At 47.1% G+C, this 110,315-nt stretch carries 115 protein-coding genes and 1 pseudogene; 83 read left to right on the top strand and 33 right to left on the bottom strand.

What is annotated here, in order from left to right:
• Nucleotides 1-80: 80 nt before the first annotated feature.
• Nucleotides 81-908: a pyrroline-5-carboxylate reductase gene (gene proC, locus BLU12_RS07550; RefSeq protein ID WP_200778734.1), complete on the bottom strand. Its 828-nt coding sequence runs from the start codon at nucleotides 906-908 to the stop codon at nucleotides 81-83.
• Between the two features lie 183 nt (nucleotides 909-1,091).
• On the opposite strand from proC, the gene BLU12_RS07545 reads away from it, so the two are divergent.
• The 6 genes from BLU12_RS07545 (at nucleotide 1,092) to BLU12_RS07520 (ending at nucleotide 4,889) form a co-directional block, all read left to right on the top strand.
• The gene (locus BLU12_RS07545; protein ID WP_234945549.1) at nucleotides 1,092-1,367 is read left to right on the top strand and encodes an acylphosphatase; all 276 of its coding nucleotides are present in this window, start codon (nucleotides 1,092-1,094) and stop codon (nucleotides 1,365-1,367) included.
• Between the two features lie 8 nt (nucleotides 1,368-1,375).
• Nucleotides 1,376-2,389 carry an NAD(P)H-dependent glycerol-3-phosphate dehydrogenase gene (locus BLU12_RS07540; protein WP_091461779.1) on the top strand — a complete coding sequence of 338 codons (1,014 nt, stop codon included), beginning with the start codon at nucleotides 1,376-1,378 and terminating at the stop codon, nucleotides 2,387-2,389.
• Between the two features lie 58 nt (nucleotides 2,390-2,447).
• Entirely contained in the window at nucleotides 2,448-2,621 is a 174-nt protein-coding gene (locus tag BLU12_RS07535; protein WP_009201965.1) for a DUF362 domain-containing protein, read from the top strand.
• A gap of 57 nt (nucleotides 2,622-2,678) precedes the next feature.
• Complete coding sequence (locus BLU12_RS07530; RefSeq protein WP_091461777.1) at nucleotides 2,679-3,959, top strand: CCA tRNA nucleotidyltransferase; 1,281 nt, start codon at nucleotides 2,679-2,681, stop codon at nucleotides 3,957-3,959.
• 93 nt (nucleotides 3,960-4,052) lie between these two features.
• On the top strand, nucleotides 4,053-4,412 hold the full coding sequence (locus BLU12_RS07525) for a carboxymuconolactone decarboxylase family protein (protein ID WP_091461776.1): 360 nt from the start codon (nucleotides 4,053-4,055) through the stop codon (nucleotides 4,410-4,412).
• 255 nt (nucleotides 4,413-4,667) lie between these two features.
• Entirely contained in the window at nucleotides 4,668-4,889 is a 222-nt protein-coding gene (locus BLU12_RS07520; protein WP_091461774.1) for a trimethylamine--corrinoid methyltransferase, read from the top strand.
• Between the two features lie 87 nt (nucleotides 4,890-4,976).
• Here the strand turns inward: BLU12_RS07520 and BLU12_RS07515 are convergent, their stop codons facing one another.
• Genes BLU12_RS07515 through polX form a run of 3 tightly spaced genes read right to left on the bottom strand, consistent with a single transcriptional unit; the run spans nucleotide 4,977 to nucleotide 7,486 of the window.
• Nucleotides 4,977-5,249 (bottom strand): EAL domain-containing protein, encoded by a 273-nt coding sequence (locus BLU12_RS07515; protein ID WP_091461772.1) that lies wholly within the window; start codon nucleotides 5,247-5,249, stop codon nucleotides 4,977-4,979.
• Entirely contained in the window at nucleotides 5,221-5,730 is a 510-nt protein-coding gene (locus tag BLU12_RS07510) for a PAS domain-containing protein (protein WP_091461770.1), read from the bottom strand. Before BLU12_RS07510 ends, BLU12_RS07515 begins: the two co-directional genes overlap by 29 nt.
• Nucleotides 5,720-7,486, bottom strand: coding sequence for a DNA polymerase/3'-5' exonuclease PolX (gene polX, locus BLU12_RS07505; protein WP_234945548.1), 1,767 nt, complete (start codon nucleotides 7,484-7,486; stop codon nucleotides 5,720-5,722). The genes BLU12_RS07510 and polX overlap by 11 nt, the downstream gene beginning before the upstream one ends.
• A 136-nt stretch (nucleotides 7,487-7,622) precedes the next feature.
• Between polX and BLU12_RS07500 the strand changes: the two genes are divergently transcribed.
• From BLU12_RS07500 to BLU12_RS07465, 8 genes and pseudogenes are all read left to right on the top strand, one after another.
• Nucleotides 7,623-8,525: a DMT family transporter gene (locus BLU12_RS07500; protein WP_091461766.1), complete on the top strand. Its 903-nt coding sequence runs from the start codon at nucleotides 7,623-7,625 to the stop codon at nucleotides 8,523-8,525.
• A gap of 370 nt (nucleotides 8,526-8,895) precedes the next feature.
• Nucleotides 8,896-9,285 carry a MoaD/ThiS family protein gene (locus BLU12_RS07495; protein ID WP_091461764.1) on the top strand — a complete coding sequence of 130 codons (390 nt, stop codon included), beginning with the start codon at nucleotides 8,896-8,898 and terminating at the stop codon, nucleotides 9,283-9,285.
• A 180-nt stretch (nucleotides 9,286-9,465) separates the two neighbouring features.
• Complete coding sequence (locus BLU12_RS07490; protein WP_040348296.1) at nucleotides 9,466-11,205, top strand: aldehyde ferredoxin oxidoreductase family protein; 1,740 nt, start codon at nucleotides 9,466-9,468, stop codon at nucleotides 11,203-11,205.
• A gap of 259 nt (nucleotides 11,206-11,464) precedes the next feature.
• On the top strand, nucleotides 11,465-11,707 hold the full coding sequence (locus BLU12_RS07485; protein WP_009201903.1) for a MoaD/ThiS family protein: 243 nt from the start codon (nucleotides 11,465-11,467) through the stop codon (nucleotides 11,705-11,707).
• A gap of 66 nt (nucleotides 11,708-11,773) precedes the next feature.
• A pseudogene (locus BLU12_RS10260) lies at nucleotides 11,774-12,039 on the top strand (aldehyde ferredoxin oxidoreductase C-terminal domain-containing protein).
• A gap of 205 nt (nucleotides 12,040-12,244) precedes the next feature.
• Nucleotides 12,245-13,183 (top strand): adenosylcobinamide-phosphate synthase CbiB, encoded by a 939-nt coding sequence (gene cbiB / locus BLU12_RS07475; RefSeq protein ID WP_091461762.1) that lies wholly within the window; start codon nucleotides 12,245-12,247, stop codon nucleotides 13,181-13,183.
• Nucleotides 13,184-13,232: 49 nt separating this feature from the next.
• Nucleotides 13,233-14,282, top strand: coding sequence for a threonine-phosphate decarboxylase CobD (gene cobD / locus BLU12_RS07470; RefSeq protein ID WP_091461760.1), 1,050 nt, complete (start codon nucleotides 13,233-13,235; stop codon nucleotides 14,280-14,282).
• Between the two features lie 24 nt (nucleotides 14,283-14,306).
• Nucleotides 14,307-15,260, top strand: coding sequence for a cation diffusion facilitator family transporter (locus BLU12_RS07465; RefSeq protein ID WP_091461759.1), 954 nt, complete (start codon nucleotides 14,307-14,309; stop codon nucleotides 15,258-15,260).
• 97 nt (nucleotides 15,261-15,357) lie between these two features.
• Here BLU12_RS07465 and BLU12_RS07460 read toward each other — a convergent pair whose 3' ends face one another.
• From BLU12_RS07460 to BLU12_RS07450, 3 genes are all read right to left on the bottom strand, one after another.
• Nucleotides 15,358-15,861 carry a ferritin-like domain-containing protein gene (locus tag BLU12_RS07460; protein ID WP_234945546.1) on the bottom strand — a complete coding sequence of 168 codons (504 nt, stop codon included), beginning with the start codon at nucleotides 15,859-15,861 and terminating at the stop codon, nucleotides 15,358-15,360.
• Nucleotides 15,862-15,923: 62 nt separating this feature from the next.
• Nucleotides 15,924-16,184 carry a hypothetical protein gene (locus BLU12_RS07455; RefSeq protein ID WP_091461757.1) on the bottom strand — a complete coding sequence of 87 codons (261 nt, stop codon included), beginning with the start codon at nucleotides 16,182-16,184 and terminating at the stop codon, nucleotides 15,924-15,926.
• Between the two features lie 59 nt (nucleotides 16,185-16,243).
• Complete coding sequence (locus BLU12_RS07450) at nucleotides 16,244-17,695, bottom strand: sensor domain-containing diguanylate cyclase (RefSeq protein ID WP_234945545.1); 1,452 nt, start codon at nucleotides 17,693-17,695, stop codon at nucleotides 16,244-16,246.
• 212 nt (nucleotides 17,696-17,907) lie between these two features.
• Here BLU12_RS07450 and BLU12_RS07445 point away from each other — a divergent pair, with 212 nt between their 5' ends.
• The gene (locus BLU12_RS07445; protein ID WP_091461755.1) at nucleotides 17,908-18,108 is read left to right on the top strand and encodes a hypothetical protein; all 201 of its coding nucleotides are present in this window, start codon (nucleotides 17,908-17,910) and stop codon (nucleotides 18,106-18,108) included.
• A gap of 59 nt (nucleotides 18,109-18,167) precedes the next feature.
• On the opposite strand, the gene BLU12_RS07440 is transcribed toward BLU12_RS07445, so the two are convergent.
• Entirely contained in the window at nucleotides 18,168-18,653 is a 486-nt protein-coding gene (locus BLU12_RS07440) for a ferritin-like domain-containing protein (protein WP_091461754.1), read from the bottom strand.
• Nucleotides 18,654-18,897: 244 nt separating this feature from the next.
• Between BLU12_RS07440 and ppdK the strand changes: the two genes are divergently transcribed.
• Nucleotides 18,898-21,564 carry a pyruvate, phosphate dikinase gene (ppdK, locus tag BLU12_RS07435; RefSeq protein ID WP_091461752.1) on the top strand — a complete coding sequence of 889 codons (2,667 nt, stop codon included), beginning with the start codon at nucleotides 18,898-18,900 and terminating at the stop codon, nucleotides 21,562-21,564.
• Here ppdK and tsaA read toward each other — a convergent pair.
• Nucleotides 21,556-21,987: a tRNA (N6-threonylcarbamoyladenosine(37)-N6)-methyltransferase TrmO gene (gene tsaA, locus BLU12_RS07430; protein ID WP_091461750.1), complete on the bottom strand. Its 432-nt coding sequence runs from the start codon at nucleotides 21,985-21,987 to the stop codon at nucleotides 21,556-21,558. The genes ppdK and tsaA overlap by 9 nt on opposite strands.
• Nucleotides 21,984-22,469: a methylglyoxal synthase gene (locus BLU12_RS07425; protein WP_091461748.1), complete on the bottom strand. Its 486-nt coding sequence runs from the start codon at nucleotides 22,467-22,469 to the stop codon at nucleotides 21,984-21,986. Before BLU12_RS07425 ends, tsaA begins: the two co-directional genes overlap by 4 nt.
• Before the next feature lie 83 nt (nucleotides 22,470-22,552).
• Between BLU12_RS07425 and BLU12_RS07420 the strand changes: the two genes are divergently transcribed.
• The 5 genes from BLU12_RS07420 to BLU12_RS07400 all read left to right on the top strand — a co-directional run bounded on the left by BLU12_RS07420 (nucleotide 22,553) and on the right by BLU12_RS07400 (nucleotide 28,627).
• Nucleotides 22,553-23,911 carry a chloride channel protein gene (locus BLU12_RS07420; protein WP_091461746.1) on the top strand — a complete coding sequence of 453 codons (1,359 nt, stop codon included), beginning with the start codon at nucleotides 22,553-22,555 and terminating at the stop codon, nucleotides 23,909-23,911.
• A 51-nt stretch (nucleotides 23,912-23,962) separates the two neighbouring features.
• Nucleotides 23,963-25,240, top strand: a complete 1,278-nt coding sequence (lysA, locus tag BLU12_RS07415) for a diaminopimelate decarboxylase (RefSeq protein ID WP_091461745.1) — start codon at nucleotides 23,963-23,965, stop codon at nucleotides 25,238-25,240.
• 97 nt (nucleotides 25,241-25,337) lie between these two features.
• The gene (locus BLU12_RS07410) at nucleotides 25,338-27,248 is read left to right on the top strand and encodes an aldehyde ferredoxin oxidoreductase family protein (protein WP_091461743.1); all 1,911 of its coding nucleotides are present in this window, start codon (nucleotides 25,338-25,340) and stop codon (nucleotides 27,246-27,248) included.
• Nucleotides 27,226-27,438 carry a ubiquitin family protein gene (locus BLU12_RS07405; RefSeq protein ID WP_057941009.1) on the top strand — a complete coding sequence of 71 codons (213 nt, stop codon included), beginning with the start codon at nucleotides 27,226-27,228 and terminating at the stop codon, nucleotides 27,436-27,438. The genes BLU12_RS07410 and BLU12_RS07405 overlap by 23 nt, the downstream gene beginning before the upstream one ends.
• A 7-nt stretch (nucleotides 27,439-27,445) precedes the next feature.
• Nucleotides 27,446-28,627: a class I SAM-dependent rRNA methyltransferase gene (locus tag BLU12_RS07400; protein WP_091461741.1), complete on the top strand. Its 1,182-nt coding sequence runs from the start codon at nucleotides 27,446-27,448 to the stop codon at nucleotides 28,625-28,627.
• 5 nt (nucleotides 28,628-28,632) lie between these two features.
• On the opposite strand, the gene BLU12_RS07395 is transcribed toward BLU12_RS07400, so the two are convergent.
• Complete coding sequence (locus tag BLU12_RS07395; protein ID WP_091461739.1) at nucleotides 28,633-29,856, bottom strand: MFS transporter; 1,224 nt, start codon at nucleotides 29,854-29,856, stop codon at nucleotides 28,633-28,635.
• Nucleotides 29,857-29,947: 91 nt separating this feature from the next.
• On the opposite strand from BLU12_RS07395, the gene dmpI reads away from it, so the two are divergent.
• Nucleotides 29,948-30,205, top strand: coding sequence for a 4-oxalocrotonate tautomerase DmpI (gene dmpI / locus BLU12_RS07390; RefSeq protein ID WP_057940736.1), 258 nt, complete (start codon nucleotides 29,948-29,950; stop codon nucleotides 30,203-30,205).
• 152 nt (nucleotides 30,206-30,357) lie between these two features.
• Here dmpI and BLU12_RS07385 read toward each other — a convergent pair whose 3' ends face one another.
• The 9 genes from BLU12_RS07385 to BLU12_RS07345 form a co-directional block, all read right to left on the bottom strand.
• Nucleotides 30,358-31,821 carry a complex I subunit 5 family protein gene (locus BLU12_RS07385; RefSeq protein WP_143270388.1) on the bottom strand — a complete coding sequence of 488 codons (1,464 nt, stop codon included), beginning with the start codon at nucleotides 31,819-31,821 and terminating at the stop codon, nucleotides 30,358-30,360.
• 57 nt (nucleotides 31,822-31,878) lie between these two features.
• Nucleotides 31,879-33,330 (bottom strand): complex I subunit 5 family protein, encoded by a 1,452-nt coding sequence (locus BLU12_RS07380; protein ID WP_234945544.1) that lies wholly within the window; start codon nucleotides 33,328-33,330, stop codon nucleotides 31,879-31,881.
• An 8-nt stretch (nucleotides 33,331-33,338) separates the two neighbouring features.
• A complete protein-coding gene (locus BLU12_RS07375) occupies nucleotides 33,339-33,680 on the bottom strand; it encodes a sodium:proton antiporter (RefSeq protein ID WP_091461735.1) in 342 nt (113 codons plus the stop codon).
• The gene (gene mbhE, locus BLU12_RS07370; protein WP_091461733.1) at nucleotides 33,681-34,427 is read right to left on the bottom strand and encodes a hydrogen gas-evolving membrane-bound hydrogenase subunit E; all 747 of its coding nucleotides are present in this window, start codon (nucleotides 34,425-34,427) and stop codon (nucleotides 33,681-33,683) included.
• Nucleotides 34,428-34,432: 5 nt separating this feature from the next.
• Nucleotides 34,433-34,693: a Na(+)/H(+) antiporter subunit B gene (locus BLU12_RS07365; protein WP_009201876.1), complete on the bottom strand. Its 261-nt coding sequence runs from the start codon at nucleotides 34,691-34,693 to the stop codon at nucleotides 34,433-34,435.
• The gene (gene mnhG, locus BLU12_RS07360; RefSeq protein WP_091461732.1) at nucleotides 34,690-35,049 is read right to left on the bottom strand and encodes a monovalent cation/H(+) antiporter subunit G; all 360 of its coding nucleotides are present in this window, start codon (nucleotides 35,047-35,049) and stop codon (nucleotides 34,690-34,692) included. Before mnhG ends, BLU12_RS07365 begins: the two co-directional genes overlap by 4 nt.
• Nucleotides 35,046-35,303, bottom strand: a complete 258-nt coding sequence (locus tag BLU12_RS07355; protein ID WP_009201874.1) for a monovalent cation/H+ antiporter complex subunit F — start codon at nucleotides 35,301-35,303, stop codon at nucleotides 35,046-35,048. Before BLU12_RS07355 ends, mnhG begins: the two co-directional genes overlap by 4 nt.
• Nucleotides 35,300-35,821, bottom strand: a complete 522-nt coding sequence (locus BLU12_RS07350) for a Na+/H+ antiporter subunit E (protein WP_091461730.1) — start codon at nucleotides 35,819-35,821, stop codon at nucleotides 35,300-35,302. The genes BLU12_RS07355 and BLU12_RS07350 overlap by 4 nt, the downstream gene beginning before the upstream one ends.
• 377 nt (nucleotides 35,822-36,198) lie before the next feature.
• Nucleotides 36,199-37,071, bottom strand: coding sequence for a M23 family metallopeptidase (locus BLU12_RS07345; RefSeq protein WP_234945543.1), 873 nt, complete (start codon nucleotides 37,069-37,071; stop codon nucleotides 36,199-36,201).
• 131 nt (nucleotides 37,072-37,202) lie between these two features.
• On the opposite strand from BLU12_RS07345, the gene BLU12_RS07340 reads away from it, so the two are divergent.
• The 4 genes from BLU12_RS07340 to BLU12_RS07325 all read left to right on the top strand — a co-directional run bounded on the left by BLU12_RS07340 (nucleotide 37,203) and on the right by BLU12_RS07325 (nucleotide 43,954).
• Nucleotides 37,203-40,010 (top strand): UPF0182 family membrane protein, encoded by a 2,808-nt coding sequence (locus BLU12_RS07340; RefSeq protein ID WP_234945542.1) that lies wholly within the window; start codon nucleotides 37,203-37,205, stop codon nucleotides 40,008-40,010.
• A gap of 108 nt (nucleotides 40,011-40,118) precedes the next feature.
• Nucleotides 40,119-41,423, top strand: a complete 1,305-nt coding sequence (locus tag BLU12_RS07335; RefSeq protein WP_091461725.1) for a DUF362 domain-containing protein — start codon at nucleotides 40,119-40,121, stop codon at nucleotides 41,421-41,423.
• A gap of 197 nt (nucleotides 41,424-41,620) precedes the next feature.
• Nucleotides 41,621-42,511, top strand: coding sequence for a hypothetical protein (locus BLU12_RS07330; protein WP_091461723.1), 891 nt, complete (start codon nucleotides 41,621-41,623; stop codon nucleotides 42,509-42,511).
• Between the two features lie 378 nt (nucleotides 42,512-42,889).
• Nucleotides 42,890-43,954 carry a Glu/Leu/Phe/Val family dehydrogenase gene (locus BLU12_RS07325; RefSeq protein ID WP_091461721.1) on the top strand — a complete coding sequence of 355 codons (1,065 nt, stop codon included), beginning with the start codon at nucleotides 42,890-42,892 and terminating at the stop codon, nucleotides 43,952-43,954.
• Nucleotides 43,955-44,033: 79 nt separating this feature from the next.
• On the opposite strand, the gene BLU12_RS07320 is transcribed toward BLU12_RS07325, so the two are convergent.
• Nucleotides 44,034-44,870 (bottom strand): phosphoenolpyruvate hydrolase family protein, encoded by an 837-nt coding sequence (locus BLU12_RS07320; protein ID WP_091461720.1) that lies wholly within the window; start codon nucleotides 44,868-44,870, stop codon nucleotides 44,034-44,036.
• Nucleotides 44,871-44,888: 18 nt separating this feature from the next.
• Nucleotides 44,889-46,100 (bottom strand): Tm-1-like ATP-binding domain-containing protein, encoded by a 1,212-nt coding sequence (locus BLU12_RS07315; protein WP_091461718.1) that lies wholly within the window; start codon nucleotides 46,098-46,100, stop codon nucleotides 44,889-44,891.
• Between the two features lie 97 nt (nucleotides 46,101-46,197).
• Here BLU12_RS07315 and BLU12_RS07310 point away from each other — a divergent pair, with 97 nt between their 5' ends.
• The 51 genes from BLU12_RS07310 to BLU12_RS07060 all read left to right on the top strand — a co-directional run bounded on the left by BLU12_RS07310 (nucleotide 46,198) and on the right by BLU12_RS07060 (nucleotide 92,287).
• Nucleotides 46,198-46,842, top strand: coding sequence for an L-fuculose-phosphate aldolase (locus BLU12_RS07310; protein WP_091461716.1), 645 nt, complete (start codon nucleotides 46,198-46,200; stop codon nucleotides 46,840-46,842).
• Nucleotides 46,843-46,852: 10 nt separating this feature from the next.
• Nucleotides 46,853-47,881 (top strand): 2-hydroxyacid dehydrogenase, encoded by a 1,029-nt coding sequence (locus BLU12_RS07305; RefSeq protein ID WP_009201849.1) that lies wholly within the window; start codon nucleotides 46,853-46,855, stop codon nucleotides 47,879-47,881.
• Nucleotides 47,882-47,923: 42 nt separating this feature from the next.
• Entirely contained in the window at nucleotides 47,924-49,465 is a 1,542-nt protein-coding gene (locus tag BLU12_RS07300) for an FGGY-family carbohydrate kinase (protein WP_009201848.1), read from the top strand.
• A 320-nt stretch (nucleotides 49,466-49,785) separates the two neighbouring features.
• The gene (locus BLU12_RS07295) at nucleotides 49,786-51,198 is read left to right on the top strand and encodes a C69 family dipeptidase (protein WP_040348281.1); all 1,413 of its coding nucleotides are present in this window, start codon (nucleotides 49,786-49,788) and stop codon (nucleotides 51,196-51,198) included.
• A gap of 278 nt (nucleotides 51,199-51,476) precedes the next feature.
• Entirely contained in the window at nucleotides 51,477-52,685 is a 1,209-nt protein-coding gene (locus BLU12_RS07290) for a PocR ligand-binding domain-containing protein (RefSeq protein ID WP_009201845.1), read from the top strand.
• 3 nt (nucleotides 52,686-52,688) lie between these two features.
• On the top strand, nucleotides 52,689-54,284 hold the full coding sequence (locus BLU12_RS07285; protein WP_009201844.1) for a helix-turn-helix domain-containing protein: 1,596 nt from the start codon (nucleotides 52,689-52,691) through the stop codon (nucleotides 54,282-54,284).
• 196 nt (nucleotides 54,285-54,480) lie between these two features.
• Nucleotides 54,481-54,825, top strand: coding sequence for a BMC domain-containing protein (locus BLU12_RS07280; RefSeq protein WP_040348279.1), 345 nt, complete (start codon nucleotides 54,481-54,483; stop codon nucleotides 54,823-54,825).
• Entirely contained in the window at nucleotides 54,825-55,277 is a 453-nt protein-coding gene (locus BLU12_RS07275; RefSeq protein WP_091461713.1) for a EutP/PduV family microcompartment system protein, read from the top strand. The genes BLU12_RS07280 and BLU12_RS07275 overlap by 1 nt, the downstream gene beginning before the upstream one ends.
• Nucleotides 55,274-55,552 carry a BMC domain-containing protein gene (locus BLU12_RS07270; RefSeq protein ID WP_009201841.1) on the top strand — a complete coding sequence of 93 codons (279 nt, stop codon included), beginning with the start codon at nucleotides 55,274-55,276 and terminating at the stop codon, nucleotides 55,550-55,552. The genes BLU12_RS07275 and BLU12_RS07270 overlap by 4 nt, the downstream gene beginning before the upstream one ends.
• A gap of 23 nt (nucleotides 55,553-55,575) precedes the next feature.
• Complete coding sequence (pduB, locus tag BLU12_RS07265; RefSeq protein WP_091461711.1) at nucleotides 55,576-56,400, top strand: propanediol utilization microcompartment protein PduB; 825 nt, start codon at nucleotides 55,576-55,578, stop codon at nucleotides 56,398-56,400.
• 30 nt (nucleotides 56,401-56,430) lie between these two features.
• The gene (locus BLU12_RS07260; RefSeq protein WP_091461710.1) at nucleotides 56,431-58,101 is read left to right on the top strand and encodes a propanediol/glycerol family dehydratase large subunit; all 1,671 of its coding nucleotides are present in this window, start codon (nucleotides 56,431-56,433) and stop codon (nucleotides 58,099-58,101) included.
• 13 nt (nucleotides 58,102-58,114) lie between these two features.
• Nucleotides 58,115-58,774: a propanediol/glycerol family dehydratase medium subunit gene (locus BLU12_RS07255; RefSeq protein WP_091461708.1), complete on the top strand. Its 660-nt coding sequence runs from the start codon at nucleotides 58,115-58,117 to the stop codon at nucleotides 58,772-58,774.
• Between the two features lie 24 nt (nucleotides 58,775-58,798).
• A complete protein-coding gene (locus tag BLU12_RS07250) occupies nucleotides 58,799-59,332 on the top strand; it encodes a diol dehydratase small subunit (protein ID WP_091461785.1) in 534 nt (177 codons plus the stop codon).
• Nucleotides 59,333-59,359: 27 nt separating this feature from the next.
• Entirely contained in the window at nucleotides 59,360-61,195 is a 1,836-nt protein-coding gene (locus BLU12_RS07245; RefSeq protein WP_091461706.1) for a diol dehydratase reactivase subunit alpha, read from the top strand.
• Nucleotides 61,192-61,653 (top strand): glycerol dehydratase reactivase beta/small subunit family protein, encoded by a 462-nt coding sequence (locus BLU12_RS07240; RefSeq protein ID WP_091461705.1) that lies wholly within the window; start codon nucleotides 61,192-61,194, stop codon nucleotides 61,651-61,653. Before BLU12_RS07245 ends, BLU12_RS07240 begins: the two co-directional genes overlap by 4 nt.
• Nucleotides 61,654-61,671: 18 nt before the next feature.
• Nucleotides 61,672-62,271: a BMC domain-containing protein gene (locus tag BLU12_RS10220; RefSeq protein ID WP_091461703.1), complete on the top strand. Its 600-nt coding sequence runs from the start codon at nucleotides 61,672-61,674 to the stop codon at nucleotides 62,269-62,271.
• Nucleotides 62,237-62,551: a BMC domain-containing protein gene (locus BLU12_RS07230; protein ID WP_091461701.1), complete on the top strand. Its 315-nt coding sequence runs from the start codon at nucleotides 62,237-62,239 to the stop codon at nucleotides 62,549-62,551. Before BLU12_RS10220 ends, BLU12_RS07230 begins: the two co-directional genes overlap by 35 nt.
• A 49-nt stretch (nucleotides 62,552-62,600) precedes the next feature.
• On the top strand, nucleotides 62,601-63,230 hold the full coding sequence (locus tag BLU12_RS07225; RefSeq protein ID WP_091461700.1) for a PduL/EutD family phosphate acyltransferase: 630 nt from the start codon (nucleotides 62,601-62,603) through the stop codon (nucleotides 63,228-63,230).
• Nucleotides 63,227-64,126, top strand: a complete 900-nt coding sequence (eutJ, locus tag BLU12_RS07220; protein WP_091461698.1) for an ethanolamine utilization protein EutJ — start codon at nucleotides 63,227-63,229, stop codon at nucleotides 64,124-64,126. Before BLU12_RS07225 ends, eutJ begins: the two co-directional genes overlap by 4 nt.
• Nucleotides 64,107-64,763 carry a hypothetical protein gene (locus BLU12_RS07215; RefSeq protein ID WP_091461697.1) on the top strand — a complete coding sequence of 219 codons (657 nt, stop codon included), beginning with the start codon at nucleotides 64,107-64,109 and terminating at the stop codon, nucleotides 64,761-64,763. The genes eutJ and BLU12_RS07215 overlap by 20 nt, the downstream gene beginning before the upstream one ends.
• Nucleotides 64,764-64,765: 2 nt before the next feature.
• Nucleotides 64,766-65,083 carry a hypothetical protein gene (locus tag BLU12_RS07210; RefSeq protein ID WP_234945541.1) on the top strand — a complete coding sequence of 106 codons (318 nt, stop codon included), beginning with the start codon at nucleotides 64,766-64,768 and terminating at the stop codon, nucleotides 65,081-65,083.
• Nucleotides 65,080-65,376, top strand: coding sequence for a EutN/CcmL family microcompartment protein (locus BLU12_RS07205; protein WP_091461693.1), 297 nt, complete (start codon nucleotides 65,080-65,082; stop codon nucleotides 65,374-65,376). Before BLU12_RS07210 ends, BLU12_RS07205 begins: the two co-directional genes overlap by 4 nt.
• A gap of 21 nt (nucleotides 65,377-65,397) precedes the next feature.
• Nucleotides 65,398-66,339, top strand: a complete 942-nt coding sequence (locus BLU12_RS07200) for a cob(I)yrinic acid a,c-diamide adenosyltransferase (protein WP_091461691.1) — start codon at nucleotides 65,398-65,400, stop codon at nucleotides 66,337-66,339.
• A gap of 11 nt (nucleotides 66,340-66,350) precedes the next feature.
• Nucleotides 66,351-67,733 (top strand): aldehyde dehydrogenase family protein, encoded by a 1,383-nt coding sequence (locus tag BLU12_RS07195; RefSeq protein WP_200778732.1) that lies wholly within the window; start codon nucleotides 66,351-66,353, stop codon nucleotides 67,731-67,733.
• A 13-nt stretch (nucleotides 67,734-67,746) separates the two neighbouring features.
• Nucleotides 67,747-69,069 (top strand): 4Fe-4S dicluster domain-containing protein, encoded by a 1,323-nt coding sequence (locus BLU12_RS07190; RefSeq protein WP_091461687.1) that lies wholly within the window; start codon nucleotides 67,747-67,749, stop codon nucleotides 69,067-69,069.
• 13 nt (nucleotides 69,070-69,082) lie between these two features.
• Nucleotides 69,083-69,631 carry a BMC domain-containing protein gene (locus BLU12_RS07185; protein ID WP_200778731.1) on the top strand — a complete coding sequence of 183 codons (549 nt, stop codon included), beginning with the start codon at nucleotides 69,083-69,085 and terminating at the stop codon, nucleotides 69,629-69,631.
• A gap of 29 nt (nucleotides 69,632-69,660) precedes the next feature.
• Entirely contained in the window at nucleotides 69,661-70,758 is a 1,098-nt protein-coding gene (locus tag BLU12_RS07180; RefSeq protein WP_091461684.1) for a glycerol dehydrogenase, read from the top strand.
• Nucleotides 70,759-70,799: 41 nt separating this feature from the next.
• On the top strand, nucleotides 70,800-72,497 hold the full coding sequence (locus BLU12_RS07175) for a propanediol/glycerol family dehydratase large subunit (RefSeq protein WP_327020381.1): 1,698 nt from the start codon (nucleotides 70,800-70,802) through the stop codon (nucleotides 72,495-72,497).
• Between the two features lie 13 nt (nucleotides 72,498-72,510).
• A complete protein-coding gene (locus BLU12_RS07170) occupies nucleotides 72,511-73,173 on the top strand; it encodes a propanediol/glycerol family dehydratase medium subunit (protein ID WP_091461680.1) in 663 nt (220 codons plus the stop codon).
• 1 nt (nucleotide 73,174) lies between these two features.
• The gene (locus BLU12_RS07165) at nucleotides 73,175-73,681 is read left to right on the top strand and encodes a diol dehydratase small subunit (protein ID WP_091461679.1); all 507 of its coding nucleotides are present in this window, start codon (nucleotides 73,175-73,177) and stop codon (nucleotides 73,679-73,681) included.
• A gap of 391 nt (nucleotides 73,682-74,072) precedes the next feature.
• Complete coding sequence (locus BLU12_RS07160) at nucleotides 74,073-75,206, top strand: ATP-NAD kinase family protein (protein ID WP_091461677.1); 1,134 nt, start codon at nucleotides 74,073-74,075, stop codon at nucleotides 75,204-75,206.
• 22 nt (nucleotides 75,207-75,228) lie between these two features.
• Nucleotides 75,229-75,786: a TIGR01440 family protein gene (locus tag BLU12_RS07155; protein ID WP_091461676.1), complete on the top strand. Its 558-nt coding sequence runs from the start codon at nucleotides 75,229-75,231 to the stop codon at nucleotides 75,784-75,786.
• Nucleotides 75,783-77,690: a RiPP maturation radical SAM C-methyltransferase gene (locus BLU12_RS07150; protein ID WP_091461674.1), complete on the top strand. Its 1,908-nt coding sequence runs from the start codon at nucleotides 75,783-75,785 to the stop codon at nucleotides 77,688-77,690. The genes BLU12_RS07155 and BLU12_RS07150 overlap by 4 nt, the downstream gene beginning before the upstream one ends.
• 59 nt (nucleotides 77,691-77,749) lie before the next feature.
• Nucleotides 77,750-79,156 (top strand): aminomethyl-transferring glycine dehydrogenase subunit GcvPA, encoded by a 1,407-nt coding sequence (gcvPA, locus tag BLU12_RS07145; RefSeq protein WP_091461673.1) that lies wholly within the window; start codon nucleotides 77,750-77,752, stop codon nucleotides 79,154-79,156.
• 19 nt (nucleotides 79,157-79,175) lie between these two features.
• Entirely contained in the window at nucleotides 79,176-80,735 is a 1,560-nt protein-coding gene (gene gcvPB, locus BLU12_RS07140; RefSeq protein ID WP_091461671.1) for an aminomethyl-transferring glycine dehydrogenase subunit GcvPB, read from the top strand.
• A gap of 122 nt (nucleotides 80,736-80,857) precedes the next feature.
• Complete coding sequence (locus tag BLU12_RS07135) at nucleotides 80,858-81,382, top strand: Fur family transcriptional regulator (RefSeq protein WP_234945540.1); 525 nt, start codon at nucleotides 80,858-80,860, stop codon at nucleotides 81,380-81,382.
• Nucleotides 81,288-82,391 carry an ABC transporter ATP-binding protein gene (locus BLU12_RS07130; protein WP_234945539.1) on the top strand — a complete coding sequence of 368 codons (1,104 nt, stop codon included), beginning with the start codon at nucleotides 81,288-81,290 and terminating at the stop codon, nucleotides 82,389-82,391. Before BLU12_RS07135 ends, BLU12_RS07130 begins: the two co-directional genes overlap by 95 nt.
• Before the next feature lie 2 nt (nucleotides 82,392-82,393).
• The gene (locus BLU12_RS07125) at nucleotides 82,394-83,119 is read left to right on the top strand and encodes an ABC transporter permease (RefSeq protein WP_091461668.1); all 726 of its coding nucleotides are present in this window, start codon (nucleotides 82,394-82,396) and stop codon (nucleotides 83,117-83,119) included.
• A 171-nt stretch (nucleotides 83,120-83,290) separates the two neighbouring features.
• Nucleotides 83,291-83,593, top strand: coding sequence for a DUF5320 family protein (locus tag BLU12_RS07120; protein WP_091461666.1), 303 nt, complete (start codon nucleotides 83,291-83,293; stop codon nucleotides 83,591-83,593).
• An 11-nt stretch (nucleotides 83,594-83,604) separates the two neighbouring features.
• Entirely contained in the window at nucleotides 83,605-84,162 is a 558-nt protein-coding gene (locus BLU12_RS09975; RefSeq protein WP_159428517.1) for a NifB/NifX family molybdenum-iron cluster-binding protein, read from the top strand.
• A gap of 48 nt (nucleotides 84,163-84,210) precedes the next feature.
• A complete protein-coding gene (locus BLU12_RS07105; protein WP_234945538.1) occupies nucleotides 84,211-85,086 on the top strand; it encodes an ATP-binding protein in 876 nt (291 codons plus the stop codon).
• 21 nt (nucleotides 85,087-85,107) lie between these two features.
• Nucleotides 85,108-85,983, top strand: a complete 876-nt coding sequence (locus BLU12_RS07100; RefSeq protein ID WP_091461662.1) for an ATP-binding protein — start codon at nucleotides 85,108-85,110, stop codon at nucleotides 85,981-85,983.
• A 4-nt stretch (nucleotides 85,984-85,987) separates the two neighbouring features.
• Nucleotides 85,988-86,365 carry a NifB/NifX family molybdenum-iron cluster-binding protein gene (locus BLU12_RS07095; protein WP_091461660.1) on the top strand — a complete coding sequence of 126 codons (378 nt, stop codon included), beginning with the start codon at nucleotides 85,988-85,990 and terminating at the stop codon, nucleotides 86,363-86,365.
• A 22-nt stretch (nucleotides 86,366-86,387) separates the two neighbouring features.
• Nucleotides 86,388-86,648 (top strand): indolepyruvate ferredoxin oxidoreductase subunit alpha, encoded by a 261-nt coding sequence (locus BLU12_RS07090; protein ID WP_200778730.1) that lies wholly within the window; start codon nucleotides 86,388-86,390, stop codon nucleotides 86,646-86,648.
• A gap of 173 nt (nucleotides 86,649-86,821) precedes the next feature.
• Nucleotides 86,822-87,607, top strand: coding sequence for a 4Fe-4S binding protein (locus BLU12_RS07085; protein WP_091461657.1), 786 nt, complete (start codon nucleotides 86,822-86,824; stop codon nucleotides 87,605-87,607).
• A 76-nt stretch (nucleotides 87,608-87,683) separates the two neighbouring features.
• Nucleotides 87,684-87,902 carry a hypothetical protein gene (locus BLU12_RS07080; protein ID WP_091461655.1) on the top strand — a complete coding sequence of 73 codons (219 nt, stop codon included), beginning with the start codon at nucleotides 87,684-87,686 and terminating at the stop codon, nucleotides 87,900-87,902.
• A gap of 41 nt (nucleotides 87,903-87,943) precedes the next feature.
• Nucleotides 87,944-88,894: a radical SAM protein gene (locus BLU12_RS07075; RefSeq protein ID WP_091461654.1), complete on the top strand. Its 951-nt coding sequence runs from the start codon at nucleotides 87,944-87,946 to the stop codon at nucleotides 88,892-88,894.
• Between the two features lie 137 nt (nucleotides 88,895-89,031).
• On the top strand, nucleotides 89,032-89,175 hold the full coding sequence (locus BLU12_RS09970) for a hypothetical protein (protein ID WP_159428516.1): 144 nt from the start codon (nucleotides 89,032-89,034) through the stop codon (nucleotides 89,173-89,175).
• A 174-nt stretch (nucleotides 89,176-89,349) separates the two neighbouring features.
• Nucleotides 89,350-90,411: a FecCD family ABC transporter permease gene (locus BLU12_RS07070; RefSeq protein ID WP_234945537.1), complete on the top strand. Its 1,062-nt coding sequence runs from the start codon at nucleotides 89,350-89,352 to the stop codon at nucleotides 90,409-90,411.
• Nucleotides 90,396-91,202, top strand: a complete 807-nt coding sequence (locus BLU12_RS07065; RefSeq protein ID WP_327020382.1) for an ABC transporter ATP-binding protein — start codon at nucleotides 90,396-90,398, stop codon at nucleotides 91,200-91,202. Before BLU12_RS07070 ends, BLU12_RS07065 begins: the two co-directional genes overlap by 16 nt.
• Nucleotides 91,199-92,287 (top strand): iron ABC transporter substrate-binding protein, encoded by a 1,089-nt coding sequence (locus BLU12_RS07060; RefSeq protein WP_091461651.1) that lies wholly within the window; start codon nucleotides 91,199-91,201, stop codon nucleotides 92,285-92,287. Before BLU12_RS07065 ends, BLU12_RS07060 begins: the two co-directional genes overlap by 4 nt.
• Nucleotides 92,288-92,489: 202 nt before the next feature.
• Here BLU12_RS07060 and BLU12_RS07055 read toward each other — a convergent pair whose 3' ends face one another.
• The 5 genes from BLU12_RS07055 to BLU12_RS07035 form a co-directional block, all read right to left on the bottom strand.
• The gene (locus BLU12_RS07055) at nucleotides 92,490-92,750 is read right to left on the bottom strand and encodes a type II toxin-antitoxin system RelE family toxin (protein WP_091461649.1); all 261 of its coding nucleotides are present in this window, start codon (nucleotides 92,748-92,750) and stop codon (nucleotides 92,490-92,492) included.
• Nucleotides 92,737-92,949, bottom strand: a complete 213-nt coding sequence (locus BLU12_RS07050; protein ID WP_009201800.1) for a type II toxin-antitoxin system Phd/YefM family antitoxin — start codon at nucleotides 92,947-92,949, stop codon at nucleotides 92,737-92,739. Before BLU12_RS07050 ends, BLU12_RS07055 begins: the two co-directional genes overlap by 14 nt.
• 66 nt (nucleotides 92,950-93,015) lie before the next feature.
• Nucleotides 93,016-94,449, bottom strand: a complete 1,434-nt coding sequence (locus BLU12_RS07045) for an NAD(P)/FAD-dependent oxidoreductase (protein WP_091461647.1) — start codon at nucleotides 94,447-94,449, stop codon at nucleotides 93,016-93,018.
• Nucleotides 94,450-94,537: 88 nt separating this feature from the next.
• The gene (gene larC2, locus BLU12_RS07040; RefSeq protein ID WP_091461646.1) at nucleotides 94,538-95,071 is read right to left on the bottom strand and encodes a nickel pincer cofactor biosynthesis protein LarC2; all 534 of its coding nucleotides are present in this window, start codon (nucleotides 95,069-95,071) and stop codon (nucleotides 94,538-94,540) included.
• A 29-nt stretch (nucleotides 95,072-95,100) separates the two neighbouring features.
• Complete coding sequence (locus BLU12_RS07035; protein WP_091461644.1) at nucleotides 95,101-96,891, bottom strand: hypothetical protein; 1,791 nt, start codon at nucleotides 96,889-96,891, stop codon at nucleotides 95,101-95,103.
• A gap of 359 nt (nucleotides 96,892-97,250) precedes the next feature.
• Between BLU12_RS07035 and BLU12_RS07030 the strand changes: the two genes are divergently transcribed.
• The 6 genes from BLU12_RS07030 to ilvB all read left to right on the top strand — a co-directional run bounded on the left by BLU12_RS07030 (nucleotide 97,251) and on the right by ilvB (nucleotide 104,311).
• Nucleotides 97,251-98,030, top strand: coding sequence for an Mrp/NBP35 family ATP-binding protein (locus BLU12_RS07030; RefSeq protein ID WP_091461643.1), 780 nt, complete (start codon nucleotides 97,251-97,253; stop codon nucleotides 98,028-98,030).
• 294 nt (nucleotides 98,031-98,324) lie between these two features.
• A complete protein-coding gene (gene ilvN, locus BLU12_RS07025; RefSeq protein WP_091461641.1) occupies nucleotides 98,325-98,852 on the top strand; it encodes an acetolactate synthase small subunit in 528 nt (175 codons plus the stop codon).
• A gap of 35 nt (nucleotides 98,853-98,887) precedes the next feature.
• Complete coding sequence (gene ilvC, locus BLU12_RS07020; RefSeq protein ID WP_091461640.1) at nucleotides 98,888-99,898, top strand: ketol-acid reductoisomerase; 1,011 nt, start codon at nucleotides 98,888-98,890, stop codon at nucleotides 99,896-99,898.
• Between the two features lie 19 nt (nucleotides 99,899-99,917).
• On the top strand, nucleotides 99,918-101,477 hold the full coding sequence (locus BLU12_RS07015; protein ID WP_091461638.1) for a 2-isopropylmalate synthase: 1,560 nt from the start codon (nucleotides 99,918-99,920) through the stop codon (nucleotides 101,475-101,477).
• Nucleotides 101,478-101,501: 24 nt separating this feature from the next.
• Nucleotides 101,502-102,641 carry an isocitrate/isopropylmalate dehydrogenase family protein gene (locus BLU12_RS07010; protein ID WP_091461637.1) on the top strand — a complete coding sequence of 380 codons (1,140 nt, stop codon included), beginning with the start codon at nucleotides 101,502-101,504 and terminating at the stop codon, nucleotides 102,639-102,641.
• A gap of 5 nt (nucleotides 102,642-102,646) precedes the next feature.
• The gene (ilvB, locus tag BLU12_RS07005) at nucleotides 102,647-104,311 is read left to right on the top strand and encodes a biosynthetic-type acetolactate synthase large subunit (RefSeq protein WP_091461635.1); all 1,665 of its coding nucleotides are present in this window, start codon (nucleotides 102,647-102,649) and stop codon (nucleotides 104,309-104,311) included.
• A gap of 99 nt (nucleotides 104,312-104,410) precedes the next feature.
• Here ilvB and BLU12_RS07000 read toward each other — a convergent pair whose 3' ends face one another.
• The 6 genes from BLU12_RS07000 to BLU12_RS06975 all read right to left on the bottom strand — a co-directional run.
• On the bottom strand, nucleotides 104,411-104,800 hold the full coding sequence (locus BLU12_RS07000) for a DUF6672 family protein (RefSeq protein ID WP_091461634.1): 390 nt from the start codon (nucleotides 104,798-104,800) through the stop codon (nucleotides 104,411-104,413).
• Between the two features lie 45 nt (nucleotides 104,801-104,845).
• Complete coding sequence (locus BLU12_RS06995) at nucleotides 104,846-105,946, bottom strand: ABC transporter permease (RefSeq protein ID WP_091461632.1); 1,101 nt, start codon at nucleotides 105,944-105,946, stop codon at nucleotides 104,846-104,848.
• Entirely contained in the window at nucleotides 105,943-106,989 is a 1,047-nt protein-coding gene (locus tag BLU12_RS06990) for an ABC transporter permease subunit (RefSeq protein ID WP_091461630.1), read from the bottom strand. The genes BLU12_RS06995 and BLU12_RS06990 overlap by 4 nt, the downstream gene beginning before the upstream one ends.
• Nucleotides 106,982-108,592 (bottom strand): sugar ABC transporter ATP-binding protein, encoded by a 1,611-nt coding sequence (locus BLU12_RS06985; RefSeq protein ID WP_091461628.1) that lies wholly within the window; start codon nucleotides 108,590-108,592, stop codon nucleotides 106,982-106,984. Before BLU12_RS06985 ends, BLU12_RS06990 begins: the two co-directional genes overlap by 8 nt.
• 104 nt (nucleotides 108,593-108,696) lie before the next feature.
• The gene (locus BLU12_RS06980; protein WP_009201788.1) at nucleotides 108,697-109,887 is read right to left on the bottom strand and encodes a DUF3798 domain-containing protein; all 1,191 of its coding nucleotides are present in this window, start codon (nucleotides 109,885-109,887) and stop codon (nucleotides 108,697-108,699) included.
• A 92-nt stretch (nucleotides 109,888-109,979) separates the two neighbouring features.
• Nucleotides 109,980-110,315, bottom strand: a 336-nt coding sequence (locus BLU12_RS06975) for a transposase (RefSeq protein WP_143270387.1), incomplete at its 5' end; no start/stop codon positions are given.

Below are 110,315 nucleotides of genomic sequence, written 5' to 3'. Positions count from 1 at the left end.
AGCAAAAAGACCCAACCCCCAAAGGGGGCAGAGTCTTTTTTAAGGGAACTTAAGGAAGATTTAACGGCCAAGTTTGGCTTTTAATTCTCTTTTCCCAACTGCCTTTCCGCTTCGTCGCAAGCGTCTCGGGCAAGGCGCTGTGCTTTAAGAGAAGCATCGCGTATGGCCTTCATGAAGGCAGTCCTCACCTTGCCGTCCTCAAGTGCATAAATGGCATCTATGGTGACGCCCCCGGGCGTCACCACCATATCTCTTAACTCGGCAGGGTGTTTCCCGGAGCTCAAGAGAAGGTGAGAAGCTCCTATGACGGACCATGCCGCAGCTCTTAGGGCGAGATCTCTTGGCAATCCCACTTGAAGTGCCCCGTATATCATGGCTTCTACTACTGTGTAAAGATAGGCCGGGCTTGAGCCTGCCATAGCCGTCAAAACGTCGAGGTGCTGCTCGTCCACTTCTTCGTATTCACCCATGTCCTCGAAGATTTTTGTGATGACGTTCTTGTCTGAGTCGGTTACGTTTTTCCCACAAGAATATACAGTATATCCTTCCTTTACCTGAACGGCAATATTGGTCATAGCCCTGACCACTCGAGAGTCGGGAATTACGCGTTGCATCAAGTCAAGGTTTATGGATGCCGCGAAGGAGATCACCAGCTTATCCTTGAGGCCGTTAGAGAGATTTTTCAAGAGAGGTATCACCTGATAGGGCTTTACTGATATGATGACGACCTCTGCTTCCGATACCGCCTTATCGTTGTCGGAAGTTATGTTGATGCCCCTTTCGGCTAGAGGGGACAACCTCTCGATTTTGCGCCTAGTGGCAGTAACCTGAAAATCATCGCTTATGGCGCAGGCTATAGCCCCACCAATGACTCCTGCACCTATAATGGCTACTTTTTCCCTTTCCATTGCGATCCTATCCTCCTGTCTGTGTACATCTTGAAAGGGATTATTGTCTATGTTAGCCCGATCAAGAATTTTTTCTCGCCATTATAACAGCTAAATCTCCTTTGCGCACCTACTTTTTGCCAGTTGAGTCGCTGTCCGTCTATGGTAAGATAACAGAGAGTGTCGAGGAAAGGAGGGACCTTCGTGCTCGTGAGGGCGCATCTTTGGCTTACGGGAAGGGTGCAGGGAGTGGCCTTCAGGTATTATGCAGCCGCTAAAGCGAAAGAACTAATGGTTTCCGGTTTTATAAGAAATCTCGACGATGGAAGGGTTGAGGTCGTGATCCAGGGAGAGCCGGAGAACGTGGAGAAGATGATCGATTGGTGCAGAAAAGGACCCCCTCACGCTATTGTAAAAGATGCGATCATGGTTTACGAAGACCCCGATCCGAAGTGTAAAAATTTTCAGATAAGAGGTTGATCGATTAAATGGAAGAGATCACGGTCTTTGGCGCCGGCAGTTGGGGTACGGCTTTGGCAAATTTGCTTGGGGAATTGGGACATCGGGTTGTCCTATGGTGCAGGAGGTCCGATCAGGCCCGGGCTATAAATTTGTTGGGCGAAAATCCGAATTATCTTAGAGGATACAGAATCTCTTCAAATGTAACGGCTACTTCCAAAATCGACGAGGCAGTTGAATCGCCGAAATGGGTTTTGGCGCTCCCAACTCAGGCCGTAAGAGGCTTTTTGACGGAACTTTCTGGGAATATGGCACCCCAAAGGCCTGAAATATGCAACGTTGCCAAGGGCATAGAAATAGATTCGGCATTTACCGTCAGTGAAATAGTAAAAAATGTCTTGGGCGATGTTTCCTATTCCGTGTTGTCCGGCCCCAGCCACGCCGAAGAGGTAATCCGGGGTTTTCCCACGGCAGTGGTGGTAGCTTCCTTGAGGGTAGAGGCTGCCGAGATGTGGCAAAACGTCTTTTCTCGTCCCACCTTCAGGGTTTATACTTCAAACGATGTCGTAGGGGTGGAGATCGGCGGGGCGGTCAAAAACGTCATAGCCATCGCTGCCGGGATTGCAAAAGCCATGGAATTGGGAGATAATGCTTTGGCAGCTCTTGTAAGCAGAGGGCTGGCCGAAATAATGCGGCTTGGAGCGAAGATGAGAGCTAATCCCCTGACGCTTTCCGGCCTTGCAGGCGTTGGAGACTTGATCGTTACTTGTTTCAGCGGCCACTCGAGGAATATGCGCCTGGGTTTTTCCATCGGCATGGGAAAATCCATGAAAGAAGCGTCGGATGAACTGGGTCAAGTCGCAGAGGGAATCTATACCGTTAAAGCTTTGAAGAAAATGGCACAACAGGTGGGAGTGGAACTCCCTATCGTCGAAGAGGTGTACGCCATATTGTACGAGGGCCTTTCGCCCAATGAGGCATTGAGCAACCTTCTGTTGAGGGATCCAAAGCCCGAGTTGCCCCCGGCTATGCAATGGATGTAAAATTTGACATGGTTGTAGCTTTTGAAGAAACTTCAACAAAAAATAGGAGGGATTTTTCATGGCAAAAGCGGTAGTTGATAGGGATACCTGTATAGGATGTGAAGCATGTGTTGGCGTTTGCCCGGCCGAGGCGATCAGCATTGAGGACGGGAAAGCTAAAGTGGACCCCGATACCTGCATAGAGTGTGGAGCCTGCGTGTCCACCTGCCCGGTATCGGCAATATCCCAGTAGCATCGTTGAGTTCTAATATTTTGGGGCCTAGGCGACTAGGCCCCTTTTGTTAAACAAATGTCAAAAGATAAACTGGCAAAATCGTGCTATATTTTGCGCCTTTTCGAGAAATGCGGTTTTGAGGCCTACATAGTAGGAGGAACCGTAAGGGATTTGGCTATGGGATCCCCCTTTGGCGACGTCGATATTGCGACATCGGCAAAGCCCATGGATATAGCGAGCCTCTTTCCTGAGGCCAAAAAGGTGGGCGGTGATCCTCTATGTACCTTCGTCATCCCTCAGGATGGGTGGACTGTCGAGATAACGCCTTTGCAAGGTGAAGTACTGTCAGAAGACCTATCGCGAAGGGATTTCACCATAAATGCCATGGCCCTAGATAGGTTTGGAGATCTCTATGACCCCTTTGGCGGTATGGAAGACCTTGTAAATAAGGTTCTTCGCTTTACCGGCTCTCCGAGAGAGCGAATTGAAGAAGACCCCGTCCGCTGCATAAGGTTGTTCAGATTCGCCTCAACTTTGAGGGAGTTCGAAGTTTCCCACTCCTCTATGAATGCCGTAAGGGAGAGTTTATCGCTCTTTAAGGACGTTCCCCTTGAGCGAATAGGCAAAGAAATCTACAAAGCCTTAAGAGGAAGCCCATTTACGTTCTTAAAGCTTTTGGAAGATACCGGATTTCTGGCCTCAACCCTTCCTTGTGTCTATGCACTTCGTGGAGTTCCTCAGGATCCCCAATTTCATCCCGAAGGCGATGTCTATGAACACACCAGGCTCTGTTTGAAATATGCCGAAAAGATCACGAAAAGGTGTGATGTGCGGGCGGCAGCTTTGTTTCATGACATAGCAAAACCTTATACGATGAAAGAGGAAGAAGAAAGGCTGCGATTCATAGGTCATGAGAAGGAAGGGGGAGCTTTGGCCAGGGAGATAATGGGTCAATGGGCATGGCCGTCCTATTTCGTGAAAAACGTTTCGTCCTTGGTGAGATGGCATATGGTCCCTTTGGTCTCGACAGCTCCAAAGCGCATTCCCCGTCTTTATCTTGAGTACGGCAAAGCCTGGTTGGATGGACTTTTCCTCCTTTCATATATAGATATAAGTTCAAGCAACAGAGATTATTCCAAATGGATAGAGAATCGACAGATTGCCCTGTCGTGTCTTTTTAAACTTTCTGACGATGAGAAGTTGATATCTGGCAAAGATGTCATGGATATACTAAAAATCGAAGAAGGCCCTGAAGTGGGGCGTATCATATTTGAAATATACCAGATGATGGCAAAGGGCGATATTAGAAGCCGGGAAGATGCTATTGATTACCTAAAGAAATTAAATGAAAGTTAAATTAAAGAGAAGCTGTAAGACATTTTCGAGTATATTTGATAAAATATAATTGGTTCTTTATCAGCAAACAATATATAAGCGAGGTGAGTTGCGATGGCTTGGAACCCCAGAGAAATCATGAAAGAGCTTGAAAGCGGTGTGAAAGAAATCGGCCGTGAATGCCCGGAAGTGGAGGCCTTTATAGAGTTCACGGGTAAGCTGATGGCGCCAAGATCTTTGGATCTCAAGACCAAAGAGCTGATATGCGTTGCCGTGGCAGTATACACCAATTGTAAATATTGCATTGTCACCCACGTCTATAATGCCCTTAAGGCCGGCGCTACTGGCGACGAAGTCATGGAAGCTGCTCTGGTTGCCTCGCAGTTTGGAGGCGGCCCTGCTGTAGGCCATAGCGTCACCTTGGTAAACGAAGCTATCAAGGAGTTCGCCGGCGACTTCGGGAAGAAGTCTTAACTAATTCAGGCTTCTTTGATGCCGTAAAACATATCTTCAAGCGTTTTTTGGATCGCCCTTCGCTGCCAGTCTATCGGGAAGGGCGATCCTTTCTAGGGGTCACGGAAGTTGACAAGGCAAGCCCAGAAAACAGGAGGGAGATTCTTGCAAGAAAGGCAAAAAGTCAAGATAAGTTCGAAGTATTGGCTGGAGATGGTCAAAGAACGGGGCGGTCATTTCATGATCGCCATGCGTACCAATATAGCCGGCTGATGAATGGCTTATGTAGGCCCGGCGGGCCTCATAGGCAGCCCCGATGAAGCGGATAGAGAAAATTTCATACTCTTCGTCGTAGAGGGAGAGGATGACATAACATGTTGGATCCATAAAGAGGTATTAGAACATTTAAAAGAGGTCTCCCCAACGCGGGAAGGCGACTACTTATTTGCTTCCGACGGAGCAGGGAGGCTGAGATTCAAGTTCTGCGATCGAAGTTGAGTGCAGCTGCCGGGCATTTGAAGAAAGAAAGCGATTCATCTTCGCTTTTAAAGCTTTACTTTGCCTGACGTGCAAAAGGCGATAAATTCATCCTTTTTCCAGAGGAGGGCTGTATAGGTAACCCTTAAGGTATCTTATGCCCAAGTTCCTTAATATTTCGAGCTGTTCCTTCCTTTCCACTCCCTCGGCTATTACTTCCATGCCCATAACTTCGCCGACCTTTACTATTCCCCTCACGATAACCCTGTCCCTTTCGTCGGTTTCGATGTTATCGACGAAAGTCTCGTCGTGGCACTGCGAGGCCGATACGTTGATCGAAAGCTTTTCGAGCTCAATGCCTTGGCTGATCCATTCTGACATCCAATTTCAGGTCCTTCAAAAAATAATTCCTGTTATAAAGGCCGGTAAGAGGGTCCACGTAAAGGTAATTGTGAAGTTGCCGGTCTTTTGCCTTCATATCGGTCAGATCGGTGAAAATGCTTACGAAATATCTGGTTACGTTACGATGATCCTTTAAGGCATATATGGAAAGCAATTCCGGGTAAACTTCACCGGACTTGCGCCTGTTCCAAATTTCCTGTTCCCAGAAACCACCCGTCAAAATTGAGTCCCAGAGGTTTTTGTAGAATGAATATTCGTGATAGTCAGATTTTAAAATTCTTGGATTTTGTCCGATGGCCTCTTCGGCGGAATACCCGGTAATTGTCGTAAATGCCGGATTTACCCAAAGGATAACCCCGCCCGTATCGGTGACGACGACCCCCTCCTTGATGTTATTAACAATCAACTCGAGCATGGGAAAGTGGAAATCGGAATTTATACTGTTCAGTTTATCGCTCATGATGAACTCCGCTTCGTTTTTTAATCAGCCCCAAAAAGGCATCCAAGGATTGTGCATTTGCAACGTCTTCAACGGTTAGCCATGCCCGCCTTGCCTGGGCCACCCCGAAGAACATGTATTCCTGCTCGTATATATCGTGGGCATCAGTGCTTATCACAAATTTACAGCCCAGATTGAAAGCCTGCCTTATCCTTTTTTCCGACAGATCGAGCCTGCTTGGGTGGGCATTTATCTCAAGAAGAGTTCCCGTCGATGCGGCAGTCTGGAAAATCTCCTCCCAATCCGCCTCCGCTTCCTCCCTTGATCCGAAAAGCCTGCCCGTTGGGTGAGCCAGGATGTGAACGAGGGGATGAGAGATCGCCCTTATATATCGCTCGGTCAGTTGATCTCTATCCTGTCTCAAATTTGAGTGGACGGCAGCTACTACCACATCGAAGCTCTTTAAAAGCTCATAGTCATAGTCTAAAGATCCGTCAGCTTTTACCTCTACCTCCGTTCCTTTAAGTATCACTATTTTATCTGCGAGCATTTCGTTCAGCTCGTCTATTTCGCGCCACTGTTGTGTAAGTCTGTCAGGAGTAAGCCCCTTAGCTACGCCCAAACCCTGAGAATGATCGGTTATCAGAATATAGCTTCGGCCAAGCTCGCATGCTTTCTCTACCATCTCTTTTAAGGGCCTCTTTCCGTCGCTCCAATTGGAGTGTATTTGAAGGTCGCCCTTTATATCCTCTGTCTCTATCAATTTTGGGAGTTTCTTTTCCAGGGCAAGCTTGATTTCCGCGGTTCCCTCTCTCAGTTCAGGCGGTATCCATGACATCCCAAGCCTTCCGTATACGTCTTCCTCTTTTGGGCAAAGTATTTCTACGCCGCTTATTGTATCCGTCAACGCATATTCGCTCAAGCTCAAGTTCTTTTTCAAGGCCGCCTCTCTCAATAAGATATTGTGCTGCTGGCTTCCCGTAAAGTATTGCAGCGCCGTTCCCCATCTTGCGGGTTCAACTATGCGCAAATCGGCCTGCAACCCTCCTTTTAGCCTCACACTGGTCTTCGTCGGACCCGATAAGATGACCTCGTCCATGATGCCTAGATTTGTAAAAGTATTCGTAATTTTTTCCGATGCCTCGGCTTCGGCTGCGACGAGAATGTCCAAATCTCCCACGGTTTCTTTCATGCGTCTCAATGAGCCGGCGGGGCAGATGGCAATTATGCCCTCGCAGTTTTTCATGTGATCTAAAATGACCTGTAAATACTTCCACGCCTCGCCCAGAGGAAATCTCGAGCTTAGACGCTTTTCTTTAAAGGCCTTAATGCCTTCGAGTATTTTTCGCTCGACCTTCGGTCCAAAACCCGGCAAATCCTTGAGTTTTCCCTCTCGTGCCGCTCTTTCAAGTTCCTCCGGCGTTTCGATGCCGAGCATTTCCCGAACCGTTTTTATTCTCTTTGGACCCATCTCCGGTATTTCATAGAGGGAAAGCAGCTTATCGGGGACTTCCTCCGTTAATTTTTCGTAAAATTCCAATTTCCCGCTTTCCAGAAGTTCGCAGATTTTCTGTTCTATGGCCTTTCCAACCCCGGGAATTTCCTTTAACCTTCCCTCTTTGTATAGTGCATATATGTCTCTGGTTTCGTTTCTCAAACTTTCGGCAACGCGTCTATATGCATTGATTTTGAACCTATCCTCTCCCTTTATCTCCAAGAGGAGGGCTATACGCTCAAAGATCTCCGCGACGGCATTTGAGTCGATATTCCCTTCCATCCTATTTACCTCCTGTTTTAACAACATGTTTCGTTGTCCGATAGAAAAGTTAGTAATATTATAAATGCAAAAGATTTCCATGCATCGACTGCACCCGTAAGATTTATCAAATTATTAAATTAGAGGCCGAGCTTTGATGAAAGATAAAAAAGGTACGTTGCCATTATTCATGCCATTTCTGGTCTTGGGAGTGGGAGTCATAGCCGTATCGACGGGAGCAACAATCATCCGTCTTGCGGAAGCGCCGGCTTTGGTAATATCTGCCTATCGCGTGGGGCTTGCCAGCCTTCTCCTCTTTCCCTTTGCCTACCATTACGCCAAAGAAGAGATAAAATCGTTGACGTTAAAGGATCTAAAAGTTGCAGTTGCTTCAGGTGCTTTTTTAAGCCTGCATTTTGCTTTTTGGATATCTTCGCTCGATTATACTACAGTAGCAAGTAGCGTAGTGCTGGTCAATACAAACCCCATTTGGGTTGCCCTGCTTACGCCCTTCATGAGCAGTGACAGGCTAAGAGGTATGTCCCTGCTGGGAGTGGCTTTCAGCGTGATAGGGAGCGCTGTGATAAGCGCAGGTGATTTTGCTCTCGGGGGGAAAGCCCTTTACGGGGACTTTCTTGCCATAGCCGGAAGCTGGTGCGCTGCCTTTTATCTTTTGTTCGGTCGCAGGCTTAGGCAAAAGCTGTCTCTGCTTTCATATATAACAATTTGTTATTCCACTGCAGCGGTTATCTTGTTCGTCCTAATCATATGCCTTGGCTATCCCCTCTTCGGTTATCCCAAAAAGACGTGGCTATGTTTCTGGGGGTTAGCTCTCTTTCCTCAGATCATCGGACACAGCAGTTACAACTGGTCCCTCAAATATTTTTCAGCAGGTTTTGTGGCAATCGCCCTGTTGGGAGAGCCCGTGGTAAGCCCTATTTTGGCCTACTTTGCGTTGGGCGAGGCGATAATGCCCATTACGATATTCGGCGGATCGCTGGTATTGGCAGGAATTGTTCTGGCTGCTTTAGGAGAAAACAGAGGAAAACAGGAGTCTTAGTTCAAATACATTAATATAGTGACAACATATCGGTTTTTAAGAGATAGCGTAAAATATTTGTAGGATATTTTTAAGGTAACGCCCTTATACACGACCTTAAAGGGCATATGTCATGGCGGGTTTGATTTTTAAAGTTACCTAAAAGACGTTGCCCTTTAGGACACATGGGGAGTGGTTCCTAAAAATCCTACAAAAACTTGACGCGGTCGGAATCCTACAAAAACTTGACGCGGTCGTTTCAGATTGCGTAAAATATTTGTAGGAGATTTTCAGAGGTAAAAAAGAAAGGAGTTGCTTAAAAACCGCGTCAATCGGTGTTGTTAGTTAGATCGAAACTAAGTAGTATAATAATATTATGGAGAAGAAATGAATGATCGAATTAGATATATGGTTGTATGGTAGTTTAGCGAAATATACTGGAGAAGATAAAGGGAGTTATGCTCAACTTCGGTGGAAGATGCCCGATGGAACTAGGGTACGCGATCTGCTTAAAAGACTGGGTATACCTTCAGAGGAGAGGGGTATTACCTTCATCAATGGACAACTAACAAACATGCCAGGAATGTCAGCCGATCTAGATCGAGAGTTACATGATGGAGATCGAATCGCCTTTTTCTCACCCAAGAGCATGTGGCCTTTCCAATATCGCTTTGGGGCTGAAGTTAGCCCTGAGCTAAAGGAGGCAATGAAGTCTCTTGAAGGCGGAGATATACATCACGCATATATTGAACCAGCGCGTAAATTCCGAAGAAATCACTGATGACATACGGGAAGCCTAATCAAAAGAGAAAGCGATAACGGTTATTGCTTATTTTACCTTAGGCTTATATTGATCGATTAATAATATTAAAGATAGGAGGTGGTGTATGAAGTGATAAGGTTTTTGTATTACAGGTTAGTGGGTTAATTTGATTAAATCGAAAAGGAGGATTGGAGTGTCATGGCTAAAATTTTACGAGTAAATATGAGCGATCGGTCGGTTAAGCATGAGGAGGTGCCGGAGAAGTACCGGTTAATGGGGGGACGGTGGCTTACTTCTGGCATAGTATCTGATGAGGTGGATCCGTTATGCCATCCCCTGGGGCCCAACAATAAGCTCATCTTTGCCCCAGGTATCGTGACTGGCACCATTGCACCTACATCTGGTCGTGTCTCTGTAGGTGGAAAATCACCTCTCACCGGTGGGATCAAAGAGAGTAATGCCGGAACGCCATGGGGACAAAAGTTAGCAAGACTTGGGATCAAGGCCCTCGTAGTCGAAGGCTATCCACAAGATGGCAAATGGTGGGGGTTGCACATTACGAAAGATGGGGTCGAATTTTTCCCTGCAGATGAATATATTGGTAAGGGTTTGTATGAGATCTTCCCTGATCTCTTTAAACGTTTTGGCGAGAAAGTGAGTATTTCCGCTATAGGTGTTGCTGGCGAGTATAAAATGGCTATGGCTGGTATATGCTTTAACGACATTGACAACCGTCCCAGCAGATATTCCGGTCGTGGAGGATTGGGTGCTGTAATGGGTTCAAAGCACCTCAAATTTATCGTTGTAGATGACCAGGGCGGACCTGGTGTAGAGATTGCCAACACAAAGCTATTTGATATAGGCCGCAAAAAGTTGACAGAAGCCTTACGTACCCATGACGTCACTAAACCCGGTGGTGGTCTAAACACCTATGGCACGGCTGTTCTGGTAAACATCCTTAATGAGGCCGGGGGTTTGCCCACTCGTAACTTCAGAGAAGGTCGTTTTGAAGGAGCTGCTAAGATTTCTGGGGAGGCCATGGCTGAGTACTGCAAGACGCGCGGTGGCGTAGGAAGAATGGGTCATCCGTGCCACCCCGGCTGCGTCATACAGTGCTCTAACATCATCCCCAATCCAGATGGTTCGGAGTTGGTATCAGTCATAGAGTATGAGACCACTTGGGCCTTTGGCGCAAATTGTGGCATTGACAATCTTGACGTCATTGGCAAGCTGACTTGGATGTGCAATGACATTGGGTTGGATACTATTGAGGCCGGTGGTACAATTGCTGTAGCCATGGAGGCAGGCCTGGCTGAGTTTGGCGATGAAGAACGGGCCATCGAGTTGATGGAGGAAATAAGCAAAGGTACGCCCCTGGGTCGTATTCTGGGCCAGGGGGCAGCAATAACTGGCAAAGTCTTCGGAGTAACGCGTGTGCCGAGCGTTAAAGGGCAAAACATGCCCGCCTATGAACCTCGAGCTGTCAAGGGGATTGGTATGACCTTTGCTGTTAGTACGATGGGTGCCGATCATACCTCGGGCTATACCATCGCACCGGAGATTCTAGGGGTTAGCGGTAAAGTAGATCAATTTGACAAGGACAAGGCGGAATTGGTACGCAACTTCCAGCACTCAACCGCTTTCATTGATTCCAGCGGCCATTGCTTGTTCATTGCCTTCGCTATCCTGGATATACCTAGTGGATTTGAGGGATTAATCGAAGAGTGTAATGGAGTGTTAGGCACTAACTGGACTGCAGAAGATGTCATGAAAATTGGCAGGGAGATCATCGATACAGAGAGGGCATTCAATGCTGCTGCGGGCCTTACCAGGGCTCATGATCGTCTGCCGGAGTTCATGAAGTACGAAAAGCTCCCTCCCCATAACGTAGTTTGGGACGTACCGGACGAAACGCTTGACGCTGTTTTTGGCGAATGACGCCTTTGTAGATACCTAGTGTGTAATATAGATCTATAATTTCAATTACCATCAACGCCAGCGAGATGAGCACATCGCCTAATTGCTGGCGTTGATGGTATAAATTTTGTTTACCTCAGTAACGTCTTTGAATTAGTTATTGCAAACTATGTCATACATTGTTGAACCTATGTGGTAGTTTGTGCTGTTGTGTCTTTATCTTTATATTTTAAGGCCCTAAATACAAAATATTCTCCGATTAAAAGAGAGGAGGAGATAGATGATAACCGTGCATGTTCGATTATTTGCTACATTACTTCGCTTCTTTCCCGACTTACAATTGGGCGAAACGATGCAGGTCAACCTGCCCGATGGTGCTACCGTTGGCCAACTTATCGATCGTTTAAACATTCCTGTTGAAGAAATTAAAATTGTATTTGTTAATAATATCTTTCGAGATATGGGGTACTCCCTAAAGAATGGTGACATGGTAAGTATCTTTCCTCCTGTAGGAGGAGGATAAGTATAATACAGGAGAAATAAATTATAGTATTCATTAACAGTTTGGGCCTACGGAGAGCAGTGCGGAGTGAACAATCTGGAAGCCATCTCCAAGGCAAACTTCATCTGCAATAAGCTTGGCATGGATCCTATAACCATGGGAAGCACTATAGGTTGTGTGATGGAGCGGCGGAAAGAGGTTTGATAAAGGAGAAAGAAGCAGGTGTTTCACTGCATTGGGGAAACGCTGAGGCGATAGTGAAACTGACGGAAGACACGGGCTATAAACGAGGTTTTGGAGAAGAATTGGCGCTTGGTAGAGCAAGGAGGGAATACCTGCAAAGGAAAAGCTAAAAAAGCCTTGGGCTGCTTGACATCGCAGCAAGATATTCGCTGTAGTTTTAGCTTTATATAACACTTAAATCTGCTAAGAAAAAACTCAGGGAAGGGACTTCCTTCCCTGAGTTTTTTTGGATAACATGCGATAGTATGTTTGACATGGACAAGGAAAATATTTGCCATAAATTATGCAGCCGAAATCAGATGGAGAGAAAAGACGATGAAAGTGTTGGTGGCCTATTTCTTGGATTTAGTGTTAGGGGATCCCGTGGGTTATCCCCATCCCGTAGTTATCATAGGTAAAGCCGTTACCTGGCTGGAAGAAGAACTGCGAAGGCGGGCCAAAAACCCTAGAGAATTAAAAACAGCCGGCTTTGCCCTGTGTTTTTTGATAGTCGCTTCATCTTTCATCTCATCTTATGCGCTCATCCTTTTGGCACGTTTAATACATCCTTATCTTGGAGATTTATTAGAGATTTTTATTATATACACATGTCTTGCCACCAAGGAGCTTGGCAGGGCCGCAAAGAGGGTGTATGATGCTCTGATAAGGGGCGAACTTGCAGAAGCCAGGACAAGATTGTCCTATATAGTGAGCAGAGACACGCACAGGATGAACCAAGAAGAGATTTCAAGGGGCGCAGTAGAGACAGTAGCGGAAAATATATCCGATGCCATCATAGCTCCCTTGTTTTACGCATTTATCGGAGGAGCGCCTTTAGCGCTTTTTTATAAAGCAACGAACACTTTGGACTCCATGGTCGGTTACACCAACGAAAAATATAGGGATATAGGATACGCTTCGGCAAAGCTGGACGATATATTGAATTTTATACCTGCCCGCATAACTGCTCTTTTGATAGTATTAGCTTCTTTTCTTATGGGTTATGATTATAAAAACTGCTGGCACGTTCTTCTCAGAGACAGGTTAAAGCATAAAAGTCCAAATAGCGCTCATGGCGAAGCGGCCGTGGCCGGTGCTTTGAACATTCAGCTGGGTGGTATTAACTACTATTTTGGAAGACCTGAAATGAGGCCGATCCTTGGCGATAAAAGAACAGAAATTTCGCCAGGGCATATAAAAGATAGCATAAGGATCATGTACGCTTCCTCGATATTGGGGATCGTGTCCTTCTATGCGTTGGCTTTATTGTTTTGACGTTAACGGAGGCTTGCAATTTGCGGGGATAAGTTGAGGAGGAATGAGTATGCGCCCCTATGAACACGGTGGCAATGTTTATGACTACGAAGGCGAGTTAATCGATTTCAGCTCGAATATCAATCCCTTGGGGATGCCGAAATGCGTCTTCGATATCGTAAAAAAAGCAGATCTTACCAGATATCCAGATATAAAATATCGCAACCTTAAAGAGTCAATAGCACAATACACGGGCATTTCTCGAGAGAGCATTATCGTTGGAAATGGTGCTTCAGAGCTCATACATCTTTTTGTAAGAACCTTTAAAGTAAAAAGACCCATCATACCATCGCCTTCCTTTTTGGAGTACGAAAGGGCTACATGCGTAAACGGCGGAGAACCCATATGCTTTAGGCTAGAGGAGGAAGAGGGTTTCAAGCTAAATTTAGGCGATCTCATTTCACGTCTGCAATACGGGGATTCTCTGATTGTAGGTAATCCAAACAATCCTACCGGACAGGTAATCTCGGCCGATGAAGCGACGGATCTTTTGAAAGCTGCCGATGCTTTGAACATGCCCGTTATGATAGACGAAGCTTTTATAGAGTTCGTAAAAGAGTGCAAAAACTACGAATCCCTTTCTCTGGTCGAAAAATATGATAACTTGTTTGTCGTAAGGGCAACAACCAAGTTTTTCGGAATGCCGGGACTGAGATTGGGATACGGCATTGGAAACCCTAATCTTATTGAAAGGCTGGACAGCAACAAGGAACCGTGGACGGTCAACGCTTTTGCCGATCTTGTAGGCAGGGAAATTTTTAAGGACAGCTCCTATATAGAGGAAAGCAGGATGTATATCAATAACGAAATAGATTATATGCTAAGTGCGCTGAATAAGATAGATAATTTAGTTGCCTTTGATACGAAAGTTAATTTCCTTTTGTTAAAATCCAAATATGCGAAGGCGAGCCTGATCAAGGAAAGACTAGTCGAGAGGGGCATATTGATCAGAGATGCCTCCAACTTCAAGTATCTGGACGATCGCTTTTTCAGGGTGGCCGTCAAGCGCCGAGAAGAGAACGAAAGGCTCATAGAAGCGTTGAAAGGCATTATGCCTTAATTTTCCCGTGGAGAGTTATTCCTTATGGAAGACCGGTACGATTTAAAGATAAGGGCGCGTTATGCTCGTAGGGTTATATCGATTGGCTTGGTATGCAATTTGTTGCTGATGATTTTTAAATTGACGGTAGGGCTGTGGGGCAAGAGCAGCGCCCTCGTGGCCGACGCCGTCAACTCCTTGTCCGACTCAATAACCGATGCCGTAGCGTTGATAGGCTTTTGTATTACCGGAAAGCCTCATGATGCCACCCATGATTTTGGCCATGCCAAGTTTGAGACACTATCCACTTTGGTAATAGGCATTTTCCTCATCGCAGCTGCCGGGTTCATATTGTGGAATAGCATAGGCAAGATAATTTCCGTGGCCGGAGGAGTGTCTATAGAGAAGATAAGCGTCATAACCTTGATTCCGGCGGCCTTTACAATGGGAGTCAAAGAGCTATTGTATGTATATACTAACGGAATGGCGAAAAAGCTGGATAGCAGCACCTTGAAGCTCAAGGCCTGGGACCACAGAAGCGACGTCTTTCTCGCAGGAGGAACTTTTTTGGGAATCGCCGGAGCAGTGCTCTTGGGCGAAAAATGGCGCGTATTGGATCCCATAACAGCGGCAATTTTGGGAATGGTCATATTGAGGCTTGCCATCCCGCTGGCAATGGAGAGCATAAATGAACTGTTAGAGGCTTCTCTCCCCGAGCAGGAGGAGAAGGACATTCTTGATATCATATGGAACATACCTGATGTAAGGGGAATTCATGATTTGAAGACACGTCGTTTAGGACCCCATATCGCCGTGAGCGTTCACATCATGCTAGAAGGCGGGATGACGCTTAATAGAGCACACGACATAACGGTTCAATTGGAGAGAGATTTTAAAAGGCGCTTCGGTCCCCATAGCATTATAACGATACATATGGAACCGGCAGACAGCAGGAGGTTGTCGAAAAGTTACCCGAAGCCCGAGGAGAAAGAAAGTTAAGGCAAGCCATAATGGACTCAGGAAGTTCTCCAATCCGCGTCCTTCACTGCTTGCCTTTTGGACTTAAGCCACCTCAGGGTGACAAAATACGGCTTTTTTAAAAGGGCTCAAATCCCATCTCTGTCATGAAATCTTTGTGCATTTGTTGAAGTTGGGAGTCTATTATCGACATATGCTCCGCTTCCCAGTTTGCCAGCATATTTAAGACCTTTTTCCCATCGGTATTATCGATTTTTTCGGCAGCCTTCTTGTAGAAGTTGTTGAAATCGCGCTCCAAAGCCAAGGCCATTCTAAGCAAACTTATATCGGATACGCTGGATACGAGGGAGCTTTGAAGCTCTCCCTCTATCCAGGGTTTTCTCAAGAACTCCCGGGCGGACTCTTCGTCCATTTCCGTCGCGGCCGCAGGATCCCATTTGCCGGCGCTTTCGATTTTTTTCAGTTGATCTTGAATGAAATTGCAATGAGACAGTTCCCAATCGGCCAGATAGTTCACGAGCGATTTGGCCGTGGGATCGTTAACCTTATTTTTGGCGTTCAGATAAAAATCCCTCGCTTCGCCTTCCATTTTTAAGGCAAATTCCAATATTTTTTTCTCCATTTCCAATACTATTCCTCCCTTGATGTCTTGGTTTCCTTTTAAGTATACCACTCTTTCCCTATTTAGCCTCCGGCTCTTAAGAATCGCAACCTGAATTTGCTCATAAAATCATCGTATTTATCGTCCTCGACGACAATTTTAATGCGTATGGAGATAAAGTTCATAGCGCCAAGTTTGATATTTTTAGGTTCGTCTATATGGGCATTCCAGAATGGTCCTGTGTAGACATCGGGTTCCTTTTCCTTTCCCCCCATTTGGCGAAACCATTCGATGAACTCCTCCTTTTTAATTGTCCTCATCTCAAGGAGTATCTCTTTACTCATTGCGAGACCACCTTATTGTTAAATAATGTTAACTTTGTTATCATTTCCGATACAGCACATCAACTAACAATGCAAATCCTGTTTTTGCCCTCCTTTTTTGCTTTATATAGAGCTTTGTCCGCTCTCTTGAAAATTTCGTCTAAAGACTCTCCGGGATTTGCGTGAGTGAGACCAATGCTTACTGTGGGAGATATCTCTTCCATGAAAAAAGCCTCTTCGATAATATGTTTTAACCTCTCGGCCATAGGGATCGTTTGATCGATGGAGTTTTGGCAGAATATCAGAAATTCATCTCCCCCCCATCGTACGAATATGTCATTCTTTCTCAAAGACTTCTTTATGGTTTCTCCAATTTTGAAAAGAATCGCATCCCCCATAAGGTGTCCGTAGGTATCGTTTATAAGTTTAAAGTTGTCCAAATCGATCATTATTAAGGAAAATGGGCAGCCAGGTTCTTGATTTAAGTCTCCATTATTCGTTTTATCCAAAATGCGCTTTATATAAGCCTCTCCGGCCCACCTAACCAAAGCACCTGTAAGGCTATCGGTTGTGGCGACGCTGTAGAGATCGCTGATGATTTGTTCCTGCCTCAAAACTTTACTTTTATAGCCCGTTATGTCGACCATAACGGCTGCGATTTTAACCGGTTCGCCCGAATCGAAGTCCTTTTCGATGGGCCTAGCTTTACACTCCAACCAGATATACTCATCATTTGGTTTTTTGATCCTAAACTGTAGGACAAATATTGCGTTTTTTACCAAGCATGCATATAAGCCAGATATGAAATGTTCCCTATCATCGGGATGTATCAAATTGACAAATTTGTCCAAAGAACCTAGATAAACAGTACTTTCATGCCCTAATAACTGGAGTACGGTATCGCTAATATAAATTTCTTTAGTTTTCAAATCAAGTTCCATGTAGGCGATACTTCCTATCTCAAGGGCAAGTTTCAGGCGGTTCTCTTCTGCGATAAGCTTTTCCTGGGCTTTTTTTAATTCGCTTATATCTATGATTATTCCGATTATTCCCAATATTTCTCCTTTTTGGTCGCTTATAGCCCTTTTTCGCTCGATGACATAGTGCTTTTTGCCGTTTATAATTCTTACACTTTCGTAGGTGACACAGTCAGTTCCTTTGGGATCAAAAAGAGGTTTTTCCTTTTCGGCGCAGGTTTTTGCGTCCTCCGGAGGGAGTATTTCAAATACGCTTTTACCTATAATATCTTCTTTTTTTAAATGCAGAAAATTTTGAAGAGCTTTGTTGCAGATCAAAATGACCCCCCTGTCGTCTTTTAGGTAAATCGGTTCCGGCAAAAGATCTATCAGGGTGAACAAAAAAATTCCGTCATAAAGCCTGTCTGAGAGAGGTTTGGCGTGTCTTTTGCGATGATTAACCACCAAAATCGTTATATATACAGAAATTACCAACAAAAAGAGGATAACGATATGAGAAATAAGTTTAGGTCCTTCCGCCGAATTTGACACCAATAAGGTTTTTAATATATTCATAATTGAGATTAACAAACCCCTTTCAAAAAGCATTGCAATCATACATCGAAAAGCAGTTAGTATTCCACCTGATATAAAAATTTATCTGGGCATTGATAGCGCTTCATAATTGACGAACCAGGATATCCGCAAAAGCCCGAAATTGTCGCAAAACTTTGTGCGAAGGTGGTATAATTTAAAAGAATTATAAATGCTTACAGGAGGGATGTAAAATGGCCCGGATGGCAGAAGCAAAATTCACCATGCCCCATATCGGTCACGAAGAGCATCTTTGCTATTTGGAAAACGTAAGATATATCGATTCTAATTTAGAGGAGTATAAAAAATTAGTCAGAAACCCCAAATTCGTCTGTCGAAGATGCGGCAGGGCGGCTGCAAAAGCTGAAAATCTTTGCGATCCTGAAGCACTGTAAAATAAATTCATTTAATATGAATCAAGGCGGGATGATTTATCCCGCCTTGATCTGTCTTTTTACAAGCCCAGTAACGTTTCGACCTCTTCCTCGTGATGCATTTCCTCACCCATTATATGGCGTATCACGTGGAACGTAACGGGATCTTTGGCTGTTTTCTGCAAGAAGTTAATGATGTCTGCATATACCCCTATAGCGCCTTGTTCGGCAACGTGGACTGCTTTCAATATGCTCTCGTAATCGGATCTGTCCTTGGGTATATCGACTTTTGGGTAATTGGCCTTTTTGGTTATCTCGTCCCAGTCGTCAATGGGTTCTCCGCCCAGCTGTATTATGCGTTCTGCCAGCTCTTCCGAGTGTTCCATTTCTTCCTTGGCAATCTCTTCGAGTTGATCAGCCACAGTTTTGGCGTGAATTCCCTTAACTAAAAGGGCGGCAGTTTTGTAATAAAAATAGGCTACAAGTTCATCGGCATAAGCCTTGTTCAACAGCTCTATCAGTTTGTCTGCATGTTCTTCGACCAGCTTCCTCGTTTTCTGTGCCATTTCTCATCCCCTCCTAAAAGGTAAAGTTTTCACACTTTTATATCAATATTTTAGCCCAAATGTTTTATTTACACAACGAGTCGACGAAGAGCGAGTCGAGTAAACTAAAGTTTCGATATAGGCCCTACACTGAATTTGCACATAGTGGTATACTAGAACAAAATGTAAGTGAGACGATGAGAGAGTTTAGAGATAAATCGTCAACGCGATATGCAGATAGCAAATCTGCAAGGAGGTAAGAACGATGAGTGTTGTCAAGACAGGAGTGAAGTATGTATATCGCTTTGACGAGGGTAACGCCGGAATGGTGAACCTTCTGGGCGGCAAGGGGGCTAATTTGGCCGAGATGAAATCGCTCGGTTTGCCCGTCCCAAACGGGTTCATCATATCGACCGAGGCTTGCCGTGCCTATATGAAAGAAGGCGTCGGACTGCTTGATCAGCTGTGGCCTAAAATCGTAGAGCATATGCATTATCTTGAGCATGTCAGCGGAAAGACTTTTGGGGGAGAAGAAAACCCGCTTTTGGTGTCGGTTCGCTCGGGAGCTCCCGTATCCATGCCGGGCATGATGGATACCATATTAAACCTTGGGCTTAACGACCGTACGGTTCTAGCTCTTACCGAAAACACCAGGGATCCGCGTTTTGCCCACGATTGTTACCGAAGGTTTATACAGATGTTCGCTAATGTGGTATTAGGTATCGACCTTGATCATTTCGAGAAGGTTTTAAGCGAACATAAAAAACAACTTAACATCAAATTTGATCATCAGATACCTGAAGAAAATTTGGCGAAAATAATCAGTCGTTTCAAGGAGATAGTGAAATCGGAAAGCGGAGAACCCTTTCCTCAAGATCCTTGGGCCCAGTTAAAGATGGCCATCGAGGCTGTATTTAGGAGTTGGAACAACAAGAGAGCGGTAACCTACAGGAAAATTGCCAATATACCCGATGATTTGGGAACGGCTGTCACGGTAATGGAAATGGTCTTTGGAAACTTGGGGAGCGACTGTGGCACGGGCGTGTTATTTTCCCGCAACCCCTCTACGGGCGATAAGGAGCTTTTCGGCGAGTTTTTGATTAACGCTCAGGGCGAAGATGTCGTGGCAGGAATAAGAACTCCCCAACCTATAGGGGCATTAAAGGAGGTCAGTCCACATATTTACGAAGAACTTAAAATTGTCGCCGAAACCCTTGAAAGACATTTCAAAGACATGCAGGACATAGAGTTTACGGTAGAGAGGGGCAAGCTATATATACTCCAAACTCGAAACGGGAAGCGCACGGCTAAGGCGGCAGTAAGGATAGCATCGGAGATGGTCAAGGAGGGCATAATCGATGCCCGCACAGCGGTGACCAGGGTAACGCCAAAAGAGATCGAACAGCTGCTCCATCGACAAGTCGATCCTTCGGCAGATTTGTCTTCCATAGCAGAAGGCATAGCCGCATCTCCCGGCGCCGCTACAGGAAAGGTGGTTTTCGATGTGGACGAGGCCGAAGAGCGCGGTAAAAGAGGAGAACCTGTAATACTTGTACGGCCTGAAACGACGCCTGAGGATATACACGGTCTTTCCAGGGCAGCCGGGTTGCTTACGAGCAGGGGAGGGCAGACGAGCCACGCCGCTTTAGTTGCCCGTTCATTGGGAATTCCCTGTGTTGTAGGATGTGAGGCGGTAAACATTGACCTTATCGGCGAGAGATTTACCGTAGGTGAGTTTACCGTTAAAAAAGATGATGTAATAACGATCGACGGAACCAGCGGAAAGGTATACCCGGGAGAGGTCCCCTTAATCGAGCCCTCCATGCACGAAGAATATCTTCACCACTTCCTGGATATGGCCGACATGTTCGCCAGGCTTCAGGTGTGGGCAAACTGCGATACCCCCGAAGAAGCGCGGCAGGCTCGGAAGCTTGGCGCAAAAGGAGTCGGACTGTGCAGGACGGAACATATGTTTAGAGAAAGCGATCGCCTTTCCATAATGCAGCAGGTTATTGTGGCGGAAAAGGTCGAAGACAGAATGGATGCATTGGAGAAGCTCGCCAGATTGCAGAAGGACGATTTCGTGGAAATTTTTCAAGTGATGCAAGGCCTTCCCATTATTGTGAGATTGTTGGATCCCCCTCTAAACGAGTTTTTGCCGAAGGGGAAGGATGTAGCCAAGAAGTTAGCCCAGCTTCGGTCCGAGGGCAGGGGAGAATCTCCAGAAGCGCAGAGACTAGAGATTCTTTTGAAGAGGATTGAAGGGCTTCAAGAGGGCAACCCTATGTTGGGCTTCAGGGGTTGCCGTATCGGCGTGCTCTACCCCGAAATATACGAAGCTCAGGCGAAGGCCATTGCTCAGGCGGCCTGCGAGCTGATTAAAAGAGGCGTTGACGTCAAGGTCAAAATCATGGTTCCGCTGGTCGCGACCGGGCAGGAGATGTGCATGCTTCGGGCGAACATAGAAAAGGCAGTTGCCGAAATTGCCGAATCTTACGGAGAGAATTGGAGATGCAAAATAGGCACGATGATCGAGTTGCCAAGGGCAGCTATAGTCGCCGATGAGATAGCTGAATACGCCGACTTCTTTAGCTTCGGCACCAACGATCTCACTCAGACAACTTTAGGCGTATCCCGGGATGATGCGGAGGGTAAATTTTTGGCTGCCTACGTGCGTCTGGGGATATATACGGAAGATCCCTTCCGCACTTTAGACCGCAAAGGGGTGGGAGCCTTGATGAAGATGGCAGTCGAAAAAGGCAGAAGCGCGAAAAAAGACCTAGAGCTTGGTATATGCGGAGAACACGGCGGGGATCCGTCGAGCATTGCCTTTTGCGACCGCATTGGGCTTGATTACGTCAGCTGTTCGGCAATGCGTATTCCCGTAGCGAGGCTTTCGGCCGCCCATTCATCGCTGGGTCTGCTAAATTAGATCTTCTACCTTAGCATCATATCGGGGATCCAGGCATGAAAAGGGTTTAATGTCGATAACGGGGGTGCCGTCTATCGCCTCCAAACCGATAAGATCTATATAGGAATTCCTCAAAGCGATCAGGCGGCACCTGTTTGTTCCTATCGAATTTGGCCTCGTCGGAGAACAGGTTGCAAATACTCCCCGCAAAGGCCTCGAAGTATCTCCCCTCGGATGCACCAGAAGGGGAGATTTCTCAATATTGAGGTGAAACAAAAACATCACGAGGACTTCTATTTCTTCTTCTAAGCCTAACAATCCTTCTTTGAACTCGGGATATATTTCCACGGTGCATCTGACGTTGTGAAATAAATCCGGTTTGACAGGCTCCTTTATGGGGGATAAAACTTTTCCTATAGGAGAGATTTCCCACAAACCACTCACACTTGTTCCTCCTTGTCCTCGTAGGATTTTATCTGTTCCAGGAATTTAAGGTTCCTGTTCTGCTGGTATTCCTCTGGGTTAAACTTTCGGATCGGCTTGTAGGTTTCCTTAAGTAGTGGCGAGGAAATCAGATAATCTGCCGTAGATCTGTCGCAGGCAGTAGGTATGTTGTAGACGACCGATATCCTCAGCAGTGCCCTTACGTCAGGATCGTGGGGTTGAATGTTAAGGGGGTCCCAAAAAAAGATCAATATATCGATCAAGCCATCGGCAATTCGAGCTCCCAACTGTTGGTCTCCACCCAGGGGGCCCGATTTGAATTTAAAAACTGGAACCCCGAGTTCTCTTTCCAGCAAGAAACCAGTGGTTCCCGTAGAGTAGAGGTCGTGTTCCGTTAGGGTGCCTTTATTATAAAGTGCCCACTCGATGATGTCACCCTTCATGCTGTCGTGAGCGACCAAAGCAATTCTTTTCCTGTACACAGCTTTTCACTCCCCTTTGTTACTTTCACGATATAAAATGACAGAACGTCTAAAATGCTATAATCATTCCCGGGTGATGTCAAGTGAAAAATGGCGATGATAAAAGGGTCGAAGAGATATTTGTACTTCTATATTCCGCGGCCAAGTGGGGTATTCTTTCCCTGTTGGCGGGTTTAATTGTAGGAGGGGTGGCTTCTGTCTTTTTGCATCTCCTGGAAGGTTCTGTTACCTTCGTGGGCGGGCTGCCGCCTTTTTGGCGTATTTTGCTGCTGCCCCTGGGGCTTCTGGCAAGCGCCTTTTTGATAAAGACCTTTGCCCCAGAGGCTCACGGGCACGGAACGGAAAAGGTCATCGAAGCCGTCCATTACAAGCAAGGATATATTCCTTTAAAGATAGTTCCCGTTAAGCTTGCGGCCACTATAACGACTCTGGCTTCGGGGGGCTCTGTAGGCAAAGAGGGTCCCTGTGCTCAAATAGGCGGAGGCTTGATGTCCTGGCTGGCAGGTCTTCTTCGCCTGGACGTAGAGGACAGAAAAAAATTGGTAGTTTGTGGTATATCTGCCGGTTTTTCGGCGGTCTTCGGAACCCCGATCTCCGGTGCGGTATTCGGGGTGGAGGTGCTGTACATAGGACAGATGCTTTACGATGTATTGTTGCCGTCTTTCATAAGTGGTATTATAGCCAGAATCGTTGCAACCAGTTTTGGCATTCCAGGTTTAGCCGGTAGAATTATCCCGATCTCATTAGAATGGAAGGTCATATTATTATCGGTAATGGCAGGCATTTTTTTCGGATTTGTTTCAATTATGCATATCGAAATGCTTAATTACACGGAAAGCAGGTTCAAAAAGCTCGATATGTCTTGGTGGAAAAAGCCCCTTTTTGGCGGATTTTTGCTGTTGGCTATGGCTTTGACGCTGGGTACCAGATATCTCGGTCTTGGCATGGATACGGTTTACGAAGCTCTTTCAGGCGCCAGAGTTCCCCTGTTTGCTTTTTTTATAAAGTCCCTTGCCATGGCGATCACCCTTTCCTGCGGAGGTAGCGGGGGTGTGTTGACCCCCACTTTTTTCGTGGGTGCGACGGCAGGAGCAACCTTTGCGCGACTTACGGGATCCGATCCTATTTTATTGAGCGTAATGGGGTTTACGGCCGTGCTCGCTGGTGCCGCTAATACCCCTATAACCGCCAGCATTATGGCCATGGAAATAATGGGTCCCCAAGCTACGCCCCTGGCTGCCATAGCTTGTGTCCTTTCCTTCGTAGTCAGCGGGCACAGGAGCATCTACCCCACGCAAGTATTGGCAAGGCCCAAATCCAAGGTTTTCGAGATTTCACCCTACTCCAGCGAGCAAGCTTTTTATAAAGTTAAGATCCTTTCTTCTAAGATATTTCTGTCAAGATATATCAGGGCTTTAAGAATTAAGCAGAAAAACAAGTAGCTAAACCGAGACTTTACTTTTCTGGTAAGAATAGGGGAGATGAATTTATCGATGAGGACGAGTCTTTATTTCGATGGCTGTAATTTGAGGGATTTAGCTTCAAAATATGGGACTCCTTTATATGTGGTTTCAAAAAGCATCATCAAAGATCGATGTCGAGAAATACGGGGAGGTTTTCTTGACCATTACGCAAACTCTCGTGCCTATTATGCTGGGAAGGCCTTTTTGACTATTGCTATGTGTAGTTTGATAAAAAAAGAAGGATTGGGCCTTGATGTCGTATCGGGAGGAGAGCTTCACCTGGCTTTAAAGGCCAATTTTCCTACGGCAAATATAGTGTTTCACGGTAACAACAAACTTCGCCAAGAAATCGAGACGGCTATAGACAGAGGCGTGGGCAGGATAGTCGTCGACTGGGAAGGGGAATTGGATTTAATTAATGAAATTGCACCTTCGAAGGGACGGCGTGCGTCGGTCCTTCTTAGAGTGACGCCCGAAGTGGAGGCTTTAACACATAAATATATACAAACAGGTCACAGGGGATCTAAATTCGGCATCCCTTTGGAGCGCGTGCCCTATTTGGTGGAAAAGTCGCTCTCGATGGAGCACATTGCTTTGAAGGGCCTTCATTTTCACCTGGGGTCTCAGATAGAAGATCATAGGCCCTACGTACAGGCTATAGATGTCGTTACTGAGCTTATGGCAAATTTACAGAGCGATAAAAGTTTTATCCTCGAAGAGTTGGATATTGGGGGCGGTTTTGGCATCGCTGCCCATGGAGATGCTTCTTCAAAACCGCTATCCTATTTCGTGGATCCTGTAATGGAAAGATTAAGGGCCAGATGTTCTGCCTTTGGGTTACCTCTGCCCTCCGTTGCTATAGAGCCCGGTCGATGGATAGTAGGTGAAGCGGGAATAACTTTATACACCATAGGAGCCATCAAGGAAATAGCAGGTTCTACTACCTATGTAAGCGTAGACGGCGGAATGGCGGACAATCCCAGGCCCGCTCTGTACGGGGCTAAATATGACGCCGAAGTGGTGGGCAAGGAAGGCCTACCAAAAGACAGAATCGTAACCGTGGCGGGCAGGTGTTGTGAAAGCGGTGACATTTTGATAGAAAACCTTCCTGTCCCAGACGATATTAAGCCAGGAGACCTGCTGGCGGTTTTCAACACGGGAGCATACAACTATTCTATGGCCAGCAATTATAATATGCTTCCCAGACCTGCAGTTGTTTTCGTCGAGAACGGAAAGGATTTCCTGGCTGTGGAGAGAGAAACCTACGACGATTTACTGGCCAAGCAAAGGTCGATTTGTGACGATTAAAAGCCTGTTTTACAGAATTTGTCTCTCGGCTAATAAGTGAATTATAATTTAAAAATATAGACAAATTTAAAGATAATTGCGATTAATTTGAGGGGGAATGAAATTGGCATTCGGATACAACGGAAGGGTTTTGCACGTCGACTTATCTGCGGAAAGGATCGAAGTGGAGAATGTTAGCGACGAATTCTATAGGACCTACATGGGGGGTTCTGGTTTAATAGGCTACTATTTACTTAAGATGATGAAGCCCGGCATCGATCCTCTGGGCCCGGATAACGTTCTGGTCTTTGCCCCCGGAGCTTTAACGGGCGCACCTTTAGGAGGGATGTGTCGCTTTGCCGTGGGTGCCAAGTCGCCTTTGACAAATGCCTTTGGACAGTCTGAGGCCGGAGGTTTTTGGGGGCCTGAGCTAAAGCGTGCCGGCTTTGACGGGATTGTCATAAGGGGCAAAGCCTGTAAACCGGTTTATCTTTATATAAACGACGGAGATGTGAGCATATGCGGTGCCGGAGATCTATGGGGGAAAAAGACCGGCGAAGTTCAGGATGCGATAAGAGATAGACACAAAGACCCCGCCATTAGAGTTGCCCAGATAGGGCCCGGCGGAGAAAACCTAGTAAGGTATGCCTGCATAACTAATGAATTAAAACATTTTAACGGCAGAAACGGACTTGGAGCCGTGATGGGTTCCAAAAACCTCAAAGCTATCGCTGTCCGAGGTAAAAAGCAGATTCCCATAGCGGACCATAAGCTTATGTCGGAAATATCCAAGAAATTCGGCTCTACGGTAATGGAGAATCCTCTGACCAGGGGGTTGTACGAAAGCGGAACAGCGGCTTCCGTTTTGGGAAATAATGCGGCCGGGATTTTGCCGACCAAAAATTTTCGTTACGGTGAATTCGACAGGGCCGAGGCAATTTCTGCGAAGGCTATGAATGAGAAGATATTAGTGGCCAGGGAAGGCTGCTATGCCTGTCCCGTGAGGTGTAAAAGAGCCGTTAAATCGGATCGTTATGGAGTAGAGCCACGATTCGGCGGCCCTGAGTACGAGACACTTGCTTCTTTTGGATCGCTCTGTTTAGTCGATGACATAGAAGTTATAGCTAAAGCAAATCAGATGTGCAACGAATACACCTTGGACACCATCAGCACCGGGATGACCATAGCCTTTGCCATGGAATGCTTCGAGGCAAATATTTTGACCGGAGACGATACCGACGGAATAGAGCTGACCTTTGGCAACGGCGAGGCCCTCCTGGCCATGATAGAAAAGATAGCAAAAAGAGAAGGCTTTGGCGACGTTCTCGCCGAGGGCAGCAAAAGGGCCTCCGAAATCATAGGAAAGGGTTCGGAAAAGTTTGTCTTGACGGCAAAGGGTCAGGAGTTACCGATGCATGAGCCAAGGGGGAAATATTCATTAGCCTTAGCTTACGCTGCTTCCGAAAGGGGGGCAGACCATATGGTTGCTGCCCATGATACTATGGTTGCTTCAAAGGACCAATATGGTTTCAAAGAAATAATGCCTCTGGGTATTTTGGAGCCCGAAAGTCCTACCGTCTTCTCAAACTTAAAAGTGCGGACTTTTGCCTACCTTTCCATGTGGTGGAGCTTTTTTAACGCTGCAGGTATATGTGATTTCGTGCCGGTGCCTAGAAGCTCTATGCCCATAAAAGATGTCGTAGATGCCATGTGCGCCTTCACCGGATGGCAAACGAGCGCATTTGAGCTGATGAAAGTCGGGGAGAGAGCTTTGGTGCTCGCCAGGATGTTCAATGCCCGTGAGGGTTTCGATGTCAAAGAAGATACCTTGCCGGAAAGGTTGTTTTCTCCCCTCGAAAAAGGTCCTCTTTCCGGGAATTCGCTTTCTGAGGAGGAATTTCAGGAGGCGCTGCAAATATATTACGCAATGATGAATTGGGACGAAAGGGGCATTCCTACCAGAGGAAAATTGTCGGAATTGGGGCTCGACTGGATAGCGGAAGACGATGGCCAAGGTTATAGTATTTAGCGGCGATCGATTGACGGAGCATATTGTAGAGCTGGATCGGGCCGTGACGTTGGGATATATACTCAATAAAGTAAATATTTCAAGGGAAGAAGTGGGATTTGCAATCTGTCGCTCGAAGTACATCTCCCTGGATGATCTGGTGAATCCGGAAGATGAAGTGCGGATCTTTCCTCCCTTGGGAGGGGGTTAAATGTATTATGGCTCTTAATTCTCTATACGTTAAGAAGGGGTTTGAACAAAGCATCCATGAAGGGCACCCATGGATTTACAAAAATGCGATAAACAGGATCAGGGGCGACTTTACTCCGGGCGATTTAGTCGAGATCAAGGATTGGCGGGGGAAATTCTTAGGTATAGGGTATGCCAATCCCTCTTCGTACATTGTTGCACGAATCCTGACCAGAAAACAAGAAAGGATAGACGAAAGGTTTTGGCGCAAAAGGCTCAAATCTGCCCTGAACTTCAGGTGCAAGACCGGAATTGCCGAGCTTGATGCCTACAGGATGGTCTTTAGTGAAGCGGACTTTCTGCCCGGTGTAATTATTGACAAATTTGGCGATTATATAGTCTTGCAGACCCTGACGCTCGGGATGGATAGGTTCAAGGAAATCATCGTAAGGGTATTAACCGACCTCTTTCCCGTAAAAGGTATATACCACAAAAACGACGTGCCCGTGAGAGCGATTGAGGGATTGTCTCAAGAGGATTGCCTTCTCTTCGGTGAAGTGCCCGATGAAGTGATAATCGAAGAGAATGGCGTAAAGTTTTGCGTAAATATCGCCGGAGGCCAAAAAACGGGACATTTTTTGGATCAACGTCGAAACAGGGTCCTATTGAAGGATATATCAAAGGGGGCCGATGTGCTGGATGCCTTCTGTTATACTGGGGGTTTTGGCCTCAACGCTGCCAGGTTTGGCGCGAAAACTGTCTTTGGCGTAGACGTATCGGAGGATGCTGTAGCGACGGCAAGGCGCAATGCCGGCCTGAACGGATTTGACGCTGTTTGCCGATACGATGTGGCAAACGTTTTCGACCGCCTAAGGGAGTTAGAGCCAAAGGGTCAAAGGTACGACGTAATCGTTTTAGACCCGCCGGCCTTTGCCAAAAACAAAAAGGCTGTTGAGGGGGCTCTCAGGGGATATAAAGAGATCAACTTGCGAGCCATGAAAATAATCAAAGAAGGCGGTTTTCTTCTGACCTGCTCCTGCTCTCACCATATATCGTGGGATCTCTTTGAAGGGGTTATATTTGAGGCGGCGAAGGACGCCGGCAAAACACTTCGCGTTGTTGCCAGGGAGGGTCAATCGCCGGATCATCCGGTGCTTATGGGCTTTGACGAGTCGCTGTACCTCAAATGCCTTCTCCTCGAAGTTTCTTGATGATTTTATTTGGGCAAAGTGCCTTGGTCGTCTCCCTGTAATTCCGTTGAGACAGCGGCCTTTTCCTTTTTTCTTATTACGGCGACAAAATACAAGCTCAGGATGGGCAAGGCACCGATGACAGCCAACGCCCAGGTGATGCCAAGGTGGTCGCCTATAATCCCCAAAGGCGGAATCAATAGGCTTCCCAATCCCCATGCAAAACCCATGACTATAGAGCTTGCCATTGCCCTCGACTCGGGCATCCATTCTTGAGAGATGGCGCCCGTTATGGGAGTCGTGGCCTCGATTAAGGCGGCTCCCAAGGTGAATAGCAAAATCGATATGACGCCTTTTAGCAGTGCGGCAGGGATGAGTAAAGCTCCCCCCAGAGACATGCATAAGAAGATTATCATGCTTTTGCTGGTGCGGTCGGCGATGTATCCTCCTATTAAAGGCGATATCGATCTTGCTATCATTATGATGAAGAGTACCTTCCCCACATCCCCGATGGTGCCTCCTTTGATGGCTATGGCTATGGGCATGAAAAATTGAATGCCCTGAATCGATGTATCCCTTATTACGGCGACGCATAGGGGCGCGAAGGTTATTTTTATAGAATGCAATATGAACTTTAAGCCCTTTGTGTTGTCCGATCTGCGACTTGTCTCCTTGCTGGGGATGGAGGGGAAAAACTTAAAGACCAATACTGCATAAAGCAAGACCGGAAGGGAGGTCGCTATGGGCATGAAGGCCTCTCCCAACCTTTGGTAAAGATAGGCACCGTAAAGGGGGCTCAAGGCGCTCGCCAATATTCCTCCCATCGAAAAAATGGAAAAGGAAAAGGACAGATTTCGCGAGGATGATACGTGTCCTACCGATCCCTGACCTTGAGGATGAAAGGTAGCGCTTCCTATGGCCCACAATCCTACGAAGAAAAAGGCCAGCGCGTAGCTGGGAGACGAAGGTATAAGCGAAGCTCCCAATGCAGCAAGTATCGGGCCTACCAGGATCATCAGCGGACGCGATGTTTGGTCTGAAGCGTAGCCCAAGAGAGGCTGCAAAAAGGAGTTTATTATACCCGACAGAAAAGTCAACATGCTGGCCTGTGTTATCGACAGCCCCAGCTTCATCATCAAGATTGGGGTGAACGTAACCAAAAAGGCGGCATGTATATCGTTTATAAAATGACCCATGGTGAGAATGGCAAGTCCTTTATGGGCATTAGCTTTTAAATCACCGGTTTTCAAAAGAGCATCCCCTTTTTATTAAAATTAAATGTGTTATTATTTAAATGTAATATACCAAAATAGGTAGTTTAGTCCAGAGGAGGTGCCGAATATGCCTGTAATTACTGTCAGTGGTCCGGCTTTGAGCCTAGAAAAGAAAAGAGAATTGGTTAAAGACCTTACAGAGGCGGCGAGCAAGATCATGGATATACCTAAGGAAGCCTTTGTGGTGCTGGTCTCCGAAAATCCCCAGGAAAACGTAGGAGTTGGCGGGATGCTTTTGGCCGACAGAAAACAAGATTGTTCCGAGGAAGCCCCTGCGGAAAAGCCAAAGCGTGGGGGCTGTCGAAGGAAGAAAACAGAAGCTTAGGTTATTTGAGATCTATCCATTGCCTGGGGATAAATAATTAAAACAGCAGGATTAAGCAATCAATAACCCCCGCGTAGATCCCTCTGAGGAAGGGGAAAGCTTGCGGGGGTTATTGATTGGCATCCTTGGTCGCCATGTTTATGCAAGTTATTTTATGTTCTTGCCAGAAAAAAGAATATCACCAAAGCAGCGATGATGACATGGATTGTATATTGACGTAGTTTGCCTGTATGAATTTTAGCCACTATAGTCGGGCAGAGGATCAGGATGCCGTAAAGTTTGATTAACAGAAAATCCAGATCATAAATTTCGTGTTTTCCGGGGGTAAGGGTTTTTTTAAAGACGATAAATAAGATGCCGCCGGTGAAGATTGGGATTATGGCCGAGAGTAGAGCTTCGGTCTCGAAGAAATTTCCAAAATTCATTCCCATAAAGTTTGGAAGAAGTTGGGGGCATATTCCCAAGAAGATCGTCATAAAAGCTAAAAGTGCCATTCCCGTATTTTGAAATATTCTCTTTTTGCAGGACAAAATAGGGTTATAATGTGGATCTTTTCGAACAACATCTCCTTTAAAGAAGAATCCGTAATAGCCCAACTTGAAGAAAGACAATACTGTTCCGACATTTGCTGCTTGAAGGATCCAAACTACTGGATAAAATGAAATTTCTTTTAACGATGCTTTGATCATGGCTTTGCTAGCAAAACCGCTCATGCCGGGAAAGCCCGATATTGCTAAAGCTCCTATCAAAAAAAATGCGAAAGTAACGGGAAAAGCTCTCGCAGTGCCATGACCCCAAAGGCTAAGATCTCTCGTACCGTAAGCTTTTTCAATTGAACCTATGCACAAAAACAATAGGCCCTTAAAGAGAGCATGAGCTACTGTGTGATATACTCCAGCAACGATACCAAGAGCCGTCCCAACTCCTATTGCCGAGACGATGTAACCCAATTGACTTATTGTATGATAGGCTAGCAACCGTTTAGCGTCGTGTTGGGTTATTGCTTGGATGATGCCGTATAAAGCCATTGATGGACCGAGAACCATGAGCACGTCTGTCGCAGGAAGAGAGGCCAGTCTGATAAGGCCATATATTCCTAATTTGACGGAAAAACCCGATAGGAGGGCACTAGTAGGTGTGGGAGCTTCGCTATGAACTTTCGGAAGCCAAAAGTGAAGCCCCAAAAGGGCGGTTTTAATGCCCAATCCCGAAAGGAACAGCCAAAGGAGGTTAGGAGGAACAGGGCCCATGACAGCGCTTCCTCTTTCGGTTATCATGATGGCCGCACCGACAAAGATAAGAAGAGATCCGGAAAGTTGAGTCAGCAAATAGTAAAGGGCTGTACGAAAATTTAAGGGCAGGATCATGAAAAATAGCATTATTGAGGACATTTCGAGAAATACCCCAAAGAAAAACCAGTCTCCCGAGAAGAGGGCCATACAGGAAAAGACACAAAACATCCAGGGGGAGAGGACGAAAAACCTACGTTCTTTGCCTCGTTTCTTTTCTACGTAATCCAGAGAGAATATGGAAATTGCAATTGCCATAAAAAGGGCCAACATAGCCATAGACAGGGAAAGTTTATCGAAGACGAAAGAAAACTTTAATATTTCCATTGTCGCCACTGTGTCATCACCAGCCTAAAAAAATCGAAGCTAAACATGAAGCAAGCCTCATTTTGACAATATCGTAGATATGTATTCTGCCGTATCGACTGCATTGAGGCCGATATCCGAAAACAACTTCCAGAGAGACGGAACGAGGGGAACGATTCCCAAAAAAACGCAACACAGGGCACAAGCTCCTGATATAACAAGGTTCCAGTAAGGGTTTGTTTGTCGCGGCGGCGGATCGCCTGATGAGTAAAAAAACGATAAAACTCGCATGTAGTAAAAAGCCGAAATTACTGTTCCAAAGGCTAGGGCCAACGCTGGAATTACATTTCCTGCTTTTGTCGCAGCGAGCATCAGGTACCATTTGCTCATAAATCCGTTAAGAGGAGGAATGCCTACTATTGCAGCAGTTAAGAGGGAAAAGACGATGACGAACCACCGGCGATGATGGTAAAGACCTCGAAGATCGTAGATGTTGCGGGTTTTCATGTCTTCGGCAATATGTCCGGCCGCAATGAAAAGCCCCACTTTCATAAACATGTGGTTGATCGCATGGAAAAAAGCTGCAGAAATGCCAGCAGCCAATCCCGTTCCAACCCCTATAAGCACGTAACCTATCTGTGCAACCGTGGAATAAGCCAATAATCTTTTTATGTCTTCTTGCCTCAATGCCATTAAATGACCGCCCAATACGGATAATGTTCCTACGACGGTGATAACTGTAAAGACAGCTGGTTTTGTATCGAGGAAGAGTAGTAGAGACAGTCTGAGAAGGGTATATATCGATACCTTTACCACGACTCCCGAAAGGAGGGCACTTACGGCCGTTTGGGCGGAAGAGTGGGCATCTGGCAACCAGAAATGCACAGGAAAAGCTCCAATTTTAATAAAAAGGCCTATCAGCAAAGAGGCTGCAATAACTGTCAAAGCTTCATTCGGTATGTGGGGTAGTACCAGAGAAAGCACTGCCATATTTAACGATCCGGTGGCCATGAAAATATAGGCGATGCCCAGCAAAATAAAAAAAGCGCCAATCGTGCCGAGTACTAGATACTTCAATCCTGCTTCAATAGCTTGCCACGATATGGTAAAGGCAACGAGAAGGTATGCCGCCAGCGAAAAAACTTCGTAAAAAACGTATAGATTAAATATGTCTCCCGTTATCAATACGCCATTCATTGAAGCCTGAAGCAGGAAAAAAATAACATAATACCTCCACGGTCCCTCCTTTAAGCGCCCGTAGGAAGCTAAAAATGCCGCTCCTCCTCCTATGGCCGAAAGAAAGAGAAAGGCAGCTGATAGTTTATCTACAATAAGGACAATGCCCAGCTCTGCAGGCCAACCCCCAAGGAAGGAAAGGGCGGATTGTTTCCATCCCGATATGGCTGCAGAGATTGTGACGAAAAAGACGGCTATGCCAAATAATAATATAGCCCTTTTTAGCCAAGTTTTTCTGAAAATATGTATCAAAGGGATTAAAAAAGCCCAAGTGAGGGGGATGAGTACAGTCAATAGTGAAATCATCCTCGAAGACCCCTTATTTTATCCAAGTCTACCGTTTTGTAACGTTGATGTAGCTTTATTACGAAAGCAAGGGCCAAAGCCAAATCGCTTGCCCCTATTACGATTGCTGTCAAGGTAAAAGCATGGGGGAGGGGGTTTACGGCAATGCCTTCTATTGGCAAAATGGGAGGACGCCCCCCCTGCACAAAGCCAGCGGCTACTATCAGCAGTAAAACAGAGGATTCCATAAGGGAAAGACCTATAACCGTTTTAAAGAGATTTCTTTTGGATATTATTGTGTATAAACCAATGCAGAATAAAATTATAGCAGTACCGTGGCTTAACGGAATTATAGTCATTTATTCTTCACCCCCCGGATGCTTGGTGACCTCGAATTCCAAGAGCTTAATCATGCTGTAAAAGATAGTGGACAGCCCCGCGCTTACTTTCATACCTACTGCGATATTTAGCAGTGGTATAGATCCGCCACTTAGAAATCTGCCTACCTCCCCCTTTGGGTAGCCAGCGGCGATATTAGCGAGAAAGCCCGCCCCGGTCCAAAGCCCAACGAATCCAATGAGAACAAACATGAGAGCTCCCGACGATTCTATCAGTTCTTTTGTCTTGGGCTTGATCATGACTGCTTCAAAGCCAGAGCCGTAAACAATACAGAAAAGGATTGTAGCGGTAGCAAAAACTGCTCCACCCTGAAAGCCTCCGCCGGGAGATATGTGTCCCATGAGCACTATCCCTGCAGCATACAATAGCAGAAAAGGAATTATAAAACTTACTCCCCTTTTCACAATGAAGGACAATCCCGTAGAAGAGATTTTGAATTTGCTTTTGGCAAATAACATCGCGATGCCGCAAACCGACGTGTAAATTACCGACGCTTCGCCTAGGGTATCTAAGGCTCTGTAATCGAAGAGTATGGCAGCAACTATGTTTGTTGCGCCCGTTTCTTCGGCGGCACTTTCGATGTAATGTGCCGCAGGGCCTATTATGATTTGGGTCGGTTCAAGGGCGAGGATGCCCTTCCAGAACTGCCATCCTAGTGCAAGGCAAAGCAAGAAAGTCACGATTCTTAAAAAACAGGACTTAGACATCACTGCTACTCCTCGTCATTTTCTCGTCTGCCTTCTTTTTGTGTTTGGCTGTAGGCGACCAAAAAAAGAGACGTGATTAATCCGGAGCTAATGACAGCCTGTGTAAGCGCAACATCGGGGGCTTGAAGCGCAACAAAGGCTATTGCCAATAATACGCTAAAAACAGAAAGACTTATCACGGCACTTAAGATGTCTTTTATCTCGGATGCCACCAAAGCGGTCAAAATCAAAAAAAAGCAGACAAAGGAGTAAAAGAGGGCACTCACCGCTCGGTCTCCTCGCTGTTGTTGTTTAAATTTTCTCCATAGTCGTCTTTATAGGAGACCGTAGGCTTTATTCCGTGCAAATAGCAGGCTCTGGCAATAGCGTGGGAGGAAATGGGATTCGTGATCAGAAAAAAGAGAGCTATGAGCAGAATTTTCGCCTTGACTTGCCATGCAGGATAGTAAAGAGCTGCTCCGACCAATGTCATTAATGCTCCTCCCGTTAGTGCCTTGGTTCCGGCGTGAATTCTGGTGTAAACATCGGGAAATCTTATCATTCCCAGAGCAGATGTCATGGCGAAGAATACTCCAACCGCCATAAAAGCGCATGCAATTGTCGAAGTGATATCAATATTCATCGGTGAAGTTCTCCATGCTCAAAATACTTAGCCATTATAAGAACATCTGCGAAGGCTAAAATGGAAAAGGCTAGGGCAATGTCCAAAAAAATTCCATTTCCGAAATCTATGGCAAGTAAAGCCAGGACTGTTGTTAAAATAATCGTAAGAGCATCGGCAGCTACTATTCTGTCTGGAACCGTCGGCCCGATTATGACGCGCCAGAATCCCATGAGAGAAGCGATCATCAATCCCCAGAGGGCCAGTCTTATCATTCCATCATCCTCCTTAGTCGTTCCTCGAGCTCTTTGACTTCTTTGCGCACTGAGTCTGCATCTAAGGTGCGAAGATTTATGGAATGGACGAATAAATTGTGATGTGCTAAATCAATGTCGACAGTCAAAGTGCCAGGTGTTAAAGTGATCTGGTTTGCCAAGATGACTAAAGTTGTTTTGTTTCTAATTGAGGTTTCAAGTTTGACGATGCCGGGTTTTAACTCAATATGCGGTTTTAGAGCTAAGAGGGCGACCTGAGCGGTAGCCAGGAGAATATTTAAGATATATAAGGGAAAAAAGGTAATTGCTTCCCTAAATCGAAAGTGCAGAGGCGGTTCTTTGTGGCGATACAACTCGTGTACGGTGGGGAAAAAGGATAGGTGTGAAATTCGGGTAACGACAAAGCTCAAGGCCAACCCAACAACCAGAGCAGGAAGTTCTAACTTCCATGTAAAAAGAACCCAGAATAAAAAGAGAACCACGAAGAGCAAAATAGATTTTTTGCGATAGGTCCCCATATTACAGCTCCTTTTCTATCTAGAGTTTAAAGGAGTTGCAGGAGCATACGATTGACAATACAAAAATATCACAGGCTATAAGAAATTCTTGATAAGGTAGATCAGACAATCCCTTTGAATATCCTTTTGCAATTGCCGCCGCTATTTTAAGCCAACTAAAATGCTAATAGTTAGCAAAAAACAATTAATTTACCTTTGTTACTATAGAACATTAAACGAGCAGGTACGATCTTATCATGTCCTAATTTTTGAAGTCAACCCCTTTTGGGCTCTATTTCAAATAAGGCACTGGCTTTGCGTCGACGAACAAAAGGTTCCTGAAAAATGGTCTAAAATGATTTAGCAAATAACATAAGGCGCATTTAAGCTAGTGGCATTCAAAAAAGTGACGCTGGATCGACGGCATTTCCTAAAAGATAAAGCCCAAAGTGCAAGTGTGGGCCCGTGGCCCTTCCGGTCTGTCCAGAAAGAGCAATAACTTCTCCTTTTTGTACAAATTGGCCTTCTTTAACGGAGATCTCGGATAAATGCATATAGCAGGAAATGACTCCGTTCCCATGGTCGACGTACACGCTCTTTCCGCCGAAGTAATGATCTCCTGTAAGGGATACGACGCCGTCTGCGGCGCATTTTACAGGCGTTCCGACGGCTGCCCTGAAGTCGATTCCTCGGTGGGGATTTCCTGGGGTACCGTTGTAAATTCTTTTAAATCCGTAGGGTGATGTAACGATCCCATTAACGGGACGTTGTAACGGCAATTCCCAATGTCGTCGGAGAGTGACAGCGTTAATGATATCTCTTACCAATTTCGATTCCTTTTCTATCCTTTCCAGGACTTCTTTGGGAGGCGTTGCCATAGCTTGCGGTACCTTCAGTTCCTGGGTCTGATAAGATTTTGGCTTCACCTTTACATCATGCCGCAGAGTCCAAAATTTACCTCTTTCGTGATATCTCACTATCAGTTCGTGAACGCCGGGGCCTGTATCCTTTACATCTGTTCCCAAAAGCATACTCGCTTCATATTTGCCTTCCGAAAAGGCGACATTTAATGGACCTTCTTTGTCAAGCCAACGAACAGTTACGTCGGTTAAAGGGTAGGGCGAGACGAGACGCATTAAGAAAGGTTCTCCCAGGCGCGTCGCATAGGTGCATTTAAGTTCTGCGGCTTCCGCCAGCGTAGATAAGACGAAGATCGTTATAAAAGTGCTGTATAATATATTTTTTATCTTTCTATTCAAAATATTATTCAAAATATTGACCCCCCAAAGAAATTGATGTCGCCATATGTGCAAGGGAAATGGTAACATACTTGTAAAAGATATCAAAAAACCGTTATGTAACGCTGATTGAGAAACCAATAAAGATAATTGGAGGTAAAATGATGAATTATCGTAATGAAGACAGAACTGGAAGCCGCTGGCCGGGCGGGCCATCCCTTAACATGGGCTGCGGAGTCGTTCTGCCCATCGTTATTTTGGCCGTTATCTTAGGTTTTGTTCCCTTTGTTCGATTCTATACGGATTTTATCTGGTACGATGCCCTCGATTACGCTGCTGTTTTTTGGAAAAAGTTCTGGCCTCAATGGCTGCTTTTTGGATTCGTTTTCATATTTTCCCTGGGTATCATCAGATTTAGCTTAATGCGGGCAAGGAAGACGGCCTTGGAAGCTGTGGTCTTTTTCGATTCCCCCTTGAACCTGCCTCGGGTAAAGATGTTGATCAACGCCTTTGCCCTAGTCGTTGCACTTGCTTTGGCCTTCGGGGCAAAGGATCAGTGGGCGATGGTCTTGAGGTTTTTGAATCGAATGCCCTTTGACGCAAAAGATGCAATTTTCAATAAAGATATTGGATTTTATATATTCCAATACCCCTTTTATAGGTATGCACAAAGTCTTTTGTTTAAAGTCTTTTTGATTTCGTTGATAGGTACGGCTTTCATCTTCTTTATCGCCAGAGCTCAGGGAAGAGTTGACATGGAGTCCTACAGACAAATCCCCCTTTCGGCGCGAGAGCGGTTGCAATTGGGGATTTTGGCCGGCATTTTAATGCTTTTGTTGTCGTTGGGGTATTGGTTTGACCGTTACGAACTTCTCTTTTCTCCCCTGGGCGTCGTCTACGGAGCGGGATATACAGACTTGCATGCTCGCCTGTTGGCCTTAAACGTCCTTGCCACAGCCGTCGCCGTCATCGGGCTTTTTCTCCCCATAGCTGCTAGACGCAAAAGTTGGAAGTTCATAGCAGTCTTGATTGGAGTATGGATCGTTGGAACAATTGGTTTGCGGGGCATATATCCAGGGGTAATTCAAAGATATGTTGTAGAGCCCAACGAATTTCAGCGGGAAAGCCCTTACATAAGACATAACATCCTGGCCACGCAACGCGCATACGGGTTAGACGATGTAGTAGTGCGCCATATCACTCCCAAAGACGGAGTGACGATGGAAGACCTTAATAAAAACATCGAAACCATAGAGAACATAAGGTTGTGGGATTACGGCCCCTTGCTTAGAAGCTACAAGCAACTTCAGGAAATTAGGACCTATTACGATTTCCCCGACATCGATATAGATCGCTACTATTTACAAAGCGAAGTGCCCAGGCAGGTGATGCTCGCCGCAAGGGAATTAGACGTTCGGCAGCTTCAAAACCCTACATGGGTGAATATGCATCTCGAGTTTACCCATGGTTATGGTATAGTAATGAATCCTGTCAATGAGGTAACCCCAACGGGTTTGCCCGTATTTTACGTTCAAGATTTGCCTCCCAGGATGACCATTCCCCTTTCCATTGAATATCCTCAAATATATTACGGAGAAATGACCGATTATTATGTTCTGGTAAAAACGACGGTTCAAGAGTTCGACTACCCCGCTGGAGACGAGAACGTCCGCTCCACCTATGAAGGCAGCGGAGGAGTTCCCGTTAATTCTTTATTACGCAGGTTGGCATTTTCCGTTCGCTTTGGCGATACTCAAATTCTTTTTACCGACGTAATCACGTCGGAGAGTAGGATCATGTATTACAGGAATATACTCGAAAGAGCTAAGCGTATTGCGCCCTTTTTGCTTTTCGATCAAGATCCCTACCTTACAGTGATGGGCGGAAGGCTTGTATGGGTGATGGACGCTTACACCATAACCGACAGATATCCCTATTCGCAGCCAACACTTCTATCGACCAAAGCCGGAAAGATACGTTTTAACTACATCAGAAACAGCGTAAAAGTTCTGGTTGATGCCTATGACGGTAACGTTGAGTTTTACATTTCCGATCCTGAGGATCCTTTGATCCTCAGTTGGAATAAGATATTTCCCGATCTGTTTAAGCCCCTGGAAGAGATGCCCCCTGAGTTGATCCTCCATCGACGTTATCCCATGGACCTTTTCCAAGTGCAGGCTCAAATATTTGCCGTGTATCACATGACGGACCCAAACACCTTTTACAACAGAGAAGACGTCTGGTCCTTCCCCACACACGGAGGATCGCAAGCATCGCCCTATTATATCGTCACGAAGCTGAGAGAAGAGGAGAGGGCTGAATATGTCTTGGTCACGCCCTATCTCCCCACAGGAAAGAACAATATGATTGCCTGGTTAGCGGGGCGTTGCGATGGAGATGCTTACGGTCAGCTAGTGGCCTATGTATTCCCGAAGCAGAAATTGATTTACGGCCCCCAGCAGATAGAGGCATTGATAAATCAACATCCCGAGATATCGGCACAGCTTTCCTTGTGGGGACAGAGAGGCTCGGACGTAATATTTGGAAGGTTGCTGGTGATCCCTTTGGAGGATTCGATTTTGTACGTGCAACCTCTCTACTTAAGGGCAGAAAACAGCGATCTTCCCGAACTCAAGAGGATAATCCTTGCGGCCGGTGGCCGCGTAGTTTGGGGAGAGCGCTTCGATGACGTAATTAGCGATTTATTTGGAGTTGAGGACGAAAGGGAAACTAAAGCGGCAGAATCTCCTTTGTACAAATCGGAGGGCTTGCCTGAAGGCGGTACCCTCGGGGAATTGGTAAGGAGGGCTAGGGAAACATACAATGAAGCAGAAGAAGCATTGCAAAGGGGCGATTGGGCAGGGTACGGAGAAGCTTTAAAGCGCCTGGAAGGTTACTTGCAGCGCCTGGACGATTTGACGAGACCCTTGCAGGAAGACGAGATCGGAGATGAATATAATTTAATTGATTGAGTTTTGTTGGAAAATTATTGTAGCGTGTTGTCCCAGAAATATGATATCATTATCCAAAGGATTGATAGGGGTAGCTATGGATATACAAGTTGAGGAGGGGAGATATAAATGGAAAAAGCAAAGGTATCTGTCGTTAAGGCAAACGGAATAAAGGGAAACGGGGAATTTATGGGCGGTAAATTTGTGAGATACGATGAAGACGTAGCAGCGATAAAGGCGGCGGTCAAGAAAGCCGTGGAGTTGTCCCTGGGAAGCATCGATGCCATAGTTAAACCAGGGGATAGGGTATTGGTTAAGCCCAATTTGGCATTTCAAGCACCTCCTGAAAGTTTTGCCGTAGTAGATCCCAGAACGGTGGAAGCAGTAGTGGCTTTCCTGAAAGAGGAGTCCAAAGCTGCGGAAGTGTGGGTAGGTGATAATCCCTCTTTAGGGCTTCACGTTGGCAAGGCAAAACCAGCCTTCAAGGAATCGGGGATGGAAGAGGCAGCGATTCGCGGTGGGGCGGATAAGGTTATCTACTTCGATGAAGAATCCACTGTTGTCGTGGAAATCCCGGAAGGAAAGGTATTTAAAAAAGCCGAAGTGTTTAGACCTGTCCTGGATGCAGATGTCGTCATTAATTTGCCCAAGATGAAGGTCCATATTGGAGGGACCGTTACTTTAGGCATAAAAAATTGGAACGGCATCGTTCCAAACAGGCACCCAAGCGGACAGCAACAGGGTGCCCACAGGATAGACTTAGGACAAAAGCTTGCTGATATGCTGCGAATTAGAAAGGCGGATCTTACTATAATCGATGGGATCATCGGCATGGAGGGACAGGGACCACATGCGGGAACGCCGATCGAGATGAATTTGATAATAGCGGGTAGGGACACGGTGGCCGTAGACACAGTCACTTCGTATATCATGGGTTTTGAGCCAGGGGAAATTCCGGCCGTTAGGATAGCAGCTACAGAGGGGCTCGGAGTGGGTGATTTGGCCTCCATTGAGGTAGTAGGTGAAAAATTGGAGGATGTTAGGAAATTTTTTAAACGGGCTAATGACAACCCTGTTGGGGTATACAAAGGTTTAACGGTAATAATTCAGCAAACCTGTCCAGGTTGTTACGTGTATCTACGTGGAGCTCTCGATTCCTTCAAGAACACAGGAATTGACGTGGAAAAGATGGTTGCAGAAAAAGGCGAATGCGTCTTCATTGCAGGTGGAGTACCTGACTTCGATCCACTTTATGCAGAAGGCAAAAATCTTTTTGTCTTAGGTGACTGCTGGAAATACTTCCCTTCCAAGGAAAAGGTCGAAGAAGCGATGAAGCTTGCAAAGAAAGTCTTTACATACCCAGGTTGTGCTCCCGTTTATGTTTTCTCAAAAGTAAACACCGATCTTCAGGCCTTTGCCCAAGGAAAGGCGTAAAAACTCAATGGCTCAAGCCAGCCGGCTTGAGCCATTGAGTTTTTAGTATCACATCTACAATTCCTATTTTTGAAGAGAGAATAGAGAAGATAAAATAGGAAACTAAAGCAATTATCTTGGGAGGTGATGTCTCAGGATAGAGCTTTTTGGTTGTTCCCTTGCGGTTTTGTACAATATTTTGAGAGGGGGTTACAAAGGTGAATTTTGCTACGCTTCTTGCTTCTTTCGGTGGTGGAGTATTTGGTGCGGCTTTAGGCGGGCTGCCTGCTTTCGTGTTCACCGGTTTTGCTGTTTTGGTTGGAGCAGCAGCTGTGCTTGGGGGGTCTTCCTTTGACTTTATTTCTAATGTAGCTTTTGGCCCTGTCTTCGGCCCTCACGTCGCCTTTTGCGGGGGTGTTGCCGCTGTTGCCTATGCCGCTAAGAAGGGCATACACGGAGCAGGCAAGGACATAGTCTCCGGAGGGGCTGGGTTTAAGGATCCCATGGCATTGTTGGTGGGCGGTCTCTTTGGTATTTTAGGTTATCTTTTGGTTTCTGTCTTCAATACAATTTTTCCAGCAGGCTTCACCGATAATGTAGCTTTAACGGTGTTTTTGTCGAACGCCATAGTACGTTTGACCTTTGGAAAAACAGGACTATTTGGCACGTTGAGCGAAGAAGCTAAGGCCCGAGGTCGATTTACACCGGGAGGAAACGACGTGTGGGTGCCCCACCAGCAGGATTTCGGTCAACTTTTTATGATTTCTCTGGGAGTTAGCTTAGTCACAGCATGGTATGCTCTTGCTGTTATAGGAATAAATGAAGCATACTTCCCTGCGGCAGCCTTTGTAGGATTCGGCATCTCGGCTGCAACTTTGGTGTTCCTCTGTTTTGGGATAAACGTTCCAGTTACGCATCATATGACGATTATCGCTTCATTGGCGGCGATTTTCAGCGGTTCTTTGTTCATTGGTGCATTGATGGGCGTAATATCAGCTTTTGTAGGTGAATTTGCCTCTCGTACCTTTGTCATACACGGCGATACCCACATTGACCCTCCTGCGACGGCTATTTTCATAATGACCTTCGTTTTGTGGGTGATCTTTTAGGGGTGTAATTTAAAGCGATTTAATTTGGCAAACAAAAACAAGACAGCATCCATTTTATCGTTGGATGCTGTCTTGTTTTTTATGTATATATGCCTTATTGCGATCGCCCCAATTTGAGCAAAAAGTACGACAATATATCTTTACAAAGAATCATTTTAAATTGAGAAAATAAAATCCGATTGGACATTTTTATCGTTTCATAGTATATTTAGTATTACATGCAATATTATTGTATGTAATAATTTGAAGAATGTTTGGGCATTCCAGATGCGGGATTTGTTCATATATTTTGTCATGCAATAGCGATACTTTATTAGGTCAGACAGCTTTGTTCTTGAGATAACTATAGGATTATAAATATCGAAGGAGGTAGTTGTGGTGGAGATATTTGGCTACATGCAAAAGTACGATTACGAGCAGGTTGTTTTGTGTCATGATGCGGCCTCAGGTTTAAAGGCCATCATTGCAATTCATGATACGACCTTAGGGCCTGCCCTTGGGGGTTGTCGCATGTGGACCTACGCATCCGAAGATGAAGCCATCGAGGATGCTTTAAGGCTCGCCAGGGGTATGACATATAAAAATGCTGCAGCCGGCCTAAATCTAGGAGGGGCCAAGACTGTCGTAATAGGAGACCCTAAAAAGGACAAATCGGAAGCGTTATTCAGGGCATTGGGCAGGTACATCGAATCTCTGGGCGGCAGATATATAACGGCGGAAGACGTGGGTACGAATGTACAAGACATGGAATATATAAGGATGGAGACCAAATATGTTGCCGGGTTGGGAGAGGGAAGCGGTGATCCGTCTCCATTTACGGCCCTGGGGGTATTTCAGGGAATAAAGGCAGCTTGCAGGGAAGTTTTCGGAAGAGACGATGTAGCTGGCAGAAAGGTCGCGATCCAAGGTGTAGGGAATGTGGGATTTAATCTGGCAAAATTCCTGAAGAAAGCTGGAGCGGAACTTATCGTGACCGATATCTTCGAAGAAAACGTAAAAAGAGCGGTGAACGAACTGGGTGCAAAGGCAGTAAAACCCGATGAGATAATTGGTGCAGATTGTGACGTATTCGCACCTTGTGCGCTTGGCGCAATCATCAACGATGACACCATAAATAAACTAAAATGTAAAATAGTAGCAGGTTCTGCCAATAATCAGCTCAAGGAAGAAAGGCACGGAGATATTTTGCAACAAAAGGACATCCTTTATGTGCCGGACTATATTATCAACGCCGGAGGCGTAATTAACGTTGCTGCGGAGCTGGAGCCGGGCGGATACATAAAGGAAAAAGCCACAAGAAAAGTTGAAGCCCTGTACGATGCTGTTTTGGAGGTAATAGAGATTGCAAAGAAGGAAAACATACCAACGTACAAAGCAGCGGACAGGCTGGCTGAAAATAGGATAAATTTATTGGCAAAGGTAAAAAGCACATATATAAAATAGTATTAAAGCACAGTTAACTAAAAAGAGAGCAGGTCGGCTTGCCTGCTCTCTTTTTAGATGGCTATCGATAGAGCCTGAATCAGGCGTTTATCTTTAGGTATTTGAAGCGCTCTACTTGTTCTTTTATAGCTCTTTCTACGGGTATGCGTTCCATGCTCGATGCGCCAAAGAATCCCACGATGCCTTTGGTGTGGGCGAATATGTACTCGACGTCCTCGGGTTCAGCGATGGGTCCTCCGTGGCATATTACCATTACATCCGGGTTGACCGATTTCGCTGCGTCATGTATGTCTTGAACGCGTTTTGTTGCTTCTTCGAGCGTCAAAGCTGTCTTGGCTCCTATGCTTCCCTTTGTGGTCAACCCCATATGGGCAACTATGACGTCAGCGCCTGCCTTTGTCATGGCGATGGCTTGTTCGGCATCGAAGACGTAGGGGCAGGTAAGCATATCCAATTCGTGGGCCATAGCAATTGCTTTAACCTCAAGGTCGTAGCCCATTCCCGTTTCCTCCAAATTCTGCCTGAAGACTCCGTCGATCAGTCCTACAGTCGGAAAGTTTTGAACGCCGTCAAAACCCATCTCCTTGAGCTCTTTTAGGAATACTTTCATGAGCCTGAAGGGATCGGTTCCGCATACTCCCGCTAAAACGGGGGTGTTTTTTACGACGGGAAGAACTTCAGAAGCCATTTCCACGACTATGCCGTTTGCGTCACCATAGGGGAGAAGCCCTGCCAAGGATCCTCTTCCTCCCATACGATATCTGCCCGAGTTGTATATTATGATTAAGTCAGCTCCGCCGGCCTCCGAAAACTTGGCGGAAATCCCGGTTCCCGCACCACAGCCCACTATTGGTTTTCCTGCAGCTACGTTCGAACGCAACCTTTTCAAGGCTTCCTCTCTTGTTATGAATGGCATTTCTATTCACCTCCAGATTTATTTACCTGATAAAAACTCAAACATTTTGTCCGTCACGGCCTTGGCAAATATTGGGTCATTTATGTTGGCGTCGATTTCTATGAGGGGAATGTCTTTTCTCAAATTTTCCTTCAATGACTTAAGGAGCGCTTCGTTTGCCTCGGGCCACCAAAATTCTCCTCCCGGCGAGTCAAGTTGCGATAGGCCCTTTAGAGGAAAGAAGACAGCGGTCGGTCCCTTTGAATGGTTCAGCCTTTGAGCCATTATCTCTCCGAGTTTGGCGTTTTCCTCAGGAGTGGTACGCATCAAGGTCACATTCGGATTCCATGGGTAAAGTTTTCTCTTTTTGTACTTTTCGGGAACTGTGTCGATGGCCCAAAAATTAACCATATCAAGACATCCAGGTGCTACGACTTGAGGGATGCCCTTCAAGCCTGCTGTTGTAAGCCTCTTCGGGCCCGCCGACATCACTCCTCCGCAGAGCTCATCGGCCAACTCCGTGGTAGTCAAGTCCAGAGCTGCCACGAAATAGTCGTTTTCGATCAAGTCTTCCATTGTCATTCCACCGGTGCCGGTCGAGTGAAACACCATGACTTCGTAATCTTCTTTTTCCATTATCTCCTTGCATTGATTGATCAGCTGGGTCGTATTGCCGAACATGGAGGCTGCTATCAGTGGTTTGGTTGCGACTTTGGGGACTTCAGTTTCGAGCATTCCCGTGAGGGCTCCTGCTGCTCTGGAATAGAGGCCTGCGCTTATCGCGTTCACTCCCGCTACGTCTACAATTGAAGGAACCATTACTATGTCCTTGGTCCCGACGTAAGGCTTAGTATCGCCCGATGCCACAGTAGATATTAACACCTTTGGAATTCCGAGGGGTAGAGCTCTCATTGCAGCAGATATTATGGCCGTTCCTGCGGATCCGCCCATGCCAAATAGGGCGTCAAGTTGCCCCTCTTTAAAAAGCTTTTTCACGATTTCAGCAGCACCCTTTGTCATAACCGCCATGGCGAGGCCTTTGTCGCCCTTTCCTCTTAAAGAAGCTAAACTTTCTCCGCCTGCCTTTGCTACACTATCGGCATCTATGTCAGGTTTGAAAGAAGGATCGCCTATCACCCCTATATCTACGACGATAACTTTAAAATCCTCCGCTTCGATTCTTTTCTTGACAAAGGCGTAATCCTCACCCTTTGTATCCAGTGCGCCTATCATGACCACATTTTTTGCCATTTGTTTCACCGCCCTCCTGTTATAGTTTTTCTTAAGGTAGTAGTGTTATTATATGTTATAAAGATCCAAAAAAATACTCGAGAAGGAGTGGTGTGAATTGCTTTTGAAGGAAGAAAGAAATGTATTAGTGGATTATGGCAAAAAACTCATAACAGCCGGACTTACCAAAGGGACGGGAGGAAACATCAGCGTTTTTAATAAAAGAGAAGGTTTAATGGCCATCTCTCCCAGCGGGATGGATTATTTCGAGACTAAGCCTGAGGATATCGTTTTAATGAATCTTGAAGGCAAAGTAGTCGATGGCTTTAGAAAACCATCGAGCGAATGGAGGATGCATCTGATTTTCTATCAGAACAGAGAGGACGTAAAAGCTGTAGTCCATACGCACTCCATGTTTGCCACTACCATAGCAACCTTGCGTTGGGATGTGCCTCCCGCCAGTTACCTTATAGCCTATGCAGGAAAGAAGGTCCCCTGTGCACCCTACGCTACCTTCGGCACCCAGGAGATAGCTGACGCTGCGTATAATACGATGGGCAAAGAATACAACGCCGTTCTGTTGGCTAATCATGGCCTTATAGCCGTTGGCCCCGATATGCCCTCTGCCTTCGGTATCGCAGAGATAATTGAGATGGTTTGCGAAATCTACTATAGGGCCAAGTGCGTTGGTGAACCGACGATACTCTCCGATGATGAGATGGATCTGATGTTGGAAAAGTTTAAGACCTATGGGCAGAAGTGAGTGATGCGAGATGAAGTTTCTAGTTGTAGGAGATGGCTTCGTAAAAAGCTTTCTCTTCGTAGATGTGTTTAGGAAGTATTTTCCCGATGCGGAATTTGTCGAACACGAAGTCCCTTGGCCCAACGAACCATTTTACGATACCGATGAAGTAAAAGAGTGTTCTGGCACCCCTGATGAGCTGATGCCTCTAGTCAAGGATGCAGATGTCTTAGTAGTCGATACGGCGCCCGTTACCGAAGCTTTATTACAAGCTGCTTCAAAACTAAAGGCAGTTGCGTGTACACGGGGAGGTCCCGTCAACGTCAACATAAAAGCTTGTACCTCAATGAAAATTCCGCTTTTCAATAGTCCCGGCAGAAACGAATCGGCAGTGGTCGAATTTACTGTTGGCGCAACGCTGGCTTTGATGAAAAACATGGCTTTAGGACACTATGAGTTAAAACGTGGGATATGGAGGGGCGACCTATATCTTTACGACAAGGTCGGCCCGGAACTTTCCGATCTTACTGTCGGCATAGTGGGCTACGGAAAAGTAGGGCGTAACGTCGCAAAGATGTTTTCCCTATTTGGATGCCAAGTTTTAGTTTACGATCCCTATGTAACGCCTTCAATTATTGAAGAAGAAGGACACAAAAGCACAAGTTTTGAGGAGCTTTTGAAGACGGCAGATGTGGTCAGTTTGCATGTCAGGCTTTCCCCCGAGACGGAGAAGATGATGGATGGAAGTAAATTTAACTTGATGAAGTCCACTTCTTATTTCGTCAACACGGCAAGAGGCGGCATAGTGGATTACGATGCCCTCTACGAAGCTTTGGCGAAGGGGAAAATAAAGGGTGCCGCTTTAGATGTGTTTGATCCCGAACCGCTGCCCCCCGATCATCCTTTGACGAAGCTGGATAACGTCCTGTTGACGCCCCACATCGCAGGGGCGTCGCAAAAAAGTGCGATCAGGGGCATTGAAACGGTCGCCGGATCGCTTTATTTGTATTTTGATAAGGGAGAGCTAAAAAATTGCGTCAATAAAGAAATATTTAGCTGATTCGCTTGATCTTTAGTGAAAACCGAGTGAGGAGGGATAGGGATGAAAAAGTTTTTGATAGGGATCGATGCGGGCACATCTATGGTCAAAAGCGTGGTTTTTGACGAAGAGGGCAATGAGCTGGCAGTGGCTAGGCAAAGGACTGCTGTGTTAAACCCAAGGCCAAATTGGGACGAACAGGATATGAACGAAGTATGGGAAGCCGTAGTCAAAACTATTAAAGAGGCCGTCACAAAAAGCGGCGTCCCCGGCAAACAGGTATGCGCCATGGGAGTGACGGGACAAGGAGATGGGTGTTGGCTCATTGACGAAAAGGGCAATCCGGTGCGTCCTGCCATTTTATGGTCAGACGGAAGAGCGGGAGATTTAATTGCAAGATGGCAAGCAGAGGGCATAAGCGATAAGGCCTATAAGATTTTGGGCTCCGTTCTTTTTTCTGGGGTTCAGGCTGCAATAATTAAATGGCTCGACGAAAACGAACCGGAGTCTTTGACAAGATCGCGATGGGCCTTGTACTGCAAGGATTGGCTAAAGTACAAATTAACCGGTGAAATCACTACAGATGAGACCGACGGATGTGTTCCGCATTTTGATATAGCTAAACGCAGATATTCGGAAGAATTGTTGAAGATGTACGGGACCTTAAAGTATGAATATTTACTTCCCCCTGTAAAAGCTCCCCTTGAAAATCATGCACCCCTTAGCCAAGAGGCGGCTTCGCTTCTAGGGCTTCCGTCGGGCATACCGGTAATAGGAGGACCCTTCGATGTGATCGCCACGGCTACCGGCGTGGGTGCTATACACCCTGGCGATGCCTGCTCCATAATTGGTACCACATGCTTTAACGAGGTAGTAATGGACGGTCCTTATATAGAGCCGATGAACGTTGGATTTACAATGTGTCACGGATTTTCCGGACTGTGGGTGAGGGCCATGGGAGTCATGATGGGAACGCCCAACCTCGATTGGATTTTGGCGCAGGTGGGGAGGCCCTACGAAGAGGAAGCCGCAGAAAGAGGTATGTCCTTCTACGATGTGATAGAAGAGCACGTGAAAAAGCTTGAGATAGGAGCCGGAGGAGTGGTATATCATCCCTACCTTAGCGCTAGCGGCGAAAGAGCCCCCTTTGTCAAGCCCACTGCCAGAGCCCAGTTTTTCGGGATCACCGCTACTCACAATAGAGACAATCTTGTAAGAGCGGTATATGAGGGCGTGGGATTTTCAATGATGGACTGTTATCAATACATCCCCATGAAGGTAAATCGAGTAAGGATATCGGGGGGCGGTGCCCAAAGTGCCTTTTGGTGTCAGCTTCTATCGGACATGACCGGGCTTCCCCTGGAAGTGCCTAAAGGTTCCGAGTTCGGAGCCAAGGGTACGGCTTTAGTCGCAGGGATAGCTGTCGGTTTATACAAAGATATCGAGGATGCCGTCAATAAAACAGTCCAATTAGAGAGACAATACCAGCCAGATGTGGAGAAGACGAAACGGGCAAGGGCCTTTTATACGTTGTATCGACGGTTGTATGAACACGTGTGGGACGATTGGGATCTTTTGCAGGACATACTGACACAACGTTTCTAACCTTGAAATTATTTGTCAAAGGGACAAAAGGGGATATCTCAAGTGCCTTTCCTTTTGTCCCTTCAAAAATAGCGAGATCGCATGAATGTATGAATGAAGCGATGAGAAAATATATAACAAGAATTACTTGGCAGAAATATATACAAAAAGATGGTGTTAGAGCTCTTGCCATCGGAGTGTTTTCATACTGCTTGAAATATTGCCCACGGTGAGGTTCTGTGATGCTATGGAAGTTCGTTTTAAGGGAGTTTTGTCGATATTCTAACCATTCGACACCTTTTTGTATATAAAAGCTAGACCAATAGAGAGGAGAGATAACCGTGTGTGATACTTGGGTGGCTTTAAGAGATGCAACAGCTTCGGGCAGTGTAATATTTGGGAAAAACAGCGACCGTCCTTTTTTCGATTGTCAACCCCTAGTTCTTCATTCTAGCCGTGAGTGGCCAAGGGGTAGCGCCATACAATTAGAATATATTTCAATTCCACAGGTTGATATGACCTTAACAACCTTGGGCTCGAGCCCTTATTGGTGTTGGGGATATGAAGAGGGGATAAACGAGTATGGTGTTGTGATTGGCAATGAAGCCATATTTACCAAAGGGTTTAGGGATTCAGCTAAAAAGTACCAGATTGGCAAAGGGCCCGATCTTGGTTTGACGGGGATGGATATTGTACGTTTAGCATTAGAAAGGGCTATAAGTGCAGAAGAAGCTATTTATGTGATAGGAAAATTGGTGGAAGAGCATGGCCAGTTCGGTTCCGGCGTTCCTTCCCAGGATCATGTTCAGGGAGGTTATGATAATTCCTATATAGTTGCAGATAGAAAAGAAGCATGGATTGTAGAGACAGTCGGTAAAAGATGGGTGGCCAGAAGGGTTATTGGCGGGATTGCTTCGATATCTAATGAGCCATCGATAAGAAATCATTGGGATGCAGGTTCATCGGATATCGTGGACTATGCTATTATGATGAAGTGGTGGCCTGAAAAGTTAAGAGGATCTTTTGATTTTGCCAGGGCGTATATCGATGATATGAATTCAAGACAGGTTTCACACATTAGGGCACAAAGAAGCAGAGATATACTTAAACAGAGTTATGGCAGGATCGATTTATCTGTCATGAAGACAATAGCGAGAGATCACTATGAGGGAACATTTTTAGAAGGTCCATATTTTGACGCAGCTGATCCAGATTTCCAGAGTATATGTATGCATGTTTCTCCTACTGGATTTACGTGGGGCAATACTTCAAGTTCCTGTGTTGCTGTGCTTCCTAAAAATGACGATGATATACCTGTTTTTTGGTGGGCTCCGGGACCTCCCTGCAATAGCTGTTATGTCCCCTTTTTCGTGGACGGATCGGCGTTGCCAGAAACTGTAAGCGAGGCAGGTTCTTTTGGAAAGGTATTAACTCCTCCTGTCAGTGCGACCGAAGACAGTTTTTCCCCTAAGTCCTATTGGTGGCTTTTTAGAAGGTTGATGGACCTTACTAAAGGAGATCCAATAGCGAGCTTGCCAGGATATTACGACGAAAGAAATCCTGTTGTGCGATCGTATTTCGACGAATTAGAGTCTTCTTTTGAGCAGGAAGTACCCGAAATAATTGAAAGAGCACAACGAATTGGTGGCAACGACAAGAAGGGCAGAGCCGAAATCTTTGATCAGTTTACAGCCCAATGTGTGAAGAGAGTGGTAAGTGTATTGGAAAAACTACTACATAATTTTTCATCATGATGTCATGGCTTGCGGATAAATATTAAATAATATGAAATAGTTCTAAAAAGCGCTCAGGAGGCTTTTGGAAGTTAATTGTAGAGAAAGATATTTGGCTATAAAGAAAGCCAAACAAGGGCAGACCAAGTCCTTTGGATATGTTATGGGGCGTGTTTCTAGAATCTTACAGGAATTTGACACTGTCATTGTATAAAAGAACTTTTGGAAGAGGAAAATGATAAGTTATAATTAAATATAGCAATTAAGATAATGTTAGCGATTTCTAGAGAGACGATAAGATGGCGAGTTATGGTTCCTATGAATGGTGGAATGAGATAGTCGAGCTGGAAAAACTCAAAGATCTGGTAGACAGATTTGCCGCGGCTATGCATGTTGGTGCCGTGATAGCTGCTACTGACGGAACTGCGCTGACGATACCCAGCAATTTTTGTGCCTTTTGTCGGAGGCTTCGCTCTCACCCCGAAGGTAGGTGCGGTTGCGAAAAAAGCGATGCTTGGGGAGGTCTACATGCCCTAGATTCGGGAGGTCCTCTGGTTTATCGATGCCATTGCGGGTTGATCGATATGGCAAGTCCGCTCATGATCGAAGGTAGATTGGTAGGCACGTTATTGTGCGGCCAGGTGTTACTCAGGCCCTATACAGAGGAGGAGGTTCGCAGCGAAATAGCTCCCCTTTGGCCATGTAGCGCCGATGAATTGGACGATTGGGTCAATGATTTTTTGGCTCTTCCCGTTGTAGACGAGTCAACCGTAATGAATGCCATGAATCTCTTAAATGTCATGGCTTCTCACGTCGTAGAGTTATGCGAGCGCCATTTGATAGAAAGCAAGCTGCTGCACAGGACTATGGAGTTGGTCACAGCTCAGCGCGACAAGGAGATGCTTGAAAGGAACTTGAAAATGACTCAGCTCAAGGCCCTCCAAAACCAGTTAAACCCTCATTTTATGTTTAATACTTTAAATATCATGTCTCGCTTGGCAATGTTCGAAGGAGCTCCTCAAACACAAGAACTTACTGTCCAATTCGCTGACTATTTAAGATATATACTGAAAAGGCAATCCAGGGAAGAAATGGTCCCCCTTTCAAGCGAGATCGAGTGCCTGAAACAGTATTTAGCCATACAAAAGGTCAGATTTGGCGATCGTTTTTCATATATTTTAGACATAGAGCCTGAGGCTTTATCGTGCAAGATTCCCTTTTTAATACTTCAACCAATAGTTGAAAATGCCGTTGTTCATGGGATCGAGCCTTCTCTCAAACCGGGATTGGTTTGCATAAGCGCCAAGATTGAGAATAAGAAACTGGAGATCACCATAGAGGACAACGGAGTCGGTTGTTCCTTGGACGAAATATCCGAGGGCGTGGGTATTTCCCATGTTAAAGAGAGGCTTAAATTACTTTACGGAAGAGAGGCATTATTCGATATATGGAGCGAACCAGAAGTCGGTACGAAAGTAAGTCTAAGCTTACCATCTGTGGAGGATTAGGTCATGTCCAGGAAAATACTCGTCGTTGAGGATGAGCCGCTGGAAAGACGCGCACTGGTCGAAAGGCTCAAATCTTTTCCTGTCTACTTGGAATTGGACGAGGCTTCTAATACGGTGGATTTTGAAAATAAGGTACGTTCGTGGAATCCTGACGTGGTTTTGCTCGATATAAAGGTTCCCGGCGGAAACACTTTGACATCACTGGGAAAGCTGCGAAGCGAAGGTTTTCAGGGCAAGGTTATAATTGTGACTGCCTACGATTTTTTCGAATACGCCCAGCAGGCTGTGGGGCTAAACGTAAATGCTTTTTTGGTAAAACCGATCAAGGATGAAGCTCTTTGCGACGCCATAGGCAAAGCGATAGATGAAATAAAGGAAGCCAACAGAACGTCCCAACAACTGTTGAGGCTGAAAAAGTTTATATTGGATAACAAGAACTTCGTGGCATCCCTGATGATGCAGAGCATAATTAACGGCGAAGAGATTACCGAGGGGCTCAAAAACGTGGCTAGGGAAGTTGGATTTTTACCTACAAGGGAGTTGCATGTCTTTGGAGTGGTAGCTTTGGGTACATCAGATGTAGAGGAGAACCAGTGGCCTCAGCTGACCCTTTTGGGAGAACTTCAAAGAACCTTGGGGGAGTCTGTTTTTTTGGTACCCTGGGTTCATTACATAACTCTCATATTTTTTAATGCTCCCTTGGAAAGTCCTGAGACAGTTGCGTATAAAGTTTTCGACATGGCTTTACAAAACGATATCCATTGCAATATCGTTTATATGGGGAAAATCAGAGATTTAAACGAAATTTCGGAGATTCTACCCAGTTTGGAAGAGACGCTGGAAGAAAGCATTTTAGAGGGTTTTGGGAACTTCATATACGGGCAACTTAAGCCCAAAGTGGAAAAGGTAAAAACGGATGCCGGCCAAATTGATTTCAACGAATCATTTTCGGTCGTTTTGGAAGGTATAAGAGATGGGCAATTGCAACTTGTAAACGAGGGAGTCAACAGGTTGTTCTCTCTTTTATCTCAATGTGAAGTAACAAGGGCCAACGTAGAAGTTGTAAGATTGCTGTTTGGAGGCTATTTAGGTCAAATATGTCAGTTGCTTTTAGATCTGAAATGCGACGAAGAGGCTATCAAGACTTGGGCCAGAAGGCAGGTTAGGGATATGATGATACCGGTCAGGAGCCTCGTCGACCTAAAAAACATGTTTTTTATCTCCCTCGAAGAGGCGTGGAGGGTCAGGCAGAGTGTAAAAGATCCGGAATTGGTATTGATTCAAAAGGCCTTAACGTACATTGAGGAAAATTTGGGCGAGGCTAATTTATCCAAAGTTGCCCAACACGTATATGTTAGCCCCAGCCATTTGAGCAGGATGTTCGGAAGGGTCTTGAACAAGAGGTTTATTGATGTCATAAAAGAAAAGCGCATAGAACGCGCTAAGAAATTACTTGCAATGGGATACAACGTCACCGAGACAGCTTCCGCTGTGGGATATGAAAATATCGCTTACTTCAGCACCCTCTTTAAGGAAATGGTTGGTTATTCCCCAAGTGAATACAAGAAATCACTTCCCTTTTTAAAAGATGGCACCTGATGCCGGATGAATTGTTTTTTCAGTAATAGAAATATGAGCAAGAAAACAAAAGTTTAGTAAAAGGACCTGAGGAAGAGCATCTCAGGTCCTTTGTCGTATGCGCTAGCACAAAATTTGATCAAAAATGAGTTATTTGCTTTTAATGCAATATTATTGCTTTCCTAGTTTACTAATACATGGTATAGGGGGTGCTCAAGTGGAGGGTAGCGAACGTTTAAGAGTTATCCAGGAATACGTCCCCGGCAAACAAGTCACTTTGGCGCATATTATAAGAAATCCAAAGGGAGACCTTTGTCAGAAAGTGGGTATCGACAGGGCTGGAGCGATAGGCATCATGACAATTACCCCCGGCGAGGGTGCCATAATAGCCGCCGACATAGCGAGTAAATCCTCTGCCGTAAACGTGGAGTTTGTGGATAGATTCACGGGTTGTGTCATCCTTACGGGCGAAGTTGCCTCCGTGGAAAATGCCCTAAGCACAGCTGTTAATTCCCTCAAGGATGCGCTTGGATTTTTTCCTGCCGAGGTCACCTTTACATAATGTGTGTCATGGTTATCGGGCCGTCAGGTGCCGGCAAGACAACGCTGTTGAAGGCCTTAAAGTTGCTGGAAGATGAAGGGCCCCTTCGCAAAACGCCCTTTTTTCAATTTTCCGGGAAGGCAATTGATACGCCCGGTGAATTTTTTGATCTACCTCGTTTTTATCATGCATTAATTACGGTTTCTTCGCGTTCACAAATAATACTCCTTTTAATTGACCCCACAAATTTAAGACAGTTTCCCTCCCGCTTTACTAAGTCTCTGAGGTCTAAGGTCATCGGGGTTATAAGCAAAGCGGATTTAGTCGATGAAGATCGGATAAAAATTGCAAAAAAGTTTTTGGCGGAAGCGGGAGTTGAGGAGGTGGTTTGCGTCTCTGCCTTAACAGGAGAAGGGATAGCTGCTTTAAAGCAAAAAATTGAAAAGTTCATCAGGAGGTGTGCAAGACCGTGAATGGAGAAGCGTTGGGAATGATCGAAACAAAGGGACTGGTCGGAGCCATCGAGGCTGCCGATGCAATGGTCAAAGCAGCGAACGTCAGACTTATCGGCTACGAGAAAATTGGTTCGGGCCTGGTTACCGTAATGGTTCGCGGTGACGTTGGAGCGGTGAAGGCAGCGGTTGATGCGGGAGCGGCCTCGGCGAAACGTGTAGGCGAGATAGTTTCGGTTCACGTCATTCCAAGGCCACACAGTGATACCGAGAAGCTTTTGCCTAAACTGGGCTAAGCCACCTTGTGGAGGTGTGATTGATGGAACAGGATATCATGCAAAAGGTCATGGACGAAGTTATGAAACGCCTCGGAAGCGGCAGCACTGTCGTAACCCCCGAGAAGGCTGCGCAAGAAAAGGAGAAGTGTGAAACGCCAAATGTAAGCGTACAGAGCGTCGTTGGCGTTACCGAATACGTCGGCATCTCCGAGGGCGACACCATAGGCCTGGTCGTGGCCAACGTTGAGCCTATGCTTCAGGAAAAGTTGGGCATAGACAAAAAATTCAGATCCGTGGGGATCTTTTCGGCCAGAACAGGTGCAGGGCCTCAAATAATGGCTGCCGATGAGGCGGTAAAAGCTACCAATACCGAGATAGTGTCCTTAGAGCTTCCCAGGGATACCAAAGGTGGAGCCGGTCACGGATCGTTGATAATTTTCGGGGCGGAGGACGTATCCGATGCAAGGAGAGCCATTGAGGTGGCTTTGAAGGACTTGCGCCGCACCTTCGGAGATGTTTATGCGAATGACGCAGGACATCTTGAATTTCAATATACTGCCAGGGCCAGCTATGCCTGCAATAAAGCCTTCAACGCGCCTGTCGGAAGGGCCTTCGGATTAATAGTGGGAGCTCCTGCAGGCATTGGTTTCGTCATGAGCGATACGGCTTTAAAGGCCGCTGAAGTTGATTTGATCGATTATTTGTCGCCTACAAAAGGATTATCCCTTACGAACGAAGTGGTTATAACCTTCACGGGTGATTCCGGCGCCGTTCGGCAGGCTTTGATAGCGGCAAGAATGATAGGTAAAAAGCTGCTTGGCGCAATGGGTGCCGAGCCCAAATCGGTTACGACCCCTTACATTTAGGGATTGTTGAATACGGAGGGGGCGAACAAATTGGCTGAGAAGAAGAGTAAAAGATTTGAAGTACTGAACAATAGGCCGGTACATAAAGACGGTTTTATTGCCGAATGGGTGGATGTAGGACTTTATGCAATGGGAAGCCCCAAGGACCCAGTTCCGTCAATAAAGATCGAAAACGGCAAAATTACCGAAATGGATGGCAAAAAACGCGATGACTTCGACATGATAGAACAGTTCATTGCTAATTATGCTATCGATATCGAGATAGCTCCGCAAGCCATGGCAAAAAGTGATCTAGAACTGGCGAAGATGTTGGTGGATCCCAATGTATCGAGAAATGAAGTCACAAAAATCTTTCAGGGTTTGACGCCGGCCAAGATAAACAACGTAATGGACTGTTTGAACATCGTTGAAATAATGATGGGCATATCCAAAATGAGATCCCGCAAGACTCCTGCAAACCAGGCTCACATCACGAGCGCAAAGGATCATCCTGTCCAGCTTGCCGCCGATGCTGCAGAAGGAGCCCTGAGGGGATTTGTGGAACTGGAAACAACGGTGGGCGTGAATCGATATGCTCCTTTAAACGCGCTCTCATTGCTGATAGGTTCTCAGACTGGCAGGCCAGGGGTGCTCACCCAATGCGCTCTTGAAGAGGCCTTCGAACTGCAGATAGGAATGAGAGGGCTTACGAGTTACGCTGAAACGGTATCCGTATATGGCACCGAAAGCGTGTTCATAGACGGGGACGATACGCCTTGGTCTAAAGCTTTTTTGGCATCTGCCTATGCAAGTCGAGGGCTGAAAATGCGCTTCACCAGCGGCACCGGTTCAGAGGTTCAGATGGGTGCAGCCGAGGGGAAAAGCATGCTATATCTTGAAACCAGGTGCGTTATGATAACCAAAGGCGCCGGAGTGCAGGGTCTGCAGAATGGCTCTATCTCCTGCATAGGAGTTCCCGGAGCCGTTCCAAGCGGTTTAAGGGCCGTTGCGGCAGAAAACTTGATCACCGTTACGCTTGATATGGAAGTTGCTTCAGGTAACGACCAGACCTTCTCGCATTCGGACTTGAGACGAACTGCACGCACCATACCTCAGCTTTTCTCTGGGACAGATCTCATCTTCTCCGGTTATTCAGCCGTACCCAATTACGACAACATGTTTGCCGGTTCCAACTGGGATATTGAGGATATGGACGATTATCTGGCTATTCAGCGTGATTTCAAGGTCGATGGCGGTAATAAGCCTGTCTCCGAAGAAGAAGTAGTCGCTGTCCGCAATAAGGCTGCAAGAGCGCTCCAGGCCGTTTACGATGCGCTGGGATTTCCGCCTATAACCGATGCCGAAGTCGAAGCTGCAACTTATGCTAACGGCAGCAAAGATTTGCCGGACAGAAACGTGACTGAGGACTTGAGGGCGGCGGAAAGGCTTTTGAACGAGGGTATAAACGGCATTGACATTGTTAAAATACTAGCTCAAAGGGGTTTCAGAGATATAGCTGAAGCTATCGTAATGATGATGCGCCAGCGGGTTTCCGGAGACTATTTGCAGACATCTGCATGGATAGACAGCGATGGTACAGTTTACAGTGCCGTCAACGACCCCAACGATTACCAGGGCCCTGGCACGGGCTACAGGATATCTGAAGAGCGTTGGAAGGAAATAAAGGAAATCCCCTGGGCGATAAGGCCCGAGGACGTATAGGGAGGGGAAGACAATGCAGGTCAACGAAGAATTGATTAAAAAGGTAATAGCGGAAGTTTTACAAGAAGTAATGGGAGAGCAGGGCAAGATGTCTTCCCCCACGGCCACTCTGCCTCAAAGGGGAGGGAAAATGACTTTAGTGGAGGTTGGTGTAGCTAAGAAGGGGACCGATCCAAAGGAAGTGGTAGTTGCCATCCCTCCGGCCTTTGGAACCGTGTTTACCGAAACGATAGTGGGAGTCCCTCATAGCGAGGTTTTGAGGCAGGTCTTTGCAGGTATTGAAGAAGAAGGTCTTAATACAAGACTTGTGCGCGTATATCACACTGCCGATGTGGGGTTCATAGCTCACCAGGGCGCTAAGTTGTCCGGTTCGGGCATAGGTATCGGTATATTGTCCAGGGGCACGACGGTCATACATCAACGGGATCTAAACCCACTGAACAATTTAGAACTTTTTCCCCAGGCACCACTTCTCGATGCCGAAGTTTTCAGGGCAATAGGCCGCAATGCGGCGAAATATGCTAAAGGAGAACACCCCACTCCGGTTCCGACAAGAAACGATCCCATGGCTCGTCCTCGTTATCAGGGTATTGCAGCACTATTACACAATAAAGAAGTGCGCTATTTAGACCGCTCCAAGTCACCGATGGAGCTTGAAGTTCGTTTCGAATAAGAGGGGGCGTTAAAGTTGGCTCAAATGCTTAATGAAGAAATGATAGCTGAACTGGTAAAAGAGGTCTTAAAGGGTATGAGTTCTTCGGGAGGAGAAGGAAAGGCCCCCACTCCAAAAGAAAGCACGGGACAGAAAGGGAGCCTTTCCGTAAAGGATTATCCCTTAGGTTCCAAAAAGCCCGACACCATAAAGAGTCCAAGGGGCAATGCCTTTAGTGAACTCACCTTAGATGCTGTCTTGCAGGGCAAGGCTACCTTTGAGGACTTTCGAATTGCTCCGGAAGCCTTGTTGATGCAGGCGGAAATAGCAGAGTCGGCCGGAAGGCGTCAGGTGGCATCAAATTTAAGAAGAGCTGCCGAATTGACGAAAGTGCCCGATGATAGGGTGTTGGAGATCTATAACGCCCTAAGACCACATAGATCGACCAAGGAAGAACTCATGGCAATTGCCGATGAGCTTGAGAACAAATATAACGCAACGGCATGTGCCACCTTCGTTAGAGAAGCGGTCTCTGTTTACGAACGACGTAAACTTTTACGTGGCGATATACCGGAATAGCGGCACAGTTAAAAAGGAGGGTCTTCAGTGCCTATTATTGCTGGCGTTGACATAGGAAATGCTACTACTGAAGTGGCCCTTGCGCGAGTGGAAGATGGCTCGGTGGACTTTATCTCTTCCTCTACTGCCTATACTACGGGAATAAAGGGAACATTGCAGAACGTAACCGGCGTTCGCCGAGCTCTGTCTCTTGCTTTGGAGCAAGCGGGATGGCCACATGAAGATTTCAAAAGGATCGACATAATTCGATTGAACAAGGCAGCTCCTGTGATCGGAGACGTTGCAATGGAGACTATTACCGAAACGATCATTACCGAGTCAACGATGATTGGTCATAATCCATCGACGCCGGGCGGAGTTGGGATTGGCGTTGGAAGGACGATATCGATTTACGATCTCGAAAAGACGAAGCCTGAAGATCCTGTGGTAGTTGTCATTCCAGAAAGCGTTAGTTTTGAAGAGGCTGCAAACATGATCAATCTAGCCTTATCTCGTGGAATAGCCGTCAATGGGGTTATTTGCCAGTCAGACGACGGAGTGCTTATAGCAAACCGGATCAATAAAACTATTCCTATTGTCGACGAAGTCAAGGCAATCGATCGTGTTCCTTTGGGTATGCAGTGCTGTGTGGAGGTAGCTCCTCCGGGAAGATCTGTGGAACTTTTGTCCAATCCTTACGGTATTGCAACTATTTTTGGTTTGTCTTCCGATGAAACTCGTCAGATCGTTCCCGTTGCCAAGGCCCTAATAGGCAACAGGTCAGCCGTTGTGATACGGACACCCTTGGGCGAGGTGAAGGAAAGGCGTATTCCAGCCGGAGAGCTGTATATCCTAGGCCCAACGGGCAAGAGGAGCATCAACATTGACGAAGGCGCCAAGGCGATCATGGAAATTGTTGATGCTAATTGGCCCATTACTGATATTTTTGGCCAACCAGGCACCAACGTTGGGGGAATGATGGAGCGGGTTCGTAAGACCATGTCGGAATTGACGGGTTTGCCTCTGGGGGAGATACACATCAAAGATCTATTGGCAGTCGATACAATGGTTCCCCAGAGAGTCGTGGGAGGCTTGGCAGAGGAATTTGCAATGGAAACCGGAGTGGCTTTGGCCGTAATGGTAGAAGCCCAGGAGCTGCCAATGCAAAAATTGGCCTCTGCAATAGAGTCCGATATGGGCGTAAAAGTCGAAATCGGAGGGGTTGAGGCCGAAATGGCAGTTTTGGGAGCATTGACCACTCCCGGAACGGATGCTCCTCTGGCGGTCTTGGATTTGGGTGCTGGCAGCACCGATGCCTCACTGCTCCGCTCTAATAGTCAGGTAGAACTAATTCATCTGGCGGGCGCGGGTAACATGGTTAACACCATAATTTCCAGCGAATTGGGCATAGATGATATGGAGTTAGTCGAGAACATTAAAGAACATCCTCTATGCAAGGTCGAAAGCGTTTTCCACGTCCGCCTCGAGGATGGAACGGTGAGGTTTTTTGAAAAGCCTCTGGCTCCCGAGCTATTCGGTAGAGTTGCCTTGATGATAAAAGAGGACTTTTTAAGTCCGATTTTGTTGGATACATCTATCGAAAAGATCAGGGATGTAAGGAGGAAGGCAAAGAAAGAGGTCTTCGTGACAAATGCTTTAAGGGCTTTAAAGCGTGTCGCCCCGGCACAAAATATACGTCTCATAGATTTTGTGGTGCTCGTCGGAGGTTCTGCCCTGGATTTCGAAATTCCAAGCATGATCACGGAAGAATTGGCCAAGTATTCCGTCGTTGCCGGGAGAGGGAATATCAGGGGTAGTTTAGGGCCGCGCAATGCTGTGGCGACCGGTCTTGTTCTATCGAGCGCTGGGAGGAAGGCTTTATGACTTGGTGCGGTAGATTGGGCGAGATGAAAGAGGAACGACCCACGATTTTGCTGTTGCTTGACGAGTCCTCCAGGTCTATTGCCGGCGAGGTGGGTATCGGTGCCGAAGAAGAGGGGGTTCCTCTGGCATGGGATGTCATGGAGGGAGATGCCAAAAAGCTCGCATGGGAAGCAGCAAATCGATCCCGTTTGCGGGTCGGAATAGGCGTTACTCAAGAAGGGTGTGCCTTAACCTTAGCAAATCTCGATCCGGGGAAGCCATTGATTTATCACGAGGACGGAGGAGCGCTTCGTTGGTTGGGGCAGGCAGCAGCACGTTTGGTCAAAGGCCTTCCCCTGCCCCCAATGCCTCAATTAGCCAAGAGCACTTTCAATAAGGGTAAGGCCCGCGGACAAGCGAGCGAACAAGAGGTTGCTGCAGTAATCGCTAAAGTTTTGCGACAAATGGGTTTGACTTAGGAAAGGGGGATCCCCAGTGTGCAGGATATTAAGTTAGCCTTGGGGTTCATAGAGACAATAGGGTTGGTGGCTGCCGTAGCTGCTGCAGATGCTGCTTTAAAGGCCGCAAATATTACCCTGATAGGCCGAGAAAATTCTCAAGGCGGCATGATGACAGTAAAAATTGCAGGAGACGTAAGTGCAGTGAAAGCTGCCCTATCTGCTGCTAAAGCTGCCTCCGAAGGGGTCAATCGAGTATGGTCAATTGATGTTATCCCAAGGCCCGGACGAGGAATTGGCGAGACATTGGCTTATAACAAAGCGACCTTGGGGTCAGAGGAGTGGCTTGATTCGCTTCTTCCTAGCAAAAAGGCGGAAAAGAGCGAGCCAATCGTTTCAGATGAAAGAGAGACTGAGGACGAAGCAGATCGGACTACACCTCCGAAGCATGATGAAGAATTAAAAGCCGAAGCTACCGAAGTTGAAGAAGATTTTATAAAACCGGAGCAGGACAGAAGGAAGAGATCAAGCAAAACAAGTTCAAAGAAGACGCAGAAAAGGGGCAGTCGAAACGTAAATGTAAATAACAAGGGAGGGGAAGCTCATGACTCAGGAAGCCCTGGGAATGATCGAAACTAGAGGGCTTATCGGTGCTATAGAGGCAGCGGATGCCATGGTAAAAGCTGCAAATGTCCATTTGGCGGGACAGAGGTTTTCAGGAGCTGGCTTGGTGACCGTCATGGTGAGAGGTGATGTTGGAGCGGTAAAAGCAGCTGTCGATGCAGGAGTGGCCGCTGCATCGAGAGTAGGAGAAGTCGTGTCGTCCCATGTCATCCCAAGACCGCATACAGATACCGAGGGCATATTACCCCATGAAGAGGCTCCCAAGACCGAGCCTGTTGATGTGCAAAGGGATTAGTTTAATTGCTTTGCAAAGAGAAAATGCTATCTAAGAGGATGTGTTAATTATGGATGAGGCTCTGGTGAGGGAGGTTGTCCGTAGATTATTGGACAGGCTTGACTCGGATCCGACGCAGGTTGTAGCCGGAGTTAGCAATCGTCATATTCATCTTACGGAAGTGGATGTCAAGATTTTGTTTGGTGAAGATTATATGTTGACCAAAGTCCGCGATCTTCGTCAGCCGGGGCAATATGCATGTAAGGAGACGGTTACTTTGGCCACAGCGGGCGGGGTATTGGAAAACGTCCGCATTTTGGGGCCTACCAGGAAAAACACGCAGGTTGAGATGGCGCCTTCGGATGCTAGAAAGTTGCATATCGACATACCTCTGGTTAAGAGCGGGTCATCTCAACCCTGCCCTCCCCTTGTCGTAATCGGACCAAATGGGCACATAGTTTTAAAGAAAGGCGTAGGCATGGCTTGGCGTCATATGCACCTTTCTCCCTCAGAAGCAGAAACCCTTGGCCTAAAAGACGGCCTGGAGGTAGACGTGGAGGTGGGGGGAGATCGGGGGCTCATTTTCAAAAGGGTGTGGGTTAGAGTAGGTCCAAATATGGTGAGCGAGTTTCATGTGGACATAGATGAGGCAAATGCCTGTGGCTTGAAAACAGGCGATTACGTGAGGGTTTTGGTATGACTTACGGAAATCAAAGCGTCTTGCATGGTGATTTAATCGACGAAAATGTCCTAGGTAAGCTTGCATCTATCGATCAAGCCTTAGACTGCAGCGAGCCTTTGGCAGATTGGGAGGAGCTTTATCTCGGCTTCGATCTGGGCACCACTAACATGAAGCTTGTCGCATTGAATGAGCGGGGTCAGCCTGTTACCGCTGCTTTATACGACTCCCGTTCTTCCATACGCGATGGCGTAATAGTGGATTATATCGCCGCCATCGATGGCATGGAACATTGCCTGATGACATTGAGAGAGCGTTTGGGAGTCGATGAATTTCCCGGAGTGGGCGCATCGGCCTACCCGCCGGGGATTTCCAGAAGGACTGCCGAAGTGTGTGCTAATGTGGTAGAGGCCTTGGGATTTTCATGCCTCGGCCTCTACGAAGAACCCGTGGTTGCGGCGGTGGCTTTGGGTTTAAAAAGGGGAGCAATAATAGATATAGGCGGAGGCACGACGGGCATAGCTGTGATTTCAGATGATGAAGTGGTGTATTCTGCTGACGAGCCAACAGGGGGTACCCATGTAACGTTAGTTATTGCCGGCGCTTTGGGCATATCCTTCGATGAAGCCGAAAGATTAAAACGTGACGTAAATTCCCACAAAAAAGTCTTTAATATAGTTCGTCCCGTATTTGAAAAGATGGGTTTGATTGCAAAGGACCATCTTACCAAAAGCGGCTTTCTCGGGAGAGTGCCGGTCGTAGTCGTTGGCGGTGGAGCAAATATGCAAGGTGCCTCGGAAGTTATATCTAAGGTATTAGGAGTTGAGGCTACCTTGGCTCCATATCCATTGGTTGTGACCCCTAGCGGAATTGCTGAATGCCTGTGGAGGCGATGTCATGGGGGATATTGTAAGTAACGTACGCGATATCGTGATGAAAAGGGTATTTATGCCCAGGGTAGGGGTTCTATGGTCTTCGGAAGGACCCAAAATGTATCAATGGCAATCATGTGACGAGGTGACATGGGTACATTATGTGCCAGAGAATTTTTCCGAGGTGTTTAAAGTCAACAATAATCCCTGTTATTTCGTGGAATCCCTGGAAGACCCGCGGCGTGAATCTGCTACGTTATCGGCCTTGGCGATACCGATGGCCTCCATGCAGCTGATTTCCGAAATATATTTGGGAATCCCCTATTCTGCTGCCGGGTTGCTCGTCGATGGTTGTCTTGAAAAGGGCATGCCGATCGTGCTCCATATTGGCTCCGTCAAATGTCATCCGGAAACGACTGCGGCGAAGAAAGGCACCTTTGAAGATATTTTATTGAAACTTTCCAAAAAGGGCATAGCTGTAATTGCTGGCGATGAATTCGTTACAAAAGAAGGTACGGTCAGCAAAACCTTGTATGTCGAAGAGGAAGGCTGGATAAGTTGGTGTGAAATAGCAGATCGTCTGTCAGGCGTTTGTAGAGTGCTTTTGGGCAAGAAGGCTCGTTTGACCGATGAGGCTTTGGACAGACTCCGGTCTCTCGGAATTAAAGTGGAGGAGAGATGACGATGGCCCTTCAATGGGAGCTCATAATTGCACCCTCCCCTTCATGTAAGAGGATTTTGATGAACCGAATTATGAAAAGTATGCCTGTAGATCAAGAGGAGCTGCTCAACAGAGTGAAGTGGGGCGCAGTTTTGCTATTGCAGGGAATGATAGCACAGACGATAGCTGCTGTAGATATAGCCACTGACATCGCTTCAGTAGAGGCATTTGAGGTAATGGGAAATTGTCCTCAGCACATGCCGGCTGTAGCTATTGTCGGATCTGTGGGCGAAGTGGAAAGGGCTCTTGAAGCTTTAAAGAGTGGGGGTAAATTGCTGTGAAGCTGGGCAAGGTGATAGGTCAAATTGTTTCGACCCGTAAAGATGAAAGGCTTGTAGGCCATAAATTGCTGCTTGTTCAATTTCTGGAACCGACAAAGGATGGAAAACTTGCGATTGCCCGTAGCGACGGTCGCGTCGAAGTTTCCGTTGATCTTGTGGGCGCAGGTGTGGGAGAGACGGTCCTTCTCTGTTCGGGCAGCTCGGCCAGAAACGCTACCGGAGTAATAAATGCTCCAATTGACTACGCCATCGTGGGAATTATCGATACCGTTGACGTGTTTTACGACGAATAGGTGCAGGAGCCGTAGAGGGTTATGGTGAGAATATATACCAAAAGGGGCGACTTGGGAGAAACGTCTCTCTACGATGGTACCAAGGTCAGAAAAGACGATCCAAGGATCATCTTAAACGGCACCTTGGATGAAGTGACCTGTGCTTTGGGAATCGCTAGATCAAAGGCACCTTCTAAGGTTTCGAATTGGATTGCAGAACTTCAGGCTGAATTGATAGAGGTCATGGCTTACATTGCTCGCGGGAAGGCCGATAAAGGAAAGGTGTCGTCAACCGAACTGGAAAGACGTATCGATCATCTTATCAGTGAATACCCTTTTTATAATAAATTCGTTCTTCCCGGAGACGATGAAACAAGCGCAGCTCTTCACCTTGCGAGGGCCTTTGCAAGAAGGGCCGAAAGAGTGGGCCTTAAGTCCCTTGAGTCCAATTTAATCGGCGAAGAGACCTATAGATATCTGAATAGGCTTTCCGATTATATATATGCCCTGGCTGTTTCGGCTTACTGGGAGAGCGCTATAAGAAAAATTACAAAATTGGTGGTGACCAAAATGAACAAAGGCATAAGTGGCCTTGATGCACAGAGGGCGCGCGAACTGATAAATGAGGGGCGCAGAAAGGCACAAGAGATAGGAGTTCCGATGGCCATGGCAGTTTGTGATTCTTACGGTTTTTTGATCGCTTTCGAGAGAATGGAGGGCGTTCTTCAAGTCAGTCTGGGTCTTGCGCCCAAAAAAGCCTCTACCGCCATAAAGCTGAAGATGTCCACTGAGGCATTGTCTCGCTTAGTGCAACCGGGCAAGGATCTTTACGGTCTTCAAAATGACCCCGAGCTGGTGGTATTCGGTGGGGGTCTGCTGCTGAAGGATGGTGCGGAGATTGTAGGTGCAGTTGGAGTAAGCGGAGGATCTGTTGAGCAAGATGTAAGCGTTGCCGAAGCCATGGTCAGAGCGTGGGAGCGTTAGGGGGGGTCTTTATGGAATCAGTTCGGGTAGATGATCTTGTTAAAAAAATTGTCGAGAAGGTAACGAAGGAACTGGCTCAGGAGGCCAAAGGTCGAACTTCTGTTGGGGAAATCGTAGGAGCTGCCGTCGAAGCCCAAAGGGCATGGCAATGGGATTACAACCTCGATGCTCGAACTAAAATCCTATCGGCGATCAAGTCGAAGCTCCTGCCCCACGCTGAAGAGCTGGCCAAGCTTGCGCGAGACGATACGGATATGGGCCGTTTAGATGATAAGATATTAAAGAAAAAACTTGCAATTACCAAAACGCCAGGACCCGAATACTTCACTACCAAGGCAATATCAGGAGACAACGGCCTTATACTGGAGGAGTTGGCTCCCTTCGGAGTCATTGCCTCGATAACGCCCTCCACCAATCCGGTCGCTACCGTAATAAACAATACTATCTGCATGTTGTCGGGAGGCAACGGGGTAGTATTCTCACCCCACCCAGGTGCATTGCGTTGTACCTTAAGAACCGTAGAGCTGATCAGAGACATTTTGGCCGAGGAAGGGGCGCCAGTCGAGGTGGTGTCGGTATTGAGCGATGCGTCGCTGGATAGCTTAAAGGAGTTAATGTTCCATCCGGACATTAAGCTGATATCGGCCACAGGAGGCCCCGGAGTGGTAAAGGCAGCCCTTTCTTCAGGCAAGCCTGCCATAGGAGCAGGCCCAGGTAACCCTCCGGTCCTGGTCGACGAGACGGCGCATCTCGAAAAAGCTGCTAAAGACATAATCGCCGGTGCTTCCTTCGACAACAACCTTCCATGCATCGCGGAAAAGGAACTGATAGCCGTCAATTGTATCGCCGACGAGCTGAAAGATCTAATGTGCCATAACGGGGCGTACGAATTAAAGGATCGATCGAAGATAGACGCTTTGGTCGACCTGGTGTTGACAAAGGATCACAAGATAAAAAAGGATATGGTTGGCAAAAATGCCTCAGTATACTTGGAAAAGTTGGGCATTACCCCTCCTCCCAATGTGCGGCTTATATTAGTCGAATGTGACGAAAGACATCCCTTCGTCCAGGAAGAGCTCATGATGCCAATACTTGCCATGGTAAGGGTTGCCGATTTCAAAGAGGGACTGGCCATGGCAAAGCGCGTAGAACACGGCTTCAAGCATTCTGCCATAATCCACAGCACCAACATAGACAACATGAGCGACATGGCAAAGGTAATGGAGACGTCGATGTTCGTCAAAAATGCACCCTCATTTGCATCTATAGGCGTTGGAGGCGATTGCCCCACGGCATTTACTATAGGAACGACCACCGGAGATGGCCCGACTACGCCGCTGTCCTTCTGCAGGCTGCGCCGTTGCGTCCTTCACGGAGCGTTTCGCATAGTTTAGGCGGGCGAAACCTATGACTAAGGATGAATTGACAGAGCTTGTAAGAAATGCAGGTGTTGTGGGAGCTGGAGGAGCGGGATTCCCCACACATGTGAAGCTTCAGGCTACAGATATAGATACCTACGTCATAAACGGCGCTGAATGCGAGCCGCTCCTTTACGTAGATCAGACCTTGATGTTAAATTGGGCCTCCTATTTGATAGCTGCATCTCAGGCTATATCGTCTGCCATTGGGTGTAAGGTCGTTTTTGGGGTAAAACAAAAACATGGCGACTGCATAAACGCCTTGCAGGTTGCAGGAGGCGATGTATGCGTTTTAGGCGATTACTACCCGGCCGGAGATGAGGTTATCCTGCTTCACGAGTGCGTTGGCCGTATTGTCCCTGAGGGTGGTTTGCCCCTCCATGTGGGTGCCATCGTAAACAACGTAGAGACGCTTTACAATATAGGTCGGGCTTTAGAGGGAAAACCCGTAACTCATAGCTTCGTTCAGGTCGGAGGAGCGGTCAGTTCGCCAGGTGTATGGAGCGTCCCCCTTGGAGTGGAGGCCTCAAGGTTGGTCGAGGCTGCCGGGGGTCCGACCATTGATGAGCCCGTGTTTGTGGACGGTGGCCCAATGATGGGGCAATATCACAAAGATGCAAATTTCCCCGTCACCAAGATGACAAAGGCCATATTGGTACTGCCATCAAACTCCGCCTTTGCAAGATACGAGAACATGCCGGTCAGCGTAATGCTTAGGCAGGCTCGTGTGGCCTGTTGCCAATGTAACGAGTGTACCATGGTTTGTTCTCGCTATCTTATAGGCTACGACCTTCGTCCCCATAAGATTATGCAGGCCATGGCTTATGAATCCATGAGATTGCCTGAAATAGTCCAGTCGGCCATGCTTTGTTCGGAATGCAATTTGTGCAGCGGCCTTTATGCATGTCCCATGCACCTTTCCCCAAGGCGGGTAAATCAGGTGATAAAGGGAGCCATGAGGCAACAGGGGGTAAAGCCACAGTTCGAGAAAAAGGCGATATATCCTAGAGCAGAAAGGCCCTTCAGGTTGGTCCCGACCAAGAGATTGATGTCGCGTCTGGGTTTGGACACATACGACGTACATCTTCCCTTTAACGGCGAGTTTGTGGCTGAAAGGGTGAAGATACCTCTTAAACAACATACCGGTGCACCCTCTGTTCCCGTCGTGTCGTTGCATGATGAGGTTCAGGAGGGAGATTTGATAGCCAAGCTGCCGGATAATGCCTTGGGAGCTAACGTCCATGCCTCTATCAGCGGCTTGGTCGAGGAGATAACTTCGGAATATATTGCAATTAGGGCTTCAAGCCTGTAGGGGGATGGTTGTCATGGAAAGGGCTATAGGAACTTTCGAGCTTATTAGCGTAGCCAGGGGTGTAGCGACGGTTGATGCTATGCTTAAGGCTGCAAACGTGAAACTTTTTCATGCCTCGCCAATATGCCCCGGTAAATACCTGATCGTGGTATGGGGACAGGTGGGTGCCGTCAGAAACGCCTTAAACGCAGGAAAGCAAGTGGCGGAGGAGATGTTGACAGACGAGATGCTGCTTCCAAACGTTCACCCTTCCGTCTTTCCTGCCCTGGCATGCACTACAGAGGTGGGCGATATGGGAGCATTGGGCGTGGTAGAAGCGTTGGCTGCTCCCTGCATCATAGAGGCAGCAGATGCGGCTGCCAAGGCTGCTAAGGTAGTTTTGATAGAGATCAGGTTGGGAAGGGGCATGGGGGCTAAGTCCTTCTTCTCCATGGGAGGAGATATTTCTGAGGTCAAGACGGCCCTTACGGTCGCCAAAGAGTTGGTCGCAAGCAAGGGTTTGCTTGTGGATACCTCTTTTATCCCCAATCCCCATCCCGACCTGAAGGGTGCAGTTTTGTAACCTATTTAAACTTATAAGGAGGAATTGAGATGGCCAGAATAATGATAGCCCCGGGCAGGTATGTCCAGGGGGCAGGGGCAATGAACGAGGTCGGAAAGCACGTAGCATTGCTTGGCAAAAAGGCACTGGTGCTTGGCGGAAAACGAGGGCTAGATTCCGTTAGGGATGCCATGAAGAAAAGTTTTTCCGAAAACGGCATAGAATATTTTGAAGAGCACTTTGGCGGGGAATGCTGCGACCAGGAAATCGACAGGCTAACGGCGATTGCCAAGCAAAGCGGTGCTGACGTTATAGTTGGCGTTGGCGGAGGAAAGGCGCTCGATACCGCCAAGGCCGTTGCCGAGTACATGAAGGTCCCCGTGGCCTCAATACCCACCATAGCAGCAACGGACGCTCCTTGCAGTGCGCTGGCCGTCATCTATACACCTGAAGGCGTATTTGAAAGGTATTTTGTCCTTCCTCATAATCCCAATTTGGTGTTGGTAGATACCAATATAATTGCTAAAGCCCCAACCCGCTTGCTCGTATCCGGCATGGGAGACGCCTTAGCTACGTGGTTTGAGGCAGAAGCGTGCAGCTTCACGAAAGCCCCTAACATGCCAGGAGGCGAGGGGACTGCCGCAGCACTGGCCTTGGCTAAACTCTGTTACGAATTGTTATTGGAATACGGCTTGGATGCCAAGATCGCCTGCGAAGCCCATGCCGTGACTCCTGCATTGGAAAAGATCGTCGAAGCCAATACCCTGCTTTCCGGCTTGGGGTTTGAAAGCAGCGGGCTTGCCGCCGCTCATGCGGTCCACGACGGCATGACAGTCCTGGAAGAGACGCATAAATCCTATCATGGGGAGAAGGTATCCTTTGGTACGTTGACGCAGTTGGTGCTTCAGGACGCAGATCCTGACACCATATATGAGGTGCTGGATTTCGCATGCTCAATTGGTCTTCCGGTAACGCTAAAGCAGCTTGGGCTCAAGGAGGTAAGCTATGAGAAATTGTTCCCGGCTGCTGAAGCTGCCTGTGCGGAAGGCACCACGATGGCAAATATGCCGTTCAAAGTGACCCCCGATATGGTCGTAAATGCCATGTTGGGCGCCGATGCATTGGGAAGGGCCTTTTTAGAGGAGTAAAAAGATATTAGCCTCATCATAAGTTGTTCAAGTTGCAGTAATTGCGAAAGGAGTGTTCAAATTTGGCTAAGAGCAAGAGACAGAAGAGATTTGAAATCTTAGAGCAGCGTCCAGTTGCACTGGATGGTTTCTTAAAGGAAATTCCGGAATCTGGATTAATTGCTATGGATAGCCCATTTGATCCAAAACCCAGCGTAGAAGTCGTTAACGGCAAAATTGTAGAAATGGACGGGGTTAGGCGCGAGAAGTTTGATATGATTGACAGATTCATAGCTGATCATACGATCGACGTTTCCTTGGCTTCGGAAATGATGGCGATTGATTGTTCAAAGCTGGCCTATATGTTGGTCGATCCTGCAGTTTCAAGGTCTGAGTTGATCAAAATTTTTGGCGCCCTTACCCCTGCTAAGATCGCTAAAGTGCTTAGCCTGTTAAACGTAGTTGAGTTGATGATGGCAATGTACAAGATGCGTGCCCGTAAGCGCCCGGCTGAACAATGCCACGTTACGAATGTCCGTGACAACCCTGTATTGATAGCAGCAGATGCTGCCGAAGGGGCATTATATGGATTCGATGAATTGGAAACTACCGTAGCTAATACTCGTTACGGTCCTCTTAATGCTATTTCTCTCTTAGTAGGTGGGCATATTGGCCGTCCTGGAGTTCTTACCTGCTGCAGTATGGAAGAGAGCGTAGAACTTAGGCAAGCGATGTCAGGCTGGACTTCGTATGCGGAGACCATTTCCACTTACGGGACAGAGCGGGTCTTTGTGGATGGCGACGATACCCCTTGGTCAAAAGGGTTCCTATGCTCTGCCTACCAATCTCGAGGTGCTAAAACACGATTTACTTCAGGTGGAGCGGCAGAATTACTTATGGGATACCCGGATGGCAAATCGATGCTCTATTTGGAAGTAAGGACTCTTATGGTCACCAAGGGCGATGGCGCTCAAGGCACGCAGAACGGATGTAAGAGTTGCATTGGGGTGGGAGCCGCATTGCCGGGCGGTATTCGAGCTATCTTGGCAGAAAATTTAGCTGCCGCCATCTTGGATTTGGAGACGGTAACCGGTAATGATCAGAGCTTTACGCATTCCGATATCAGGCGTGTAGCCCGTACGCTGATGCAATTGCTCCCAGGTACGGATTTTATATGTGGAGGATATAGCGCTACGCCGAACTACGATAACATGTTTGCTGGATCCAATTGGGATACGGCCGATTATTATGACTGGATGGTTTTGCAACGCGACCTCAAGGTCGACGGTGGTCTGCGGCCGATAAAGGAAGAACAGGCAATTGAAATACGCAGTCGAGCGGCTAGGGCTATACAATGCGTCTTCAACGAATTGGGTTTACCCTCCATAACAGATGATGAAATCGAAGCGGCTATTTATTGCAACGGAAGCCGTGAAATGCCAGAGCGCGACATGGTCGCTGATATGAAAGCTGCACAACGGTTAGTAGAAGATGGGATATCTGGAATTGATATCGCTAAGATACTAGCAAAAAATGGCTATACAGATGCGGCAAGAGGCATTTTTGAAGTCCTCAAGCAGCGAATTGCTGGAGATTATTTACAGACCTCAGCCATTATCGATAAAAACTTCCACGTCATCAGCTCAGTAAATGAACCAAACGATTATTCGGGTCCAGGAACAGGTTACCGGGTGTCCGATGAGAAGTGGAAAGAGATCCAAAAGATACCCATGGAGCTTGGACCAGAAGACCTGATTTAAAGGAGAGATGGTCATGGAAATTTCTGACAAAGAATTACTTAAAAAAATTGTGGGAGAAGTTATAAGAAACTTAGACGCAAAAGAAGTGTCTTCTGTAAATAATCTTCATGATGTTGACGATAAATTTGAACTTAGGGAAATAGGGCCGGCAAAACGTGGTATACAGCGTGATGAAGTAGTAATCGGCATTAGTCCAGCTTACGGTCGACGTTTAACGAAAACTATTACGGGGATCGATGTTATGGCAGTTCTTAGAGAGATTATGGCTGGAATAGAGGAGGAAGGAGTCAAACCCAGGATCGTCCGTGTGCTTAAGACTGCAGATTGTGCTTTTATTGGTCATGAGGCAGCAAAATTAAGCGGTTCCGGGGTAGGCATCGGCTTGCAGACCCGTGGTACGGCTGTTATTCATCAGCGTGACCTTCTTCCGTTATCCAACTTGGAATTGTTTCCTCAAGCGCCGGTGATGACCCTTCAAGTCTTTCGGGCCATTGGGAAAAATGCTGCCAAATACGCCAAAGGTGAAACACCTCAGCCTGTTCCTACATTACAGGACCCGATGTCGAGGCCACGTTATCAAGCTAAGTCAGCAATTATGCATATGGAAGAAGTAAAATATGTTCAAGAGGAAACTCCGTCGATGGAACTGGAACTACGGAAAAAGGAGGCTGTATGATATGATTTCTGAAGAGACTTTAAAGACTATAATACGTCAAGTCATGGATGAGATGCAATGCAACCAAAAGACAGATTCCGATTCTGCTGAGGTGTCCATTGCAGACTATCCCTTAGGAGAAAAAAGGCCGGAATTGCTTCAGACTCCCAAAGGTCGTCCGTTTAAAGAAGTGACATTTGATGGAATGCTAAAGGGGAGTGTAGCACCGGAAGAATTTCGCATATCACCCTTAACGCTGGAACTACAGGCAAAGATAGCTTTAGAGGCAAAAAGGCCATGTTTTGCCAATAATTTGCAGCGTGCAGCCGAGATGACTCAGATCCCTGACCAGCGCCTTTTGGAAATATATGAGGCCTTACGACCGCGGCGTTCTACCGAAGATGAGCTGCTTAAGATGGCAGAAGAGCTTGAAAACGTTTATCATGCGAAGAAATGTGCGGAATGGGTTCGTGAAGCTGCTGATGTTTACAAGCAAAGGGGGCTATTGCGCAATGGAGAATTAGTTTAATATGTAGCCATCTTGATTAAGTACTTCCCAAGATGCCAGATCTTGAGTCCAATTGAAATTGAAAATTTATAATCCTATAGAGAACCCACCTTTTATTTAAAATATTAAATCGATTCCTTCTCTTATAGAAAAAAAGTGTTGAAACATTTATATAACCTTTCAAAAGACAGGTATGTGTGATTTAACTTTATTACATTCAAGTCCTTACTTTTATGACGGCAATATAGCATACGGCTAGCTTATCATCGGCAATGTTAATGTATCTAATAAGCTAAACTATATTTGTGATGTTGAAAGATAGTTAATGTTGTATAATGAACGAAGGTTATCTGTCGGTTTTCTACTGTGTGAATGACTTATTTCTGCTGTATCATCGTTAGGGGGTTTATTAATGATTCGTCATAGACTGGGGCTTGTGGTCAATCCCATTGCCGGCATGGGAGGCAGATTGGGTTTAAAAGGTACCGACGGCGAGGAGGTCTTGAGGATCTGCAGGGAAAGGGGGGCGATAGCTGAGGCGCCCAAAAAGGCCGTAGAGGCCCTCCTCCGCCTAGCCCCCTTAAAAAACGAAATAGAGATAGTCACATACGGTGGAGAAATGGGCGAGATCGAGGCAAAAGATGCAGGTTTTAACCCTACCGTTATAGGCAAGATTACCCCGGGAAATACGACCTCGGAAGACACAAAGAAGGCGGCAAGAGAAATAGCAGATTACGGCGTTGAACTTTTATTGTTCGCGGGCGGAGATGGAACTGCCAGAGACATATATTCGGCTATAAAAGAAAAAAGGCAACCTGTTTTGGGAATTCCGGCGGGCGTTAAAATCCATTCCGGCGTATTTGCAATAAATCCAAGGAGAGCGGGCGAACTAGCTCTCCTTTATTTGCAGGGAAAGACAAAGGATGTAAAGGAAGCGGAAGTCATGGATATAGACGAAGAGGCCTTCCGCAAAGGCCGGGTTAGTGCTGCCCTTTACGGATATTTGTTCATTCCTCACGAGAGGACTTTCGTTCAAAGCAAGAAGGCGGGGCAAGCAGCTTCTGACGCGATCGACCTGGAGGGAATATCCTATTACATTTTGGATCATATGGAGAAGCACAAGGATGCCCTTTACATTTTGGGCCCCGGCACAACAACGAGGGCCATTAAAGAGAAGTTGGGAGAAGGCTACACGTTGCTTGGTGTTGACGTCGCCAAGGGCAAGCGACTTGTAACCTTCGATGCCGACGAAGAAAAGTTGCTCGAAATTTTATCGGATGCCAAAGAAGCCTTTATAGTCGTCACGGTAATTGGGGGACAGGGATATATATTTGGAAGGGGCAATCAACAGATCAGTCCAAAGGTCATAAGAAAGGTTGGCCTTGACAACCTCATCGTAATTTCGACGCGCAATAAGGTATCGGCCTTCGGCCATAATCCCCTTCTGGTCGACACGGGAGACGAAGAGCTGGATCGGGCACTCTGCGGATATATTAGAGTGGTTACGGGATATCTCGAGCAACGCATTATGAAAGTCTCAGCTTAAATTTAAAAGAGGAGGTTTTGGCGTGGAGTTAAGTGAAATAACGTCATTCCTACACAGGGCACTGTCAGAACTTTTGTCCGTTAGCGAGCTTAAATCAAAGGACATACTCGTCGTTGGATGCAGTACCAGCGAGATCTTGGGAAAAAAGATAGGTTCGGCATCGAATCTTGAGATTGCCAAGGCTGTTATGGATGGCATTAAGCCTCTTGTCAGGAAATTTGATTTATACCTCGCAGTGCAGTGTTGTGAGCATTTGAACAGATCTCTTGTCGTAGAGGGAGAGTGCGCTGAGAAATATCAGCTCGAGATTGTTACCGTCCTGCCCCACCTCAAAGCAGGTGGTGCCCTGGCGGTGACGGCTTACGGAGAATTCGAAGATCCAAGGGTAGTTGAAGGCATAAGGGGTCATGCGGGAATCGACATTGGAGATACAATGATAGGAATGCACCTCAAACATGTTGCTGTCCCGGTCAGGAGCGAGATTAAAAAGATTGGCGCTGCCAACCTGGTCATGGCAAGAACGAGACCGAAATTAATTGGAGGAGAGAGGGCTCAATACCCCTCTTACTACAAGAAATGATCTTATCAATACCAAAAGCAAAAGCCAACCTGGATGTCGCTTTGATCAACATGCCCTTCGCCAGTTTTAGGCAACCTTCCTTTGCCCTCGGTATTTTAAAAAGCGCTTTGAAAGATGAATTCAACGTCAAGGTTTTTGATTTCAACGTTACTTTTTCTGAAAAGATCGGTGTAGATTTGTATGATAAAATATCTACTTGGCATATTGTAGATTTGCTTGGAGACAGGCTGTTTGCCGAAATGCTATATGGTAATAATATTCCTACATTCGAGGAATATGTTGACCAAGTGCTCATAGGAAATTTAAAGGAGCATAAAGCACCATACGATAAACCTGGCGTTGACGCTCATCTTTCCGATGAACTGTTAAAGGTTCAAAACTCGGCAGGCTCTTTTTTAGAAGAAATTTCAAAGGTCGTCGCAAGGGAAAGGCCGAAAATAGCAGCTTTCACAAGCATGTTTCATCAGCAGGTCGCCTCTTTGGCGTTGGCAAGGAGGATAAAAGAGGTTCTCCCAGACACCACAGTGGTCTTTGGTGGAGCCAATTGCAAAGGAGCGATGGGCCTGGAATTTTTGGCGAAACACCCCTTCGTGGATGCCATATGCCTTGGAGAGGGAGATACTTCATTTAAAAAATTCGTCGGTCTTTGCCTTGAAGGTTTCGACTTGGGCGGCCTGTCCAAGGTAGATGGAATTGTAACTCCTATGAATCTGAAAAGCGAAGGTGAAAAATTTTCTGATCATTACCGTCATGTTTTGGAGATGGATATGGGTTCGGTACCAATTCCAGATTACGATGATTTCGCGAACATTTATAGAAAAAGAAGGTCCGATTCGCGAGTAAAGCCGAGGTTGTTTTTCGAGATGTCCAGGGGTTGTTACTGGGGCCAGAAAAAAAGGTGTATCTTTTGCGGCCAATCGAGCGAGACGCTCGTCTTCAGAAAGAAAAACAGAGGCAGAATAGTCTCAGAAGTAAGAACTCTTGCAAGCAAATACGAGGGCTTTAGTTTATGCGCAAGCGACGAATCGGCCGATAAGGAAATGCTCGAGGCTTTGGCGGATGCGCTGTCCGCATTTGAAAAAAAGCCGGAAATCATTTATCTCCAGGTAAGGCCGGACATTGACTTTGGATTACTTGAGAAGCTATCTGCCTGTGGGCTAAAAAGGCTTGAAGTCGGCATTGAATCCTTAAGCTCAAGGGTTTTGTCCATAATTGGCAAAGGAGTGAGTGTACTTCAAAACATAGCATTTCTCAAAGGGTGTCGCGAAGCAAAAATAATGCCGGTGTGGAACTTTCTATGGGGTTTCCCGGGCGAACCTGTGGAGGCTTACGAAAACATGGCGAAGCTAGTGCCCCTGTTGACTCATTTACATCCGCCCAACTATGCTGGTCAATTCAGGCTAGACCGCTTTAGTCCCTGTTTCGAAGATCCCTCAGGATATGGTATAAAGGACGTAAGTCCCTATCCATCCTATTCTTACGTTTACCCCTTTGATGATGAATCAGTGAGCAATCTTGCCTCTTTTTTTACCTTTGAATATCAGCTCCCCCAAAATTGCGCCGAGTATACCCATGAACTTATGGAAAACATATTTTTCTGGAAGGAAATTCATCCCAAAAGTTCGCTTTGTTTTTCACGCGACGAAGAAGGGCTCATAATCGACAGAAGGTCCGGTGAGGGCGAATGGCACATAAAGCTTGATCCCTTTACATTGGCAGTTTGCAAAGCTTGCAGTAAGCCCGTGACCATTGAGGCTATCGCGTTAAGTTTAAGCGAAAAAGGTTTCGTAGAAGATGAAGATAAGATTAAGCAATCTATTATCAATTTAATAAAATATGGCATGGTATTAAAGGAAGGTGAGATGTTATTGAGCCTTGTGACTGAAGAAGAGGTGATGCCCTGAGGAAATGTATCTGGTTATTTTTAGCGCCTCAAAATTTATCATTTGGGAGGGGTAACAGCATGGAAGAGAAGGAAAAGAGAAGGGCTCATCCTTATATCCCCAATTCCGTTCCTGAAATTAAGGAGGAGTTGCTGAAGGAAATAGGGATTGAAAGCGCGGAGGATATTTTCGGTCAAATTCCAGAACATTTAAGGCTTAATAGGCCTCTAAACATCCCCAAGGCAATCACATCCGAATACGAGCTTAAAAAACACGTAACGAACCTGCTTTCCAAGAACAAAAATTGCGAGGAATACCTAAACTTTCTGGGCGGCGGATGCTGGCAGCATTACGTGCCGGCAGTTTGTAAGACCATAATGGAAAGGGATGAATTTTTGTCCGCCTACGTAGGAGAGGCCTTCGCAGATCACGGCAAATTTCAGGCCCAGTTTGAATACGCAAGCTGCATAGGTGAACTGGTCGACATGGATATGGTTAACACTCCTACCTACGATTGGGCCATGGCATGTGCCACCACCGTAAGGATGGCATCGCGCATGACGGGAAGAGGCAAGGCATTGATAGCTGCATCGATCAGCCCTGAGCGACTGTCCTGCATCGAAAACTACGCATGGTCTTCTACTTCAGATATAGAGACGGTCAAGTACGATCCGAAAACCGGCTTGCTCGACGTTGACGACTTAAAGAGCAAACTGTCCGACGATGTTTGCGTCTTGTATATGGAAAACCCCAATTTCTTCGGCGTCATTGAAAGCCAGGGACAAGAGATAGCCGACCTTCTTCATTCTAAGGGAGCGTTGCTGTCGGTGGGCGTGGATCCTCTTTCTTTAGGCGTGCTTGAACCGCCTGCCCACTACGGTGCCGATTTCGCCTGTGGCGACGTGCAGCCTATGGGTATTCCCATGAGCTATGGCGGCGGCTTGGGAGGATTCATAGCCACCCCTGATGAGCCTAAGTTCGTGGCGGAGTATCCCTCTTTGCTTTTTGGAATAGCTGAGACAGTGGAAGAGGGAGAATACGGATTTGGAGAGGTCTTGTACGAGAGGACGTCTTATGCATCTCGCGATAAGGCCAAGGACTTCTTGGGTACGATGGCCCAGCTTCACGGCATCGTCGCAGGCGTCTACATGGCTTTGATGGGACCGCAGGGAATGAATGAATTAGGCGAGGGATTGCTTCAGAGGGCTTCTTATGCCACTAAAAAGCTTTCGTCCGTCAAGGGAGTTAAGGCGCCGCTCTTTGATTCCTATCACTTTAAAGAATTTACGGTCAATTTCGACGGGACAAAAAAGACGGTAGCGGAGATAAATAAAGCCCTGCTTGACCACAAAATATTTGGCGGCAAAGACCTGTCGAAGGACTTCCCTGAAATGGGGCAAAGCGCCCTCTTTTGCGTGACGGAGCTTCACAGCAAAGAGGACATAGACATGCTGGCGGATGCTCTGGCTTCCGTCGTAGGCATGTAATGGTAGGAGGGGATATGAGATGGGGGACGTTAAATTGAGAAATTTCCATCAGGCCCATTGGAACGAGCCGATAATATTTGAGCTCTCCGTCCCGGGGCGAAGGGGCCTAATCCCTCCGGCTCCGGACGAGGAAATCAAGAAGGAGGCGGGCGATGCAAAAAATCTTGTGCCAAAGGGGATGTTTCGAGAGCAACTTCCGGCATTGCCCGAGCTAGATCAAAAGAGGGTCTTAGCGCATTATATCCACCTTGCCCAGGAGACGCTTGGAGCAAACCTGTGTAACGACATAAGCCAAGGCACGTGCACGATGAAATATAACCCCAGGATCAACGAAGAGCTGGCGGCACATCCGGGTATAGCTTCCCTTCATCCCTGGCAGGATGTGGATACCGTTCAAGGGATACTTCAAATGTATTACGAATTCGAGGAGATCCTCAAAGAAATCTCCGGGATGGACAAGTTCAGTTTGCATCCACAGGGCGGAGCTCATGCCGTTTATACGGCAGCAAGCATAATGAGGGCTTATCATCGCGATCGCGGCGAGTTGGATAAACGCAGGGAAATCATAAGCGCAGCCTTTACGCACCCCTGTGATCACGCAGCCCCTGCAACGGCTGGCTTCAGGCTGATAATCCTTCCTCCCAGCGAAAACGGCTATCCTTCAATAGAAGCGGTCAAGGCTGCCGTATCGGAAAGGACCGCCGGGATGTTCATAACCAACCCCGAGGATACGGGGATATACAACACGGAGATCGACCAATTCGTCAAGATAGTACACGATGCAGGCGGCCTGTGCTTTTACGACCAGGCAAACGCAAACGTCCTTCTGGGAATAGCAAGGGCACGCGAGGCCGGATTTGACATGTGCCACTTCAATATTCACAAGACCTTCGGCACTCCTCACGGCTGTTCGGGGCCAGGCTTAGGTGCACTAGGCGTAAGGGATTACCTGGCAAAGTACTTGCCCTTCCCAACGGTCGAATACGACGGGGAAAAGTATTACCTCGATTTCGACAGGCCGGAAAGCGTGGGCAAAATAAGGCAGTTTCAAGGTCCTGCAGGGGTATTGGTGCGCGCCTATGCCTGGATCAGGGCCGTAGGTCAGGAATACCTCAAGGAAGTATCCGAGATATCTACGATAAACCACAATTACCTGCAAAAGAAGCTGCAGGAATTGATCCCTGAAATGGACGTACCTTACGCACCAGGAAGAAGACGCCTTGAGGAAGCCCGTTACTGTTGGCAGAAGTTGTTCGAGGCGACGGGAGTTAGCACGACGGATATCATGAGACGAGTGGGCGACTTTGGATTGCAGCATTACTGGACGAGCCATCATCCCTGGGTGGTTCCCGAGCCCATGACGCTTGAGCCCTGTGAAAGCTACGGTAAGGAGGATTTGGATGAATACGCAGCAGTTTTAAAACACATTCGCGATGAGGCCTACTCCAATCCTGAAGTTGTGAAAAATGCGCCTCATAAGTGCGCATCCCACAAGTTGGCCGATGAGTCTGCGCTGGATGATCCCAAGCGTTGGGCAACCACATGGAGAGCGTACATAAAGAAAAAGGGTCGAACCTAAACCAGTTGGACGAAGTAGAGTAGATAGAAATATAATGGTGGCAAGGCCTCTAAAAAAATGACCAATAGGCTTTGCTGCCTTTTTTATATGACCCGAAAGCTGATCGAGAGGTGATTGAGATAGTGGATGAAGAGAAAGTGAAGGAAAAGGTGGAGGAGTACTTGCGCTCCTTGCAAGAAAAAGGTTTTCGCATTACCAGTCCTCGGAGGCTCATAGTAGAGACCATACTTCAAAATTGGGATAAACATCCGAACGTTAGAGAGCTTTTGGACCTCATACAGGAAAAGGATCCCTCCATAGGTCTTGCCACGATCTACCGTACAGTAGAGCTCTTGGTGGAGATGGGCTTTCTGCACGAGGTAAATTTAGATGAGGGTTTTAGCCGATTTGAGGTGTCGCTCAAGGATATCCATTTCCATCTTGTCTGTCGCGGCTGTGGCAGGGTGGTGCATCTTAAAGATGAAGATCAAAAGAGCCAGGTCGCGGAAGAGTGGGCTGAAGATATGGGGTTTACTCTACTTCCGCAAAGCATTGAGCTCTTTGGCGTATGTCATGAATGCCTCAGAAAAGGTTTTGACCCCTCAAGAATGCCCCAAGGGGAATGTCGTTGTCGTCGCAGGAGGCGCATGCATCGCGGACTTATGTGATGTACTGTTGCAATATCTTCATTGCCCAAAAAGAAAGGAGTGCATTGTCACGTCCATAGCTATTAAAGCTGAAGGGTTAATCAAGCGGTATGGGGATTTAGTTGCCGTCAACGGCGTAAGCTTCGATGTGGAAGAAGGAGAACTTTTTGGCTTTTTAGGCCCCAATGGTGCTGGAAAAACCACCACCATCCGCATGCTTACTGGGCTATCTAAACCTACAGCAGGCAATGTGGAGCTGTTGGGTCTTGACATTAAGGCGAACGCTGCAATGACCAAGGGGTTTACGGGAGTAGTGCCGGAGGCCTCAAACCTTTACGACGAACTTACGGCCTTGGAAAATCTCCTCTTTATGGGCAAACTCTATGGCGTAAGAAGGAAGGAGAGATATGAACGAGCTATGACGCTGCTTGAGCTCTTTAGCCTGCAGGAAAAGAGGGATCGTCCATTTCGGACGCTCTCTCGGGGGATGAAGAGGTCTCTTACCATTGCCGCAGCCCTCATTCACAACCCTAAGATATTGTTTTTGGATGAACCAACTGTTGGACTTGACGTCATGACTGCACGCTCTCTGAGAAGTGCTATTCAAAAATTGCGCGATCAAGGGATGACGATATTTTTGACCACCCATTACCTGGAAGAGGCAGACGTTTTATGCGACCGCATCGCGATCATCGTAAGGGGACAAATTGTCTCGGTCGAAAAGCCTGAAGAGCTAAAGAAAATGGCGATTAAGGAACAGGCCATTGAACTTACCATAAGGGGATCTGTCTCAATATTGGTAGAACGGCTAGCCGCTCTTATAGGGACTAAGCCCATCATTGTAGACTCGAACACTTTGCGTTGCAGTGGAACCACAAATAGTCTGCTTCCTCATATCTGTCGAGCAATACAAGATGCAGGGGCAGAAATTGAGTCTATTAATACTATAAAACCCACTCTTGAGGAAGCTTTTGTGAGGATCACCGGGCTTTCCTCAAGTATGATGGCGATGGAAAAGGGAGGTAAGTGACGATGCGCGATGACTTGAGGGGAATATGGTGCATCATTGCAAAAGACATGAGGACCTATTACCTTAAACCTCCCGCCATAAGTTGGGGAATAGTCTTTCCTATTGCATGGGTTCTGGCCTTCTATCTTAGAAACCCAGTGGATTTTAAGGGGTTGATCCCTGGGCTCCTTGCCATGACCGCGTTGTTCAGCACTACTGCTGCGGAAGCGGTGGTGATAAACTTCGAGCTTCGCCTCGGGTCATTGGAGAGGCTTTTGCTTGCTCCCATTAGCATTAAGGCAATTTTACTTGGGAAAATTCTTGGCGGAGCCATCTTTGGCCTTCTTATGAGCTCGCTAGTGGCAGTGGTGTGCGCCCTTTTCTTAAATTTTGACTTGAACTGGATATCCTTTTTATCAATTCTTTTGCCGGCCCTGCTGGCATTTTCCACTATGGGATCACTTCTTTGTTTAATGGTGAAGGAGGTCTTTGAGGCTCAAACCCTGCTCAATCTTCCTCGCTTTGTCATGGTATTTATAAGCGGTGTGGTATATCCTGTTGAGGCCATGCCGAAAGCCTTGCAATTTTTAGCTCATCTTTTTCCCCTCACATACGCAGTTAAAGGATTCCAGGGCGTTTCAGGTGTTAGTCAAGGTGTTACTGTAGCACTTCATGCTGCTGTTTTGATGGCCTTCTTTTTAATTTTTTTCCTTCCGGCGGCCAATTTGCTATCAAAAAAATTTGAATGACTTTTCATATGCTTGATAGGAACATATTGACTGGTTATTTCGTTTAAGAATCGTATAATCATATACCTATTGCCTCTCCTTTGTTGGCAAATGTATTGACAATGACGGTTATTTTAGTATAATTACAATTGATAATGATTATCAATATTAATATAAAGGGGGGGTTTGGGTATGCCCAGAGGGTTTGGCAGAGGCGGTTATGGGTTTGGCTTTCGGGGGTGGAGTCCAGCATGGCCATATGTTGGTATGGGCAGAGGTGGTCTTCCCCGGTGTTGGTACTTCTTGGGCGGTGCTGCAGGGGCACCTTACGAAGGATATATCCCTCGTCCTTGGTGGGGGTATGCGCAAGGTGCTTCTAACCCTCAAGCAATGAGTAAAGAGCAGGAAATTGAGCTTCTAAAAGCTCAAGCTGATGCCGTAAAGGCCCAACTCGATGCTATTGAAGCACGCGTCAGAGAACTTGAGGGAAAGTAGAGGTGGATTTTATGAAGATAGCCGTATCGGCGACCGCTCCTAATTTAGATGCGTTGGTAGATCCTCGCTTTGGACGCGCTCCCTACTTCATCATCGTCGATCCTGATTCCATGCAATTTGAGACTATGGAAAACAGCAGCGCAAGTGCTCCAGGAGGGACAGGAATCAGCGTTGCTCAGGCGATAGTGGGGAAAGGGGTACAGGTAGTGCTTACAGGAAGCTGTGGCCCCAATGCATATGAGGTCTTATCTGCCGCTGGCGTGCAGATCATCACAGGTGTTTCTGGCACAGTAAGGGATGCCGTTCTATCTTTTAAGCAGGGGAAGCCGGCGTCTACATCTGCCCCAGATGTCCCTCCTCACTTCGGGATGGGCGGAGGGTTTGGCAAAGGTGGGGGTCGAGGTATGGGCGGCTTCGGGATGCACGGAGGCGTTAGCATGTCAGGGGTTGTGTCCCAACCGCCGAGCGAAGAAGAAGGGCTCAGGCAGCTGAAAGGTCAAGCAGAAGCGTTGAAGCAGCAACTTTCTGAAATAAACCGTCGCATTGATGAGATAACTTCTGAAGATTAGAGCGGCAATGGCAGCAAGAGCTGTAAATACGTGCGAGGGGGTGGGGATGTGATCGTCTCCGTAGCGAGCGGCAAAGGCGGTACAGGGAAAACGTTGGTGGCCACGAGTTTAGCCTTGGCCGTAAGCGAACGTGCTTCAGTACAGATATTGGACTGTGACGTAGAAGAACCGAATGCCAACCTGTTTGTGCACGCGTCTATCGAAAGAGCAGAGCCTGTGCATGTCCCCACTCCCAGAATAGACGCTGATAGGTGTAATCATTGTGGCAGATGCGCAGAAGTATGTGCTTATCATGCCATAGCGTCCCTTCCGAGCAAGGTGATTGTTTTCCCTGAGCTGTGTCACGGTTGTGGAGCCTGTTCTTATTTGTGTCCAGAGTCAGCTATTGCAGAAGCTAATAGGCAGGTGGGTGTTGTTGAAATAGGTTATCGCAAAAATCTGGAACTTGTCCAAGGAAGGCTCAATACAGGGGAACCCATGTCAACACCAGTAATAAGGAAAGCCAAGATGTATATAGATGGTCAAATTGATAATCAAAGGGACGTGATAATCGACGTGGCTCCGGGCACCTCTTGTCCAGTGGTAGAGGCTGTACAGGGGAGCGACTATACTATCTTGGTCACCGAGCCGACCCCCTTTGGGCTGAATGATCTTTCTCTGGCAGTGGAGATGATAAGATATCTTAACATCCCTTGCGGGGTCGTAATCAATCGTTCGAGTCCTTCACGCGATAGCCTGATAGAGAAATATTGTCGCGAGAGCGAGATACCTGTGTTGCTAAAAATTCCTTTCGACAGGGATATCGCTACTCTTTACTCCAAAGGTATTCCCCTGGTAGAAGGGAAGACGCGATGGCACGATGCCTTTTTAGATCTCTTCTACACACTTAAAAAAGGTCGGCTTCATGCCACATATAACGCTTAAACACCAAGAAAGGAAAGCCCTATGAACGAAATTGTAATAATAAGCGGTAAAGGCGGCACGGGAAAAACCAGTATAGCAGCTTCGTTCGCTGCCATTGGGAAGAGCAAGATTTTGGCAGATTGTGATGTAGACGCCTCCGATCTTCACCTTGTCATGTCTCCCAGAATAGCAGAAAAGGGTGAATTTTGGAGCGGGAAAAAAGCTCGCATCGAAGAGGAAAAGTGCAACAAGTGCGGCCTTTGTCAAAAGCTATGTCGGTTCGGCGCAATAAAAGACTTTAAGGTCGATCGCCTCTCGTGTGAAGGGTGCAGTTTCTGTTTTCATGCATGCCCAGCCGGCGCAATAGTGATGGAAGATGTCCTATCGGGCCACTGGTTCGTGTCCGAGACCAGGTATGGCCCTTTGGTTTATGCAAGACTCATTCCCGGAGAAGAGAACTCGGGAAAGCTCGTGGCTTTGGTGAGGCAGAAAGCTAAGGCATTGGCCGAAGAAAAAGCGTTAAAGTATATTATCACCGATGGGCCGCCAGGTATAGGTTGCCCGGTAATATCGTCCCTTTCAGGAGCTACCATGGCTTTATTGGTAGCTGAACCCACTGTGTCAGGGGTCTACGATTTGGAACGCGTGGCGGGAGTTTGCAAACACTTCCGCGTTCCGGCTGCAGTCTGCATAAACAAATACGACTTAAACGAGGAAATAGGCCGCGAGATCGAAAGATACTGTAATCAGCGAGGCATAGAATTGATCGGTAAACTTCCCTTCGACGAGGTTTTTGTTGAAGCTATATCGCGAGGAGTGCCGGTGGTAGAGGTCGATAGAGGAAATATAAAAGACGAAATAGAGCGAATGTGGGATGCCATTGTTACAATGGTAGAAATCAATAGAAAGAGGAGATGATGTCATGAAAGTGATGATTGCTGCTGATAGGGGTGTTGTTTGTCCCCATTTCGGCCACGCTCCAGAATTTAGACTCGTTGAGATCGATGGAAGCAAGGTTGTAAAAGAAGAGATTTACACTAATCCTGGACATGCACCGGGAGTGCTGCCCAGATGGATGAAGGATCTTGATGTGGATATAGTGATAGCAGGAGATATGGGGCCAAGGGCAAGAGATTTGTTTGCCTCTTTCGGCATAACGGTTCAAACGTGCGATCCCATGAGCGTAGATAGCGCGCTCGAAGCATTTATAAAGGGCAATCTTTCCGGAAGTTCCAACTCTTGTCATCATGGCAAGGAACATAGTGCAGACACTGCTTGTAACGGGCATCACGAAGCATAAGAGGAATTGCGGGGGCAATAAATTGGCATATGCTGTAAATCCCAATATATGTCAAGGTTGCGGGGTATGCGCTAAGACATGCCCCACAGGAGCCATAAAAGTGGAAGATGGCAAAGCAATCATAGACCAAACTCTCTGCAACCAGTGTGGTGCATGTGTCACAGTTTGCCCCTACGGAGCCATATTTCGAGACCTTTCCGAGATTCAGGGACCAGAGTCGGTCAAAGAGGGGTATGGCGAAGGGTCTTTTATAGTTATAAGGGCGAAAAAAATCTCGTGCTGAGCCTATTTATGGCTGAAGTTGAGAACTTTTGTAGATCTTTGGACTAATCTTTTGGTGCTGAAATGAGATGGTAGACATTTGATTTGTCTGGCTTGATATACCTTACATGGGTATGGTAAAATAAATTCCCACAAGTTGGAGCGCAGCGCTCTCAGAAGCGGAGGGATATATAGATGGAAGGGAAAGGGCAGATAGACCCCAAAACGTGGAAGGGCATTCGCTCTGTGATGCAAGTGCAGCTTATGGTAGCTTTCGTCGTGGCTGTGCTCCTGCTGAAACAATGGTGGTTTTGCGTCTTGATGATAGCCTTGGGTGGCTTACTCTCCGCATTCCATGGGAGGATATGGTGCGGCCTACTCTGCCCTAATGGCGGATTCATCGATCTAATCTGGTCAAAGATCTCTTTGAGATTATTGCCCTTCCCCAGATGGCTAAACAAGGACAGAGTCCTTCAAAGCGCATTCCTCATCGGTATGATTGGATATTTCGCCTGGATCGTTTGGCTTGTCAATATCCATAAGGGCTTGCCAGTAGCTTATGCTTCTTACGCTCAGCATGGCTATTTGTTCCTGCGATTTTGCCAAGTCATGCTGGCTTTGGCGGCGGGTTTAGCAATCGTATTTGAGCCCAGAACGTTCTGCGCTCACCTGTGTCCAGGCGGCACAATAGGGACGATAGCAGCTGCATTGATCAAAAGGAGCCCTATAGTGATGGATACGGAGAAGTGCGCAGGTTGTAGGGTTTGCACTTCCGTCTGCGATGCCCCAGACCGTCTTCTCGTGCCGCTCATCGAGAAATCACAGGCGTTACAGACCCAAGGCAAGAAGGAAAAGCTTCCCATTTCGCCAGAATGCTACGGGTGTATCGACTGTGTGGCGGTTTGTCCCAAAGGCGCTCTGCGCGTAGAAACCTTAAAGGCATCTGAAACAGAGGAAGTTTTCTTGAAAGAGGTACAGTAACAGCAATAATTTTTGTCGGAGGTGAAGGATATGAATCAAAGGCGTTTTCGATGCCTCAATTGCGGTGAGGAGTTTTATGGAGAATCAGAGAGGGAGATTCAGTGCCCTCAATGCCGCGGCCACGTGGTTATGCTCCTCGAAGGCCCGTCGTTGCGCAAAGCAGCAGGCAGCAGTGGAAGCGACGGCGGCAGCTGCCCATTATGCAGTATTTAAGTTTGTGGAAGACTGCCAAGCCCTATTTTCTGTCAAAATAGGGCTTGGCGACGTCGTTGAAGGCGGGCAAGAGGGTGCATAATCATCAAAATGAGAAAGGTCATCTAGAAGGAGGTGTTTCTCATGAGCATATTCGGTCCCGTTCCGTCTCGTCGGTTGGGCTCGAGCCTTGGCATTAACAACATCCCCTATAAGATCTGTTCTTATACATGTGTCTATTGCCAGATCGGGCCAACGTTGCGCATGGAGACCCAGCGCCAGCACTACAGCGATCCGGAAGAACTCGCTGCTCGTGTCAAAAAAAGACTCTCGCAGCTTGTGGAAACGGGAGAACGAGTCGATTATCTAACAATCGTTCCCGATGGTGAACCCACACTTGACCTCGCCCTTGAAGAGTTGCTATTGAGGTTGAAGGAAACGGGCATTCCTGTAGCCGTTATTTCCAACGCCTCTCTCATCTCGAAGGCAGATGTAAGGAGGGCTCTATATGTTGCGGATTGGGTCAGCCTGAAAATTGACGCCCTTACGGAAAACTTATGGAAACGAATCGACCGCCCGCACCCATCCCTTGATCATGGCGATATCCTTGTCGGCATGGAGGAATTCGCTCGTTCCTATAAAGGCACGCTGTGCAGCGAAACCATGCTTGTGAAGGGTCTTAACGACGGACCGGCGGAACTTGAAAAAGTTGCTCGGTTTATCTCCTCCAGCCTGAGTCCCAGCAAGGCCTACATTTCCGTCCCCACCCGTCCTCCTGCCGCCTCATGGGTACAGATGCCCGATGCAGAGACGGTCGCAGCCGCCTATGCAATATTTACAGAGCAAGGGATTGATACAGAAACGCTAACGGGCTACGAGGGCAACGCCTTTGTAGTTACCGACGACCCTGTAGAGGAAATTTTAAACATCACCGCCGTCCACCCCATGCGCAGCGACGCCGTCAAAGAGGTTTTGCGCCGCAAGGGCTCCGACGAAAAAAGCATTGATCGCCTCGTCGCCGAAGGCAGGATCAGACGGGTTCAATACGGGAATTGGGTTTATTATGTCCGAGTTATGAAAGAAGGGGAACGGTAAAAATGTCGAAATTTTCTCTTGTCGTCCTGAAACGACATGTCTACCCCTTTACCATATCGTTAAGACTCCTTATCTTGTTCTCAGAGGCGTGGGATAGTCTTTCTGAAGATTGAACTATTTCCCTGGATAGCCATACAATGTCTATAGAGTTCCTAGTTACCAGCAGTTTTTTATCCGTGTCGCATCTCCTCCAGCCTGTATATGTCCTCACCATGGCTTTGTGCTTTAATGCATGTACTTTGGTCCAGCCCGTAGATACCTCCGTGGCCGTAATGGCTTAGATCCTTAAAGAAAAATTTCATCTAAAAGGGATTCTCGAGATGGTTATCCTCTTTGTCAATTATTAGGATACAAACTCCTTTCGAAGAGATTATTTTTGAGGAAGATAGGAGAGTTGACATCTGAGTGTTATGGATTATATTATTCGTAATACTCATTTTATAAGGGGGCTCCCAATGTCAAGCAGATCTACTATCGAGGCATATAAAGCATATACTTACCGTCGCAAAGTGATGTTTTTCACTCTCGCCTTAGGGCTTATGGCGATGGTCTTCGTCTCCCTCTCCGTAGGCTCCTTCCAAGTAAATTTAAGCGATGCCTTTGCAGCCTTGTTAGGGCGTTCCGATGACGTTACATCTACCATCCTATGGCGTATCAGGCTTCCTAGGATCATTGGAGCGGTCCTCGCCGGATGGGGTCTTGCCATGGGAGGGGTGGCGATGCAGTGCATCCTGCACAACCCCCTTGCTTCTCCTTATACGCTTGGGGTCTCTCAGGGGGCGGCGTTTGGAGCTGCCGTTGCTCTCGTCATTTTAGGTTTGGGACCGAGCGGCAAAAACGAAAGCTTCTTGGCAGGTTTGCCTTGGGGCGTGAGCATGTTCGCCTTTTTAGGGGCTTTCGCCTCCACATGGCTCATCTTGTTCCTGAGCCAAAGAAGGCGCCTATCTCCCGAAGCTATTGTGCTATCGGGGGTCGCCCTGTCAGCGCTCGCCACGTCGGGCACTATGATGATCCAATATTTCGCCAGCGACATTGAGGTGGCATCTATCGTGTTTTGGACCTTCGGCGATGTGGGGAGGGCTTCCTGGAATGAACTCCTTCTAATGGTCCTCTTCATCGTGCCCGCGAGCTTGTTCTTTTTGCTCAACCGCTGGAACATGAACGCCCTCGCCGCAGGAGACGATGTTGCGAAGAGCCTCGGCGTAAATGCCGAACGCCTGAGAAAGATGAGCCTCATAATAGCTGCTTTAATTGCCGCTGTAGCGGTCGCAACTTTTGGCGTTATCGGATTCGTAGGCCTCGTCGCACCACACATAACCCGTAGATTGGTGGGCGGAGATCACCGCCATCTATTGCCCCAATCGTGCGTTGTGGGAGCTTTGATACTGCTCTGCGCAGACACGGCTGCCAGGAGCGTTATGGCGCCAATTGTGCTTCCCGTCGGCATCGTAACCTCTTTCATGGGGGCACCGCTTTTTCTCTATCTGCTCATGAAGGGAGGATATGGAAAATCCTAACAGCCAAAGATGTCTCATTTGGATACCGAAAAGATGTAGTCCTAAAAGGGATAACGATCTCAGTGGAGAGAGGGACCACAACGGCAATCCTCGGTATGAACGGCTCGGGTAAATCGACGCTTATAAAGTGCCTCAATGGCTTACTGAAGCCGTGGTTAGGAGTTGTTATGCTCGATGGCGACAACCTAAGCGAGCTAAATCGCCAGCAGATATCGCAAAAGGTCGCTTATGTACCGCAACGTTCTCCTGAAGGTGAGCTTTCCGTCTTCGATGCCGTGCTGTTGGGACGAAAACCCCACATGAGGTGGAATCCTACAGATAGAGACTTCGAAGTAGTTGACGAAGCCCTGTGCGCTATGGGGCTTGAGAAGTACGCCCTTCGTCCCGTCAGAGAACTCTCCGGGGGCGAAATCCAGCGAGTCGCTTTGGCCCGAGCCATAGCTCAAGAGCCAGATGCACTCCTGCTCGATGAACCGACCAGCAGCCTCGACCTCCATCGACAGTTCGAGGTGATGAATTTGCTCTGCGAGTTGGCAAGAGAAAGGGGCATGGCGATAATTTTTTCTCTCCACGACATAAACCTGGCCCTTCGTTTTGCCGACAAATTTCTCTTGCTGCGAGATGGCGAGGTTTATGCCTACGGTGGACGGGAGATCCTTACTCCTAAGCTCATAGAAGAGGTCTTTGACATTCGTGTTGTTATGCACCGCGTAGATGATCACTTCATAGTCATTCCAACATTCGATACCAAAAAGGAAAGAATTTTTACAAAAGTTGAGGTAGGAGCATGAAAAAAGGAATATTTGCACCAAAACGCGTTTTGGCTTTTGGAGCGGCGCTCGCCCTCCTTTGGATGACCTCTTCTGTTGTAGGGGCGGAACCTCTAACCGTTACAGATCTGGCAGGTAGATCTGTAACGATTGACCTTCCTGTGAAAAGGATAGTTTGCGCAGGACCGGGAGCGCTTAGGCTTGTAGTCTATATGAACCAAACAGAAAAAGTGGTCGGCGTGGAAGAGATGGAAAAAGACCCAACAGGGCGACCTTATGCCTATGCCCACCCAGAGTTCAAATCCCTTCCCACGATAGGCCCCGGAGGGCCAGCCTATATAGACCGCGGACCAGATCCAGAAGCAACCCTTGCCTGCAAACCCGACCTGCTTTTTGTAACATACATGCAAGGGCAAAACGCAGAAAAACTACAGGACAAACTGGGCGTTCCCGTTGTAGTGCTGTCCTATGGTCCCTTGGCGACTTTCGACGAGACAGTTTTCGATTCCTTCGGGCTGATCGGACGAATAATGGAATGCAACGATAGAAGGGCAGATGCCCTCGTCGAATTTTTCACGCAGATGAAGCAAGACTTATTTGAACGAACAGCAGCAGTGAGCGAACATCGGCAAAAAGTATATGTAGGCGGGATTGGACATAAAGGGTCGCATGGCATCGATAGCACCCTTAAGTCCTATCCTCCTTTTGAGTTTTTAGGCGTTAAAAGCGTCGTAGAGGGACTAAAAGGCGACCATATTTTTATAGACAGGGAAAAACTCTTGGAATGGGATCCGGACGTGATTTTCATCGATGGCGGCGGAAGACATCTAATCCAGGCAGATATAGAAAAAAATCCGCACTTTTACAAACACCTGTCGGCGTTTAAACAGGGGAGAGTTTATTTGACTCTCCCCTATAACCACTACACCACAAACTTGGGCACTTGTTTTGCCAACGCTTATTACGTGGGTACCGTCTTATACCCAGAGGCGTTCAAAGACATCGATCCGGAGAAAAAGGCCAATGATATATATAAATTTCTCTTAGGCAAAGGCGCATATGATGATATGAAAAGGAGCTTCGGCGGCTACGGCCCCATATTTTAAACGCCTCGTTTTGCATCTGTTGGAACTTTACGCAAAATCTAGGATAGTCCCGATTAGCAATGCATGTCGCTTGCTACGACATTACAACAAGCGGCATCAGACCCAAATGGATCCAACTTCTTCTCGTGGTTTCCTTAGCGAAGCATGATACGGAATATATGTAATTCTACCTAGGAATATAGAGAACCAATACTATTGTTGACTACCGATATGCATCTCTGCGATGTCTTACCCGCATTACCATTACAGCCTTTTTCTCGTCGTCAACTTCATAAATTATGCGATATTCTCTGACACGGATCCGCCAATCATTCTTTGACCCCACTATTTTACGGCAACCTGCAGGTCTTGGATTTTCGGCCAAAGCTCTGATATTAGAGATAATGCGGTCAAAATCTTCGGAAGAAAGGCGCTTTAAATCCCGTTCGGCTGCCCGTTCCAGGTAAACTCTATACTCGTCCACTCTGACATTCTCTCAAAAATTCATCCAATTCCCTAAAATGCAGGGGCTTTTTGCGCATCTCTTCCAAAAGTTTCAGATCTTCCACGTCTTCCAAGCGTTCTAACAGCTCCCGATATTCATTAATATCTAAAATTACAGCCACTGGTTTGCCATCTCGATATACAAATTCAGGTGTTTTTTTCTCAGCACCACTTTTCATGACTTTTCACCCCTAAAAATATATTGCCAGTAGTATATATTATAACCTAGCTTTGGCGTACCCAGCCTATATAGGCCGTGGCCTGGATTTGGAGGCAAGGGTTGCCTGATAATTAAAGAATAGCGCGAGGTAGGGGTCGTCCACGGCGTTTTGCGAAGGACAATGAGCAAAGTAGTGGCGCAAAATCTCTGATATGCTTTCCTTCGCGGTAATGATGTCCAAAAAACGCTCGCTCAAGTTGATCACGGGATCGCCTTCGATCACAACTTGAAAACCGATTATTTGCCCTTCTTTTAAACCAGCAGCTTTTTCTTTCGAGATAACGACCTTCCAATAACCGTCTTTCCCCAAAGGCATAGCATTATCCCTCGTTCTAACAGGAAGGACGATCGTCTTTACAGGGATCCCTGCTTTGTTTGCCGCCTCTTCGCTCCACCCTACGCTGGCCCAATGCAGGTCAAAGAATGAGCTAACTCCCCATATTGTAACGGGCGGAAGCTCTGCAGGCATACCTGTAATGTTTGACGCCGCAACCAACCCTTGTCGCATGGCAAGGGTGCCTATTAGGGGCAACATCGACCTGCCAGTGGGTGCATCAACGACCTGTACGGCATCCCCCACGGCGTAGACATCGGGATGAGATGTCCTCATGTGAGAGTCGACCACGATTCCCCGCTCCATTTTGAGCCCGCAAGCTTTAGCTAATGCTAGGTTAGGGCGCACGCCTGTAGCGAAGAGCACACCATCAGCTTTGATAGTGGAGCCATCGGACAAAACTACACCTTCGGGTGTTACGTCAGTCACACTCACGCCGGTATAGGCTTTAACGCCCCGCTCGAGCGCACGCTTTTCAATCAAAGATGCCATATCTGCGTCCAAGGCCACGCTCAAATGCGGCAATACCTCGACAATATGGACTTTAAGTCCGCGATCGTGGAGGGCTTCTGTCATTTCCAGTCCAATGGCACCGCTTCCCACTACAACCACGCTTTTGCCGCGAGAGGCGAACTTATCAAGTCTTCGAGCGTCATCTGCTCCCCTGATGACATAGACGTTGGGCGCCAACCTGGATTTCTCGACAAGTTCATTTCCATACATAACCCATGTGTCTTTGCCATCAGATGTTACAGGTGACGAGCCTTCCCGCAAAACACCTGATACAGGAGGAATCCATGGGACGGCGCCGGTGGCTAAAATGAGCTTTTCAAAGGAAATCTCGACCTGCCCATCAGCCTCTTCCATATAAGCTTTTTTGGAAGCTATATCAAGTTCTTTCACGACGCCATGCACGACATCTTTCGGCATATCTTTGGGCAGGCGCCCACCCTTGGAAAGGTCTACCACCAGTGCTTCAGGGCCTTGGGGTACGAGCCTTCTGCCAACCCCATATGGTAAGCTACAGATGATCGTTGGTTCTTCATTCATAACTATCTTCACGTTGTCCTCGCCCATCATTCGCAAAGCCATATAGGAGATGCGTCCACCCGGCCCTCCGCCGATATATACCCCCCAAGGGTAATATGCAAGCTATTCCACACATACAATCTTATAGCTGTAATGTATATTGTTCTTTATGTTCCTAATTTGCTTAATGTGATGGGGGAAAGTAGGGTTCCTCGAAATTGAACACATACCCATATACATTGACTTGTGTTTTGCTCATTACAGCCAATTCAACTGCTGCTTTGAGGACTTTAAAGGAGAATACGTGCTTGTTATTCCTATTTATTTTATTTAGTGCTGCTTTCAAATCCTCATATTCGGCTTTGCATTGAAGAATCTCTTCATTGGTTCCAGCTAAAATCTTCACATTAACATTGATGACATCGCCCTCCCCATTTGGAAATTCCATTCGCACAATACCGTTGCGGATGGGGTGAAAGGGGATATGTTCGGGCTCTATAGCTCTCATGCCCAATGTGTCCAGCTCAATTGATAAAAAAGATCTTATGCCTTCAAGCTGTGATTTGGGCAAGTCGATTAAAAAAATATATTCGCTTCTTCCTTTTTTCGTAATGGCTGGTATAGCGTGAACGCTTGAGGCACCGCGAGCCATCAACCCATCGATCAGATAAGGTAATGCCTCCCCTGTTATGCTATCCACGTTAACTATCAGGAGCATTGTTATCCCCTTTCTTCGCTGTTTTTTACCTAATCAACTACATCTTGCATATCTTTCGCTAAACGCACTGCAAGCTGGCCCACTTTATAGGCCTTCTCTTCGGCTCCAGGTATAGCGTTTGTGATGTTGGCTCCTTTTACAGCTCGTTTAGCAGCATCTTTTGGATCCAATTTGCCAGAAGCGGCAGCTACAGCAGCAGGTATGACCGCATTGACAGTGCAGCAACCAATGTACATTAACTCCTGAGCCACTGCTGATGCTACAGTTATGGGGATGGTCCACTCGGTTCTTTGATTAAGCACAACATCCGGCGTTACTTTATGAGATAAACCTTCAATCTTAAACTCCTTGCCATCTACCGTGACAACTGCATCTATATCGGCATCGAACCCCCAGAAGGTTTGAGCGAAAGGATGGTCTCTGCGGGCTCCCCCCTTTAGCTTGTTGAACTTAATCGATATCTTTCGATTGAAAAAGTTGCTGAATATCATGCTCGAACGTTCCTCAACCTTCGTTAGCCTCTTGAGATCTATGTCGTGGCATATTTCTTCAAGGGTCTTGCCTGCCTTGAGGCCATCCCATGTGTACTTGGCTATGCGGTACTCCATGTTGTAACGAATTCCCTGGGTTCCCTTAATGACTGCTTCTGTAACCGGGCCGCGCGTGAGTTGCTCTGCTTTGTGAGCTACCATATTTGCCGAAGCTGCGGCAATCTCTGGATCGATCCATTCATTAAGCTTCATGTCACGTATCATGTCCGCAGTTGCCTCGACATCTCCGCCAGTCTCAAGGAGCTTCATGGAAGCACATATGGAGTCAGCTACAAGATGAGCAAGCGGGGGGTTAACGGGACCTGCTCCAAATCCTGCGCCAATCATGGGACCTTCCTGAAAGATCGCTATCATCTCGTTAAGGGTCATCATTCCGACAACGGTGGGTGCTCCAACATCCTTCAAGATCATTCCCATATCTCCAATTAACGTCGCTGTGTCGTATTCCTTCCCTGTTCCGCGCATATGAAGCTTTGGGGGAAGTCCGGCCGCTTCTGCAGCGCCCTTGCCGACAAGATATCCTGTTCCCTGGACAAAAAATTCGCCATATTCTTGACCTATCATTCCATCCGGATTAACTATTTCTAGAACAGCTGCTGCTGCGATTGCAGCCGAAAGCCATGGATTAGGGTTGATGCCAACACCTTGGTATGCTCTAAACATGGCCTCCACTCCTACCTTCGTCCCCTTTTTAGCTAGATCAACGTAAATCATATCCTCTCCTAAAACGCTATGACCATAAACGGCTCCACCTGCTACGAAGGGAGGGACAACTTCTCCGCTAAAACGACATATCTCGCCCTTGTCAATAGCTTCGTAAATTGCTTTAACTGCAGGAAAGCCTGAAACTTTGTTAGTTAGCTTAGAAGTGGGTATTGCTTGAACACCGGCTCTGCATGCACCGGCCTTAATCCTGGCCAACGAACCAAGCTTTCTGTTCCCAGCCGGGACTCCGGCTCTCGACGCTGTTCCCATGAGATTTAAGAACGCTGCAACAATGAGGGCAGCGTTTGCTGCATCGGCACCAGCCTCTTTGGCCGCTTTTATCCCAGCTTCTACTATTGCATCCACTGGTAGATATTCCATATTAGCGTCTGAAAGCTTTATGCTGCGCCCCTGAAGGATTTCTTTGACTACTACGTTAGCTACACTATACACAGCAAGATTGAGCATTCCATGTCCTCTCGTGAGTGCTTCAAGACGATCGCTGGTCTCATTTTCGACGAAGGTATTTGCCGCCATAATTGCTGAACCTATCTCCTTTTGCATTTCTGTTACACCTCCTATTCTTTGGTTGACGAATCTCTTTGCGTTATTTCCTTAACTTTAAGTATATTGAAATTGATACTCATTTATGATTTTATCAAGAAGAGTTGCTATGTCAATATATGGGAGGCTCTATTCAATAGTTAGTGCGAAAACTTACCGGTGATGAGAATCCAAAAGAATAGTTCCTTCGCTCGGTATTATAGATATAGATATAGATATTGATATTCATTATCTATAAAGTATAATATACAGCGTTTGCTTTACGAGGAACGAAAAGGAATTTCTTGTGTTTTTTCCTCACAGAGAGTCATGTATGTTTGGATCAGGATAATCAATTGGGAACGAAGGAGGGATTTGTTATGAATGAAGACCACGATAGTGCGCCAATCGCCAAAGCCAAGAAAGTGGGAGTGGATCATGTATTAGCTATAGGAAGTGGCAAAGGGGGCGTTGGAAAAAGCTCTGTTACTGCTCTGTTAGCTGTAGCTTTACAGCGACAAGGATTTAAGGTAGGTATTCTGGACGCAGACCTCACAGGGCCATCCATTCCAAAACTTTTAGGGGTGGATGGAATGCCTAAGGCTGCTTTTTCCAGCTTAATTCCACCGGTTTCGCCAAATCTTGGGATCCGCGTAATGTCCATAAATCTTCTCTTAGATGATCCTTACAAACCTGTGATATGGAGAGGACCCCTTGTAGCAAACGTTATAAAGCAATTTTGGGAAGATGTGACGTGGGGAGAGATTGACTATCTGTTGGTAGACTTGCCACCTGGCACTTCTGATGCCCCCCTCACGATCATGCAACTATTGCCTTTAGATGGTTTTTTGGCTGTCACATCACCCCAGTCCCTTTCGGCCATGGTTGTAATTAAGGCAGTGAACATGGCTAACATGTTGTCCATACCAGTTTTAGGTGCAGTGGAAAATATGAGTTATGCCATATGTCCTTACTGTCATCAGGCGTGGGAGCCCTTCGGTTCTAGCCACTCGGAAGAGTTGGAAGAACATAACATCCCTATTTTGGCCAAACTGCCCATAGATCCGTCAATTGCCAAACTTGGAGATGAAGGCAAGCTTGAAACCTACGATAACGCGGAGGTGATGCAGAGTCTTTTAGCTATCGCAACAATTAAGTAGCGACGGACGCGGCTCCTAAATATTCTGAATTGCAAGTTAATTTTATTTGCTTGACATGTCTCTGCGATCAAATTAGAATGATCGGAAATTTACCGCTAGAAGGAGGGGAAACGCAGATGTTACACCAAGGCGTAGTATGCATGGAATTGGTCCTAGTGCTAGTTCTAATAATTATAAGCTGCGGGTCCCCTCCCGGAGCATAGGGCTCTTATTACCCTTAGCTTCCAAGGTCGGGACCCGTAAGCGTTACAGGGGTCCCGACCTTTTTATTTTTTTATGAAGGAGGTGATAATTGTGAAATATGTTATAGGAGTATTAGCTGAGGACAATCCCGGAGTGCTTTCTCGCATAGCAGCCCTAATAGCACGAAGAGGATACAACGTGGAGAGCTTAAGCGTGGGTCATAGCCATATCGAGGGATTTTCTCGATTTACCATGGTTGTAGAAGGCGACGAAAGGGTTGTCGACCAGATTGTGAAGCAGCTGGATAAATTAATAGAGATAGTGGAGGTGAGAAATTTGAGTCAGGCTCCCTATGTGGAACGTTGGATCATGTTGATCAAAGTTTCGGCTCCATTGGAGATCAGGCCTCATGTCCTTCAAACGGCCGAAGCCTTTCGAGGAAAAGCTGTAGATGTGGGCGGAGATGCCTTGGTCTTCGAGGTCACCGGAGACAAGGGCAAGGTTGAAGCCTTCTTGTCTGCCATGAGGCCTTTCGGGATTTTGGAAGTAGCTTCAAGCGGAGCCGTGGCAATGCAGCGCGTAGGATTTGAAGACAAAGTTTCAGGCCGATGCGAAGAGTATGAATTGAAACTAGCATAAAATTTTGCACGACTAATATTAAGGAGGAATAGAATATGGCAAGGGTTTATTATGACGGAGATGCTGACATAAAAGTTTTGGCTAATAAAAAGGTCGCAGTATTGGGTTACGGAAGTCAAGGCCATGCCCATGCGCAGAACTTGCGGGACAGTGGTCTGAGCGTAGTGGTTGGTCTTCACAAAGGGAGTTCTTCTATAGAAAGGGCACGCCAGGATGGCTTGGAGGTGCGGGATGTAAAAGAGGCGGTGGCCATGAGCGACCTGGTCGTCTTTCTCGTTCCCGATCACATCCAGGCTAAAATCTACGAAGAACAAGTGGCTCCTGTCCTAAAAGATGGAGCAGCGCTGGTTTTCGCCCACGGTTTTACCATTCATTTTCATCAGATCATACCCCCTTCCACCGTAGACGTCTTCATGGTCGCTCCCAAAAGCCCTGGGCATCTGCTGCGTAGAACCTATCAGGAAGGAAAGGGCGTTCCTGCGCTATTTGCAGTTCATCAGAATGCGTCGGGTTCGGCCAGAGAGATGGCTTTAGCTTATGCCTGTGCTTTAGGTTGCGGACGAGCAGGTTTGATTGAGACAACTTTTGCCGAGGAGACGGAAACGGATCTATTTGGAGAACAGGCTGTCCTCTGCGGTGGAGTGACGGAGTTGGTCAAAGCAGGTTTCGATACCCTGGTCGAGGCCGGATATCAGCCGGAAATTGCTTATTTCGAATGTTTGAACGAGCTTAAGCTGATAGTGGACATGATGTATGAGGGCGGGCTGTCTTGGATGCGCTATTCGGTGAGCGATACGGCCAAATATGGGGACATGGTAGCAGGTAAGAAAGTCATTGACTCGAAAGTCAGAGAGACGATGAAGGAGCTTTTGAAAAACATTCAAGAGGGCAGCTTTGCTAAAGACTGGATACTTGAAAATCAATGCAACAGGCCTCAAATGAGAGCTTGGCAGCAGAGGGAGAAAAATCACCTTATAGAAAGGGTCGGCTTTGAACTTAGAAAGATGATGCCCTGGCTCGATGCCAAAAAAGCTCCGGAAAATTAAAAAAAGGAGATGTAGAATGATGAGTGACGATCGTGTGAGAGTATTCGATACGACGCTTAGGGATGGAGAGCAGTCGCCGGGAATAAATTTAAATTCGCAGGAAAAGCTTCACATTGCCTATCAATTGGCTGCCTTAGGCGTAGATATCATAGAAGCCGGTTTCCCTGCCGCTTCACCGGGAGACGCAGAGGCCGTCCGACTTATAGCTGAAAAGGTTAAAGGTCCCATCATAGCAGGATTGTCTAGAACAAGAAGAGAAGATATAAGGGCTGCCTTTGAGGCGGTAAAATATGGAGAGCGTCCGCGCATTCACGTGTTCATAGCCACAAGCGATATCCATATGCAATATAAGCTCAAGATGACGAGGGAAGAAGTGTTGGAAGAAATTCGTTCCGCTGTAGGTTATGCCAAAAGCCTCGTTGCCGACGTGGAATTTTCCGCCGAGGATGGCAGCAGGTCCGACCCCGAATTTCTGATAGAAGCCTTTAAGGTCGCAGCAGATTGCGGGGCAACCACTTTAAACTTGCCCGATACCGTGGGATACGCCATACCCGAAGAATTTGGAGATTTCTTTTCTAGGGTGATGAAGGGCGTAGGTAGAGAAGATGTAATATGGTCGGTTCACTGTCATGATGACTTGGGCTTGGCCGTGGCAAATTCCCTGGTGGCAGTTAAGGCGGGAGCAAGACAGGTAGAGTGCACAATAAACGGAATAGGCGAACGCGCCGGCAACGCTTCACTGGAAGAAATTGTCATGGCCCTGCGTACCAGAAAAGAGTACTTTGGAACCGAGACAGGCATAAACACCACTCACCTTTATCCTACTAGCAGGCTTGTGTCGCGATTGACTGGTTTCGTCATACCTCCCAATAAAGCAGTCGTAGGAGATAACGCCTTTTCTCATGAGGCAGGAATACACCAGCACGGTGTCTTGTGCGATAAGAGGACATACGAGATCATGAGACCTCAGGACGTAGGAGCTCCCGACACTAAATTGGTGTTGGGAAAGCATTCCGGGAGACACGCCTTTTCGGAGAGGATAAAAGGCCTCGGATATCATTTAAACGAAGAAGAGATGGCAAAGGCCTTCGTGTTATTCAAGGATTTATGCGATAAAAAGGGCATCGTCAGCGACGGCGATATTGAAGCTTTGGTCGTGGACGAAATTCTTGGAGGCGCAACGAAGAGGACCTTTGAGTTGAGGGATTTCATGGTCAATGTGGGAGCGGGCGGCAGGGGATCTGCTACCGTGGTGATTTCCGACGGCGAAAGGACTGTGAGCGATGCCGCCACAGGCAACGGCCCTGTTGATGCAGCTTACAAGGCGATAAAAAGGATAATAAACATCGAACCGGAGTTGGTCAGCTACAAGATTTCCGCAGTCAGCGAGCGCTCCGATGCAGTGGGAGAAGCGGTGGTAGTTGTGAAATTGAAGGGCGTGTTGGCCCAAGGAAGAGGAGCGAGCACCGACGTCATAGAGGCGAGCATAAAGGCCTATTTAAACGCCGTAAATCGACTGGTCCAAATTGCGGAGGCTAGAGGGATTAACATCTTTCCGCAGTATGTGAGCACGGTGTAATGTCGAGGAGAGGGAGTGGGGAAGATGACTCATGATGCTAAAATGACGTATCGTATTGGGCTTTTGCCGGGAGATGGCATAGGGAAAGACGTGATTACTGAGGCGCGAAAGGTCGTTGAAACTGCTGCAAGTTCGTTTGGTTTTTCCGTGGAGTGGAGAGAATTTCCCTACGGGGCCGAACACTACTTGAATACAGGAGAGATCTTGCCGGACGAAGCGCTGGAAGAGATGCAGCAGTGCTGCGCGCTGCTGCAGGGAGCCATAGGAGATCCCAGGGTTCCTCCGGGTGTCCTTGAGCGGGGAATATTGCTGAAGACGAGGTTTTATTTCGATCAATACGTTAATTTGAGGCCTGCCTCAACCTATCCCAATGTTCCTACGCCTTTGAAGAGGGGAGAGGACATGGATATAGTTGTGGTCAGAGAAAACACTGAAGACCTTTACGTAGGTTTGGGCTTTCTTTCTAATGAAGAGATCGAGGCGACGGTGGATATGAAGAGACCTTCATATACGTTAAAGGGAGCTCTTTCCCTAAAAGTTGATCCTTCCATGAAATTTGCTGCACAGTTGGCTTTGGCTACGGAAATGGGCGTTAGGCGCATTACGCGCTATGCCTGCAACTTGGCCCGTCGCAGAAAGGCAAGCGAAATAGTGCTAGCGACGAAATCAAACGCCGTGAAAGAGCTGTACGGCCTTTGGGAAGAAATAGCGAAAGAGGAGACCTCAAAAGAGGGGATATCACTAAAACTGGTCAATGTAGATGCCCTCTGTTATCAGCTTGCAAGAGATCCCTCGGGATATGGCGTGATCTTATGTCCAAATTTGTTTGGCGACATCGTAAGCGATCTTCTGGCGGGACTTACGGGCGGGTTGGGTTTGTCACCCAGCGCAAACATAGGAGATGGCCTATCGATGTTCGAGCCGGTTCATGGTTCTGCGCCCGATATAGCCGGTACAGGAAGGGCAAATCCCTTAGCTGCCATATTGTCGGCAAGTTTAATGCTTGAACATCTTACACAAGTTGAGGCGTCCGAAGCCGTAAAAAATGCTGTTTTGGAATATTTAAGGGCCTTTCCGCGGCAAAGACATCCTATGGAGCTTGGTGGCGAGGCGACAACTTCAGAGGTCGGAGACAGTGTTGCCTCAATTATCCAAAGGATGTGAGTAAAATGCGTTTGACAGGGGCACAGATGATAATTAAGGCCTTGGAAGAAGAGGCCGTGGAGACGGTGTTCGGATACCCTGGAGGGACAGTAATTCCGCTTTATGATGCCCTTTACGATTCAAAGATAAGACACGTATTGATGCGCCATGAACAAGCGGTAGGGCATGCGGCCGACGGGTATGCGAGGGTAAGGGGAAAACCGGGCGTCTGTTTCGTTACGTCGGGACCCGGTGCTACCAATATAGTGACTCCCTTGGCTTCGGCCTATATGGATTCCATTCCTGTGGTCGTGATCGCCGGCCAGGTAGCTACGAAGGTGATGGGAACTGATGCATTTCAGGAGGCCGATATCTTTGGCTGTTCCATGTCAATGGTGAAGCACAGCTTTTTGGTAAAAAGTGCTTCTGAAATTCCAAAGGCGGTGCGTGGGGCCTTTTACATCGCCACAACAGGAAGACCGGGTCCCGTTTTGATAGTTTTGCCCGTGGACGTTCAAAACGAGGAAGGAGAGTTTGTCTATCCTCCCAAGTTAGAATTTCCGGGATATCATCCCGAAAGGAACGAGGATCTTACGATGTGGGGCGATGTGGTAGAGGCCATTAATAAAGCCGAACGGCCCTTGTTGCTTCTTGGGGGAGGGGTGATACACTCTCGAGCAAGCGCAGCATTTAGCAGTTTTATCGACGAATTCAGGATGCCTGTGGCTACCACTCTCATGGGCAAAGGCGCCTATCCAGAAGGAAATTTTTTGTCTTTAGGTATGGCCGGAATGCACGGGCGCCCTGCGGCCAATAGGGCGATCCTGGAAGCTGATCTGGTCATTGGGGTAGGAACACGTTTTTCCGACAGGACGACGGGTAGAGCGACCTGCTTTGCTCCGAATGCAAAGATAATACATATCGATGTCGATCCTGCGGAAATCAACAAGAACATAAGAGCGTCCCACTTTCTGATAGGCGATGCAGGAAAGATTATATCGGGTTTGCATGGGGAAATTAAAGCTCGCGACCGTTCCACCTGGCTCCAAGGCATAGAGAAATTTAAACAGGAGGAAGTATGCGACGATGACAACTCTTACATAACTCCTCGCGCCCTTTTGATGTCTCTTAGAAAAATGGTCGAGCCTCAACAAATAGTCTCGACTGAAGTGGGACAAAACCAGATGTGGGCTGCCCTTCACTGGCAAGTAAAGTTTCCCGGAACCTTTTTGTCTTCCGGAGGTCTCGGGACTATGGGATACGGCCTTCCTGCTGCAATTGGGGCGGCCTTTGCTCTTTTAGACCGACCCGTCCTTTGTATTTCCGGTGACGGAAGTTTTTTGATGAACGTACAGGAGCTCGAGACTTGCGTCAGATATAATTTGCCCGTCAAGCTGATTGTCATAAACAATTCCAGCCTTGGCATGGTAAGGCAGTGGCAAGAGCTGTTCTGGAGCGAAAGGTATTCGGCCACCAATGAAGCGCCGTCGCGCTCTTTGGTGGAAATAGCAAGCGGGTTTGGAGTGAAGGGTTATCGAATTGAACGTTCTCATGAGATTAGCTCTACACTTCAAATGGCATTAAGTCAAGATGGGCCTACATTGGTGGAATGCATCGTTCCTACGAAGGAGAAGGTCTTCCCGATGATTCCTCCGGGCGGCGGGATGGACGAAATGATCCTTGAAGCTTGAGAATCCACAAATTGATGCCAACCAAATTGCTTCGTAATCGAAAAAATAAGCTCCCACTCATGTCTTGGAGTGGGAGCTTATCGGGTGTTTAAGCATGCCTTAAGTGACGTTTCGCCTGAAGATCCATTTGTCACTTCCGTTGAGCAGAGCGGGTATGCTTACAAGATCTCCCTCTTTGCCGCTGAGGGAAAAGGTCTTTTCGACTGTCCTTATGGTGTTGCCGTTGTTGTCCAAAACTTCCACTTTTATCTTATGTTTGCCGTAGCCAACCAAGATGGCCAGATCAGCCCTGTTTTTCTTGAGGTCTAACTGGATTTCGTCATCGAAAGTAACCCTAACTGGACCCTCTGCTTCGTACACGATGTCGCCCAGAGTAAAATTTTTATTTTCTACGATCAGCTGGAAGCCCTTGCCGATTCGATATAAGAATATGCTTATTACGATTAGCAGAACTACGAGGCCAATTTGCATAATAAGGCGTTTCTTCAAATTTATTACCTCCTCCGGGAAAAATTGCATGGGACGTACATCTTTTTACGCTTCGCCCCTAAACATGCGCCTTGCATATGCCCGTTCCTGAGCGCGGCGCCACTCGTATATAGCCAGAGCCAAGGCGACAACCCCGTAAGAGACGAAAACTCGGAAGTATTCTCCAAGCTGTGCTTGTCCTATTAGGTATTTGCCGGCCATAGGCGATACGACGAACATGAGGTGGAATAACACGACTCCTACGAAGACGTTGGGCAGAGTTGCCTTCGCTACACTTGCTCCTCCTACCAACAGCGCTGCGATGGCGAACATCCCGGCCTGTTCATGGCTGTTATAAGTGTTGAGGGTGCCTATGTTTTGTAAAAATATTATCTGTCCGTAAGCTGCCAACACCGTCGAAATCACTATAGAGATCAATCTGGTGCGCTCTACGGCAATGCCCGCCGAACGAGCCACTTCCATATCTTGGCCGACAGCTCGCATATCCTGCCCTAGCTTGGTGCGACGGAACCATACTATGAAGGCGCTGAATATGGCAATAACGATGAAAGTTCCCAGGGGGACTTTAACGCCATGAATTGTAACTGGAATAAAATAGTCCAGACAGTTCCTGATGCCCAAGAGATTGACGGCGTTTCTGATGCCATAGCCTCTGGAAAGCACCAGTTCCGGGCTGCGTATTGGTATTAAATATCCGAAAAAGTAGAGTACGACCAGCTGATAGAGGCCATTTACGAAGAACCCCAATATATAGGAAGTGACCATTTCTCTTCCCTTGGCACGATTTAGTATAGTGCCGCACATCCACCCCAAGGCTATCGCCAGAGGGGTTGCTATTATGGCGGCCAAGACCATTCCCGGAATGCCTAATATCTTCCAGTCGGTTATGAGTATCAGCCCTATTTGTCCGGCCATTGCACCTAGCACCATGCCAAAATTCAGGCCCATGCCTGCTATGATCGGTATCAGAAGGGAAAGCACCAGAAAAGAGTTTCTCGCCAAGCGAATTAGCATTTCCTGTATCAGGTAGTTCGCCGAAAATTGCGAAATTGGTATGGCAAAGGCTGACAAAAGTATAAAAAGAATTGGCACGATGTTAGTCATCAAAAATCTTTTTATTGTAAATTTAGCCTCTCTCTTTTTCATCGCGATTTCACCCTTACTCCCCTCGTCAATGCATAGAGGATCATACCGTTGGAGGCGATGATCCTAATTACCTCCGAGATATCCGTCTGCAGCATGCTATTAATTACGGAAGGCGTCATCGTTAATATGCCTTGAAATAAGAACGTGCCGATCACGACATGCGTTAGAGTGGCTCTATTGATAGAGGCACCGCCGAGCAGGATGGCTGCCACCGACGGGAAGGCCATAAAGAAGGGTCCCATGTAAAGCTGAATGAATCCGAAGCTCTGTTCGTAAACGATTATTCCTATAGCTCCAAGCAGCGTGGACAACATTACAGATATCGTTCGCATTCTGTCTATGTTTATCCCTGCAGCTCGGGCAAAGTCGGGATTGGCGCCGACAGCCGATATGGCAGTACCCATTTTGGTGCGAAAGAACATCCATATTAGTAGGGACATAAGGGCAAAAAACAATATGGTTCCAGTGGGGATGAAGAAAAATTCGCCGATCCTTATCGAAAGGAAATTGTTAAGAACGCCGCCCCAATATTCTTGAACGCTAATTGTAGTTCGAAGGCCTTTCCCGGCGTATCCCCATACCATAGTGGGATTCTTATAAGGCAAAAGCAACCACATTATGCACATGAAAGCGACGGAGGAGAAACCAACATAGGTCGCTATCATCATCTCTCCGCCCTTGACCCTGTTCAAAAGCTGTCCGTAACCCCAACCAAATATGAGAGCGAATGGCGTGGCCAAGGCGATTGCCATGAAAAAACCAAGAAATCCGACAGCGTTGAACTCCAGGCTCATCGTTGCACCTAAAAGCCCAGCTATGATTCCAAGAGGCAATCCAAAATTGAGCCCGCAACCGGATTGTATCATCGGAACCATAGCTAAAACCAATACGCCGTTCATACCAAATCTTACCAAGGTATCGCTTATGGAAGAGTCAAGTCGGACGTTTACGAATGGCGCTATGACGAAGAGGGCCAACAAAAAGAAAGCGATGATGGCACGAGGCCACCCAATGTCAATGATGAATTTTTTTATCCTATCCAACTGAGATCACACCTTCCTCGTTTGATGCCTTAGCTCCCATCAGGAGAAGGCCAAACTCTGAGCTGTCACTTGAAGCGGGAAGTATGCCCGCAATTTTTCCTTCGTGAACTATTGCTATACGATCGCAAATGGCACGCATTTCTTCGAGCTCGGAGGAGGTCACTACAATTGTGGTCCCGTGTTGCCTGTTGCGCTGATATATCATATCGAGAACAAGTTTTTTCGCTCCGATATCGATACCCCTTGTGGGCTCGGATACGAAAAGCAGCTTCGGGTCGAGGGCAAAAGCTCTGGCCAGACATACCTTCTGCTGGTTTCCTCCTGAGAGCTCCTTGACCTTTTGATTTTCGTGAACGCATCTGATTGCAAGCATCTCTATGTATTGTTTCGCTGCCTTTACGATCTCTTGATCGTTCCTCCACTTTACTAGACCGCCCAGGTAAGTTTTGAGATATGCGTCGTGTATTTGCATCGCGGTAAAGACTATATTAAACGCAATTCCCTCATCGAGGATCAATCCTACTCCTCGTCTGTCTTCGGACACGAAGCCGATCCCCTTTTTTAAGGGAACGGCGGGATTATTCAAAGGCAGTTCATCTCCTTGAAAGGTGACCTTTCCGCCAGCCGGAAAAAGCCCCATTATTCCGTTTGCTATTCCGAGCTTTCCCTGACCTGCCAAACCGCCAATGCCCAATATTTCACCCTCGTATACCTCTAGATTGACGTCCCTCACAGTTTCGCCGGGCATGTCTACCCAGAGATGTTCGATCGTTAAAATCGGCTTTGTAAAGGCCCTTTCCTCTCCGGTCCTTTCGGTCAAACCTTCAATCCTGCGCCCTACCATTGCACTTGCTACCTCGCGCAGGTTCGTTTCGTTGGCCTTTTTCTCGAGGGTTATCTCTCCATCTCTCAAGACGACGATGCGATCGCATGCTTCTAATACTTCCTGCAGCCTGTGCGATATGAATATAATGCCTATTCCTTGAGATGCCAGGCGTCTCATGGCATCGAGCAATATCTTTGCCTCTGATTCGGTTAGTACGGCAGTAGGTTCGTCCAATACCAGTAATTTGGTGTTTTCCTTTTCGATTTCCCGTGCTATCTCGGTGAACTGCTTGTGTCCTACGGGCATTTCGGAAACAATCATGTCCGGATCCAGGGAAAGCCCTAATCTTCCGATAGCGTTTGTGGCTCTGGATTTGATCTTTGGGTAATCTAAAGTTGCAAGCCTTTCGCCAAATATTTCTACCAAAAAGTTATACATTGTGGACTCTCTGTTGAGAACGATGTTTTCTGCGGCGGTGAACCCCGGTATTAGTGAAAATTCTTGGTGCACCATTCCGATGCCGGCATCAAGAGCCTGTAACGGGCTGGTAAAGCGCACCTCTTGGTCCTCAAGATAGATTTTCCCCTCAAAGCCACCTGTTTCAAATATGATGGGCAGGCCGAAAAGTATGTTCATTAAAGTAGATTTCCCGGCACCGTTTTCGCCAACCAAGCCTAATATTTCCCCTCTTTCGAGAGTGATATTGACATTCCGCAATACCTTGTTCTCGAAAAAGGACTTGGTAATACCTTGCATTTTAAGCAGCGTTGAAGACATTCAATTCACCTCTTACTCCTTTAGCATGAGCATAAGATTGCAGAGGGGAAGCCCCGCTTCCCCTCTGGATAACACTGATTTACATGCCTTTTGCAGAGAATCACTTACTTAATGGTTAGATATTTCTCCGGAACTTCAACCTTGGTCATCTCGAGGAAGCCCTTACCGAAGACATATGTATCTTGGTACACCAACATGTGATTTGTCTTTTCTATGCCTGTGTTGAGGTCCACGTAATAACCGCAGTTCCACGTAGCGCCGGGAGTGAATTTTTCATAGCAGGCTACCAGGTCTTCCAGGGATATCTCGGCCTTTCCATCGAGGATGCGTATTGCCAGCTCACCTAATCCTGCAGTAGTCGTATAGCCGTAGGAGTAAACCCAGGTTCCCAATCGTCCGGATGCACCTTTTTCAATGATTACCTCTTCGATCTTCTTGGTTATGGCCTGAAAATCGCCCTTCTCGGCAGAGAGGTCAATTCCCAATGCTCCGGGGTATCCCATCAGAGGCGAAGGCAGATCGGCTTCTACGAAGTATCCGCCGTGAGCGACTATTTGCCTGAGCAAAGGTTCGGTGTGGGCGTCGTTGGTGCAGAAAAAGGCAGTATTGGGTCCGTATTTTTCAAGCCATGCCGGGACTTTTTCGAGTATGAACTGCTGTGCTCCCGCTACTCCCACATCGCTTACGGGATCCGGTGCCGTCTCGAAGTGGAATTTAAGGCCTATGTCGTTACATGCTGCTTCCATTATGTTGCGCCTTCTCGATAGCAGCTCGTAGCTCATATGGCGAGGGAAGGATATGTGGACGAAGTCAGTAGCCCCCATCTTCTTGGCGGCAAGAGGTATTAGGTAACCTCTGTAGATGTTGTGTACGTTGATCGCAAGGTCGGCTACGGATTCGATAACTCCGGGGTCTTCGTGTGCTTCTCCGGCGAAGCAAAGGATATCAGGCCTTCTTTCCTTTACGCGCCTAAATGCCTCGGTGGTTCCGGGGATGGATTGGTTGACGATGATTGCCTTCATCAAGGGATCATCGGAAAGCCCGGCAATCTGGCTAATAGTGGTCTCCATCTCTTGCATGAAATTGTCAGGGTAGGTGATATGCTGAATGATACCTCCGCTGGCTACATCGCCATATTCCTCGATTAAACGCTCGGCCCCCCTTAGGTCATCTTCGGACTGAGAAACCGTTCCTGTCACGATGCCGATGTGGTACGGAGCTTCCGCAAAAGCAAGGCCTGTCCCTAGTAGCAACACTGCCATCGCAACAACCAGTAGACCCCAAGCCTTCCTCATAAATGGTTCCCTCCTCTAAATTGAAAAAATATTTATTCAACGCTAATTATCTCATTTTGACATGAAAAGGTCAACGCGGTCCAGGCTCTATTTCAAATAGTGTGGAAACACTCCGGTGGTAAGAATCCCAACATTATCTTTTTTGTGTAGACCTCTACGTTTCTAAGACCAAAGGAGATTCGTTTTAGCATCTTCACCTTCGTATTACATCCTTCGGTATAGGCATTGGTAGTTTTGTTGTCGAAGTAGTTTAATATAGGCTGTCGCCACCGTTTTAGGGTATTGCCCCACCTGTACAACTCGGCATCGTCAGAAGCCTTCAGGTTCATGATGATCAGGTCTAAAAGCTTGGCTGCCTCGTTCTTCTCCTTCGCTCTATATACGTCCCTTAAGCGTTCCTTGGCCCAGTAGAAGCCTTTGAGGTTTGG

The organism is Acetomicrobium thermoterrenum DSM 13490 (assembly GCF_900107215.1).
Lineage (GTDB): Bacteria > Synergistota > Synergistia > Synergistales > Acetomicrobiaceae > Acetomicrobium > Acetomicrobium thermoterrenum.
The sequence above is the reverse complement of the archived record's forward strand: the minus strand, read 5'-3'. Positions and strand labels throughout refer to the sequence as shown.

Coding starts and splice junctions, on each gene's coding strand:
- proC (WP_200778734.1), bottom strand. CDS start 908: ATGGAAAGGGAAAAAGTAGCCATTATAGGTGCAGGAGTCATTGGTGGG.
- BLU12_RS07540 (WP_091461779.1), top strand. CDS start 1,376: ATGGAAGAGATCACGGTCTTTGGCGCCGGCAGTTGGGGTACGGCTTTG.
- BLU12_RS07535 (WP_009201965.1), top strand. CDS start 2,448: ATGGCAAAAGCGGTAGTTGATAGGGATACCTGTATAGGATGTGAAGCA.
- BLU12_RS07530 (WP_091461777.1), top strand. CDS start 2,679: ATGTCAAAAGATAAACTGGCAAAATCGTGCTATATTTTGCGCCTTTTC.
- BLU12_RS07525 (WP_091461776.1), top strand. CDS start 4,053: ATGGCTTGGAACCCCAGAGAAATCATGAAAGAGCTTGAAAGCGGTGTG.
- BLU12_RS07520 (WP_091461774.1), top strand. CDS start 4,668: ATGGCTTATGTAGGCCCGGCGGGCCTCATAGGCAGCCCCGATGAAGCG.
- BLU12_RS07515 (WP_091461772.1), bottom strand. CDS start 5,249: ATGTCAGAATGGATCAGCCAAGGCATTGAGCTCGAAAAGCTTTCGATC.
- BLU12_RS07510 (WP_091461770.1), bottom strand. CDS start 5,730: ATGAGCGATAAACTGAACAGTATAAATTCCGATTTCCACTTTCCCATG.
- polX (WP_234945548.1), bottom strand. CDS start 7,486: ATGGAAGGGAATATCGACTCAAATGCCGTCGCGGAGATCTTTGAGCGT.
- BLU12_RS07500 (WP_091461766.1), top strand. CDS start 7,623: ATGAAAGATAAAAAAGGTACGTTGCCATTATTCATGCCATTTCTGGTC.
- BLU12_RS07495 (WP_091461764.1), top strand. CDS start 8,896: ATGATCGAATTAGATATATGGTTGTATGGTAGTTTAGCGAAATATACT.
- BLU12_RS07490 (WP_040348296.1), top strand. CDS start 9,466: ATGGCTAAAATTTTACGAGTAAATATGAGCGATCGGTCGGTTAAGCAT.
- BLU12_RS07485 (WP_009201903.1), top strand. CDS start 11,465: ATGATAACCGTGCATGTTCGATTATTTGCTACATTACTTCGCTTCTTT.
- cbiB (WP_091461762.1), top strand. CDS start 12,245: ATGAAAGTGTTGGTGGCCTATTTCTTGGATTTAGTGTTAGGGGATCCC.
- cobD (WP_091461760.1), top strand. CDS start 13,233: ATGCGCCCCTATGAACACGGTGGCAATGTTTATGACTACGAAGGCGAG.
- BLU12_RS07465 (WP_091461759.1), top strand. CDS start 14,307: ATGGAAGACCGGTACGATTTAAAGATAAGGGCGCGTTATGCTCGTAGG.
- BLU12_RS07460 (WP_234945546.1), bottom strand. CDS start 15,861: ATGGAGAAAAAAATATTGGAATTTGCCTTAAAAATGGAAGGCGAAGCG.
- BLU12_RS07455 (WP_091461757.1), bottom strand. CDS start 16,184: ATGAGTAAAGAGATACTCCTTGAGATGAGGACAATTAAAAAGGAGGAG.
- BLU12_RS07450 (WP_234945545.1), bottom strand. CDS start 17,695: ATGAATATATTAAAAACCTTATTGGTGTCAAATTCGGCGGAAGGACCT.
- BLU12_RS07445 (WP_091461755.1), top strand. CDS start 17,908: ATGGCCCGGATGGCAGAAGCAAAATTCACCATGCCCCATATCGGTCAC.
- BLU12_RS07440 (WP_091461754.1), bottom strand. CDS start 18,653: ATGGCACAGAAAACGAGGAAGCTGGTCGAAGAACATGCAGACAAACTG.
- ppdK (WP_091461752.1), top strand. CDS start 18,898: ATGAGTGTTGTCAAGACAGGAGTGAAGTATGTATATCGCTTTGACGAG.
- lysA (WP_091461745.1), top strand. CDS start 23,963: ATGAGGACGAGTCTTTATTTCGATGGCTGTAATTTGAGGGATTTAGCT.
- BLU12_RS07410 (WP_091461743.1), top strand. CDS start 25,338: ATGAAATTGGCATTCGGATACAACGGAAGGGTTTTGCACGTCGACTTA.
- BLU12_RS07405 (WP_057941009.1), top strand. CDS start 27,226: ATGGCCAAGGTTATAGTATTTAGCGGCGATCGATTGACGGAGCATATT.
- BLU12_RS07400 (WP_091461741.1), top strand. CDS start 27,446: ATGGCTCTTAATTCTCTATACGTTAAGAAGGGGTTTGAACAAAGCATC.
- dmpI (WP_057940736.1), top strand. CDS start 29,948: ATGCCTGTAATTACTGTCAGTGGTCCGGCTTTGAGCCTAGAAAAGAAA.
- BLU12_RS07385 (WP_143270388.1), bottom strand. CDS start 31,821: ATGGAAATATTAAAGTTTTCTTTCGTCTTCGATAAACTTTCCCTGTCT.
- BLU12_RS07375 (WP_091461735.1), bottom strand. CDS start 33,680: ATGACTATAATTCCGTTAAGCCACGGTACTGCTATAATTTTATTCTGC.
- mbhE (WP_091461733.1), bottom strand. CDS start 34,427: ATGTCTAAGTCCTGTTTTTTAAGAATCGTGACTTTCTTGCTTTGCCTT.
- mnhG (WP_091461732.1), bottom strand. CDS start 35,049: ATGAATATTGATATCACTTCGACAATTGCATGCGCTTTTATGGCGGTT.
- BLU12_RS07355 (WP_009201874.1), bottom strand. CDS start 35,303: ATGATAAGACTGGCCCTCTGGGGATTGATGATCGCTTCTCTCATGGGA.
- BLU12_RS07350 (WP_091461730.1), bottom strand. CDS start 35,821: ATGGGGACCTATCGCAAAAAATCTATTTTGCTCTTCGTGGTTCTCTTT.
- BLU12_RS07340 (WP_234945542.1), top strand. CDS start 37,203: ATGAATTATCGTAATGAAGACAGAACTGGAAGCCGCTGGCCGGGCGGG.
- BLU12_RS07335 (WP_091461725.1), top strand. CDS start 40,119: ATGGAAAAAGCAAAGGTATCTGTCGTTAAGGCAAACGGAATAAAGGGA.
- BLU12_RS07320 (WP_091461720.1), bottom strand. CDS start 44,870: ATGCCATTCATAACAAGAGAGGAAGCCTTGAAAAGGTTGCGTTCGAAC.
- BLU12_RS07315 (WP_091461718.1), bottom strand. CDS start 46,100: ATGGCAAAAAATGTGGTCATGATAGGCGCACTGGATACAAAGGGTGAG.
- BLU12_RS07305 (WP_009201849.1), top strand. CDS start 46,853: ATGAAGTTTCTAGTTGTAGGAGATGGCTTCGTAAAAAGCTTTCTCTTC.
- BLU12_RS07300 (WP_009201848.1), top strand. CDS start 47,924: ATGAAAAAGTTTTTGATAGGGATCGATGCGGGCACATCTATGGTCAAA.
- BLU12_RS07290 (WP_009201845.1), top strand. CDS start 51,477: ATGGCGAGTTATGGTTCCTATGAATGGTGGAATGAGATAGTCGAGCTG.
- BLU12_RS07285 (WP_009201844.1), top strand. CDS start 52,689: ATGTCCAGGAAAATACTCGTCGTTGAGGATGAGCCGCTGGAAAGACGC.
- BLU12_RS07275 (WP_091461713.1), top strand. CDS start 54,825: ATGTGTGTCATGGTTATCGGGCCGTCAGGTGCCGGCAAGACAACGCTG.
- pduB (WP_091461711.1), top strand. CDS start 55,576: ATGGAACAGGATATCATGCAAAAGGTCATGGACGAAGTTATGAAACGC.
- BLU12_RS07255 (WP_091461708.1), top strand. CDS start 58,115: ATGCAGGTCAACGAAGAATTGATTAAAAAGGTAATAGCGGAAGTTTTA.
- BLU12_RS07250 (WP_091461785.1), top strand. CDS start 58,799: ATGCTTAATGAAGAAATGATAGCTGAACTGGTAAAAGAGGTCTTAAAG.
- BLU12_RS07240 (WP_091461705.1), top strand. CDS start 61,192: ATGACTTGGTGCGGTAGATTGGGCGAGATGAAAGAGGAACGACCCACG.
- BLU12_RS07230 (WP_091461701.1), top strand. CDS start 62,237: ATGACTCAGGAAGCCCTGGGAATGATCGAAACTAGAGGGCTTATCGGT.
- BLU12_RS07225 (WP_091461700.1), top strand. CDS start 62,601: ATGGATGAGGCTCTGGTGAGGGAGGTTGTCCGTAGATTATTGGACAGG.
- eutJ (WP_091461698.1), top strand. CDS start 63,227: ATGACTTACGGAAATCAAAGCGTCTTGCATGGTGATTTAATCGACGAA.
- BLU12_RS07215 (WP_091461697.1), top strand. CDS start 64,107: ATGGGGGATATTGTAAGTAACGTACGCGATATCGTGATGAAAAGGGTA.
- BLU12_RS07210 (WP_234945541.1), top strand. CDS start 64,766: ATGGCCCTTCAATGGGAGCTCATAATTGCACCCTCCCCTTCATGTAAG.
- BLU12_RS07200 (WP_091461691.1), top strand. CDS start 65,398: ATGGTGAGAATATATACCAAAAGGGGCGACTTGGGAGAAACGTCTCTC.
- BLU12_RS07195 (WP_200778732.1), top strand. CDS start 66,351: ATGGAATCAGTTCGGGTAGATGATCTTGTTAAAAAAATTGTCGAGAAG.
- BLU12_RS07190 (WP_091461687.1), top strand. CDS start 67,747: ATGACTAAGGATGAATTGACAGAGCTTGTAAGAAATGCAGGTGTTGTG.
- BLU12_RS07185 (WP_200778731.1), top strand. CDS start 69,083: ATGGAAAGGGCTATAGGAACTTTCGAGCTTATTAGCGTAGCCAGGGGT.
- BLU12_RS07180 (WP_091461684.1), top strand. CDS start 69,661: ATGGCCAGAATAATGATAGCCCCGGGCAGGTATGTCCAGGGGGCAGGG.
- BLU12_RS07170 (WP_091461680.1), top strand. CDS start 72,511: ATGGAAATTTCTGACAAAGAATTACTTAAAAAAATTGTGGGAGAAGTT.
- BLU12_RS07165 (WP_091461679.1), top strand. CDS start 73,175: ATGATTTCTGAAGAGACTTTAAAGACTATAATACGTCAAGTCATGGAT.
- BLU12_RS07160 (WP_091461677.1), top strand. CDS start 74,073: ATGATTCGTCATAGACTGGGGCTTGTGGTCAATCCCATTGCCGGCATG.
- BLU12_RS07150 (WP_091461674.1), top strand. CDS start 75,783: ATGATCTTATCAATACCAAAAGCAAAAGCCAACCTGGATGTCGCTTTG.
- gcvPA (WP_091461673.1), top strand. CDS start 77,750: ATGGAAGAGAAGGAAAAGAGAAGGGCTCATCCTTATATCCCCAATTCC.
- gcvPB (WP_091461671.1), top strand. CDS start 79,176: ATGGGGGACGTTAAATTGAGAAATTTCCATCAGGCCCATTGGAACGAG.
- BLU12_RS07130 (WP_234945539.1), top strand. CDS start 81,288: ATGAATGCCTCAGAAAAGGTTTTGACCCCTCAAGAATGCCCCAAGGGG.
- BLU12_RS07125 (WP_091461668.1), top strand. CDS start 82,394: ATGCGCGATGACTTGAGGGGAATATGGTGCATCATTGCAAAAGACATG.
- BLU12_RS07120 (WP_091461666.1), top strand. CDS start 83,291: ATGCCCAGAGGGTTTGGCAGAGGCGGTTATGGGTTTGGCTTTCGGGGG.
- BLU12_RS09975 (WP_159428517.1), top strand. CDS start 83,605: ATGAAGATAGCCGTATCGGCGACCGCTCCTAATTTAGATGCGTTGGTA.
- BLU12_RS07100 (WP_091461662.1), top strand. CDS start 85,108: ATGAACGAAATTGTAATAATAAGCGGTAAAGGCGGCACGGGAAAAACC.
- BLU12_RS07095 (WP_091461660.1), top strand. CDS start 85,988: ATGAAAGTGATGATTGCTGCTGATAGGGGTGTTGTTTGTCCCCATTTC.
- BLU12_RS07085 (WP_091461657.1), top strand. CDS start 86,822: ATGGAAGGGAAAGGGCAGATAGACCCCAAAACGTGGAAGGGCATTCGC.
- BLU12_RS07080 (WP_091461655.1), top strand. CDS start 87,684: ATGGAGAATCAGAGAGGGAGATTCAGTGCCCTCAATGCCGCGGCCACG.
- BLU12_RS07075 (WP_091461654.1), top strand. CDS start 87,944: ATGAGCATATTCGGTCCCGTTCCGTCTCGTCGGTTGGGCTCGAGCCTT.
- BLU12_RS09970 (WP_159428516.1), top strand. CDS start 89,032: ATGTCTATAGAGTTCCTAGTTACCAGCAGTTTTTTATCCGTGTCGCAT.
- BLU12_RS07070 (WP_234945537.1), top strand. CDS start 89,350: ATGTCAAGCAGATCTACTATCGAGGCATATAAAGCATATACTTACCGT.
- BLU12_RS07060 (WP_091461651.1), top strand. CDS start 91,199: ATGAAAAAAGGAATATTTGCACCAAAACGCGTTTTGGCTTTTGGAGCG.
- BLU12_RS07050 (WP_009201800.1), bottom strand. CDS start 92,949: ATGAAAAGTGGTGCTGAGAAAAAAACACCTGAATTTGTATATCGAGAT.
- larC2 (WP_091461646.1), bottom strand. CDS start 95,071: ATGCTCCTGATAGTTAACGTGGATAGCATAACAGGGGAGGCATTACCT.
- BLU12_RS07035 (WP_091461644.1), bottom strand. CDS start 96,891: ATGCAAAAGGAGATAGGTTCAGCAATTATGGCGGCAAATACCTTCGTC.
- BLU12_RS07030 (WP_091461643.1), top strand. CDS start 97,251: ATGAATGAAGACCACGATAGTGCGCCAATCGCCAAAGCCAAGAAAGTG.
- ilvC (WP_091461640.1), top strand. CDS start 98,888: ATGGCAAGGGTTTATTATGACGGAGATGCTGACATAAAAGTTTTGGCT.
- BLU12_RS07015 (WP_091461638.1), top strand. CDS start 99,918: ATGAGTGACGATCGTGTGAGAGTATTCGATACGACGCTTAGGGATGGA.
- BLU12_RS07010 (WP_091461637.1), top strand. CDS start 101,502: ATGACTCATGATGCTAAAATGACGTATCGTATTGGGCTTTTGCCGGGA.
- ilvB (WP_091461635.1), top strand. CDS start 102,647: ATGCGTTTGACAGGGGCACAGATGATAATTAAGGCCTTGGAAGAAGAG.
- BLU12_RS06995 (WP_091461632.1), bottom strand. CDS start 105,946: ATGAAAAAGAGAGAGGCTAAATTTACAATAAAAAGATTTTTGATGACT.
- BLU12_RS06985 (WP_091461628.1), bottom strand. CDS start 108,592: ATGTCTTCAACGCTGCTTAAAATGCAAGGTATTACCAAGTCCTTTTTC.
- BLU12_RS06980 (WP_009201788.1), bottom strand. CDS start 109,887: ATGAGGAAGGCTTGGGGTCTACTGGTTGTTGCGATGGCAGTGTTGCTA.